The 111,014-nt window shown below is 71.2% G+C and carries 109 protein-coding genes, 3 tRNA genes and 1 pseudogene (1 of these 113 running past the window's edge); 40 read left to right on the forward strand and 73 right to left on the reverse strand.

The window, feature by feature from the left end; all coding sequences use genetic code 11:
* Positions 1-810 (forward strand): hypothetical protein (locus ACJJV7_RS01530; RefSeq protein WP_405467805.1); only part of this gene is annotated, 810 nt, incomplete at its 5' end.
* A 63-nt stretch (positions 811-873) separates the two neighbouring features.
* Here ACJJV7_RS01530 and aztD read toward each other — a convergent pair.
* From aztD to aztB, 4 genes are read right to left on the reverse strand one after another with little or no spacing between them, the layout of a single operon-like run.
* Positions 874-2,061, reverse strand: a complete 1,188-nt coding sequence (gene aztD / locus ACJJV7_RS01535) for a zinc metallochaperone AztD (protein ID WP_405371790.1) — start codon at positions 2,059-2,061, stop codon at positions 874-876.
* 27 nt (positions 2,062-2,088) lie between these two features.
* Positions 2,089-2,988, reverse strand: a complete 900-nt coding sequence (locus ACJJV7_RS01540) for a metal ABC transporter solute-binding protein, Zn/Mn family (RefSeq protein ID WP_405371792.1) — start codon at positions 2,986-2,988, stop codon at positions 2,089-2,091.
* A complete protein-coding gene (locus tag ACJJV7_RS01545) occupies positions 2,985-4,199 on the reverse strand; it encodes a hypothetical protein (protein WP_405371793.1) in 1,215 nt (404 codons plus the stop codon). The genes ACJJV7_RS01540 and ACJJV7_RS01545 overlap by 4 nt, the downstream gene beginning before the upstream one ends.
* The gene (gene aztB / locus ACJJV7_RS01550; RefSeq protein WP_405371794.1) at positions 4,196-5,050 is read right to left on the reverse strand and encodes a zinc ABC transporter permease AztB; all 855 of its coding nucleotides are present in this window, start codon (positions 5,048-5,050) and stop codon (positions 4,196-4,198) included. Before aztB ends, ACJJV7_RS01545 begins: the two co-directional genes overlap by 4 nt.
* A 54-nt stretch (positions 5,051-5,104) precedes the next feature.
* On the opposite strand from aztB, the gene aztA reads away from it, so the two are divergent.
* The 3 genes from aztA to ACJJV7_RS01565 are packed head-to-tail and all read left to right on the forward strand — an operon-like array spanning position 5,105 to position 7,877.
* Complete coding sequence (aztA, locus tag ACJJV7_RS01555; protein WP_405371795.1) at positions 5,105-5,803, forward strand: zinc ABC transporter ATP-binding protein AztA; 699 nt, start codon at positions 5,105-5,107, stop codon at positions 5,801-5,803.
* A gap of 19 nt (positions 5,804-5,822) precedes the next feature.
* Positions 5,823-7,505 carry a glucose-6-phosphate isomerase gene (pgi, locus tag ACJJV7_RS01560; protein WP_405371796.1) on the forward strand — a complete coding sequence of 561 codons (1,683 nt, stop codon included), beginning with the start codon at positions 5,823-5,825 and terminating at the stop codon, positions 7,503-7,505.
* A 12-nt stretch (positions 7,506-7,517) separates the two neighbouring features.
* The gene (locus ACJJV7_RS01565) at positions 7,518-7,877 is read left to right on the forward strand and encodes a hypothetical protein (RefSeq protein ID WP_405371797.1); all 360 of its coding nucleotides are present in this window, start codon (positions 7,518-7,520) and stop codon (positions 7,875-7,877) included.
* Positions 7,878-7,885: 8 nt separating this feature from the next.
* Here ACJJV7_RS01565 and ACJJV7_RS01570 read toward each other — a convergent pair whose 3' ends face one another.
* The gene (locus ACJJV7_RS01570; RefSeq protein ID WP_405371799.1) at positions 7,886-9,118 is read right to left on the reverse strand and encodes a DUF222 domain-containing protein; all 1,233 of its coding nucleotides are present in this window, start codon (positions 9,116-9,118) and stop codon (positions 7,886-7,888) included.
* A 144-nt stretch (positions 9,119-9,262) separates the two neighbouring features.
* Between ACJJV7_RS01570 and ACJJV7_RS01575 the strand changes: the two are divergent.
* Positions 9,263-9,637 (forward strand): annotated as a pseudogene (locus tag ACJJV7_RS01575) (VOC family protein).
* A 2-nt stretch (positions 9,638-9,639) separates the two neighbouring features.
* Here the strand turns inward: ACJJV7_RS01575 and ACJJV7_RS01580 are convergent.
* Both ACJJV7_RS01580 and ACJJV7_RS01585 read right to left on the reverse strand, forming a co-directional pair.
* A complete protein-coding gene (locus ACJJV7_RS01580; protein ID WP_405371802.1) occupies positions 9,640-10,221 on the reverse strand; it encodes a hypothetical protein in 582 nt (193 codons plus the stop codon).
* Positions 10,222-10,266: 45 nt separating this feature from the next.
* Entirely contained in the window at positions 10,267-10,821 is a 555-nt protein-coding gene (locus ACJJV7_RS01585) for a helix-turn-helix domain-containing protein (RefSeq protein WP_405371804.1), read from the reverse strand.
* 66 nt (positions 10,822-10,887) lie between these two features.
* Here ACJJV7_RS01585 and ACJJV7_RS01590 point away from each other — a divergent pair, with 66 nt between their 5' ends.
* Complete coding sequence (locus ACJJV7_RS01590; protein ID WP_405371806.1) at positions 10,888-11,832, forward strand: NAD(P)/FAD-dependent oxidoreductase; 945 nt, start codon at positions 10,888-10,890, stop codon at positions 11,830-11,832.
* Here ACJJV7_RS01590 and ACJJV7_RS01595 read toward each other — a convergent pair.
* Positions 11,815-12,456 carry a YdeI family protein gene (locus ACJJV7_RS01595; RefSeq protein WP_405371808.1) on the reverse strand — a complete coding sequence of 214 codons (642 nt, stop codon included), beginning with the start codon at positions 12,454-12,456 and terminating at the stop codon, positions 11,815-11,817. The two genes, ACJJV7_RS01590 and ACJJV7_RS01595, sit on opposite strands and share 18 nt — an antisense overlap.
* Positions 12,457-12,489: 33 nt before the next feature.
* Positions 12,490-13,194 (reverse strand): NRDE family protein, encoded by a 705-nt coding sequence (locus tag ACJJV7_RS01600; RefSeq protein WP_405371810.1) that lies wholly within the window; start codon positions 13,192-13,194, stop codon positions 12,490-12,492.
* A gap of 42 nt (positions 13,195-13,236) precedes the next feature.
* Here ACJJV7_RS01600 and coaBC point away from each other — a divergent pair, with 42 nt between their 5' ends.
* The 3 genes from coaBC (at position 13,237) to ACJJV7_RS01615 (ending at position 17,382) form a co-directional block, all read left to right on the forward strand.
* On the forward strand, positions 13,237-14,454 hold the full coding sequence (gene coaBC, locus ACJJV7_RS01605; RefSeq protein ID WP_405371812.1) for a bifunctional phosphopantothenoylcysteine decarboxylase/phosphopantothenate--cysteine ligase CoaBC: 1,218 nt from the start codon (positions 13,237-13,239) through the stop codon (positions 14,452-14,454).
* Positions 14,455-14,593: 139 nt separating this feature from the next.
* Positions 14,594-16,435 carry an AMP-dependent synthetase/ligase gene (locus tag ACJJV7_RS01610; protein WP_405371814.1) on the forward strand — a complete coding sequence of 614 codons (1,842 nt, stop codon included), beginning with the start codon at positions 14,594-14,596 and terminating at the stop codon, positions 16,433-16,435.
* 41 nt (positions 16,436-16,476) lie between these two features.
* The gene (locus tag ACJJV7_RS01615) at positions 16,477-17,382 is read left to right on the forward strand and encodes a DUF1295 domain-containing protein (RefSeq protein WP_405371815.1); all 906 of its coding nucleotides are present in this window, start codon (positions 16,477-16,479) and stop codon (positions 17,380-17,382) included.
* A gap of 40 nt (positions 17,383-17,422) precedes the next feature.
* Here the strand turns inward: ACJJV7_RS01615 and ACJJV7_RS01620 are convergent, their stop codons facing one another.
* The 5 genes from ACJJV7_RS01620 to ACJJV7_RS01640 form a co-directional block, all read right to left on the reverse strand.
* Entirely contained in the window at positions 17,423-19,507 is a 2,085-nt protein-coding gene (locus tag ACJJV7_RS01620; protein WP_405371817.1) for a S9 family peptidase, read from the reverse strand.
* Positions 19,508-19,532: 25 nt separating this feature from the next.
* The gene (locus tag ACJJV7_RS01625; RefSeq protein WP_405371818.1) at positions 19,533-20,105 is read right to left on the reverse strand and encodes a cysteine hydrolase family protein; all 573 of its coding nucleotides are present in this window, start codon (positions 20,103-20,105) and stop codon (positions 19,533-19,535) included.
* Positions 20,106-20,191: 86 nt separating this feature from the next.
* Positions 20,192-21,082 carry an aldo/keto reductase gene (locus tag ACJJV7_RS01630; protein ID WP_405371819.1) on the reverse strand — a complete coding sequence of 297 codons (891 nt, stop codon included), beginning with the start codon at positions 21,080-21,082 and terminating at the stop codon, positions 20,192-20,194.
* A gap of 88 nt (positions 21,083-21,170) precedes the next feature.
* Complete coding sequence (locus ACJJV7_RS01635; RefSeq protein ID WP_405371821.1) at positions 21,171-22,874, reverse strand: long-chain-fatty-acid--CoA ligase; 1,704 nt, start codon at positions 22,872-22,874, stop codon at positions 21,171-21,173.
* A complete protein-coding gene (locus ACJJV7_RS01640) occupies positions 22,871-23,494 on the reverse strand; it encodes a TetR/AcrR family transcriptional regulator (RefSeq protein WP_405371822.1) in 624 nt (207 codons plus the stop codon). The genes ACJJV7_RS01635 and ACJJV7_RS01640 overlap by 4 nt, the downstream gene beginning before the upstream one ends.
* 133 nt (positions 23,495-23,627) lie before the next feature.
* Here ACJJV7_RS01640 and ACJJV7_RS01645 point away from each other — a divergent pair, with 133 nt between their 5' ends.
* Both ACJJV7_RS01645 and glsA read left to right on the forward strand, forming a co-directional pair.
* On the forward strand, positions 23,628-24,455 hold the full coding sequence (locus tag ACJJV7_RS01645) for an alpha/beta fold hydrolase (protein ID WP_405371824.1): 828 nt from the start codon (positions 23,628-23,630) through the stop codon (positions 24,453-24,455).
* Between the two features lie 95 nt (positions 24,456-24,550).
* Positions 24,551-25,480, forward strand: a complete 930-nt coding sequence (glsA, locus tag ACJJV7_RS01650) for a glutaminase A (protein ID WP_405371825.1) — start codon at positions 24,551-24,553, stop codon at positions 25,478-25,480.
* A gap of 217 nt (positions 25,481-25,697) precedes the next feature.
* Here glsA and ACJJV7_RS01655 read toward each other — a convergent pair whose 3' ends face one another.
* Both ACJJV7_RS01655 and ACJJV7_RS01660 read right to left on the reverse strand, forming a co-directional pair.
* The gene (locus tag ACJJV7_RS01655; protein ID WP_405371827.1) at positions 25,698-27,161 is read right to left on the reverse strand and encodes a phosphatase PAP2 family protein; all 1,464 of its coding nucleotides are present in this window, start codon (positions 27,159-27,161) and stop codon (positions 25,698-25,700) included.
* A 215-nt stretch (positions 27,162-27,376) separates the two neighbouring features.
* Positions 27,377-29,158 carry a DUF2207 domain-containing protein gene (locus ACJJV7_RS01660; RefSeq protein WP_405371829.1) on the reverse strand — a complete coding sequence of 594 codons (1,782 nt, stop codon included), beginning with the start codon at positions 29,156-29,158 and terminating at the stop codon, positions 27,377-27,379.
* Positions 29,159-29,218: 60 nt separating this feature from the next.
* On the opposite strand from ACJJV7_RS01660, the gene ACJJV7_RS01665 reads away from it, so the two are divergent.
* The gene (locus ACJJV7_RS01665; RefSeq protein WP_405371830.1) at positions 29,219-29,650 is read left to right on the forward strand and encodes a MarR family winged helix-turn-helix transcriptional regulator; all 432 of its coding nucleotides are present in this window, start codon (positions 29,219-29,221) and stop codon (positions 29,648-29,650) included.
* A gap of 98 nt (positions 29,651-29,748) precedes the next feature.
* Here ACJJV7_RS01665 and ACJJV7_RS01670 read toward each other — a convergent pair whose 3' ends face one another.
* On the reverse strand, positions 29,749-30,201 hold the full coding sequence (locus tag ACJJV7_RS01670; RefSeq protein ID WP_405371832.1) for an Hsp20/alpha crystallin family protein: 453 nt from the start codon (positions 30,199-30,201) through the stop codon (positions 29,749-29,751).
* A 136-nt stretch (positions 30,202-30,337) separates the two neighbouring features.
* Between ACJJV7_RS01670 and ACJJV7_RS01675 the strand changes: the two genes are divergently transcribed.
* Both ACJJV7_RS01675 and ACJJV7_RS01680 read left to right on the forward strand, forming a co-directional pair.
* Complete coding sequence (locus ACJJV7_RS01675; protein WP_405371833.1) at positions 30,338-32,392, forward strand: prolyl oligopeptidase family protein; 2,055 nt, start codon at positions 30,338-30,340, stop codon at positions 32,390-32,392.
* A gap of 46 nt (positions 32,393-32,438) precedes the next feature.
* Positions 32,439-33,878 (forward strand): hypothetical protein, encoded by a 1,440-nt coding sequence (locus ACJJV7_RS01680; protein WP_405371835.1) that lies wholly within the window; start codon positions 32,439-32,441, stop codon positions 33,876-33,878.
* Positions 33,879-33,881: 3 nt separating this feature from the next.
* Here ACJJV7_RS01680 and ACJJV7_RS01685 read toward each other — a convergent pair whose 3' ends face one another.
* The 8 genes from ACJJV7_RS01685 to ACJJV7_RS01720 form a co-directional block, all read right to left on the reverse strand.
* The gene (locus tag ACJJV7_RS01685) at positions 33,882-34,304 is read right to left on the reverse strand and encodes an organic hydroperoxide resistance protein (protein WP_405371837.1); all 423 of its coding nucleotides are present in this window, start codon (positions 34,302-34,304) and stop codon (positions 33,882-33,884) included.
* A 14-nt stretch (positions 34,305-34,318) separates the two neighbouring features.
* Positions 34,319-34,759 (reverse strand): MarR family winged helix-turn-helix transcriptional regulator, encoded by a 441-nt coding sequence (locus tag ACJJV7_RS01690; protein ID WP_405371839.1) that lies wholly within the window; start codon positions 34,757-34,759, stop codon positions 34,319-34,321.
* 136 nt (positions 34,760-34,895) lie between these two features.
* On the reverse strand, positions 34,896-35,168 hold the full coding sequence (locus ACJJV7_RS01695) for a DUF1905 domain-containing protein (RefSeq protein ID WP_405371841.1): 273 nt from the start codon (positions 35,166-35,168) through the stop codon (positions 34,896-34,898).
* A 248-nt stretch (positions 35,169-35,416) separates the two neighbouring features.
* Positions 35,417-35,489: transfer RNA gene (locus ACJJV7_RS01700), tRNA-Arg, on the reverse strand.
* Positions 35,490-35,554: 65 nt separating this feature from the next.
* A complete protein-coding gene (locus tag ACJJV7_RS01705; RefSeq protein ID WP_405371843.1) occupies positions 35,555-36,199 on the reverse strand; it encodes an asparagine synthase in 645 nt (214 codons plus the stop codon).
* A 76-nt stretch (positions 36,200-36,275) separates the two neighbouring features.
* Positions 36,276-37,763 (reverse strand): serine hydrolase domain-containing protein, encoded by a 1,488-nt coding sequence (locus ACJJV7_RS01710; RefSeq protein WP_405371844.1) that lies wholly within the window; start codon positions 37,761-37,763, stop codon positions 36,276-36,278.
* Between the two features lie 7 nt (positions 37,764-37,770).
* Positions 37,771-38,730: an aldose 1-epimerase family protein gene (locus ACJJV7_RS01715; protein ID WP_405371846.1), complete on the reverse strand. Its 960-nt coding sequence runs from the start codon at positions 38,728-38,730 to the stop codon at positions 37,771-37,773.
* Positions 38,727-39,761: an alcohol dehydrogenase catalytic domain-containing protein gene (locus ACJJV7_RS01720; RefSeq protein WP_405371848.1), complete on the reverse strand. Its 1,035-nt coding sequence runs from the start codon at positions 39,759-39,761 to the stop codon at positions 38,727-38,729. The genes ACJJV7_RS01715 and ACJJV7_RS01720 overlap by 4 nt, the downstream gene beginning before the upstream one ends.
* 53 nt (positions 39,762-39,814) lie before the next feature.
* Here ACJJV7_RS01720 and ACJJV7_RS01725 point away from each other — a divergent pair, with 53 nt between their 5' ends.
* Complete coding sequence (locus tag ACJJV7_RS01725) at positions 39,815-41,074, forward strand: FAD-dependent oxidoreductase (RefSeq protein WP_405371850.1); 1,260 nt, start codon at positions 39,815-39,817, stop codon at positions 41,072-41,074.
* A 10-nt stretch (positions 41,075-41,084) separates the two neighbouring features.
* Here the strand turns inward: ACJJV7_RS01725 and ACJJV7_RS01730 are convergent, their stop codons facing one another.
* From ACJJV7_RS01730 to ACJJV7_RS01745, 4 genes are all read right to left on the reverse strand, one after another.
* Positions 41,085-41,927 carry a sulfurtransferase gene (locus tag ACJJV7_RS01730; protein WP_405371852.1) on the reverse strand — a complete coding sequence of 281 codons (843 nt, stop codon included), beginning with the start codon at positions 41,925-41,927 and terminating at the stop codon, positions 41,085-41,087.
* A gap of 92 nt (positions 41,928-42,019) precedes the next feature.
* On the reverse strand, positions 42,020-44,884 hold the full coding sequence (locus tag ACJJV7_RS01735; protein WP_405371854.1) for an FtsX-like permease family protein: 2,865 nt from the start codon (positions 44,882-44,884) through the stop codon (positions 42,020-42,022).
* Positions 44,885-44,954: 70 nt separating this feature from the next.
* Positions 44,955-45,671 carry an ABC transporter ATP-binding protein gene (locus ACJJV7_RS01740; protein WP_405371855.1) on the reverse strand — a complete coding sequence of 239 codons (717 nt, stop codon included), beginning with the start codon at positions 45,669-45,671 and terminating at the stop codon, positions 44,955-44,957.
* Positions 45,668-46,285, reverse strand: coding sequence for a PadR family transcriptional regulator (locus ACJJV7_RS01745; RefSeq protein WP_405371857.1), 618 nt, complete (start codon positions 46,283-46,285; stop codon positions 45,668-45,670). Before ACJJV7_RS01745 ends, ACJJV7_RS01740 begins: the two co-directional genes overlap by 4 nt.
* Positions 46,286-46,377: 92 nt before the next feature.
* On the opposite strand from ACJJV7_RS01745, the gene ACJJV7_RS01750 reads away from it, so the two are divergent.
* Positions 46,378-47,013: a DnaJ family domain-containing protein gene (locus ACJJV7_RS01750; protein ID WP_405371858.1), complete on the forward strand. Its 636-nt coding sequence runs from the start codon at positions 46,378-46,380 to the stop codon at positions 47,011-47,013.
* Between the two features lie 39 nt (positions 47,014-47,052).
* Here the strand turns inward: ACJJV7_RS01750 and ACJJV7_RS01755 are convergent, their stop codons facing one another.
* Genes ACJJV7_RS01755 through ACJJV7_RS01765 form a run of 3 tightly spaced genes read right to left on the reverse strand, consistent with a single transcriptional unit; the run spans position 47,053 to position 50,206 of the window.
* Positions 47,053-48,036: a Gfo/Idh/MocA family protein gene (locus tag ACJJV7_RS01755; RefSeq protein ID WP_405371860.1), complete on the reverse strand. Its 984-nt coding sequence runs from the start codon at positions 48,034-48,036 to the stop codon at positions 47,053-47,055.
* Positions 48,037-48,068: 32 nt separating this feature from the next.
* A complete protein-coding gene (locus ACJJV7_RS01760) occupies positions 48,069-49,226 on the reverse strand; it encodes a cystathionine gamma-synthase (protein ID WP_405371861.1) in 1,158 nt (385 codons plus the stop codon).
* Positions 49,223-50,206 (reverse strand): PLP-dependent cysteine synthase family protein, encoded by a 984-nt coding sequence (locus ACJJV7_RS01765; protein ID WP_405371863.1) that lies wholly within the window; start codon positions 50,204-50,206, stop codon positions 49,223-49,225. The genes ACJJV7_RS01760 and ACJJV7_RS01765 overlap by 4 nt, the downstream gene beginning before the upstream one ends.
* A gap of 229 nt (positions 50,207-50,435) precedes the next feature.
* On the opposite strand from ACJJV7_RS01765, the gene ACJJV7_RS01770 reads away from it, so the two are divergent.
* Positions 50,436-50,993 (forward strand): flavin reductase family protein, encoded by a 558-nt coding sequence (locus tag ACJJV7_RS01770; protein ID WP_405371865.1) that lies wholly within the window; start codon positions 50,436-50,438, stop codon positions 50,991-50,993.
* 45 nt (positions 50,994-51,038) lie between these two features.
* Here the strand turns inward: ACJJV7_RS01770 and ACJJV7_RS01775 are convergent, their stop codons facing one another.
* Positions 51,039-51,545, reverse strand: a complete 507-nt coding sequence (locus tag ACJJV7_RS01775; RefSeq protein WP_405371867.1) for a MarR family winged helix-turn-helix transcriptional regulator — start codon at positions 51,543-51,545, stop codon at positions 51,039-51,041.
* Between the two features lies 1 nt (position 51,546).
* A complete protein-coding gene (locus ACJJV7_RS01780) occupies positions 51,547-51,789 on the reverse strand; it encodes a hypothetical protein (protein WP_405371869.1) in 243 nt (80 codons plus the stop codon).
* Positions 51,790-51,941: 152 nt separating this feature from the next.
* Here ACJJV7_RS01780 and ACJJV7_RS01785 point away from each other — a divergent pair, with 152 nt between their 5' ends.
* Positions 51,942-52,070: a hypothetical protein gene (locus ACJJV7_RS01785; protein WP_405371870.1), complete on the forward strand. Its 129-nt coding sequence runs from the start codon at positions 51,942-51,944 to the stop codon at positions 52,068-52,070.
* Between the two features lie 29 nt (positions 52,071-52,099).
* On the forward strand, positions 52,100-52,453 hold the full coding sequence (locus tag ACJJV7_RS01790) for a hypothetical protein (RefSeq protein WP_405371871.1): 354 nt from the start codon (positions 52,100-52,102) through the stop codon (positions 52,451-52,453).
* Between the two features lie 328 nt (positions 52,454-52,781).
* Here ACJJV7_RS01790 and ACJJV7_RS01795 read toward each other — a convergent pair whose 3' ends face one another.
* Complete coding sequence (locus tag ACJJV7_RS01795; protein WP_405371873.1) at positions 52,782-53,252, reverse strand: CinA family protein; 471 nt, start codon at positions 53,250-53,252, stop codon at positions 52,782-52,784.
* Positions 53,236-53,559, reverse strand: a complete 324-nt coding sequence (locus ACJJV7_RS01800) for an ATP-dependent DNA ligase (protein ID WP_405371875.1) — start codon at positions 53,557-53,559, stop codon at positions 53,236-53,238. Before ACJJV7_RS01800 ends, ACJJV7_RS01795 begins: the two co-directional genes overlap by 17 nt.
* A 61-nt stretch (positions 53,560-53,620) precedes the next feature.
* Between ACJJV7_RS01800 and ACJJV7_RS01805 the strand changes: the two genes are divergently transcribed.
* On the forward strand, positions 53,621-53,953 hold the full coding sequence (locus tag ACJJV7_RS01805) for a hypothetical protein (protein WP_405371877.1): 333 nt from the start codon (positions 53,621-53,623) through the stop codon (positions 53,951-53,953).
* Between the two features lie 5 nt (positions 53,954-53,958).
* On the opposite strand, the gene ACJJV7_RS01810 is transcribed toward ACJJV7_RS01805, so the two are convergent.
* Genes ACJJV7_RS01810 through ACJJV7_RS01820 form a run of 3 tightly spaced genes read right to left on the reverse strand, consistent with a single transcriptional unit; the run spans position 53,959 to position 55,059 of the window.
* Positions 53,959-54,180 (reverse strand): hypothetical protein, encoded by a 222-nt coding sequence (locus tag ACJJV7_RS01810; RefSeq protein WP_405371879.1) that lies wholly within the window; start codon positions 54,178-54,180, stop codon positions 53,959-53,961.
* A complete protein-coding gene (locus ACJJV7_RS01815) occupies positions 54,177-54,503 on the reverse strand; it encodes an ATP-dependent DNA ligase (protein ID WP_405371880.1) in 327 nt (108 codons plus the stop codon). The genes ACJJV7_RS01810 and ACJJV7_RS01815 overlap by 4 nt, the downstream gene beginning before the upstream one ends.
* A gap of 10 nt (positions 54,504-54,513) precedes the next feature.
* A complete protein-coding gene (locus ACJJV7_RS01820; protein ID WP_405371881.1) occupies positions 54,514-55,059 on the reverse strand; it encodes a Dps family protein in 546 nt (181 codons plus the stop codon).
* A 199-nt stretch (positions 55,060-55,258) separates the two neighbouring features.
* On the opposite strand from ACJJV7_RS01820, the gene ACJJV7_RS01825 reads away from it, so the two are divergent.
* Genes ACJJV7_RS01825 through ACJJV7_RS01835 form a run of 3 tightly spaced genes read left to right on the forward strand, consistent with a single transcriptional unit; the run spans position 55,259 to position 58,355 of the window.
* Positions 55,259-56,281 (forward strand): acyl-CoA dehydrogenase, encoded by a 1,023-nt coding sequence (locus ACJJV7_RS01825; protein ID WP_405371883.1) that lies wholly within the window; start codon positions 55,259-55,261, stop codon positions 56,279-56,281.
* The gene (locus ACJJV7_RS01830; RefSeq protein WP_405371884.1) at positions 56,278-57,615 is read left to right on the forward strand and encodes a PIG-L family deacetylase; all 1,338 of its coding nucleotides are present in this window, start codon (positions 56,278-56,280) and stop codon (positions 57,613-57,615) included. The genes ACJJV7_RS01825 and ACJJV7_RS01830 overlap by 4 nt, the downstream gene beginning before the upstream one ends.
* The gene (locus ACJJV7_RS01835) at positions 57,612-58,355 is read left to right on the forward strand and encodes a glycosyltransferase (RefSeq protein WP_405371886.1); all 744 of its coding nucleotides are present in this window, start codon (positions 57,612-57,614) and stop codon (positions 58,353-58,355) included. The genes ACJJV7_RS01830 and ACJJV7_RS01835 overlap by 4 nt, the downstream gene beginning before the upstream one ends.
* Before the next feature lie 22 nt (positions 58,356-58,377).
* Here ACJJV7_RS01835 and ACJJV7_RS01840 read toward each other — a convergent pair whose 3' ends face one another.
* The 3 genes from ACJJV7_RS01840 to ACJJV7_RS01850 all read right to left on the reverse strand — a co-directional run bounded on the left by ACJJV7_RS01840 (position 58,378) and on the right by ACJJV7_RS01850 (position 59,491).
* Positions 58,378-58,707 (reverse strand): hypothetical protein, encoded by a 330-nt coding sequence (locus tag ACJJV7_RS01840; protein ID WP_405371887.1) that lies wholly within the window; start codon positions 58,705-58,707, stop codon positions 58,378-58,380.
* A gap of 63 nt (positions 58,708-58,770) precedes the next feature.
* Positions 58,771-59,091, reverse strand: a complete 321-nt coding sequence (locus ACJJV7_RS01845; RefSeq protein WP_405371889.1) for a hypothetical protein — start codon at positions 59,089-59,091, stop codon at positions 58,771-58,773.
* A gap of 112 nt (positions 59,092-59,203) precedes the next feature.
* Entirely contained in the window at positions 59,204-59,491 is a 288-nt protein-coding gene (locus ACJJV7_RS01850; RefSeq protein WP_405371891.1) for a hypothetical protein, read from the reverse strand.
* 433 nt (positions 59,492-59,924) lie between these two features.
* On the opposite strand from ACJJV7_RS01850, the gene ACJJV7_RS01855 reads away from it, so the two are divergent.
* On the forward strand, positions 59,925-60,122 hold the full coding sequence (locus tag ACJJV7_RS01855) for a hypothetical protein (protein ID WP_405371893.1): 198 nt from the start codon (positions 59,925-59,927) through the stop codon (positions 60,120-60,122).
* 51 nt (positions 60,123-60,173) lie between these two features.
* Here the strand turns inward: ACJJV7_RS01855 and ACJJV7_RS01860 are convergent, their stop codons facing one another.
* Positions 60,174-61,022 (reverse strand): lytic transglycosylase domain-containing protein, encoded by an 849-nt coding sequence (locus ACJJV7_RS01860; protein ID WP_405371895.1) that lies wholly within the window; start codon positions 61,020-61,022, stop codon positions 60,174-60,176.
* Positions 61,023-61,222: 200 nt separating this feature from the next.
* Between ACJJV7_RS01860 and ACJJV7_RS01865 the strand changes: the two genes are divergently transcribed.
* Positions 61,223-62,098 (forward strand): manganese catalase family protein, encoded by an 876-nt coding sequence (locus ACJJV7_RS01865; protein WP_405371897.1) that lies wholly within the window; start codon positions 61,223-61,225, stop codon positions 62,096-62,098.
* 68 nt (positions 62,099-62,166) lie between these two features.
* Here the strand turns inward: ACJJV7_RS01865 and ACJJV7_RS01870 are convergent, their stop codons facing one another.
* The 10 genes from ACJJV7_RS01870 to ACJJV7_RS01915 form a co-directional block, all read right to left on the reverse strand.
* Entirely contained in the window at positions 62,167-62,880 is a 714-nt protein-coding gene (locus ACJJV7_RS01870; RefSeq protein WP_405467807.1) for an alpha/beta fold hydrolase, read from the reverse strand.
* Positions 62,881-62,945: 65 nt separating this feature from the next.
* The gene (locus ACJJV7_RS01875; protein WP_405371900.1) at positions 62,946-63,539 is read right to left on the reverse strand and encodes a hypothetical protein; all 594 of its coding nucleotides are present in this window, start codon (positions 63,537-63,539) and stop codon (positions 62,946-62,948) included.
* Positions 63,540-63,559: 20 nt separating this feature from the next.
* Complete coding sequence (locus tag ACJJV7_RS01880; RefSeq protein WP_405371902.1) at positions 63,560-64,705, reverse strand: zinc-dependent alcohol dehydrogenase; 1,146 nt, start codon at positions 64,703-64,705, stop codon at positions 63,560-63,562.
* A 121-nt stretch (positions 64,706-64,826) separates the two neighbouring features.
* A complete protein-coding gene (locus tag ACJJV7_RS01885; RefSeq protein ID WP_405371904.1) occupies positions 64,827-65,516 on the reverse strand; it encodes a response regulator in 690 nt (229 codons plus the stop codon).
* Complete coding sequence (locus tag ACJJV7_RS01890; RefSeq protein ID WP_405371905.1) at positions 65,513-67,999, reverse strand: DUF4118 domain-containing protein; 2,487 nt, start codon at positions 67,997-67,999, stop codon at positions 65,513-65,515. The genes ACJJV7_RS01885 and ACJJV7_RS01890 overlap by 4 nt, the downstream gene beginning before the upstream one ends.
* Positions 68,000-68,001: 2 nt before the next feature.
* Positions 68,002-68,640, reverse strand: coding sequence for a K(+)-transporting ATPase subunit C (kdpC, locus tag ACJJV7_RS01895; RefSeq protein WP_405371907.1), 639 nt, complete (start codon positions 68,638-68,640; stop codon positions 68,002-68,004).
* Positions 68,641-68,657: 17 nt separating this feature from the next.
* Positions 68,658-70,802, reverse strand: a complete 2,145-nt coding sequence (kdpB, locus tag ACJJV7_RS01900) for a potassium-transporting ATPase subunit KdpB (protein ID WP_405371909.1) — start codon at positions 70,800-70,802, stop codon at positions 68,658-68,660.
* A gap of 2 nt (positions 70,803-70,804) precedes the next feature.
* Positions 70,805-72,478 (reverse strand): potassium-transporting ATPase subunit KdpA, encoded by a 1,674-nt coding sequence (gene kdpA / locus ACJJV7_RS01905; protein ID WP_405371911.1) that lies wholly within the window; start codon positions 72,476-72,478, stop codon positions 70,805-70,807.
* On the reverse strand, positions 72,478-72,567 hold the full coding sequence (locus ACJJV7_RS01910; protein ID WP_405371913.1) for a potassium-transporting ATPase subunit F: 90 nt from the start codon (positions 72,565-72,567) through the stop codon (positions 72,478-72,480). The genes kdpA and ACJJV7_RS01910 overlap by 1 nt, the downstream gene beginning before the upstream one ends.
* The gene (locus tag ACJJV7_RS01915; protein WP_405371914.1) at positions 72,564-72,713 is read right to left on the reverse strand and encodes a hypothetical protein; all 150 of its coding nucleotides are present in this window, start codon (positions 72,711-72,713) and stop codon (positions 72,564-72,566) included. Before ACJJV7_RS01915 ends, ACJJV7_RS01910 begins: the two co-directional genes overlap by 4 nt.
* 174 nt (positions 72,714-72,887) lie before the next feature.
* On the opposite strand from ACJJV7_RS01915, the gene ACJJV7_RS01920 reads away from it, so the two are divergent.
* Entirely contained in the window at positions 72,888-73,538 is a 651-nt protein-coding gene (locus ACJJV7_RS01920; RefSeq protein WP_405371916.1) for an alpha/beta hydrolase, read from the forward strand.
* Positions 73,539-73,563: 25 nt separating this feature from the next.
* Here ACJJV7_RS01920 and ACJJV7_RS01925 read toward each other — a convergent pair whose 3' ends face one another.
* The 7 genes from ACJJV7_RS01925 to ACJJV7_RS01955 all read right to left on the reverse strand — a co-directional run bounded on the left by ACJJV7_RS01925 (position 73,564) and on the right by ACJJV7_RS01955 (position 79,188).
* On the reverse strand, positions 73,564-74,265 hold the full coding sequence (locus tag ACJJV7_RS01925; RefSeq protein ID WP_405371918.1) for a cupin domain-containing protein: 702 nt from the start codon (positions 74,263-74,265) through the stop codon (positions 73,564-73,566).
* Entirely contained in the window at positions 74,262-75,167 is a 906-nt protein-coding gene (locus ACJJV7_RS01930; RefSeq protein WP_405371920.1) for a PmoA family protein, read from the reverse strand. The genes ACJJV7_RS01925 and ACJJV7_RS01930 overlap by 4 nt, the downstream gene beginning before the upstream one ends.
* On the reverse strand, positions 75,164-76,282 hold the full coding sequence (locus tag ACJJV7_RS01935; RefSeq protein ID WP_405371922.1) for a Gfo/Idh/MocA family protein: 1,119 nt from the start codon (positions 76,280-76,282) through the stop codon (positions 75,164-75,166). The genes ACJJV7_RS01930 and ACJJV7_RS01935 overlap by 4 nt, the downstream gene beginning before the upstream one ends.
* Positions 76,283-76,377: 95 nt before the next feature.
* Positions 76,378-76,974 carry a DUF1349 domain-containing protein gene (locus ACJJV7_RS01940; protein ID WP_405371924.1) on the reverse strand — a complete coding sequence of 199 codons (597 nt, stop codon included), beginning with the start codon at positions 76,972-76,974 and terminating at the stop codon, positions 76,378-76,380.
* 28 nt (positions 76,975-77,002) lie between these two features.
* Entirely contained in the window at positions 77,003-77,980 is a 978-nt protein-coding gene (locus tag ACJJV7_RS01945) for a Gfo/Idh/MocA family protein (protein ID WP_405371926.1), read from the reverse strand.
* 4 nt (positions 77,981-77,984) lie between these two features.
* Complete coding sequence (locus ACJJV7_RS01950) at positions 77,985-78,371, reverse strand: DUF1304 domain-containing protein (RefSeq protein WP_405371927.1); 387 nt, start codon at positions 78,369-78,371, stop codon at positions 77,985-77,987.
* A 7-nt stretch (positions 78,372-78,378) separates the two neighbouring features.
* Positions 78,379-79,188: an SDR family NAD(P)-dependent oxidoreductase gene (locus ACJJV7_RS01955; protein ID WP_405371928.1), complete on the reverse strand. Its 810-nt coding sequence runs from the start codon at positions 79,186-79,188 to the stop codon at positions 78,379-78,381.
* 155 nt (positions 79,189-79,343) lie between these two features.
* On the opposite strand from ACJJV7_RS01955, the gene ACJJV7_RS01960 reads away from it, so the two are divergent.
* From ACJJV7_RS01960 to ACJJV7_RS01970, 3 genes are all read left to right on the forward strand, one after another.
* Complete coding sequence (locus ACJJV7_RS01960) at positions 79,344-79,787, forward strand: BLUF domain-containing protein (RefSeq protein ID WP_405371930.1); 444 nt, start codon at positions 79,344-79,346, stop codon at positions 79,785-79,787.
* Positions 79,788-79,914: 127 nt separating this feature from the next.
* On the forward strand, positions 79,915-80,637 hold the full coding sequence (locus tag ACJJV7_RS01965) for an ABC transporter ATP-binding protein (protein ID WP_405371932.1): 723 nt from the start codon (positions 79,915-79,917) through the stop codon (positions 80,635-80,637).
* Entirely contained in the window at positions 80,634-81,986 is a 1,353-nt protein-coding gene (locus ACJJV7_RS01970) for an FtsX-like permease family protein (RefSeq protein ID WP_405371934.1), read from the forward strand. The genes ACJJV7_RS01965 and ACJJV7_RS01970 overlap by 4 nt, the downstream gene beginning before the upstream one ends.
* Positions 81,987-82,005: 19 nt before the next feature.
* On the opposite strand, the gene ACJJV7_RS01975 is transcribed toward ACJJV7_RS01970, so the two are convergent.
* The 6 genes from ACJJV7_RS01975 to serS form a co-directional block, all read right to left on the reverse strand.
* Positions 82,006-82,866: a hypothetical protein gene (locus tag ACJJV7_RS01975; RefSeq protein WP_405371936.1), complete on the reverse strand. Its 861-nt coding sequence runs from the start codon at positions 82,864-82,866 to the stop codon at positions 82,006-82,008.
* Between the two features lie 168 nt (positions 82,867-83,034).
* Positions 83,035-83,123 (reverse strand) — tRNA-Ser (locus ACJJV7_RS01980).
* A gap of 96 nt (positions 83,124-83,219) precedes the next feature.
* Positions 83,220-84,518, reverse strand: a complete 1,299-nt coding sequence (locus ACJJV7_RS01985; protein ID WP_405371938.1) for an LCP family protein — start codon at positions 84,516-84,518, stop codon at positions 83,220-83,222.
* A gap of 20 nt (positions 84,519-84,538) precedes the next feature.
* A tRNA-Ser gene (locus ACJJV7_RS01990) sits at positions 84,539-84,623 on the reverse strand.
* Between the two features lie 102 nt (positions 84,624-84,725).
* Entirely contained in the window at positions 84,726-85,622 is an 897-nt protein-coding gene (locus tag ACJJV7_RS01995; protein ID WP_405371940.1) for an HAD family hydrolase, read from the reverse strand.
* A complete protein-coding gene (gene serS, locus ACJJV7_RS02000) occupies positions 85,619-86,893 on the reverse strand; it encodes a serine--tRNA ligase (RefSeq protein WP_405371942.1) in 1,275 nt (424 codons plus the stop codon). The genes ACJJV7_RS01995 and serS overlap by 4 nt, the downstream gene beginning before the upstream one ends.
* A 72-nt stretch (positions 86,894-86,965) precedes the next feature.
* Between serS and ACJJV7_RS02005 the strand changes: the two genes are divergently transcribed.
* Both ACJJV7_RS02005 and ACJJV7_RS02010 read left to right on the forward strand, forming a co-directional pair.
* A complete protein-coding gene (locus tag ACJJV7_RS02005) occupies positions 86,966-88,138 on the forward strand; it encodes a diacylglycerol/lipid kinase family protein (RefSeq protein WP_405371944.1) in 1,173 nt (390 codons plus the stop codon).
* Between the two features lie 72 nt (positions 88,139-88,210).
* Positions 88,211-89,581, forward strand: a complete 1,371-nt coding sequence (locus ACJJV7_RS02010) for a cryptochrome/photolyase family protein (protein ID WP_405371946.1) — start codon at positions 88,211-88,213, stop codon at positions 89,579-89,581.
* 85 nt (positions 89,582-89,666) lie between these two features.
* Here ACJJV7_RS02010 and ACJJV7_RS02015 read toward each other — a convergent pair whose 3' ends face one another.
* The 4 genes from ACJJV7_RS02015 to ACJJV7_RS02030 form a co-directional block, all read right to left on the reverse strand.
* The gene (locus tag ACJJV7_RS02015) at positions 89,667-91,007 is read right to left on the reverse strand and encodes an ABC transporter substrate-binding protein (RefSeq protein ID WP_405371947.1); all 1,341 of its coding nucleotides are present in this window, start codon (positions 91,005-91,007) and stop codon (positions 89,667-89,669) included.
* Between the two features lie 86 nt (positions 91,008-91,093).
* Complete coding sequence (locus tag ACJJV7_RS02020; RefSeq protein ID WP_405371949.1) at positions 91,094-91,999, reverse strand: carbohydrate ABC transporter permease; 906 nt, start codon at positions 91,997-91,999, stop codon at positions 91,094-91,096.
* Positions 91,996-92,928, reverse strand: coding sequence for a carbohydrate ABC transporter permease (locus ACJJV7_RS02025; protein WP_405371950.1), 933 nt, complete (start codon positions 92,926-92,928; stop codon positions 91,996-91,998). Before ACJJV7_RS02025 ends, ACJJV7_RS02020 begins: the two co-directional genes overlap by 4 nt.
* On the reverse strand, positions 92,925-94,940 hold the full coding sequence (locus ACJJV7_RS02030) for a beta-galactosidase (protein ID WP_405371952.1): 2,016 nt from the start codon (positions 94,938-94,940) through the stop codon (positions 92,925-92,927). The genes ACJJV7_RS02025 and ACJJV7_RS02030 overlap by 4 nt, the downstream gene beginning before the upstream one ends.
* Positions 94,941-95,117: 177 nt before the next feature.
* Here ACJJV7_RS02030 and ACJJV7_RS02035 point away from each other — a divergent pair, with 177 nt between their 5' ends.
* The 3 genes from ACJJV7_RS02035 (at position 95,118) to ACJJV7_RS02045 (ending at position 99,644) form a co-directional block, all read left to right on the forward strand.
* Positions 95,118-96,146: a LacI family DNA-binding transcriptional regulator gene (locus ACJJV7_RS02035; protein WP_405372173.1), complete on the forward strand. Its 1,029-nt coding sequence runs from the start codon at positions 95,118-95,120 to the stop codon at positions 96,144-96,146.
* Between the two features lie 168 nt (positions 96,147-96,314).
* A complete protein-coding gene (locus ACJJV7_RS02040; RefSeq protein WP_405371954.1) occupies positions 96,315-98,522 on the forward strand; it encodes an alpha/beta hydrolase-fold protein in 2,208 nt (735 codons plus the stop codon).
* 78 nt (positions 98,523-98,600) lie between these two features.
* On the forward strand, positions 98,601-99,644 hold the full coding sequence (locus tag ACJJV7_RS02045; RefSeq protein ID WP_405371956.1) for an LLM class flavin-dependent oxidoreductase: 1,044 nt from the start codon (positions 98,601-98,603) through the stop codon (positions 99,642-99,644).
* A 388-nt stretch (positions 99,645-100,032) separates the two neighbouring features.
* On the opposite strand, the gene pheA is transcribed toward ACJJV7_RS02045, so the two are convergent.
* Both pheA and ACJJV7_RS02055 read right to left on the reverse strand, forming a co-directional pair.
* Positions 100,033-100,980 carry a prephenate dehydratase gene (gene pheA, locus ACJJV7_RS02050; protein WP_405372174.1) on the reverse strand — a complete coding sequence of 316 codons (948 nt, stop codon included), beginning with the start codon at positions 100,978-100,980 and terminating at the stop codon, positions 100,033-100,035.
* Between the two features lie 63 nt (positions 100,981-101,043).
* The gene (locus tag ACJJV7_RS02055) at positions 101,044-102,015 is read right to left on the reverse strand and encodes an EamA family transporter (RefSeq protein WP_405371958.1); all 972 of its coding nucleotides are present in this window, start codon (positions 102,013-102,015) and stop codon (positions 101,044-101,046) included.
* Positions 102,016-102,087: 72 nt separating this feature from the next.
* Here ACJJV7_RS02055 and ACJJV7_RS02060 point away from each other — a divergent pair, with 72 nt between their 5' ends.
* The 3 genes from ACJJV7_RS02060 to galE all read left to right on the forward strand — a co-directional run bounded on the left by ACJJV7_RS02060 (position 102,088) and on the right by galE (position 105,762).
* Positions 102,088-103,005, forward strand: coding sequence for a LysR family transcriptional regulator (locus ACJJV7_RS02060; RefSeq protein ID WP_405371960.1), 918 nt, complete (start codon positions 102,088-102,090; stop codon positions 103,003-103,005).
* Positions 103,006-103,087: 82 nt separating this feature from the next.
* On the forward strand, positions 103,088-104,728 hold the full coding sequence (gene pgm / locus ACJJV7_RS02065; protein ID WP_405371962.1) for a phosphoglucomutase (alpha-D-glucose-1,6-bisphosphate-dependent): 1,641 nt from the start codon (positions 103,088-103,090) through the stop codon (positions 104,726-104,728).
* 56 nt (positions 104,729-104,784) lie between these two features.
* Positions 104,785-105,762: a UDP-glucose 4-epimerase GalE gene (galE, locus tag ACJJV7_RS02070; RefSeq protein WP_405371964.1), complete on the forward strand. Its 978-nt coding sequence runs from the start codon at positions 104,785-104,787 to the stop codon at positions 105,760-105,762.
* A 22-nt stretch (positions 105,763-105,784) separates the two neighbouring features.
* Here galE and ACJJV7_RS02075 read toward each other — a convergent pair whose 3' ends face one another.
* Positions 105,785-106,747, reverse strand: coding sequence for a LacI family DNA-binding transcriptional regulator (locus ACJJV7_RS02075; RefSeq protein WP_405372175.1), 963 nt, complete (start codon positions 106,745-106,747; stop codon positions 105,785-105,787).
* Positions 106,748-106,922: 175 nt separating this feature from the next.
* Between ACJJV7_RS02075 and galT the strand changes: the two genes are divergently transcribed.
* The 3 genes from galT to ACJJV7_RS02090 form a co-directional block, all read left to right on the forward strand.
* Entirely contained in the window at positions 106,923-108,077 is a 1,155-nt protein-coding gene (gene galT, locus ACJJV7_RS02080; RefSeq protein ID WP_405372177.1) for a galactose-1-phosphate uridylyltransferase, read from the forward strand.
* Entirely contained in the window at positions 108,074-109,252 is a 1,179-nt protein-coding gene (gene galK / locus ACJJV7_RS02085; protein ID WP_405371965.1) for a galactokinase, read from the forward strand. The genes galT and galK overlap by 4 nt, the downstream gene beginning before the upstream one ends.
* A gap of 88 nt (positions 109,253-109,340) precedes the next feature.
* A protein-coding gene (locus ACJJV7_RS02090; RefSeq protein WP_405371966.1) for an ABC transporter ATP-binding protein crosses the window boundary here: on the forward strand, positions 109,341-111,014 show its 5' portion. 12 nt of this gene lie beyond the right edge of the window; only the first 1,674 of its 1,686 coding nucleotides appear in the window; its start codon is at positions 109,341-109,343; its stop codon lies off the right edge, out of view.

Consider the following 111,014-nt stretch of genomic DNA (forward strand, 5'->3'; position numbering starts at 1 on the left):
CCTCCCCCCGCCCCGCCCCGGTCGTCGTCGCGGGCCGTCGCCATCGTCGCGATCTGCGTCGGCGGCGCCCTGATCCTCGGCACCGTCCTCACGGGAGTGGCATCGGCGCTGTGGGCGGCGGGCCCCGGCGCGGCGACAGGCAGCCGGTCAGCGGATGCCGCCGGCGTCTCCGCACTGTCGCTCGATGTGTCAGCCGGCCACGTGGTGATCGCCTACGCCGACGTCGACGAGGCGACCCTCGAGGTGTCGGGGGGCGACAGGGGCTGGCGCCTGGAGCGTCAGGGCGACACCCTGTCCCTGTCGAACAGCCGCCCCTGGTGGGCCGGCTGGGACGGCTGGGACGGCACCACCAGCCGCGGCACCCTCACCCTCCCCGCTGCGCTCGCGGACGAGAAGCTCGACGCGCGCTTCGAGGTGTCGGCGGGATCCATCACCGCCGACGGAACCTACGGAACTCTCCTCGTCGAGGTGGGCGCGGGCGATGCCGATGTCACCGGCTCGGCGGACGACCTCACGGTCGACGTGAGCGCCGGCAGCGCCGACGTCACCCTCAGCGACGTGCAACAGGGGAACCTCGTCATCGGGGCGGGCGAGATCGTCGCGACGCTCACGGGCACCGCGCCGGATGAGGTGCTCGTCGACGTCAGCGCGGGCACCCTCGTCGCGACCCTCCCCGACGAGGCGTACGACGTGAGGTCCGACGTCTCGGTCGGCTCTCTCGACAATCTGCTGTCCACCTCGACGGGGGCCGCTCGGACGGTCGACGTCCAGGTATCGGCGGGCGACGTCACCCTGCGCCCGCTCCCCTGATCCCGGCGCATCACGCAGGAAAGGGACGGACCCGTCGGGTCCGTCCCTTTCTCGTGGGTGTCGTCAGGAGACGACGGCGATCTCGTTCGGCACGTGCGGCAGCGTGACGGTGCTGACGATCTCACCGGTGGTGAGGTCGACGGCCACGAGCTCGCTGTCGGCGGGGTCGGTCACGTAGGCGATGTCGCCGGCGACCTTCACCGCGGGGTGCGGCGCCTGCCATTCGGCGGGGCCCTCCCACGGGTCGATGACGGGGAGCGACGAGGTGACCTCGCCGGTCGCCGGGTCGATCGTGTGCAGCTGTCCGTCGGTGCCGATCAGGACGGCCTCCTCGGACGGGCCGCGGGCAATCCCGCGGAACGTGTACTCGACACCCTTCGGGAGGGCGACCTTCTCAAGGGTCTGCGCCTCGGTGTCGACGAGTGCGATGTTGCGGAGCAGGTAGCCCTCGGCATCCGGGTCGTCCTTGTAGTCCATGACCACCAGCGGGCTGGTCTCGGAGACGTAGGCGTTGCCGATGCGGCCGTACTCGTCGGGCGAGGTCAGCTTGGTGATCTCGCCGTCCTTGTAGACGAGGGCGCCGTTCTCGCAGCCGAACACGACAACCTCGCCCGCCGCGGTGCCTTCACCGTGGACGCCGGGGCACTGGTCGTTCGTGGCGACCTCGGTGCGGTCGGCGTCGAGGACGCGGATGCCGCTGCGCCCCGCCTCGTCGCCGACGGTCGTCAGGAGCGTGCCGTCTTCGAGCTCGACCGAGACGCCGTGGTGCGCGGTCACGCCGGGAACGACCTCGGCGTCGGGGAGCGCGCCGTCGGACTCGGCCAGCTCGGCCGAGTCGAAGATCGTCGTGTCGCTCGTCGCGTCGTCGTAGAGCACGGTCTTGCCGCCGTGGGTGACCACGTGGCCGGCCGCCGCAGCGGACACCACGGAGTCCGTGAGCGCCGGCTCCTGCACGTCGAGGAGCTGGAAGCCCTTCGAGGTGGTCACCATCACGTGGCGACCGTCGCCGGCGGGGTTCAGCCGGATGAACTCCTCCGAGTCGAAGTCGCCGAGGGTTTCGAGGTCGTCGCCGCCGAGGACGAGCACGCCGCCCTCGTAGCCGATGGCGACGCGGGGCCCCGCCGGCGCGGGCGAGGCGGTCGGGCTCGCGTCGGCGCCGGGAGCGGACGCCGGCTCACCGGCGGTGGCGCAGCCCGCGAGCAGCAGGGCAGCGGCGCCGGCCAGGGCGCCGAACTGCAGGGTCTTCTTCATGGGGGTTTTCCTTTCCAGGGAAATGCCTCACGGACGGAGGCCGTCTGAGATGCTCTGCAGGTTGCGTCGCATCATGTCGAGGTAGGTGTCGCCGGGTTCTCCGGCGGCGGCGAGGGATTCGGTGAAGAGCGGGACGACCTTCACGTCGCGGCCCGCCTCCTCTGCGAGCACCTGCATGAGCCGGTCGGGCTGAGAGGAGTCGGCGAAGATCGTCGTCACGCCGCCCTCGTCGATCGCGTCGACGAGCTCCTGCAGGTCGGAGGCGCTCGGCGCCGCGAGCGTCGTGCCGCCGGGGACGGCCGCACCCAGGATGCGGACGTCGTAGCGGCGGGCGAGGTAGCCGAACACGTGATGGTTGGTCACGAGCGCGCGGTGGGCGGCAGGGATCGCGCGAAGGGTCTCGGCCATCGAGGCGTCGAGGTCGTCGAGCGCCGCCCGATACTCGTCCGCGGCGGCCTCGATCGTCGCAGCGCCGTCCCCGGCGATCTCCGCGAGCACGGGGGTGAGCGCGTCGACGACACGGGCCGTCTGGGTGGGGTCGGTCCAGAAGTGGGGATCGGTGGCATCCGCATCGGCATAGGCGAGCGCCTCGACGTGATCGCCGGCGACGAACTGCGCCACCCCGTCGGCGGCGGAGGCGTCGACGTGGTGCTGCACCCCCTCCTCGAGGCCGAGGCCGTTCGAGATCACGAGGTCGGCCGAGCGCATCTCGGCCGCTTCGCGCGCCGAGAGCTCGAACGAGTGCGGATCGGCGTTCGGGGGCATGAGGGTGATCACGTCGATCTCATCGCCGACGAGGTTCTCGGTGATGTCGCCCAGGATGTTCGTCGTGACCACGACGGTCGGTCGGTCGGAGCCGGCGGGAGCGCAGGAGACGAGCACCGACACGGCGAGCGCAGCGGCGACGACGGCCGCGACGCGCCTCATCGGCCGGTCTCCGCGACGAGCATCGGTGCGTAAGACGTCTCGAAGGTGCGGGCGATGCGCGCGTCGTCGGCGGGATCGATCTCGAACATCGCCTTCTCGGCAGGGCCGCCGAGATAGGTGCGGTTCTGATCGACGGTGAGCGAGACGCCCCCGGCCAGGGCGGGGTCGGCGAGGGATGCCGCGACGAGCGGCTCCGTCCTCGCGAGCGCCGTGCCGCTCTCCCCCGACAGCACGAGCACGGCGCCGTCGGCGGTCAGGGCGACGACGTTCTGATCGGCGTCGTCGACGGCGGAGACCCGGACGAGCTCCTCGCCCGCGTCGATGCGGGTCCACGTGCGCTCACGGGTGTCGAGCAGCCAGAACGCCTCGGTCCCGGTGAAGCCCGCGACCGTCGGCCGCCCCTCGCGCGCCGAGAACGAGAGGGCCCGGTCAGCGGCGCCGGACGGATAGGGCACCCGCTCGAACGTCGTGCCGTCGGCATCCGTCACCGCGAGCACAGCGCCGTCGTCGCAGCCCACCACGACACCGACGTTCGTCGCGATGGAGCCGGACGGCTCCGCGCACGGGACGACCTCGAGCTCGGTCCCGTCGGCGTCGACATGGCGGAGGCCACCGGCATCCGGGTCGGTCACGAGCGCGCCGATCGGCAGCGGAACGACCATGCCGTCATGCGGGGCGACCTCGAGCCGGAAGCGCTCGACGATCGAGCCCTTCTTCAGCGCGTCGAGGTCGAGCAGCACGGCGTCGCCGCCGGTGAAGAAGACGCCGGCGCCGAGGTCGCTCGCGACCGTCTGCGGGGTGCCGTCTCCGACGACCTCGCCGAGCGTCGCGGCGGGCGCCTCGTAGTAGTGGAAGTGATCGACGTGGTTCCAGGTCCACGCGCCGCTGTCGACGATGGAGATCTCACCGTCGCGCTCGGCGTAGAGAAAGCGGCCGTCTGTCGCGAGGTCATCGGCCGGAGCGATCTCGCCCAGGGTCGTCGTCTGCTCGTCGAGGAGGTCGAGATGATGCACGACGCCGTCGGGCGCCACGCTCGTCAGATGCAGCGCGGGTTCGGCAAGCTCGGTGGCCCCCTCGATCGCGCCGTGGCCGTCGCCGGTCGCATCGGCATCGGCGGGCGCGGATTCGGGTGCCGGGGCGCTCTGGCAGGCGGTGAGGAGGACGGCAGCGGCGAGGACGCCGCCGAGGGCGAAGGGTGCGCGGGAGGTCATGCGGTCCTTTCGAGAGGCGGAACGGGCACGCGCGCGGCGCGGCCGAGGGCGCGGATGCCGGTGGACACCGCGCCGGAGCAGATCGCCGTGAAGGCGACGGTGGCCCCTGCGGCCGTGCCGAGGTGCCAGGAGAGGAGGAGGCCCGCGCCCACCGACACGACGCCGATGCCCGCGGCGAGCACCATCGTCGGAACGATGCGCCGCGTCCACGCGCTCGCGGCGACGGCGGGACCGAGGAGCATGCCCACGACGAGCAGCGACCCGACCGCCTGGTAGGCGGAAACGACCGCGAGGGTGACGAGTCCGACGAGCACGACGTGCGCCAGCCGGGGGCGGAGTCCGAGCAGCTGCGCCTGCCGGGGGTCGACCGTCAGGGCGACGAAAGAGCGATGACCGGCGGCGGCGACGAGCAGGGTGACCGCGACGGCGACGGCCAGGACCACGATGTCGGCCGGCTCGATCGCGAGGATGTCGCCGAAGAGGATCGCGGAGGCGTCGGTCGCGAAGCTGCGTGACGCGGAGATCACGATGACACCGAGCGACAGGCTCGCCACGAACAGCAGCCCGATGCTGGTGTCGGCGGAGAGCCGGCCGCGGCGCTGGAGCGCTCCGACGCCGAGCGACATCGCGGCGGCGCTGAGCGCCGCGCCGACCAGGGGCGGGAATCCGGTGAGAGTGGCGACGGCCACGCCGGGCAGCATCCCGTGCGCCATCGCCTCGCCGAGGAAGGCCATCCCGCGAAGCACGACCCAGGTTCCGACGACGCCGCAGACGATCGCCACGAGAGCGCCGCCGAGGAAGGCACGCTGCACGAAGGTCGCGGCGAACGGGTCGAGGAGGAGGAGGGACACGTGGCACGACGATACACGTAATTGAGAACGGTTTTCATTTGCAACAATGGGGGGATGCACAGCCCCGCTCTCGACGTTCCCGTCGTCCGACTCGATGACGTCCATGTCGAGATCGACGGTCATGCCGCTCTCCGGGGCGTGTCTGCGACGGCCGACCGGGGACGCATCCTCGCGATCGTCGGCGCGAACGGCTCGGGCAAGTCGACGCTCGTTTCGGTCGCGGCCGGGCTCCGGCTGCCGACGTCGGGGACGGCGACGATCACCCCGGGGGCGCGGATCGCCTTCGTCCCTCAGAACACCGCCGACAGTGCGCGCCTGCCGCTCACCGTGACCGACCTCGTCGCGATGGGCCGGTGGCGCGGCCGGGGGGCCTTCCGCCCGCTCCGGCGCGTCGACCGCGAGCGGATCGGCGCGGCCATCGACGCCGTCGGCCTCACGTCGCTGGCGAAGCGGCCCCTCGGAGCGCTCTCGGGCGGTCAACGGCAGCGGGCCTTCGTCGGGCAGGCGCTCGCGCAGGACGCCGACCTGCTGGTGCTCGACGAGCCGATGAGCGGGCTCGATGAGGCATCCCGGAGCGCGGTCGCCGCGGCGGTGCGCGCCGTCGCGAGCCAGGGCGCCGCCGTGCTGGCCGTCACCCACGACCTCGCCGAGCTCGGCGACGTCGATGGGGTCATCACTCTGGCCGACGGCCGGATCGAGACGCGGACGTCACGACGTGACACAGGCGCGTCTCACATGGACGCACGCTCCTGAACGCCAGTACCGTGGACGAGTGACCACTGCTCCGATCGACGCCACCACCACTTCCGCCTGGGCCGAGCTCGAATCCCTCAAAACGGGATTCACCCCCGACCTGCGCGGCTGGTTCGCGGCGGACCCCGGCCGTGTCGAACGGCTGAGCCTGACGCTCGCCGACCTCCACGTCGACCTGTCGAAGAATCTCGTTACCGATGAGATCGTCGCGGCGCTCGTGCGCCTGGCGGAGCAGACCGGGGTCGCCGAGCGCTACGCGGCGATGCTCGCCGGCGAGCACATCAACACCACTGAGGACCGCGCAGTGCTCCACACGGCGCTCCGGCGACCCGCGAAGGCCGTGCCCGCGCTCGTCGTCGACGGTCAGCAGATCGACGACGACGTCCAGGGCGTGCTGAGCGCCGTCGCCGAGTTCGCCGGCCGCGTGCGGTCGGGCGAGTGGACGGGCATCACGGGCAAGAAGGTCGAGACGGTCGTCAACCTCGGGATCGGCGGCTCGGACCTCGGCCCGGTCATGATCTCCGCCGCTCTCGAGCCCTATGCGGATGCCGGGATCTCGGCGCGGTTCGTCTCGAACATCGACCCGTTCGACATCGCGTCGAAGACGAAGGACCTCGACCCCGAGACGACGCTGTTCATCGTCGCCTCGAAGACGTTCACGACGCTCGAGACGCTGACGAACGCCCGCCTCGCGCGCGACTGGCTGTGGGAGGGGCTCGCCTCGGCGGGTGTCATCGACGGCAGCGACGAGCGGAAGAAGGATGCCGTCGCGCACCACTTCGTCGCCGTGTCGACCGCTCTCGACAAGGTCGCGGAGTTCGGCATCGACACCGACAACGCCTTCGGCTTCTGGGACTGGGTCGGCGGCCGGTACTCGGTCGATTCCGCCATCGGACTGTCGCTCGCGATCGAGTTCGGCGGCGACACCTTCCGCGAACTGCTCGCCGGCTTCCACGCCGTGGACGAGCACGTTCGCACCACGCCGCTGGCGCAGAACGTGCCGGTCGTGATGGGGCTTCTCAACGTCTGGTACACGAACTTCCTCGGGGCCCAGTCGCACGCAGTGCTCCCGTACGCGCAGCAGTTGAGCCGGTTCGCCGCCTACCTGCAGCAGCTCACCATGGAGTCGAACGGCAAGTCGGTGCGGTGGGACGGGTCCCCCGTCACGACGGAGACCGGCGAGGTGTTCTGGGGTGAGCCCGGCACCAACGGTCAGCACGCCTTCTACCAGCTCATCCACCAGGGGACGCGCCTGATCCCCGCCGACTTCATCGCGTTCGCGAATCCCGCGTACGCGCTGACCGACGGCGAGCGCGACGTGCACGGACTGTTCCTCGCGAACTTCCTCGCGCAGACGAAGGCCCTCGCCTTCGGAAAGACAGCGGAGGAGGTCGAGGCCGAGGGCACGACCGGCCCGCTCGTGGCCGCGCGTACCTTCCCCGGCAACCGCCCGACGACGTCGATCTTCGCCCCGTCGCTGACCCCGCGGGTGCTGGGCGAGCTTGTCGCACTGTACGAGCACATCACCTTCACGCAGGGCGTGATCTGGGGCATCAACTCCTTCGACCAGTGGGGAGTCGAGCTCGGCAAGCAGCTCGCGATGCAGATCGCCCCGGCGATCGAGGGCGACAGCGACGCATTCGCATCGCAGGATGCCTCGACCAAGGCGCTGCTGGAGTACTACCGCGACCACCGGGCCTGAGACTCAGCGGCCGTGAGGCGTCTCGAGGTCGAGGTCGGCGGCTGGGAGCATTCCTGCTGCGGTCCGGAGCTCCGCCGCTTCACGAAGGTCGACTGGACTGTGTTCACCGCTCCCGACGGCCGTTTGGTGGAGACGCATCACGGCCTGGATGATCTCCAGGGCCTTGAGGTCATCCAGGTCGCCGGCACGATCGTGGAGCTGGAGGCCGTCGAACGCGATGGTTCACGCACACCGATCACCCGTATCCCCAGTGGGCGAGCCCTGCGCGGGATTGACCAGGAAGACGCGGGCGACGTCATCAATTTGTACACCGACGGCGTCCTCGACGTCTCCGACGAACGCTTTATCGTGACCGTCGAGGTCCAGGACTGACCGTCCGCTCAGAACGGTGGCGGGTCGACGGTGAATCTGGGTATGCGGCGTTCGGGGTGCACGAGGTAGACGCGACCCGCGGGCGAGGTCCATTCGAGCGCTCCGCCGGGTTTTGCTCTGACTCGCCAGTCCGTGTGGTGTTTGAGGGTGTGGTGGCCGCGGCAGAGCGGGGCGAGGTTGCTGGCGTCGGTGTGTCCGCCGTGGTGCCAGTCGACGGTGTGGTCGATGTCGCACCGGTCGGCGGGGATCCCGCATCCGGGTGCCATGCAGCGTGCCGCGCGCCACGCGACGAGGCGTCGGAGGTCTGCGGGTGGTCGGTACTGCTCGCGTCCGACGGAGAGCACGACACCCGTTTCGGGGTGGGTGAGCACCCGCATCCACCCGGATGCCGCACCGCACAGTTCCCGCGCACGGTCGAGGGGGATGGGTCCGACGCCATAGACCTGCGCGGCGGGGCCTTCTCCAGTGAGCAGTGCCAACGCGGAGACCGTGATCGCGACGGTCGGCCGGATCCCGCGAGCCGCTTCCGGGAGCGATGCGGTTTCACCGTCGATCAGCAGGTCTCCGAACGCGTCGGCCCGTCTCTGATCGAGCGAGCGCTCATCGTCGAGGCTCTTCGCGATCGCGGTGAGCCGCCCGTGAATCGCGTTCGCCTCGACGGCCGGAAGGTGGGCCGTCAGCCACGCCATCCCGTCGGCGCCGGCGTCGACACGGACGTGCCGGTGAGCGACGGCATCCGCGTGGCATTCGGCGAGGGTCGCCTCTCGTTCACGGTCGACGATCCGTTTCATCGCCCGCCGGAACGTGCCCGTCGACATCTCCTCCGACAGGGCGAGCACCTCAGCGACCAGCTCATCCCGCACCTGATCGAGGTCGTCGAGCCCGTCGACGATGATCGTCGCATGGGTCTCGGTGATCGACGCCTCACCCATCGACGCCAGCACGGCCGGGTAGCGATACACCAGCGCCCGTCCGACACCCATGAGCCGTCCGGCGGCATGCTCGGTGATCCGCAACGCCGAGGCGACCTCGAGCCGCACCGACCGCTCCACGAGCACGGCCGTGTCGCCGCGACGGTGCGCCTCGGCGATCGCGTCGTCCCAGAGTTCGACGATGCACCGGTACCGCTGCGCGGCGTGCACGGTCGCCATGTCGGCGCACATCACCACCCAGTCGAGCGTCGTCGGGATGTCGGCGGGCACCTCGACGGGCCACTCGTCGACCCACTCTGCACTGGACATAAACCCAGACTAGAAGGGGGTTCCGACATCGGGTCGCGGCCTCGACACCCGCCTCGCCGGCCCGCTACGGTGCCCCGGAAGCGGACCCCCTGGACACCGGCCCGCACACGGTCCACTCTGGTCGCACACGATGAAGGAGACCGCATGTTCCAGACCGACGGCGCGTACAGCGGGTTCGCTGTCGACGATCTCGACGCCGCCCGCACGTTCTACGCAGAGACGCTCGGCCTCGATGTCACCACTCTCGCCAGTGGCTTCCTCGAGCTGAACCTCGAATCGGGGGGCACGGTGCTGATCTAAGGAAAAGAGCACCACGATCCCGCGGGCTTCACCGTGCTCAACTTTGCCGTCGACGACGTCGAAGCGGCGGTCGACCAGCTCAACGAGAGGGGCGTGCAGACCGCCATCTACGACGATGTACCCACCGACTCGAAGGGCATCATGCGCGAGACCGACGGCCCGATGATCGCGTGGTTCCGCGACCCGGCGGGCAACGTGCTCGCCGTGCACGAGCGCTGAGGTCAGGCCTCCCAGTACCCCACGGCGCAGAGGAGCCGGGTCTCGTCGTCGGCGTCTGCCGGAGGCTCGATCGCGGGAGGGAAGACACCCCACTGGCGCCATTGGTCGGCGCTCGGCACGACGTGCTCGCTCAGCCCGTCGATCAGCGCGGGCGACATCCGGAACGGGATGCCCAGGTGCTTCGCGATGAGCCACGCCTGGAACGCGCGATAGGTCGCCAGGTGCGCGAGCCCCTCCGCCGCCGGGTAGTCGCCGTACTCGAAGCGGAAGACCGTGTCGGGGGCGACGCCCGCGCGCACCGCCGCGGTCGCGACATCGTGCGCCGCGTCGTAGGCGGCGATCGGATCGTCGCCGAGGAGATCGGCATCCGCGAACTCGTCCCCGTCCGCGACAGAGCGGCCCGCGAGCACGCCCGGCACCCACGCTTCGTCGTAGGTGTGCGCGAACACGATGTCCCGGAACGTGGGGTCGGGGGTCGAGGTCCACTCCCCGGGAGCCGGGCGGGCGAGATCGGTCGGATCGATGCGGTCGATGACCGAACGCAGCGCCGCGTCGGCCTCGAGGAACAGCTGCTCAGGTGTCATGGCGCACACGCTAGACCCGCCCGCCGACACCGTCCAGCGGTGCACTCACGAGCCCCCGTGCATGTGGATGCGCTCGCCCGACGCGCTGAAGATGCTCACGACTTCGGCGGGGCCTGCGGCGGTCGCGCCGATGCTGTGGGGAAGGCGGGTGTCGAACTCGACCGCCTCGCCGGGGCCGATCTCGTGCTCGACGCCGTCGAGAACGAGGCGCACCACTCCGCTCAGGACGAAGAACCACTCGGCGCCGTCGTGAACCTTCGGCGAGGCGGCCTCCGCCGTGGGCGGGAACGTGATTTTGAAGGTCTGCAGCGAGGAGTGCTCGAGCGTCAACGGGGCGATCACCATGCCGTCCCGGCGCCGCGTCGCCCGGCGCACGCGCGGGTCGACGGGGTCGGCGCGCACGAGGTCGTCGAGGGTGAGGCCGAGCACGGAGACCAGCGGCACGAGGAGCTCGAGGGAGGCCTGACGCTGACCCGACTCGAGCCGCGAGAGCGTGCTCGCGGACATGCCGACCTTCCCCGCCAGGTCGGCAAGGGTCCATCCGAGCTGCTGCCGGGCCGTGCGCAGCCGCAGCCCCACCCGATCGACATCCATTGACATGAGGCCAGTTTGCCATTTCCGCAAGCAAGGTTGCCGTTTCCGCGAACTCCGCGCCACGGTGGATCCATGACAGACACTCTCTGGGACGCCCTCATCATCGGCGGCGGGACCGCCGGCCTGAGCGCCGCGCAGATGCTCGGCCGGGCTCGGCGCCGCACCCTTGTGATCGACGCGGGATCGCCGCGCAACCGGTTCGCCGGGCACATGCACGGCGTACTCGGCCACGACGGACGCTCGCCCCTCGACCTGCTCGCCGCCGGACGCACCGAAGCCGAGGCGTACGGCGTCGCCTTCGCCGCGGCCACGGTCTCCCGGTTGGTCGATGCCGGAGACCACATCGACATCGAGTGCGACGACGGCGCGACGCTGTCGGCGCGCAGCGTGCTCCTCGCGAGCGGCGTCGCGGACGACCTTCCTGACATCCCCGGCCTCCGGGAGCAGTGGGGACGCGGAGTCCTCCACTGCCCGTACTGCCACGGCTACGAGGTCGCGGGCCGGCGCCTCGGCGTGCTGGCGACCTCGCCCGCCAGCCTCCACCAGATCGAGCTCATCCGGCAGTGGAGCGACGATGTCACCGCGTTCACCGCTGCGGCCGGGCCGTTCGACGCCGAGGTGTCCGCACGGCTTTCCGCGCGCGGCATCCGGGTGGTCACCACCGCCGTGACGGCGGTGCAGGAGCGGGAGGGCACCCTCGTCGGCGTGACGACGGCAGACGGTGCCGAGCACCCGATCGACGCGCTCTTCACCGCGCCCGTCCCGCGCCTCCTCCTGGGTTTCGCCGACGAGCTCTCCCTCGCCGCATCGGATCAGCCCGGGGGTGGCGTCGCCGTCGACGCGCGCGGAGCCACGAGTCACGCGCGGATCTTCGCGGCAGGCAACGTCGTCTCGCCGTACGGCAACGTGCCACTGTCGATGGGGCAGGGCTCCATGGCGGGCGCGGGCATGAACGCCGTCCTCGTGCAGGAGGATGCCGCGGACGCCGTCGCCGCGCTGTCAGTCGCCGCGCACTGACGCGGCAGCGGCCGCCGCGCGCGCCAGCCAGGCCGGCGGCGGCCCGAAGCGCTGGAACGGGACGAGCCGTCCCGCCGCCGAGTCGACGAGGAGCGCCTGGAACCGGTCGATGCGCGTCTGCTCGCGCTTGGCGCTGCCGACCCAGTGGGTGACGGCCCGCCGGTACGACGGGATCGCGGCATCCCAGAACGCCTGCGCGGCAGGGTCGGCGGCGAGCGCGGCCCGCTGCGCGTCGGTCAGCTCGCTTTGGAGCTCGTGCGCGTACACGCCGGTGCGCTCGGGCACGCGGCGCTCGTAGGCGGCGATGCCGGCCGGCAGCATCCGCCCCTCAGCCCGCAGCCTCTCGACGTGCGCCACGTTCACCGCACTCCAGATCGATGCCGCCTTGCGCGGGGTCCACCGCTGCATCCGTGCTCCGTCTCCCGCCGGACGGCTGACCGAATCGATCCAGCCGACGCAGAGCGCCTCGGGCACGGCGTCGGCCCAGGTCAGTCCCTGCCGCGGATCACCCTTGCGATAGAACAGCGTCCAGATCTCGGGGGCCGACTCGTGGTTCGCCTCGAGCCAGACCCGGAACTCCGCCGCCGACGCGAAGAAGACGGGGTCGGATGCCGGTGCTGCCATGCCGTGACGGTAGCACCGGCCTCCGACGCGGGCTCAGTGGAGGTCGAGGTGGTTCCAGGCTCCGGGCTGGTCGAGCTGGGCGTAGGAGACCTCGGCGCCGGCATCCGTGACCGACGCGGTGCACAACAGGAGGGACAGCGTCGGATAGCCGTGCGGACGGTTGTCGCGGATGATCGCGCGGTCATCGGTGGGCGGGAGCTCGGTGGTCTCCTCCAGAGCCGCCAGCCACGCCTCGACCCAGTCGCCCTGCGCGGCGGTCTCGGCGAACCGGCTCCGCCACGCGGCGATGCGCGCCGTCTTCGGATCGTCGACGTCGTCGTGGGCGATCATGTGGACCCCGGGGGCGAGCTCGGCGACCCGAACGGATTCACCGTCCCACATCGATACGCGCGCCCGGCCGGAAGAGACCTCCAGCAGGTTGAAGCCGTGCGTCGGCGGCGCATCGGCGAGCGCCCGCCCCGCGACCGCATCGAGCACGATGTGCCCGCGGGATCCGGTGGCCGCTGCGTCGTCGATGAGATCGGCCCGGTTGAGGACGACCGCGAGCCGGCCCGCGGCGGGATCCGCGGCGAGCCACGCCCCGCCGGCGCGCGTATCGCGCACGCCGACGACGCCCGGGAGCTCCGGCCACCACGTGCCGAGCGGGTCCCAGGCACGGGTCGGGTCTTCGTCGCGGACGGCGAGGAGCCGCACGGCGGCGCCGGGATCCTCGGGGACATGGACGATGACGGTGCACATCGCGGGGCCCTTCCGGGTCCGAGCCCGTGGCAGGATCGGACCATGTTCGTCGTCGTGGGCGTCTCAGGCGGTATCGCCGCATACAAGACGGTGCAGGTGGTTCGTGCGCTGGTCACCAACGGGCACGAGGTGCACGTTGTTCCCACCGACGACGCGCTGCGCTTCGTCGGGACCGCCACCTGGGAGGCGATCAGCCGCCATCCTGTCACGACGAGCGTGCACGACGACGTCGCCGAGGTGAGGCACGTGGCCCTCGGGACCAAGGCCGACCTGGTGATCGTCGCCCCCGCCACCGCGAACACGCTCGCGAAGATGGCGGCGGGCATCTCCGACAATCTGCTCGGCGTCACGCTGCTCGCGACGACCGCTCCCGTCGTCGTCGCCCCCGCCATGCACACCGCGATGTGGGACCACGCCGCGACCCGCGCCAACATCGCGACCCTCCGCGCGCGCGGCGTGCACATCGTCGGGCCGGCCGACGGGCCCCTGACCGGCGGCGACAGCGGCCCGGGTCGCATGGTGGAGCCCGACGAGATCGTCGCCGAGGCGCTCGCTGCCGCCGGAGAGACGGATGCCGTCACGCCGGGCGATCTCGACGGCGTGCGCGTCGTCGTCTCGACGGGAGGCACCCGCGAACCCATCGACCCCGTCCGCTTCATCGGAAACCGCTCGAGCGGACGCCAGGGCGCCGAGGTGGCGCTGGCCGCCGCCGCACGCGGCGCCCGGGTGCACATCGTCGCGGCGCACATCGAGGGCCCCGTGCTCGACGAGGTGCTCCGGCATCCGTCGGTCACCGTCGAGCGGGTCGGGACGACGCTCGAGCTGCAGACCGCCATGGTCACCGCGGCCACAGACGCCGATGCGATCGTGATGGCGGCGGCGGTCGCCGACTTCTCCGTGCCGGAGGTCTCGGATGTCAAGATCCGCAAGGAGGACGGCACGGTCACCCTCGACCTGGTCGAGAACCCCGACATCCTCGCGGGTATCGTCCGGGACCGTCGCCCGGGCCAGACGATCGTCGGCTTCGCGGCCGAGACCGCGGCCGGCGACGAGGAGCTTCGTGAGCGGGGCATCCGCAAACGCGCCCGCAAGGGCGTCGACCTCCTCGCGGTGAACCTCGTCGGCTGGACCGAAGGCTTCGAGACCCCCGGAAACCGTGCGCTGTTCGTCGACGCCACGGACGAGGTCGTCGCCGAGGCGGCCGGCACGAAGCGCGAAGTCGCCGACGCGCTGTGGGACGCGGTGCTGCGACTGCGCTGAGCGCGCGCCCGCCGGGCCGACTCGGTGTCCGGCCACCGGAACCCATCCGATTCGCCGACGGTTCCGAAGAACTGTGTGCTGCCCACAGGGCGCGCCGTTTTGTGGTGCGCCCGCACACCCGTTCACCGATCGAGGCCCGATGCGTCAGACCGCCACTCCTCTCCTCGCCGATGTCGAGGAGCACCGGAACATCACCGACCTCCTCGTGCGGCGTGCGCAGTCCGCGCCCGAGCACGTCGCGTTCGACGTCGCCGACGGCCCCGGCCGCTGGCGCGGCGTCACGACCGCATCGTTCTCCGATGAGGTGCGCACCCTCGCCAAGGGCTTCATCGCCGCGGGCCTCCAGCCCGGCGATGCACTGGCGATCATGGCGCCCACCCGGTACGAGTGGGCCGTGGCCGACCTGGCCGCCTGGTTCGCGGGCGCCGTCGTCGTCCCCGTCTACGACACCTCGTCACCCCTCCAGGTGACCGCGATCGTCGCCGACGCCGATGTGCGCCTGGGCATCGGCGGCACCCTCGCGCAGACGCGGCTGCTGGCCGACGCGTTCGCGTCGACCGGCACCGGCGCGCTCGGCGCGTTCGCGATGGATGCCGGGGAGATCGGAGGCGACCCCCCCGCCACCGTCGCAGACCTCGCGGCGCGCGCCGGAGACGTCGACGACGCCACCCTCGAGCGTCACCGCACGGCGGCCGGCCTCGATTCGGCGGCCACCATCGTCTACACCTCGGGTACGACCGGCGAGCCCAAGGGCGCCGTGCTCACCCACCGGAACTTCCTCGGCCAGGTGCTCAACATCGCCGCCGCCTACGGCGAGGTCGTCCACCCTGCCGGCAACACGATCATCTTCCTGCCCCTCGCCCACGTCCTCGCCCGAGGGCTCCAGCTCATCTGCCTCGCGAACGGCATGCGCATCGCGCACCTGAGCGACACGACCGCCGTCGTCGAGACGCTCAGCGCGCTGCGGCCGACCTTCCTCGTCGTCGTGCCGCGCGTGCTGCAGCGCATCCAGAACGCCGCGGCGCAGAAGGCCGCGAACGCCCGTCTCACGGGCGTCTGGCGCACCGCGGTCCGCACCGCCGAAGCCTGGGGCGCCGCCGCCGAGGGCCCCGTCGACGACGAGCCCGCGACCGGCCCGTCGCTCGCGCTCCGCCTCCGCCACCGGCTCCTCGACCGGATGTTCTACGCGCGGCTCCGCCAGATCATGGGCGGCCGTATCGACTACGTCCTCTCGGGCGGCGCGCGCCTCGACCGCGACCTGTCGCTCTTCTTCCGCGGCATCGGCGTTCCCGTCATCGAGGGGTACGGCCTCACCGAGACGACCGCACCGCTCACCGGCAACCTCCCCAGCGACATCCGGGCAGGCACCGTGGGGCGGCCGCTGCCCGGATCGACCGTGCGCATCAGCGCCGAGGGAGAGGTGCTCGCCAAGGGCATCGGCATCTTCGACGGCTATCGCAACCCCGCCCACAACGAGGGCGCGTTCGTCGACGGCTTCTTCCGCACCGGCGACCTCGGCCGGCTCGACGACCACGGCCGCCTCATCATCGAGGGTCGACTGAAGGACGTCATCGTCACATCGACGGGCAAGACCGTCGTCCCCGCGCCGTGGGAGTTCGCCGTCGAGGCGCACCCGCTGATCTCGCACGCCGTCATGGTCGGCGAGGGGCGGTCGTACCTGTCGGCGATCCTGCTGCTCGACCCCCTCGCCCTCGCCGAACGCGGGTGGCTCCCGGCATCCGGACCCGGCGCCGTCCGGCCGGGAGCGCTCGACGAGCTCGCCGACGATGCCCTCCGCTCCGAGGTGCAGGCGGCCGTCGACGCGGCGAACGCGCGCGTCGCCCACAGCGAGCAGGTGCGCCGATTCGCCCTCGTCGTCGCCGACCTCGACGACACCACGATCATCACCCCGACCCTCAAGATCAAGCGCCGCGTCGTGCTCGATCGCGGCTCCGCCGTCGTCGAGCACCTCTACGGCTGATCCCCCCGCATCCCACCCCCACCCGACTCGGAAGGCACCCCTTGTCCCCCACCGCACGCGCCTCGATCCTGACCGTCGTGGTCACTCTCGTGATCGGCGGCCTCGTCGCCCTCGCCGGCAGTCAGGGCGGCGTCACCGTCGGCGGCATCCCGCTGTTCGCCGCCGCCGTCGCTGCGGCCTTCCTGGTGCAGATCATCGTCTTCATCCCGTCGGCGCTGGCCCGCACCGAGCGCTTCTTCGACGCCACCGGCAGCGCGACGTTCATCCTCGTCACCCTCGGCGTGCTGCTGGCGCAGCCGGGCGGCGACGTCCGCAGCATCATCCTGACCGTGATGGTCGTCGCATGGGCGGTGCGCCTCGGCTCGTTCCTGTTCCTGCGCATCCACCGCTCGGGCGCCGACGACCGCTTCGACGACATCAAGGTGTCGCCGCTGCGCTTCCTGCGCGTCTGGGTGATCCAGGGCCTGTGGGTCAGCGTCACCTCCGCTGCCGCGTGGATCGCGATGGCCGCCCCGGCGAACGACCGCGCCGGGTTCGACGTCTTCGCCGGTGTCGGCATTGCCATCTGGGCGATCGGCCTCGTGATCGAGATCGTCGCCGACCTCCAGAAGAACGCCTTCAAGGCCGATCCCGCGAACCGCGGCACCTTCATCCGCACGGGGCTGTGGTCGCGATCGCGTCACCCCAACTACTTCGGCGAGATCCTCGTCTGGGTGGGCGTCGCCGTCGTGGCGGTGCCCGTCTTCGAGGGCTGGCAGTGGATCGGCCTGCTGTCGCCGCTGTTCGTCATCCTCCTGCTCACCCGGGTCAGCGGCATCCCGCTGCTCGAGAAGAAAGCCGACGACCGCTGGGGCGGTGACGCCGACTACGAGGCCTTTAAGGCCGCGACACCGGTGCTCGTCCCCTCGCTCGTCCGCCCGAAGGTCGCAGCGCCGAGCGCCGCCTGATCGGGCAGAGGTGGCCGGCGGGCGCCGGCCACCTCCTCTCTCAGCCCAGGACGTCGAGCGTCGGCGCCGGCGTGCCGTGGACGTGCTCACCGAGGAAGCCGAACACCGTCTCGTACCAGACGACGGCGTGCTGCGGCTTCAGGACCCAGTGGTTCTCGTCGGGGAACATCAGGAAGCGGTGCTCGGTCGTGCCGTCATCGGCGCCGACGTGCTCGTTCAGCTCCGACCAGAGTCGGAGGCTCTCGCCGACGGGCACCCGGTAGTCGCGGTCGCCGTGGATCACGAGCAGCGGGGTGCGGACGTCGGCGACGAAGCGATGGGGCGAGTTCTCGATCATCGCCTCGGGCGTGAAGATGCGCTGCCAGTACGACGAGCTGTCCGTGGTTCCCGCGAACTGGTCGAGGGCCCACAGGCTGGCGTGCGTCACGATGGCACGGAACCGATCGGTGTGGCCCGCGATCCAGTTCGCCATGTACCCGCCGAACGACCCGCCCATCGCCGCTGTCTTCGTCTCGTCGATGTCACTGCGCGCCTCGACGGCGTCGGTGATCGCGAGGAGGTCGGTGTACGGCTTCGCGCCCCAGCTGTTCCACCCGCGGGCGATGAAGTCGAGGCCGTAGCCGGTCGACAGCGCCGGGTCGGGAAGGAGCACCGCGTAGCCGCGCGCCACCGCGAGCTGAGGAGTCCACCGCCAGCTCCACGCGTTCCAGCTGTTGAGCGGCCCGCCGTGGATCCACAGCAGCAGCGGCGCCGGGCTCGCAGCGTCGGCGCCGTGCGGCAGCAGCAGCCACCCGCGGATGCGGGCGCCGTCCTCGGCGGTGGTCTCGACCTCGGTCATCGTCGCCGCCGTCGCCGGTGCCGGCGCCGGTGTCGCGAGGGTGGTCACGGTGCCGTCCGGATCGATGCGGACAGGGTGCGGCGGCACCATCCACGACGATCGCAGTGCCACGATGGCCCCCGAGCGGCGGTCGACGCTGACATGCGTGTACGTGTGCTCGTCGGTGGTGAGCTGCTGGGCGGGCCCGCCGTCCAGCGGGATGCGGAAGACCGGGCCGCGACCGTCGTGATCGGCGGTGACGATGAGCGCCTCGTCGCCGGCGTCGAAGGTCAGACTCGACGGCCACCGGTCCCACCCCTCGCCGATGCGGCGGGCCTCCGACCCGTCGATGCGCGACACCCACAGCTCCTGGTCGGCGGGGCCCTCGGGCGACCCGAAGGCCGACCGGACGGAGGCGACCCACGCGCCGTCGGCGCTCACCGTGGGGGCCTCGGCCGACATGTCCCGCTCGTCGAACAGGGCCCTGCGCTCCCCCGTCTCCACGTCGATGGCGACGAGCGCGAAGCGGGCGTCGCGGCCCTGCGGCACGCGAAGGGCCGCGATCAGCGTGCGTCCGTCGGGGGTGAGGGCGGCACCTGCGCTGTCGCCCGACCGGCCCGGGCCGGGGGTGAGGTCGCGGGGGCGCGGCAGCTCCGCAGGGTAGGGCGTGGTGGCATCCGCTTCATCGGCGGCAGCCTCGGATGCCGCGGCGGAGCCGATCGTGTCGGCCAGGTCCGACAGGTCGAGGGAGAGCAGGTGGGGCGCATCGGGGCCGAGGTCGGCGTCCCAGTACCGCACCGGATAGGTCGCGTGCAGGATCGCGGAGACCTTGCGCTTCTTCCGCTCCGCGCGGAGCGCCGCATCGGCTTCGAGGGTGCCCGCCGAGGGGAGGAGTCCAGCCGAGACGACGGCGACGGATGCCGCATCGGCGACGGCCGCGATGGCTCCCACTCCGCCCGCGAGACGGCTGATCGCGCGCGCCTCTCCTCCGGCGGCCGGCAGGCGCCACAGCTGCGCCGCAGCCTCGTCGTCGTCGCCGTCGGCGTCGGGACGACCACTGACGAACAGGAGATCGCCGTCCGCCGTGAACGCCGCGCCCTGCTCGCCCTTCGCCGATCGCGTGAGCCGGCGCGGCGACCCGCCGCCACCGGCGGGCACTTCCCACAGGGCCCTGCCGTATCCGGTGCGGTCGGAGTTCAGTGTGGCGACCGTGAGCACGGCGCGGGCGCCGTCGGGCGAGAGGCACACGGCCTCGATGCGGGGCAGCGCGATGAAGTCGTCGAGGGAGGAGAACGGAGTCTGCGGCATCCCCCCACGCTAACCGCGGGCGGTGTCAGCGCACGATGTCTGCCGTGGAGACGACCGTGGCGAACTCGCCGTCGAGGTTGGTGGCCGTCATCCCTGCGAGGGTCGCGGCGGCGACGGTGGTGCCGTCGGGCGCGAGACGGTCGAACGTGTGGGTCGCGTCGAGCGCGAAGTAGACGTCGTATCCGAGATTGGCGCCCACGCGCGCCGTCGTCTCGCAGCAGTGATTGGTCGTGATGCCGGCGATCACCACCTGAGTGAGTCCCTGCGCCTGCAGCCAGGCGTGGAGGTCGGGAGCGCCGTGGAAGGCGGAGTTGACGGTCTTCGTCACCCACAGATCGGGCTCCCCCGACACGACGTCCTTCATCTCGTTGCCCACCTGACCCGGGCGGAGCGGCGACCCTTCGGTGCGCGAGTCGTGCCGCACGAACACCAGCGGCCAGCCGTGCTCCCGCGCGTGCGCAATCAGCGCGGCGATGTTCTCCTCGCAGGCGGGGTTGTCCCGGCGCCCCCAGGAGCCCGCGTCGTCGAAGCCCTTCTGCACGTCGATCACGACGAGGGCGGGCCGGCCGAGGTCGACGGGGCGGGGAGGAATTCGCACGAGTCGAGCCTGTCACGGCCGCGCCGGCGACGACGGTCACGAGGCGGCGGAATCCTGCCCATCACCCTCGAGCCGCCGGGCCGCGGTCAGACCTCGATGCCGACGGCCGCGCTGCAGCGGGCGAGCTCGTCGTCCGAGAGCGCGAGGTCCGCCGCCTGGGCGGAGTCGGTGATCGACGCCGCACGGCTCGCGCCGGGGATCGGGATGACGGTGCTCCCGAGCGAGAGCTCCCAGGCCAGGACGACCTGCTGGGGGCTGACGCCGTGCGCCCGGCCGATCTCGGCGAACGCGGCGAAACGCTCACCGACCGATCGGGCGCCGCCGCCGGTGCCGCCGAGGGGGCTCCAGGGGAGGAACGCGATGCCGCGCTCGACGCAGTGCGCGAGCTCACCGTAGCTGCCGGAGTGACGGGGTGAGAACTCGTTCTGCACACTCGTCAGGTTGCCCTCGCCGAGCACCTGCTCGGCGATGTCGATCTCCTCGACGCTGGCGTTCGAGATGCCGACGGCGCGGATCTTGCCCTCCTGCTGCAGCGTCTTGAGGTTCTCCATGATGTCGCCGTAGACCATCCAGCGGTCGGGCCGGTGGTACTGGTACAGGTCGATCACGTCGACGCGCAGCCGGCGCAGCGACGCCTCGACAGCGCTGCGGAGGTAGGCGAGCGAGCCGTCGCGGCCGAAGTCCTTCTCGGCGGTGCGGGTGATGCCGCCCTTGGTGGCGACGACGATCGACGACCGGTCGCCGCCCCAGCCGGCGAGGGCGTCGGCGACGATCTCCTCGTTGTGGCCCATCGTGTCCCAGCTGGGCGCGTAGATGTCCGCCGTGTCGATGAGGGTCACGCCGGCGTCGAGCGCGGCGCGGACGGTCGCGACGGCGTCGTCATGCGAGGGGAAGGTGTTGCTGCTGTTCATCGAGACCGGCATGGCACCGAGCCCGATGGCCGAGACGGTGAATGGTCCGAGGGTGCGCTGCTGCATGGGTCTCCTTCGACGGGGTGGGGTGTTCCATCTCCACCCTGCCACCGGCGCACCCCTCCGGATGCGGCCTTGACAGCGCCCGGCGCGATCAGCGTGAGGTCAGCTGGTCCTTCACCTGACGGCGCAGCACCTTGCCGATCTGCGACCGGGGCAGGTCGTCGACCTGCACGACGCGGCGCGGCACCTTGTACGAGGCCAGGTGCGACCGCGTGAACTCCTTGAGCGCGCCCGCGTCGAAGCTCGCCGCGGGCTTCAGCACGACGGCTGCGATGACGTCTTCGCCGCCCGAGGGCCGGGGCACTCCGACGACAGCGGCCGCCTCGACGTCGGGATGCAGGATCAGCACCTGCTCGACCTCGCTCGGGCTCACGTTGAAGCCGCCGGTGATGATGAGCTCCTTGACGCGGTCGACGACCGTGACGAATCCGTCCTCCGACACGGTGACGATGTCGCCGGTGCGGAGCCAGCCGCCCTCGAGCAGGACGGCCGCGGTCTCGTCAGGACGACGCCAGTAGCCCTGGAACACCTGGGGTCCGCGGATGAGAAGCTCGCCGGCTTCGCCGATCGCGCGCTCCGTCGTGGGGTCGTCGGGGTCGACGACCCGGATCTCGGTGCTGGGGAAGGGAACGCCCACGGTGCCGGGGCGCCGGCTCGGGCCGATCGGGTTGCCGAGGGCGACCGGGGAGGTCTCGGTCATGCCGTAGCCCTCGACGAGGAGCCCTCCGGTGGCCTCCTCCCAACGCGTGACGGTCGGCACGGGCAGGCTCATCGCGCCCGAGATGGCGAAGCGGATGCTGGACAGGTCGACGCCCTTGCGCGTGCTCGCGCGCGAGAGCGCGTCGTAGATCGGCGGGACGCCGGGGAGGAACGTCGGCGGCGAGCCCTTCAGCGCGGCGATGGCCAGATCGACGTCGAACTTCGGGAACAGCACGATGCGCGCACCGATCGACACGGCGAAGGTCAGGCAGAGCGTGAGGCCGTAGGCGTGGAAGAGCGGGAGCACCGCGTAGAAGGTCTCCTCGCCCTCGCGGAGGCCCGGCACCCAGGCGCGCCCCTGCGCCGCGTTCGAGCGGAGGTTGCGGTGGGAGAGGATCGCCGCCTTCGGCGTGCCGGTGGTTCCGCTGGTCAGCTGGAGCAGCGCCGTGTCGTCGAGCGCCGGGGCGGGGAACTTGCGCGAGAGGTGGCGCGCCTGCGAGAACTGGTCCCACCGGAGAACGCCGCGGGTGGCGGGCTTGGCCGTCATGGCGGAGCGGCGTTCGCGGGCTGCGGGGATCGGCAGACGCAGAGCGAGGCGCTTGGCCAGCGGCAGGGCATCCGTCATGTTCACGGCCACGACGGCAGACGGCGCGATGTCGCTCGGGAACTCGGCGACGATGTCGGCGATCTTGTCCCACACGATCGCGACGACGGCTTCATGCACCTCGAACTGGTGCCGCAGCTCGCGCGCGGTGTAGGTCGGGTTGTGCTCGACGACGATCGCGCCGAGGCGGAGGATCGCGTAGAACGCGATGACGTGCTGCGGGCAGTTGGGCAGGATGAGGGCGACGCGATCGCCCTTTTCGACGCCGAGCTTGCGGAGCGCGTTCGCGGCACGGGAGACCTGATCGCCGAGCTCGGCGTAGGTGGTCTCGGCGCCGAAGAACTCGCACGCGACGCGGCTGCCGTAGCGGGTCACCGCCGCGTCGAGCAGGTCGACGAGAGTCTCGGTGACGGGCGCGATCTCATGGGGCACACCCTCGGCGTACGACGCCAGCCAGGGCCGGTCGTGCAGGGGGGACGGGGTCGCGCTCATCGGTTCCTCCTCGGGGCTGTTCCGCCAGCGTAGGGTGCGGAATCGGTGTGGCTGCTGTGTGCGGCGAGGGCCGCGTCGATCAGAGTCTCCGCGGCGGCGCGGGCGTCGGCCGCGGCGTCGGGGCTGCCGCTGATGGCCGCCGTCGTCTGGGCGCCCTCGGCGAGGAGCGACAGCTGAGCGGCGAGGCGCGCCGGTGCGCCGACGTCGTCGACGAGGGCGGCCACGTACTGCTGGAAGTCGCGCTTCTGCTGCTGCGCGACCTCGGCGACGGCGGGCATGACGGCGCCGATCTCGCCGAACGCGTTGATGAACCCGCATCCGCGGAAGTCGTCCTGGCAGAACCAGTCGCCCAGGAAGTCGTAGATCGCCAGCAGCTTCTCGCGGGGCGACGTCGCGCCGGCACGGGCGGCGGCGATGCCGGCATCCCAGATCCCGCGGCGGTGCTGCAGCACGGCGACGAGGAGCGCCTCTTTTGAGGGGAAGGCGGCGTACAGGCGCTTGAGGGAGACGCCGGCGGCGGCGCGGACCTCGTCCATCCCGACCGAGTGGATGCCGCGCGCGTAGAAGAGCTCGTCGGCGGCGGCGACGATGCGCTCGCGGTCGCTGATCGGTTCGGTCATAGCCGCGCTCTCCGTTCTGTTCGTTCGGGCTTCACCCGCTCTCCACCGCGGGGTCTTGCGGTGAGAACGTTCGTTCTCTAGCATAGGGCTCATCACCCAGAGAACGCTCGTTCTCACACTTGGAAGGATCACCATGGGCTCCATCACCGTCGGCACCGAGAACTCCACCCCCATCGAGCTGTACTACGAAGACCACGGCACCGGTCAGGCCGTCGTCCTGATCCACGGCTACCCGCTCAACGGCACGTCGTGGGAGCGCCAGAGCCGCGAACTTCTGGATGCCGGTTACCGCGTCATCACCTACGACCGCCGCGGATTCGGCGCATCGTCCAAGGTCACCACCGGGTACGACTACGACACCTTCGCCGCCGACCTCGATGCCGTCCTCACGACCCTCGACCTCACCGACGTCATCCTCGTCGGCTTCTCGATGGGCACCGGTGAGCTGGCCCGTTACGCCAAGCTCTTCGGCACCGACCGCATCGCGAAGTTCGCTTTCCTCGCCTCGCTCGAGCCCGGGATGCTGACGCACGGCGTGCCCCAGTCGGTCTTCGACGGCATCGCCGAGGCCGCACACGCCGACCGGTTCGCCTGGTTCACGCAGTTCTACAAGGACTTCTACAACCTCGACGAGAACCTCGGCTCTCGCATCTCGCAGGAGGCCGTCACCGCCAGCTGGAACACCGCGACCCAGAGCGCTCCGGTCGCCGCCTACGCCGTCGTCTCGTCGTGGATCGAGGACTTCGCCGACGACGTCGCCGCCGTCAAGGCGAGCGGCAAGCCGGCGCTGATCGCGCACGGCACCTCCGACAACATCCTCCCGATCGACGCGACCGGTCGCCCCTTCCACGAGGCCCTTCCCGACGCCGAGTACCACGAGATCGACGGCGCCCCCCACGGGATGCTGTGGACGCACGCCGACGAGGTCAACGCCATCCTGCTGCCGTTCGTGAAGAGCTGATCGCTCGCGGCAGGTGACCGACCTGCGGGCCGGGCGGAGTCTCCGTCCGGCCCGCAGACGTCAGCGGTAGACCGCCGATGCGTCAGAGTGGGGTGATGGCTTCCGCTCCCGACCTCATGGCATACGACCTCGACGCGCTGCGCGAGCGGGTGATGCCCGAGACCGGGGGCACGGTCTCCTCGAGCATCCCGCAGCTGGCCGACGCCGACCCGGACCTCTGCGGGATCGCCCTCGCCTCGGTCGGCGGCGAGACCAGCTCGAGCGCGCAGGCCGACATCGCCTTCAGCATCCAGTCGGCGGTGAAGCCCTTCCTCTTCGCGCTCGCGCTGCAGGACACCGATCGGGCGGCGCTCGGCCGGATCGGCATCGAGCCCACCGGCGAAGCGTTCGATGCGATCAAGCTCGAAAGCGGCACCGGCCGCCCGCCCAACCCGATGGTCAACGCGGGGGCGATCCTCACGAGCGCGCTCGTCGACGGCGACGACGTCGAGCAGCGCACCGCCCGCATCGTGTCGGGACTGTCGGCCTTCGCCGGCCGCCCCCTGACGGTCGACGACGACGTGGCCCGGAGCGAACACCTGCTCGGCGACCGCAACCACGCCCTCGCCCACCTGATGCGCGCGGAGGGCACGCTCCAGGTCGGCGCCGACGAGGCGATCGCCGTCTACGCGCAGGCCTGCGCGGTGCTCGTCGACGCGACGGCCCTGGCCGTGATGGGGGCGACGCTCGCCGCCGGCGGGGTCAACCCCGGCACGGGCGAGCGCGTCGTCTCGCGCGAGGTCGCGCGCGATGTCATGGCGGTGATGGCGACGTGCGGGGTCTACGACGGGTCGGGGCGATGGATGCGGGAGGTCGGCGTGCCGGCGAAGTCGAGCGTGTCGGGTGCGATCGTGATGTCGGTTCCCGGAGTGCTCGGCGCGGCCGTCGTCAGCCCGCCCCTCGACGAACGCGGGACGAGCGTCCGCGGTCACCGCGCCAGCGACCTGCTCAGCGCCGAGCTGGGACTCCATCTGTTCGCGGTGTGACACCCCGCCCGCCGGCGACCCGGGCGCGCATCACAAATTGATAACAAGAAATCCTTGCCACCGTTATCTCGTCGTTATAGAGTCTGAGCACGGTAGATGTTTTGCTGTGGCACCTACCGACATGTGATTGCAGGACACTCTTGGTGCAAGGGACAAGGGCCGGCTGGATGCCTCTCCAGCCGGCCCTTACTCTTTCCCCGGGGATCGGGGCTCGACGTCACATCAGGGCGCGTCGCCGCCAGATGAGCAGTGCGCCGAGTGCGACGAGCACGGTGCCGGCTCCGGCGCCGAGCCAGACGACGCCCGTGTCACCACCGGTCTGCGCCAGCGATCCTTCTCCGGATGCCGGCACTGCCGGCGCCGCATCCACGTCGTCGCCCGGCTCATCCGAACCGTCGGACGGCCCCGCCGCGGTGGGCTCGGGGCTAGGCTCCGGCGACGGCGCGGGGGTGGGCTCGGCAGACGGCTCCGGCGACGGCTCGGGGGCCGGGTCCGGCGACGGCGCGGGCGTGGGCTCAGGCGACGGGACGGGAGCGGGCACGACGGGCGGTGCACCGAGCGACACGTCGCCGTCCGCACCGACGGTGACCGTCGCGCTCATGGCCGCGGCCAGGTCGAGCCGCTGCCAGCTCTCCTCCTCGCCGACGTCGAGCGGATGACCCGCCGGCGCGGCGGTGAGTGCGAGCACCTGACGGCGCTGCGCATTGCTCAGGTCGGGGTGGCTCGAGGCCAACAGCGTCTCGGCGCCGGCCGGAACGACCACGGGCGCGTCGGTCGCCCCGATCGCGGGGAAGTCGTATCCGAGCCGGTCCTCGTAGGACGAGAGCGCCGCCTCGGTCGACAGGTACGGCGTGTCTGCGACGATGCAGGCGGCGAGATCGTCGCCGCAGCCTTCTTCGAGGACGCCGCGGAGCTCACGTGACGCCTCGGCCACGAGGCCGCGCATCTGCTCGTCCGCGAGACGGAGCTGCACGATCTTCTGACCCATCATGCGCCCGCTGATCACATCGAGCGCGTAGTGCGCTCCCATGACGATGCGGTTGTCGCCCGCCTCGGCCGTGCGCGCCAGGATCTGCGGGGCGAGCTCGGGGAGCATGACGGCCAGGGTCGTGCCCTGCCAGAACGCCTGAGAGGTGTGACCCGAGGGGAACGCGCCGCTGGTGGAACCCCACGCGTCGCCGCCCACCTTGTCGACGTAGGTGAGCTGCGTCGTCGGATCGAGCCGCAGGTAGGGCCGGTCGTAGTCGAAGAAGTTCTTGGGCGGGTTGGTCGACGACGACGACCCGATCTTGCCGCCGCTCTTGCTCAGCAGCCACGTGGTCTTGGGCAGCTCACCGGCCTCGACGGCCTTCGCGTAGATGTCTCCCAGCCGCTGGCCCAGGCCGTCGGCCATCGTGAGCGACATGTCGCCGTACTGGTCGACGATCGCCCGTTCGCGCTGCGCAGCAGAGGCGGTGAGGTTGATCCGGCTCGTTAGCTCGTCGTTGTACGTCATGACTGCGGGGTTGCCGGCCTCGGCCCGGTCGGTGCGCAGCCCGCTGAACACGTCCATCATCCGGATCGACCAGTTCGAGGGGTCGGGGGCAGACGCATCGCCGGTCGCCGCGGTCGCGTCCGACGCGTACGAGGAGGTCTTCTGCTCCTCGGCGAATCCTGGGGCGGCTGCCGTGGTGGCGGCCATCGCGGGGGTCGCCGCCAGGGCGCACGACACCGCTATGCCGATCCCCCCGAGTGCTGCTGCCGCTGTCCGTGTCTGTCGTCTTCTGCTGTGCACCGTGGCCACTCGCGCTTCTTCTCGTCCTCGCCGCGGGGGTGCCCACGGTCCCGCGCAGTCTGATCAGCGAACGAGAACAGCCGGTGTACCGAGGGTGACGGCGCGACGACGCCGAGGGGGGATCAGACGCCGCCGCCGCCTCCGCCGCCCGCGCCCCCACCGGCGAAACCCCCACCGGTGGACCCGCCCGACGATGACGACGATGCGGCCGCGACCGACAGCGATCCGATGCCCGCGGAGAACGACGAGACGTTGAACGCCGCCGCGCCGGCGTACCAGGTCGGGGTCATCGTCTGGGTGTTCTCGTACAGCACGGCGAGCTGCGACGCCCACTCCTTCTCCTGCCCGAACACCACGGCATAGGGAAGAAGCGCCTCGTACAGCGCCAGCATCTGCCGGGGGTCGCCGACGTCGACCGCGACGCGCTCGGCACCGTCGGGCGACTGCAGCATGCGGATGCGGTCCGCCTCTGCCCATTCGATGAACTGCCGCAACCCGGCCAGGTGATCGCGGACCTCGGCGCCGTCCGCACTCAGCGGTGTGTGCACGAGGCAGACGATCGCGACGACGAGGAGAAGAGGCGCGGTGATGAGCAGTGTCACGGGCCAGAGCGGGTCGACAGCGGCATCCAGCATCGACGCACTGCACACGAGCACCACGACCGCCGCGGCGAGCCCGACGAGCAGCGGACCCAGCCGCGCCCACACCGACACCCGGCGGTAGAGCCCGCGCGCCTTGAGCGCTTTGCCGGCCTCAGCCAGGATCTTCTGCGCACGCGTGGAGACACGGGTGTCCTGACTCCCGAACTCGTAGGTGTCCCCGGGCGCACCCGACGGAAACAGCGCATCGAGCAGCATCCGGCCGTCGCGGTCGGCGCGCGAGCGGTCGATGAGTTCGGCCACGAGTTTGGCTTTGCCCTTCGACTCCTCCGAGGAGAGCAAGCGGATCGACCCGACGATGGCCTGCTCGAGCACCTCGGCGGGAATCGCCTTGCCGGTCTTCGACAGGAACACCGCCGCCTCGAGGGCGTCCACTCCCGGCGGCGGGCCGAACTCCGCGACCACCGTGGGCCGCCCCGGCGCGTTGCGGAGGGTCGTCCGCCGCACCGCGATCGCCCAGACGGTCGCGGCCAGCAGCGCGACGAAGGCCGCGAGCTGCGCCCAGAGCCACGGCGAGCGCACATACGACGTGTCGAGCGGCGTGAACGTCCCGTCGGCGAATCCGACGGCGACGGTCAGCGTCTCCCCCGGGGCGAGGTCGGCCTGGCGCGCAGTGACCGTGGCCCCCTCGCCCGATTCTTCGAGGTCGATGCCGTCACAGGCGACCCCGCTCCTGAAGGCCCCCGCGTAGCAGGCGGTCTCGCCCATGGCATCCGAGAGGGCGGGGGCGAGATGCACCGTCGCCGTCACCGTGCCGAACGGCTGCCGCCAGTCGGTGCCGTTGACGTCGAGGTAGAGCTCCGTGCCGGTGTCGGCGAAATCCTGGGTCACGTTGTCGAGCGTGTACGTGAAGACGAAGACCTGACGGCCCCTCACGAAGTCGTCCTTCCGTGCGACGACCTCCAGCCCGCCGTCGATGTCGTCGGTCTCGACGTCCCACTCCTCGCCCGTTTCGTCGACGACCGATTCGAGCGAGGGTCGCATCGGCTCGCCCTGGCGGGAGTCGGGGATCACGCGGCGCATGCCGTGGTTCTGATCGGCGTCGGGGAAGATCGCGACGAATCGCTCGACGACGCGCAGGCGGCTCACGCCGTCGTCGTCCCGGGTCAGGGTGTAGTCGGCGTCGAGGCTTTCGAAGGCGAAGTCGTCGACGTCGGCCGCGGCGATCGACGGCGCTGCGAACACCCCGAGGAACACGGCCAGGACGGATGCCACGAGGGCGGCGAACGCACGAGTCGTCGTCATGGTCCTCGAGCCTACGAGTCGAGGGGCCGGGGGCCTACGAGCGGCGATACAGTTGACGCCATGACAGACCGACGCCTCGCCATCGACGCGTGGGAGAGTCTGTTCCGGGCTCAGCACGAAGTGATGGAAGAACTGTCGCGCGACTTCTCCGACGACGACCTCTCCCAGGCCGAGTACGACGTGCTCCTGACCGTGACCCGCGGCGAGCGCGGCGCCGCCCGCCTTCGCGACGTCACGGCGAACATGCTGATCAGCCAGCCGAGCGTCTCCCGCCTCGTCGACCGGATGGTGCGCCGCGGGCTCGTCACCAAGTGCCAGGATCCGTCGGACGGTCGCGGCGCCGTCATCTCGGTCACCGAGGCGGGCTCCCGCTCGTTCCGGCGCGTGGCAGGCCTCCATGGACGCAAGATCGCCGAGCGGATGTCGGTGCTCACCGACGAGGAGCTCACGCGGCTGCAGGCCCTGACCGCGAAGCTGCGCGCGACCCCCTGACCGGCCTGACCCCCTGACCGCGCCGTACGCAGAACCGCCCCGCATCCGGGCGGGATGCGGGGCGGCTAGATGCGCGCGTCAGCGGGCGCGGGCCCGACTCACTGGTCGATCGGCTGCGGCTGGTCGCTCTCGCTCGCGGTGATGGTCGACGACCCACCGTCGACGGTCACCTCGATCTTGCGCGGCTTGGCCCGCTCGCTCACCGGAATGGTGACGCTCAGCACGCCGTTGCTGTAGGTCGCCGCGATGCCGTCGGTGTCGATCCCCTGGCCGAGGTTCAGCTGACGCAAGAAGCTCGCCGCCTCGCGCTCGCGGGTGATCCACTTGACGCCCTCGCCCGCGGCGAGGGTGCGCTCGGCGCGGACGGTCAGCAGCTGTCCGTCCACGTCGATGTCGACCGAGCCCGGGTCGATACCCGGCAGGTCGGCGGTGAGGACGTAGTGGTCGCCGTCGCGATAGAGGTCCATCGGCATCCGTCGCGGTCCGCGGCGCGTGTCGAAGAGGCTCGACGCGAGTCGGTCGATGTCACGGAACGGGTCGTACGTGGCCATGATTCTCTCCTTCTGTTCAGTGGTCTCAAAGTTGAGCCTTAGCGGCTCAAGTACCTCCAGATTAGCACTCGACCCCGGAGAGTGCCAACGGTTCTCGCAGGGCGAACGACGCCGCCGGCGCACTTAGGCTGACGGGATGAGCAGCGCCGAGATCGCCCCCGAACCCGCCGACCCGTTCCTCTGGCTCGAGGACATCTCCGGGCCGGACGCAGCCGGGTGGGCGGCCGATCGCACTGCCGAGACCGAGGCCCGGTTCGCCGGTGAGCCGCGGACCGACCTGCAGGGCAGGCTCACCCGCATCCTCGACGATCCCGACCGCCTCGTGGTCCCGTCCCGCCACGGCGACCTCATGTACGACTTCTGGCGAGACGCCGACCACCCCCGCGGTCTCTGGCGTCGCACCTCCCGCGCCGCGTTCGCGGCGGGCACGCCCGAGTGGGAGGTCCTCCTCGACGTCGACGCGTTGGGCCGCGAAGAAGGCACCGCCTGGGCCTTCGGCGGAGCGACCCACGGCCCTTCCGGATCGCAGCGCGCGCTCGTCCGCCTCAGCCCCGACGGCGGCGACGCCGCGGTCCTCCGCGAGTTCGACCTCGAGACGGGCCGGTTCGCCCTGGACACCCCGTTCTCCCTCGGAGCGCACAAGCACCGCGCCGCCTGGATCGACCGCGACACCCTGCTCGTCGCCTCCGCCCTCCACGGCGGCGACGTCACCGACTCCGGGTACCCCGTGACCGCGCGGGTCTGGCCTCGCGGCACCCGCCTCGACGACGCCCAGCCGATCGTCGCCGGCGCGGCATCCGATGTCGGCGTCTTCGTGCACGTCGACCACACCGATGCCCGCGCCACGCCGCTCGTGATCGTGGCGCACGACTTCTTCACCTCCGAGACCTGGGCGTGGCGGGGCGACGAGCCGCAGCTCATCGCGGCGCCCCCGGACGCCGACGTCGACGTGCACGGCGATCTCGTCACCGTGCGGACGACCACCCCGTGGCGGATCGGCGAGGTCGTCCACCCCGCCGGTACGCTCCTGCTCGGCCCGCTCGAGACCCTCACGGGTGGCGACGGGACGGGCTTGCGCGTCGTCTTCTCCCCCACCCAGACGACCGTGCTCGAGACCTGGACGTGGACGCGCACCCGCCTCGTGCTGACCCTGCTCGACCGGGTGCAGAGCCGCCTCGTCGCGATCGACCCGGTCACCGACGCCCGCACCGACCTCGACCTCGGACTCGGCGACGACGACCTCTTCACGGCGAGCGTCGTGACCGCCGACGACGAGGAGGACGACGAGATCTGGCTCGTCGCCCGGGGATTCGTGACCCCGCCGACGCTGCTCGTCTCGGATGCCGCCGCCCCGCGCGCCCGCGTCGTCGCCCGAGGACGCGCGAGCTTCGACGCCTCGGGACTCGTCGCGTCGCAGCATTGGGCGGTCTCGGCCGACGGCACGCGGGTGCCGTACTTCGAGGTCGGACCCCGCGACCGGGTCGGCCCCCTCCCGGTGCTGATGAACGGGTACGGCGGGTTCGAGCACGCGCTCACGCCCGAGTACCCCACGATCGTCGGACCGGCCTGGCTCGAGCGCGGCCGCGTCTACGTGGTCGCGAACATCCGAGGCGGCGGCGAGTTCGGCCCGTCGTGGCACCGGGCGGCGCTGCGAGAGAACCGCTACCGCGCCTACGAGGACTTCGCCGCCGTGGCGCGCGACCTCGTGACGCGGGGTGTCTCGACCGCCGATCGCATCGCCTGCCACGGGCGCAGCAACGGCGGCCTGCTGGTCGGGAACATGCTCACCCAGTATCCCGACGACTTCGGGGCGATCGTCTGCGGCGTGCCGCTGCTCGACATGCGCCGGTACACGCGGCTGTCGGCAGGGGCGAGCTGGATCGCGGAGTACGGCGACCCCGACGACCCCGACGACTGGGAGTTCGTGCGCACCTTCTCGCCGTACCACCTCATCGAGCCCGGCCGCGAGTACCCGCCCTCGCTTATCTACGCGGCGGCGAGCGACGACCGCGTGGGTCCGGTGCAGGCGCGGAAGATGGCGGCGCGACTGGCCGACGAGACGGATGCCGTCGTCCACTACCTCGAGCCCCTCGAAGGCGGTCACGCCGGCACGATCGACTCGGCCTCGACGGCGGCGCTGCACGCGACGATCCACGCCTTCCTCGACGCGACCGTGGCGCGGCCCGCCTGAGCGCGCACGGTCGCGCCCGTAGTCTGGGGGTGGGAGGCGCATCAGCATGAGCACCATCGGAACGGTCGACGCCGACCGCGACGCCGTCGTCGCCGTGTGGGAGGAGACGCCCCACACCGACGCCGCATTCCTCGACCGTCTGCGCGAGCACTTCCCGGCGCTCCACGAAGCGACGAGCCGTCTCGTCGGCGACGCGCCCGACGGCGCCGACCTCGTGCACGCCCTCGTGGCGGCGGCATCCGAGGGCTGGCATGCCCGCTCTCTCGACCTCAAGGTGCACGGAGAGGTCCGCGGCTCCGACCGGCTCACCTCCCGGCACGCGGTGGGCGTCTCGTGCTTCGTCGACCGCTACGCCGGCAACCTCGCGGGGCTCACCGACGAGATCGCCGCGCTGGGTGCGCTGGGGGCCACGGTCCTGCACCTGCAGTCGCCGTTCGCCCGTCGTCCGGGCGGCACAGCCGACCTCCGCCGGATCGACCCCGGTCTGGGGTCGCTCGCCCGCCTCGCCGACCTGTCGGCCGGCCTCCGCCTGGCCGGCATCTCGCTCGCCGTCGACGCGCCCGTCGAGGCGCCGGCGACAGCCTTCGTGGCAGACCTGCTGTTCCTCGCCAACCACGGCGTCGAAGCGTTCGTCGTCGACGACCCGGCGGTCGCCGCGGTCGCCCGCGAGGTGCTCGCGATCGGGGCTCCCGGTGTGGCCGTCGTCGCCCCGCCGGCGAGCGCCGCTCCCCTCTGGGAGGCGCTCGCGACCGGCGATGCGGCGCCGCTGCAGCGCGACGTGGTCACGCACGGAGGCGAGGTGCGCCTGGTGGCGGTGCGCGACGCCGACGCGCTGACCTTCGGGCCGGATGCCGACCGGCTCACCGCGTTCTACGCCGAAGGCGCCTCGTTCGCCCGGGGCGTCGGGGTTCCCGGCGGCGTGGCGGGCACCACCGCCTCGCTCGCCGGTGTCGAGTCCGGCGATCCGCTGGGCGTCGCGCGGGTGATCCTCGCTCACGCGCTCGTGCTGGCAGCGCCGGGCGTTCCGATGATCGTGTGGGGCGACGAGGTCGCGCAGCTGAACGACGACACCGTGTCTGCCGATCCGCTCCGCCGAGGCGACCCTCGCTGGGTGCACCGGGGGCAGAAGCCGCGTGATCGCTACGCCCAGGCGCGGGATGCCGGCAGCGCACCCGGCCGCGTGCAGGCGGCCGTCCGCGCGCTCATCGCGGCGCGGCACGCGACCCCGGAGTTCGATGGCACGCGGGTGCTCGGATTCGACGTTCCGGTACCTTCGGTCGTCGGCTGGCAGCGGCCCGGAGACGCTGGCGTCATGCTGGTGCTCGCGAACACGGCGACCGAGGCGGCATCCGTCGGCGCCGACACCCTCTCGGGCTTCGCCGCCCGCGCGATCGATGTGGTGGGCGGCGGCGAGGTCGACCTGCGTGACGGGGTGGCGCTGCCCGCCTGCGGATTCCGCTGGCTGCGCGCCACCCCGATCAGCTGACCGTCAGTCCTGGACGACCCGGACGGTGACCTCGATGTTGCCGCGCGTGGCGTTCGAGTAGGGGCAGATCTGGTGCGCGGCGTCGGCGATCTTCTGCGCTTCGGCCGGCTCGAGGTGCGGGATGACGACCTCGAGCTCGACGCCCAGACCGAAACCACCCTCGCCGTTCGAACCGATGTGCACGCGTGCGCCGACGCTGGTGTCTTCGAGCTTCACCTTGTGGGTGCGCGCGGCGGCCTGGAGTGCGCTGTGGAAGCAGGCCGCGTAGCCGGCGGCGAACAGCGCCTCGGGGTTCGGAGCGCCGCCGGGGCCGCCCATCTCCTGGGGGATGCGCACGTCGGTGTCGACGAACCCGTCGCGGGTGGCGACGTGGCCGTTGCGGCCGTCTCCGGTCGCCAGTGCTTCGGCGGTGTACAGAACGTCCATGGTCGTTCCTTTCGTCAGGAGGCGGATGCCTCGTTGCCCTGTCGGATGGTCCGGTTGAGGTCGTGGATCGCGTCGAGCAGCACACGCGCCTTCTCGCCGGTCAGGCCGGTGCAGCGGGCGATCTCGGGGCCGACCACGTCGAGCTCGCGGCGGAGCGCGCGTCCGTCATCGGTCAGCGAGATCTCCACGATCCGATCGTCGCTGCGCGCCCGCTCTCGCGAGACGAGCCCGCGGTTCTCGAGGCGGCGGAGCAGCGGCGACAGCGTTCCCGAGTCGAGGAAGAGCTCTTCTCCCAGTTCTTTGACGCTGCGAGGCCCACGGTCGGCCAGCGACACGACCGCCAGGTACTGCGGGTAGGTGAGTTTCCAGGGCGCCAGCACGCGCCGGTAGGCCTGGGTGAAGGCATGGCTCGCGGAGTAGACCCCGAAGCACACCATGTCGTCCGTCACGCTCATACTGATATGGTTGCACGCAATTCAATTGTGCACAACTGATTGGACACCGCCGACCTTCTCGATTCGTCGAGGAGCACGGGGCCCTCTGGCAGAGCCTGCGAGGACTAGGTCGAGATGATGCAGGTGAGGGCATCGGTCATCTCTTCGTGACCGTCACCTCGACCGCGTCACCGATGTCCTTCGCGAGCCGGTTGCGAACCTTGGCGTTGAGAGACACCATGTGCCCTCCGGCCCCGGTGGGCATGGCACTGACGTTCTCAAGGACGACGTCGTCGACCCTCGCGTCGACGCGGACGGTCCGGCCGGTGCCGAACCAGTCCGCCGAACCGGGAATCTCGACGCAGCTCCAGGTCTCGCCCTTGACCTCGACACCAATCGTGGTGGTGAACGTCAGATCCTCTGCACCCATGCGCGCCAGCCTACGTGCGGACGACCCCGCGTTGCCCGCCCTTCTCGTCGCGGCCGGTGCGTGTCGGCGACGCTCGCACGAGAAAGTGACCGTCCTCCCGGGTACGCCGTTCGGGTCGTCGCACGATCGCGTTATCACGCGGGAATCGCCCTCACGTGCCGCGAAGCGAGACTCAGATTCTGACCGGCCGGAACACACGGAAAAGGCCCCGCCGGAGCGAGGCCTTTCCTGACTGTCTCAACACAGTGTGCGCCCGAAGGGACTCGAACCCCTAACCTTCTGATCCGTAGTCAGATGCTCTATCCATTGAGCTACGGGCGCATCGGCCCTCTTCAGGGCCGAGGAACAGCATACGGCACGCTCGTCCGCATCTGAAATCGAGGCCCCTACTCGAGCTCGGCAGGATCGATTCCGCCCGGGCCGGGCTCGAGCACCGGCTCGGGTTCGGCGCCGTCGGCACGCAGCGCCTGCTGCTTCGCGACGCTCCTGCGGTGAGCGCGGAGCTTGGGCAGGTCGACGAGCCGGAGCGCCTGCATCCGAGCGACGCGCATGCGGTCGTAGTCGGCCTCGAGGTCGGGCCGGGCGGCCGCGATGCGCAACGAGCTGTCGATGTTCTTCGACACCTCGCCCCACGCGGCATCCCTCGCGTCGGAGACCAGCTTGCGCAGCTCGCTCTCGTCGGCGGCGCGCGCGCGGAGCTCCTGCGCGACGTGGAGCGACTGCTTCTGCCTGCGGCGGAGGTTGCGCACGTCACGACGGCGGTAGTCGTGCGTCCCGCCCGAATCGGAGTAGCGGCTGCGGGCGGCCTTGCGGTCGCGTTCGGTGCGCTCGGCGTCGGCTTCGGCTTCGGCGGCGAGGGAGAGGAGCGTCTCGCGGGCATCGGCGAGGAATCGGTCGGCTTCGAAATCGTCGCCGTCGGCCAGGATGTGGACGAGGATGCGGTTCTTCAACGCCAAACGTGTCGCTGCGGAGGCGATGTAGAGCCCCTCGGCGACGACGTCTCGGGTCTTGACCCGCGGATTCTCCGTCACGCTCACCCCTTCTCCCCGATTCTACGGGGCGGGAGGGCTCTCCCCCTAGGTCGAAAAGAGCGCTCGCCCTCGCCCGTCAGCTCCGAGGCCGCGTCGGCAGGGCGTGACCGGCCGGGCCGTCGCCGCGAAGTGGCGGATACCGCCAGGCCAGCCGCGCACGCTCCCCCGGGACCACGTCGACGAGAAGCGTGTGCGGGGTCTGGATCATGCGCAGATGCGCGTGCCAGACGCCCGCCTCATCGACCCCTGCCCGCGCGCGGAAGGGCACCGCATCGAGGCCGTCGGCCGGCGCCGGCCACTCCCCGGCCGCCCATTCGCCGCGGCCCACCGGAAGGGTGACCTCGAGGCCGGGGCCCTCCAGCCGCAGATCCCATCCGTCGCCGGTGGGGACGACCTCGACAGCCTCCACCCCGGGCACCGGCGAGCCGCTCGCGAACACGGTGCGCGTCGCAGGGGCGGCCGCGACCGAGGCCCTGCCCGAGAATGCGGCGCCGGTGTCGGCGGGCGAAGGGGCGGCGAGCCGGGCGAGACGCTCGCGCAGCGCCGCATCCGACCCCTCCGACCCGGCACCCGCCATCGCGGGCACGAGGTGCGACGTCAGCAGGTCGAGCAGCCGGGCCATGTCGACGGTCTCCGCCGTGGTGATGACGACCGCATCCTGCTCGGGCCACACCAGGATGAACTGCCCGTAGGCCCCGTCGCCGCGGTAGCCGTGACGGTTCATCCAGTACTGGAAGCCGTAGCCCTGCCGCCACTCGAGCGGCTCGGCACCCCCCGGCGCGCGATGGTCGGCGTCGTTGGGCATCTGCGTCGACGTGGCTGCGTCCACCCATTCCGGGTCGAGGATCTGCTCGCCCTGCCAGGCGCCGCGGTCGAGCATGAGCTGGCCGGCCTTCGCGAGCGACTCGGTGCGCACGTGCAGGCCCGAGAAGCCCATCTCGACGTCACCGAGCATCATCCACTGCGCCTCGTCGATTCCGAGCGGAGCGAACAGGCGCGGTTCGAGGTAGTCGAGCAAGCCGCCGCCGGTCGTCTGCGCGACGAGGCGCGCGACACCGAAGATCGTGGGCTGGTTGTAGGCGAAGACCGAGCCCGGCTCACGCTCCGGCGGAACGGCGAAGAAGCCGGCGAGCAGGTCGTCGCCGCGCGCGGCGGCGGCCGCAGCCGCGCGATCGAGCGTCTCCTGCTCGTGCCCGCTCGACATCGACAGGGCATGACGCACGAGGTACCGACCGAACTTCTCATCGGTCGTCTCGTCCACCAGGTCGGGAAAGTGATCGATCATGCGGTCGTCGAGCCCGAAGCGCCCCTCGGCGATCGCGAGGCCCGCCGCCGCCGAGGTGAACGTCTTCGAGAGCGAGTAGACGAGGTGGGACAGGTCACTCGCGTAGGGCGCCCACCACCCCTCCGCGACCACGTGCCCGTGGCGCACGATCATGAGACTGTGCATGTCGACCCCGGCCGCGTCGAGCGCGGTCAGCAGGGCGTCGACGCCTGCCGCATCGACGCCCTGCGCCGAGGGAGTGGAGCGCGGAAGGGAACGGCCGGGCGACGAGGAGTCCATCAGAGCCTCAGATCGCGCCGATGCGCCACGTGGCGACGAGGTCATCGCCGGGGGCGATCACCCGCAGCCCGGTGTCGAACGGATACCGGTCGTCGTTGAACGCGTCGGGCGCGCACGTCATCGGCTCGACCGCGACACCGTTGCGGTGAGCGGGATTCGCGGGCCCGTCGGGCTTGTCGCCCGTGTAGACCTGCACCCAGCCGCACTCGGCGCCCCACGAGACCTCGACACCCGCGCCCGACGGGTCGGTGAGGCGCACGGTGGCGGTGCCGGTGGGGTCCCGCAGCAGCGAGGTGAACGCGTGGTCGAGTTCGACGCCGCGCAGCGGCGCCGTCGGCGCACGGTGATCGAAGCGGGCCGGCTCGTACTCGGCGACGTCTCGGAGGGCGACCGGGCTCAGCCGGTCGGGCGTGACCTCGAGAACGGATGCCGCGGGGAGGTCGAGCGTCCACTCGTCGAGCGGAGAGGGGCCCGCGACGAGGTAGGGGTGCGGCCCCGTGCCGAACGGCGCCCCCGTGCTGCTCTCGTTCACGGCGCGCACGGTCTGGTGGAGCCCGTCGGCGGCGAGCGCGTAGGTCGTCTCGACGCGCACCCGCCAGGGGTATCCGGTCTGCGGCGAGATGGTCGCGGCGAGGGTGACGCTGTCGCCCGAATGCGCGACGACGTCGAAGTCCTGCCAGGCCACGAGGCCGTGGAGGGCGTGGAAGCGCTCGGGCTCGGTGAGCGCGGTGACGTAGGAGACGCCGTCGAACGTGTAGCGGCCGTCGACGATGCGGTTCGGCCACGGCGCGAGCGTGACGCCGCGGTAGTCGGGGCGCACCTCGTCGGCGTCGAACGACACGATCAGGTCGCGCCCGTCGTGGCGGAGTTCGCGCAGCGTCGCCCCGACCGAGGCGATGACGGCGTCGTACGCTCCGGAGCGCAGCGAGAACGAGGTGCCCGAGACGGGCGGAGTGGGAGAGGTCACGGGCGGAGCATCACTTTCAGGGCGGCGCGGTCATCCATCAGGCGGTAGCCGTCGGCGGCATCGCCCAGGGGCAGTTCGAGATCGAAGACCGCCCCCGGGTCGACCGTACCGTCAAGGACCCCCGGAAGCAGGTCATCGATGTAGGCGCGCACGGGGGCGACGCCACCGGTGACCGTCACGTTGCGCTCGAACTGGATGCGCTGGAGGGGTGCGTCGGCGTACTGCGGCACACCGACCCGCGCCACCGCGCCGCCCGGGCGGACGACGCCGAGCGCCTGTTCGTAGGCGGGGAGGTGCCCGACGGCATCGACGACGACGTGCGCGCCGAGACCGTCGGTAAGCTCCCGCACCGTGGCGACGCCCTCGTCACCGCGGTCCGCCACGACGTCGGTCGCCCCGAAGCGGCGGCCGAGGTCGGTGCGCGCCGCATGGCGCCCCATCAGGATGTTGCGCTCGGCGCCGAGCCGGCGCGCCGACAGCACGGCGAGGAGGCCGACCGCGCCGTCGCCGATCACGACGACATCGGTGCCGGGGCCCGCGCCGCCGGTCACGGCCGCGTGATGCCCCGTGCCGTAGACGTCGCTGAGGGTGAGCAGCCCCGGCATCCGCTCGTCGTCCTCGGCGACGTCGACGCGGACGAGGGTGCCGTCGGCGAAGGGCGCGCGTCGGTACTCGGCCTGTGCGCCGCCCGCGCCGGTCGGAACGCTCAGACCGGCGACGCGGCACGAGGTCTGGAGCCCCGCTCGGCAGAACTCGCACACGCCGCACGAGAAGACGAAGGGCACGATGACGACGTCGCCCGGCGACACCGTGCGCACCTCGGACCCGACCTCTTCGACGACCCCGATCATCTCGTGCCCCATCGGGCGCCCCTTCTCGCTGGGCGTCATCGAGTGATACGGATGCAGGTCGCTGCCGCACACGCACGCGACCAGGGTGCGGAGCACCGCATCGGTCGGCTGCTCGATGCGGGGCTCGGGTGCGTCGATCATCCGGACATCGCCGGGCGCGTACATGTAGGCGGCTCGCATGCCTTCGATTCAACTACGGATGCCGCGTCGCACCGCCGTGTCATGCTGAGATCATGTCGTCGCACCCCTCGCCGCACGATGTCGCGGTCATCGGCGCCGGCCTCGCGGGGCTCCGCGCCGCCACGCTCCTGGCCCGCGCCGGACGCGATGTCGTCGTGCTCGACGCGGGCGACGTCGTCGGCGGCCGGCAGCGGACCGACCGCATCGACGGTTTCCTCATCGACCGCGGTTTCCAGGTCGTGAACCCGCGATACGACGCGCTCGCCCGCGCGGTCGACCTCGCGGAGCTCGACCTCCGCGCCTTCCCGGTCGGCGTCCGGGTGGTCCGGGGCGGCCGAGACGCCGTGCTGGCGCACCCCCTCCGGCATCCGGAGCTGCTTCCCGCGACGCTCGCCGCGCTGCCCGGACTGGTCTCGCCGTCCGACCTGGCCGGAGCCCTGCGGTGGATCGTGCCGGCGCTCGTCCGACCGGGTTCCGTGGCCGCCGGCCCCGACGACACGCTGCACCGGCGCTGGGACGCCGCGGGCCTGACGGGCGACCTGCGCCGCTCCGTGCTGGAGCCGTTCCTCACCGGCGTGCTCGCCGACGACGGCAGCACGACCTCGAACGCCTACGCGGCGCTCGTGACGCGCCTGTTCGCCCTCGGCAGGCCCGGCGTCCCCGCGGGCGGCGTCGCGGCGCTCCCCCATCAGCTCGCCCGCCGCGCGCGGTCGGCGGGGGCCGGCATCCGGCTGTCGTCTGCCGTGGCCGCGCTCGACATCCGCCTCGACCGGGTCGACCTCGCGGTCGTCGGCGACGACACGGTGTCGGCGCGAGAGGTCGTCGTGGCCGTCGGTCCCGAGCGGGTCGCGGGCCTCATCGATCTGCCCGCGCCGCCCACCCGCGGGCTGCAGTCGTGGTGGTTCGCCGCCGACGACGCCCCCACCACGGCGCTGCTCACCGTCGACGGCGACCGATCCGGACCGGTCGTGAACACGGTCGTGATGACGCGCACGGTGCCGACCTACGCCCCGGCCGGCCGCCACCTGATCGCGGCGAGCTGCCTGCTCCCCGGATCGGGGCCGGCTCCGACCGAGGCGGACGTGCGGGAGCACCTCGCCCGGCTCTGGGGCGCCGCAGCCCGCACCTGGTCCCTGATCCGCCGCGACGACCTCCCGAACGCGCTGCCGGCGTTCGGCCCGCCGCTCCGGCATCCGTCACCCGCACGCCTCTCGGAACGGGTGGTGGTCGCGGGCGATCACCGCGAGACCCCGTCGATCGCGGGCGCGCTCGTCTCGGGCGAGCGCGCCGCCGCCACGATTCTGGCCCGCTGACGGGCGCGGCTCAGGGCGTGGGGCCGGTCGCGACCGGGCGCTCGTCGTGGTTCGACCACTGGCTCCACGAGCCCGCGTAGAGGGCGGGGGTCAGGCCCGCGAGCGACATCGCGAACGCCGCCTGCGAGGCGGACACCCCCGATCCGCAGTAGAGGCCGACCGTCGCCTCCGGGGTCGCCCCGAGGCCCGCGTACCGGGCGCGGAGCTCGTCGGCCGGGAGGAACCGGCCGGCGTCGTCCACGTTCCCGGCAGTCGGGGCGTTCACCGCGCCGGGGATGTGCCCCGCGCGAGGATCGATCGGCTCGTGCTCGCCGCGGTAGCGCTCCGCCGCTCGCACGTCGAGCAGGAGGCCCGATGCGGCGAGCTCGGCGGCGTCGTCGATGCCCAGGCGCGCGAGGTGGCCCGGGGTGAGGGCGACATCACCGCGCGCCGGGGCCACGTCTCCGGTGTCGAGCGCGAGGCCGGCGCTGCGCCACGCCTCGAGTCCGCCGTCGAGCACGCGGACGTCGGGCACACCGGCATCCGTCAGCACCCACCAGGCACGCGAGGCGCCGAAGGTCTGCCAGTCGTCGTACACGACGACTGTGTCGCCGCGATCGATCCCCCAGCGGCGGGCGGCCGTCTGCAGGTCGGCGATCGCCGGGAGCGGATGCCGTCCGTCGCCCGGTTCGCCGTGCGCGGCGAGCTCGTCGTCGAGGCTGACGTAGACGGCGCCCGGGATGTGACCTGCGGCGTAGTCCGCGCGCCCGTCCGGGCGGTCGAGCCGCCAGCGCACGTCGAGGACGGTGACCGGTTCCCCGGAGGCGAGCAGGTCGTGCAGCGAGGAGGGGGAGATCAGTCGAGCCGCAGTCATGCCCTCGACCCTATGCCCGTCACGGGAGACGCGGCAGACGACGCAGCGACGCCGAGCCCGTCACCGGCTCGGCGTCGCGGCACGCACCTGTGTCAGGCGATGACGGTGCGCCGGGTGAGCTCCGGCGCGCGCGGCGGGACGACCCAGTTCACCGCGGCGATGCCGAGGGGAAGCGCGACGGCGAGCACGGCCAGAAGCGCCCAGGGAATGTCGGCGAGACTCAGCGGCTCCCACCCGGTCTGCGACTGCAGCCAGAATCCGATCGGGGGGAGGATGCCGGCGCTCGCGCCCGCGAATGTGCCGAAGCCGGCGATCACGAGGCCCTGCCAGAGGCCGATACGGCGGCGGAGACCCGGGGTCCCGCCGACGGCCGACAGGGTGGCGTCGTCGGGGCGCCGTTCGAAGCGGGCGAGACCGAGTGCGACGGCGCTCGCGCCGAGCACCAGCGCCGCGACGGCCACGAGCAGGGGCGCGAGCCATGCGGCGGGGTCGGGCGGACCCTCCTCGACCCACATCGACACGAACGCATCGTCGGTCGTCAGGGCGTCGGAGAGCGCCGTCAGCCGGTCGCCCGAAGCGAACTCCGAACCGTCGGGGAAGGTCGCGAACAGCCGGGTCGGAACGACCTCGATGCCGAGCTCGGCGGCCGTCGCGGGGGCGATCGCCACGATGATGCTCTGCGGCGGGGTGGTCACCATGAACGCCGGGGTGTCCGCTCGCCACTGCGGCTCCGCGATCCGGCGGCCCGGCTCGGCCTCCCACATCATGTCGGGCGTCTCGCCGCGGTACCACTCGCGTTCCGTCCACGCCGCGATCTCGATGCGGCCGTCGGTGAGATAGCGGTCGTCGGTCACGAGCGCCGCGCCGTCGGCGTACGCGTCGAGGTCACCCTGCGAGATCTTCACGCCGAGCACGGCGGCGAGGTCGTCCGGGTCGATCACCGAGAGGGTGTTCGAGGGGTCTCCGACGGATACCCACGCCGACGCGTCCTGTTCGTCGAGAGAGAGCAGGTTCCGCTCGGGCATCGTCGCCGTCGCGCGGATGCGGCCTGCCGGGATGTCGGTCTCGACCTCGGGAGACAGCGGCACCTGGCTGCTGACCTGCGCCGCTGACAGGGCCCCGGCGTCCTCCACCGCGCGCCGCACCTCGTCCGCGGTCTGCTGCCCGGCCTCGGACGTCATGCCGAGCTCGTCGCCCGACGAGATTTCGGCGACCACCGTGCCGAGCGGCGCACTGTAGGTGTACGACCGAACCGCCTGCCCGTGGCTCATCATCCCCATGCCGACCGCGAAGACCCCGACGAAGACCGTCGCCCCGATCGCGGCGAAGGCGGGCACCGTGCGGGCGCCGTTCGCGACGGCGTCGCGGGAGGCGATGCGGGCGGCGATCCCCAGCGTCGACAGCACGCGTGAGGCGAGCCAGAGCAGCCACCGGCCCGACAGGAGGATGCCGATCTGGGCGAGGATCGGGCCCACGATGATCCCGACCGTCGGCAGCCACCGCAGCGGAGAGTCGTAGGGGATGAGATCGTTCGACGCGACGGCGCCCGCCGCGATCCCGCAGACGACGGTCGTGGCCACCCCCACGGCGATCAGGAGCGACCCCCAGAGCGGTCGCGCCGCCGAGACCCGCTGCGGCCGGCGCGCTCCCCGGAGCGCACTGATCGTGTCGGAGCGCCCGATGCTCCGGGCGGGGACCCAGGCCGATGCCGAGCCGACCACGACCGAGAACACGAGGATGCCGATCAGAAGGAGCCAGGGAACGTGGAAGCCCCAGAACTGGGTGGCCGACCCGTTCGCAGTCACTCCCATGACGAGCGCCCCGAGCCCGACGCCGGCGGCGAGCCCCACGGCGCCGGCGACGAGCCCGAGGACGGTTCCCTGCAGCAGCACGGTGCGCCGCAGATCGCGCGCGTCCGCACCGACGCTCGCGGCGATCGCGAGGGCGCGCTGCTGGCGGCGCGCGCTCACGGCGAAGGCCGCACCGGCGAGCATCACCACCATGTACGCCGCCGCGATGCCGCCGGCGCCGAGCGCGGCGGCGAGCGCGAGCTCGCTCTGCTGCGCGCGAACCGCCGGCGTCACCGACTGCTCGCCATCAGGAAGGGTGAACGGCGGCGGATCGAGGACGAGCTCGCGAGAGTAGGCCGCAAACCCGGCGTCGTTGAGCCGCTGGACGGTGGGCCAGTCGAGCCTCGCCTCCGGCACGAACCACCTGACCTCATCGAACCGACGCGAATCGGCGAAGGCGACGGCGGTCTGGGAGTCGGGCAGGTCTGCGGCGTCGATGGTGCCCGTGACGGTGAAGCGCTGATCCGAGTCCGCGAGGACGAGCGCATCTCCGATCGCGATGCCCGCGCGCTCGAGCGTCGACGGCGTCACCATCACCTCGTCATCGGATGCCGGCGCGCGGCCGTCCACGACGTCGAAGCGTCCCGAGAAGCGGGGGTCCCACACCTCGCCGCCCCAGGCGGTGACCGCGGCGAGTCCCGTCGCGGTCTGGATGCGCTCCCGCCCCGACGAGATCGGAATCGTCTCCGCCCCGGCGGGCAGCGCCACCCCCGGATCGGTCGGAAGACCGTCACCGACGGGCACCATGCCGCCCCAGCTGTCACCGAAGCCCGACATCCAGGGGTCGTCGGGCGCCTGCCAGAAGCCCTCCCCTGCGGGGGCCATCGGCATGACCCACCCGGCCATCTCCCCCAGCTCGACGTCGGCGCGCTCCGCCGGCGTCCCGAACGAGCTCGAGGCGACGACGGCCACGCCCGACATCCCGGCGATCGGCAGCGCGATCAGCGCCATGATCAGCAGCGACGACACCCAGGTGCGGCGCACCTGACGGCGCGCGATCCGCACCGAGACCCGCCACCGCGCCGTGCGCGACGGCTTAGGCCGGTGCCGCGTGGCACGTGCCTGCCCGTGCGAGCGCGTGGCCCGCTCCCCTGCGGTGGTCGCCATCGACCCGTCCCCCCTGTTGCCCGTCATCAAGAACCCCCCGATTCCCCGTCCGCTCGCGATGCGCGGGCGGTCACACGCCCGACAGCAGTGCGTCGGCGCCGGCGCGGTGGGACTCGTCGACGATGCGCCCGTCGCGGAGGAACACGATGCGATCGGCCCACGCCGCATGTCGGGCCTCGTGCGTGACGAGGATTCCCGCGGCACCCTGGTCGACCCGGGTGCGGAGCATCTTCATGACCTGCTCGCCGGTGACCGAGTCGAGGGCGCCGGTGGGCTCGTCGGCGAGGATCAGCCGCCGGCCTCCCACGACGGCCCGGGCGATCGCGACGCGCTGCTGCTGACCGCCCGACAGGTCGTCGGGGTACGAGGACAGCTTGTCCTCCAGGCCGACCGACGCGAGCGCGTCACGCCCCGCCCGCTGCGCCGTGCGCCCGCGGAAGCCGTCGAGCTCGAGCGGCAGGGTCACGTTCTCGAGCGCCGTCAACGTCGGGATGAGGTTGAAGTCCTGGAAGACGAAGCCCAGCGACCGGCGCCTCAGCTGCGCGAGATCGCGACGCGACGCGGTCGAGAGGTACGCCCCCTCGACGATGACTTCGCCCGAGGTCGGTTTCTGAAGGCCGCCGGCGATCGACAGGAGCGTCGATTTGCCCGAACCCGAGGCGCCCATGATCGCGACGAGCTCGCCCTTGTCGACGGTCAGATCGACGCCCGCCAGCGCCGAGACGCTGGTCTCGCCTTCGCCGTACTGCTGCGTGACCCCGACGAGCTGCAGCACCGGAGCCGTCATCGGGCAGCCCCCGCCGTGTCGGACTGCTCGGCCCGCGCGGGCCGGCCGCGCTTCGGGCTGTCCGTCGACAGCGACAGGCCCATGACGCGGTTCGGATGCTGCGCCAACCGCTGTTCGCTGTGGTCGAGCCACCGCACCTCGGCCTCGGCGGCGAAGATCATCGAATCGACGACGAGCGACCAGGCGAGCTCTTCGGGCCCGTCGGGGCTCGCGCCGGCGTACTTCGCGCGGTTGAGCTCCTGGAGCTGGCGGAGGGACGCGCGGCGCTGGGTCTGGATGACGTCGGCGAGATCGATTCCGGGCAGGGTCGCCGCGATCGCGAGCTTGATCGCGAGCTCGTCACGGGTGCCCTGAGTGCGCTCGACCGGAGCGGCGAGCCAGGCGCCGACCTCGGCGGAACCGGCATCCGTGATCTCCCAGTAGACGTGCCCTTGCTCATCGATGTCCCCCTTGCCCACGAGCCCGTCGCGCTCGAGCCGGTCGAGGGTGTTGTAGATCTGGCCGACGTTGAGGGGCCAGGTGGAGCCGGTGCGGCGGTCGAACTCCGCGCGCAGCTGATAGCCGTAGCAGGGTCCCTGCTGCAGGATGGCCAACAGGCTCTGTCGTACCGACATGGTGCTCCGCTCTGCATACCGAGTATGTGTTTTCCGAGTATATGCATACTCGGCAACGCCGCGACAGGACCGACCCGCCGTACCCTGGATGGATGGCCGACGATCACCGCCATGAGAGCGCCCCGCCGACGACGGATCCCCGAGTCAGCGCGGCCCGCTACCGCACCGAACGCCTCGAGCGTGAGCTCCGCGCTGAGGGCGAGTCGCCGAATGACCCGGAGCCGGCTGCCCCGCCTGCCGATGAGGCTCGCACTGACGCTTCTCCGGTGGCTCCCACCGCCCACGAGCGCGCGCTGTACGTCGAGACGGTGCTGCAGCAGGCCTTCCGGCGGGGCGACTTCGACAACCTCCCGGGGGCCGGCAAGCCGCTCGAGGGGCTCGGCGCCTCGGACGACCCGGACTGGTGGATCCGCCGGAAGATCAAGGCGGAGCAGCTCACCGGACTCGGGCCTCCCGCGCTGCGGCTGCGCGTCGAGCACGCCGGCTTCGACGACCACGTCGACGGGCTCACGCGCGAGGACGATGTGCGCGAGTACACGGAGGACTTCACCCGTCGGGTGATCGAGGCGCGACGCCAGCTCCAGGGCGGCCCGCCCGTCGTCACGCCGACGCGCGATCCCGACGCCGAGGTGTCGGCCTGGCATGCCCGCAGGGCGGCGCGACTGGCAGCGGCGGCAGAGGAGCCGCCGCCGGCTCCCCCGCGGCGTCCCTGGTGGCGCCGGCGCTGAGCCGCGACGCGCCTGCTGGCGGCGGCGCCTCGCGACAGCTCAGCCGAGGGCGGCGCGCCACTCGGCGAGCAGCCGCGCCGTGGCACGGGTCTCGGCCCAGGGCATCTCCGGAGCCTCCGTGCGCCCCTCGCGCAGGGCGCGGATGACGGCGTCCGCCTCGGCCGCCATGGGCGACACCGTCGCGACCTCGAGGGGCTCGCGCGTGCCGTCCGGGCGAACGAGCACCGCCACCGAGGTGCTTTCGAACCGGCTGCCCCAGACGTTCTCGATCTCGAGCGTGCCGGCCGTCCCGGTGATACGCGCGCTGCGCGGCAGGTCCTGGACGATGGCCGTCCGCACGCGCGCGCGGACACCATCGATGTCGAGGTCGGCAGCGGCGACAACATCCACCCCCGTCTCGCCGATCGTGCCGGTGGCCGTCACCACCCGAGCGGATGCCACGTCTCCCCCGGCCCACGCGGCGACGCCGACAGCGAGCGAGACGGGATAGCACCCGGCGTCGAGGATCGCTCCGCCTGCGACCGCCGGGTCGAACAGCCGACCGGTGCGCGTGGCCGCAGTGAAGCCGATCGACGTCGAGACCTCGGTCACGCGCCCGAGCCCGCCCGACCCGATGAGGTCACGGAGCGCATCGGGGAACGGACCGAACCGGTATTTGAAGGCCTCGACGAGCGGGAGGCCCGCCACATCGGCGGCGAACAGCGCGGCATCCGTCTCGATCGGATCGACGCCGAGCGGCTTCTCGCACAGCACCGCCTTGCCCGCGTCCAGGGCGGCGAGGACGAGCTCCACGTGCGTCGAGTGCACGGTGCCGACGTACACGGCGTCGATGTCGCTCCGGGCGAGGATCTCGTCGTACGTCCCCGCGACGGGCGCGCCGTGAGCCGACGCGAACGCCCGCGCCGCTTCGACGTCGCGCGCACCGACGGCGTGCAGTCTGCCGAGGTCGGAATCGGGCAGGGCGCGGGCGAAGAACCCGCTGATGTCACCGGCTCCGAGGATGGCCCATCGCGCGTACGTCATGCCGCCACCGTAGCGGGCGGCCCGCGCTGCCGTCAGGCGCGGAGAGCCTGCTCGATGTCGGCGAGCAGGTCGGCCTCGTCCTCGATGCCCACCGAGAGGCGCACGACCTCGACGGGCACGGCCGCCTCGGTTCCGCGCACCGAGGCATGGGTCATCGCGTCGGGGTAGTTCACGAGCGACTCCACGCCGCCGAGCGACTCGGCGAGCGTGAACAGCCGGAGCGACTCCGCGAAGCGGCGTGCCGCCTCGCCCGACTCGAGTGCGAGCGACACGATGCCGCCGAAGCCCGACATCTGGCGCGACGCTAGCTCGTGCCCCGGGTGCGAGGCGAGCCCCGGGTAATAGACCGTCTGCACGCGCTCCGCCGTGGCGAGGAAGGATGCCACGGCGAGGCCGTTCTCGCTGTGTCGCTGCATGCGCACCGACAGGGTCTTGATGCCGCGCGTGGTCAGCCACGCATCGAGAGGGCCAGAGACCGCGCCGACCGCGAACTGCAGGAACCCGATCTTCTCGGCGAGTGCGTCGTCGTTCAGGACGAGCGCGCCGCCGACGACATCGGAGTGACCGCCGAGGTACTTCGTGGTGGAGTGCACGACGACGTCGGCGCCGAGCGAGAGGGGCTGCTGCAGCGCCGGCGTCGCGAAGGTGTTGTCCACGACCACGAGGGCGCCCACGCCGTGTCCGATCTCGGCGAGACCGGCGATATCGGTGATCCGCAGGAGAGGGTTCGAGGGCGTCTCCACCCAGAGGATCTGCGGGGCGCGCTCCGCGACGGCTGCGCGGACGGCATCCGGATCGCTCATGTCGACGACGCGCAGCCTCACGCCCCAGTCGCCCAGCACGCGGGAGATGAGCCGGAACGTGCCGCCGTAGACGTCGTTGCCGAGGAGCACCTCGTCGCCGGGACGGAGCACCGCGCGCAGCAGCGCGTCTTCGGCCGCCAGGCCCGACGAGAACGAGAGCGCGTGCGCGCCGCCTTCGATCGCGGCCAGCTGGGTCTGCAGCGCGGTGCGCGTCGGGTTGCCGCTCCGGCCGTACTCGTAACCGCCCCGGAGACCGCCGATGCCGTCCTGCGCGAAGGTGGTCGAGAAGTGGACCGGGGGGATCACCGCGCCGGTCGCACCGTCGGGCTCCTGCCCGGCGTGGACGGCGAGGCTCGCGAAACCGCGGGCGGCGGACTGTGCACTCATGCGTGGCTCCCTGTGCTGGGCGAGTCCACGGAGAACCCGTGGCCCGTCATCCAGTCGTCGTTGTAGATCTTGCTGAGGTAGCCCCGACCGTGGTCGGGGAGGAGGACCACCATCACGGCCTCGGCCGGCAGCTCGCGGGCGACGCGCAGCGCGGCGACGACAGCGAGGCCGGACGAGCCTCCGACGAACAGTCCTTCTTCCTTGGCCAAACGCCGAGTCATCGCAAAGGATTCCGCATCGCTGATCCGCTCGAAGCGGTCGACGACCGACGGATCGAACGTTGCCGGCATGAAATCCTCGCCGACGCCCTCGACCAGGTAGCTGTGGACCGGTCCGCCCGAATACAGGGAGCCCTCGGGATCGGCGCCGACGACGACGACGTCACCGTGCGACGCCTCTTTCAAGAACCTGCCGGTTCCGCTGATCGAGCCGCCGGTTCCGACGCTCGCGACGAAGTGGGTGACGCGGCCGTCGGTGTCGCGCCAGATCTCGGGACCGGTCGTCTCGTAGTGTCCTCGCGGGCCGTTGAGGTTCGCGAACTGGTTGGGCTTGAACGCGCCCGGGGTCTCGGCGGCGATCCGGTCGGAGACGCTGTAATACGAGTCGGGGTGTTCGGGCGGCACGTTGGTCGCGGTCATGACGACCTCCGCGCCGTAGGCCTTCAGCACGTCGACCTTCTCGCCGGCGAACTTGTCGGGCACGACGAAGATCATCCGGTATCCGCGCTGCAGCGCGATGAGCGCGATGCCGACGCCGGTGTTGCCGCTCGTGGGCTCGACGATCGTGCCGCCGGGCTTCAGCAGGCCGTCGCGTTCGGCCGCGTCGATGATGTTCCGGACGATGCGGTCTTTCGCAGAACTGCCGGGGTTGAAGTATTCGACCTTCGCGAGCACGGTCGCGGCGATGCCGTCGGTGACGGCGCCCAGTCGGACGAGCGGGGTGTCGCCGACGAGTTCGGCTATGTGAGTGGCGTAGCGCACGGTGTTCTTTTCTGACGGATGCCGCGCACGCAGAGGCGCGGTCGTTGACGGGGGTCGCGGGAGGTCAGCGACAACAGCAACGCACGATCAGCACGCGGCCAGCCTACCCGAGGCGCACGCGGCCAGATAGAGCGGGCCCGCCCCGCCGTGTGACCGGCTGTTGCCCCGCATGACGTCTCGCGACGGCCCGATGACCCTCGGCGTGCACAGGGTGCGTAAATTCGTAGGTATGACTTCGCACGATCCCGCCACCGCGCCCGCGGCATCCGCTCGCCTCTCGGAGCACCGATTCGAGGGATCGCTGTCGGCCGACGAGTTCAAGAGCGTCTTCCGCGGCCACCCCGGCGGCGTCGCAGTGATCACGGCGGACGCCGGCGACGGTCCGGTCGCGTTGACCGCGACATCGGTCTCGTCCGTGAGCGTCGATCCGCCCCTGCTCATCTTCTCCGTGTCGACGCAGTCGTCGGCGTCATCGGTGCTCGCGCGCGCCGAGACTGTCGTCGTCCACCTGCTCGACGTCGACGACCTCGAGGTCGCCAAGACCGGCGCGACGAGCGGGATCGACCGCTTCGCGGAGCTGCCCTGGGCCACGCTCACGACCGGCGAGACGGTGTACCAGGGTGTCCGCGCCTGGGTGCGATGCGCCGTCATCGAGCGAATGGATGCCGGTGGCTCCACCGTCATCGCCGCGCACGCGCTGCAGGCGCACGTCGAGCGCGACACGTCGGACCCGCTCGTGTACCACAACCGCACCTGGCACCGATTGGGTGCTGACACCGCTATCTGATCGCGGTCGCTCCCGGTCAGCGGGTCGCGCGCGATCGGCGGCTCGTCAGGGGCGTGAAGCGAGGTCGTTGAGGGTTTCGGCGACCCTGCGGAGAACGGCGGTCGTCGTGACGACGGCGTCCTCGTCGAGGCTGTCGATGACCGAGACGACGGCGCCGTGGTGTCCGCCGTAGACCTCGTCGATCAGGTCGGCGGCCGCCTCGGTGGGCACGAGGTAGTGCGCACGACGGTCCGTCGGATGCTGCTCGCGCAGAACATAGCCCTTGCCGACGAGGCGCTCGATCACGTTCGTGACGGTGGCGCTCGAGGTCCCCAGCATGACGATGAGGTCTTTGGGGCTGATTTCCCGCGACTCGCGCTGAGCCTGCACGAGGTAGCGAAGTGCGGACAGGTCGATGCCGCCGAGCCCAGAGATTCGCTGCGAGCGGTCGGCCTGCACCTGTTCCGCATGACGCAGTTCCAGGATGGCGCGGCTCAGCTCCCTGCCGGCGTCGGAACGGGGCTCGGAGGCGTACAGGTGGACGTGTTCGTGACGAACGATCGACTGAGGCATATCAACTCCTCGGCTCAAGAACGCGATCGGGCAACGCGGCTCGAGCCTGGTCCGCGCTGGGGAATTCAGCTATCCGTACGCCGGCGTGGTCTCGGGTGACGTAGCCGGTCGGGGTGCGCTCCACAGTACCGAGGAACAGACCGGGTGCGCTTCCCACCCAGAATCCATCCTCGACCTCGTGCCAGCGCACGGAAGCATTGCGCTCCGCCGCCGGCGCTTGAGTGTCCACCATGGTCATCGACATCACCCCACCCTAGTTCTCAATGTCTGTGAAAGTTACAAGGTTTCTCATAAATGATGATAGACAGGAGATGTGAAAAGCACTAGACCTGTTGCTTAGCTAGCAATTCACGGAGACAGCAGAACGAGATGACACCCCCTCTTACCCATCGCCCGGTGAACGCAACGTTCGCCTCCCTCGGCGTCGCCCTGATCCCAGAGCGTCGCGAATGGTGGCGCGGAGGCCTCGTGGACTCGCTCGTGCGGCGCCGCCGCCGCATCACGGCTCAGCCGTTCCAGATCTGACAAACCGCACCAACGCCAGGAGACACGTCATGGGAAACCTCTACTACGGAAACGTCGACCAGCCGATCGTCATGCCCGACCGCGTTCTCGCGCACCTCGCCGCTGTCGCGACCACCAAGCTCCGACGGAGCGAGAGCTTCGTCGTGTCGCTGAAGGGAACCGATGGCGAGGGCGAAGGCCGCACCACCCTGTGGTTCCAGCCGGCGATCCCCCTCCGCTTCGTCTACGACCAGGCGGAGCCGATGGCCCTGAACCCCGCGACGCTCCGCGAGATGGCGGACCAGGCCACCTCCAACGGCGGACTCGTGCTCGATGCGAACCTGAACATCCCCGAGATCACCTCCGCCCGCACGTCGGCCAAGCGCACCGAGGTGGCGGCATGACCGACGCCGACCTGCTCGACGACGCCGACGCGTACGAAGACGCCCTCGCGGCCGAGTTCACGCGCGACTTCGGCACTCCGCCGCTGCTCGTCTGACCCGCACGGCGCACCCTCAACTCCACAGACAGCGAGCTCGTCTCGCTCCCCCGAGGCTCCCCCAGCCTCCGCTGCCGACGCTCCCCCCGCGTCGATGGCACGGTGCCGCGGCATCCGCTCATCCCCCCATTCCGAGCGGTGCCGCGGCACCTTCTCGTTAGCGGGCGGGCAGACTCATCACCGGGTGGGCACGCTCGTCGACGAGCGGACCGACCTGTCGGCGGGCAGCCTGGTCAGGCGCCCTCGGCGACCTCGAGAAGCAGGTCGAGCGCGGCGTCGACGGCGGCGCCCAGAACCTCTTCCGGCTCCCCGGAGACCTGGAGCAGCCGGTGGCCGAGCTCGTCGCCACGCGCCCAGCCGAGGTAGACGGTGCCGGGCGGGTGACCGTCCTGCTCGTCCGGGCCCCCCACGCCCGTGGTCGAGACCACCACGTCGGCGCCGAGGAGCTTCTGAGCGCCCCGGGCGAGCTGTTCGGCGCAGGCGGCCGAGCAGGGATCGATCCCCGGCTCGAGGCCGAGGACCTGCTCCTTGACGCGCACCTGGTAGGCGACGATGCCACCGGCGAACCAGTCCTGTGCGGACGCACCGCGCCCTACCTCGGCGGCCAGCTTGCCGCTCGTGAGAGATTCCACGACCGCGCACACGATTCCGGCGTCGCCGGCGATCTCTGCGAGTCGTTCGACCTGATCAGGCAGACGCGTCACCTTCTCCGGGATCTGTCGGCTCCGGAACCAGGTGAAGGCCCGCAGGCGAGTTGGCGGTGTACATGAGAGCCTCCGACCAGGCGCGGTTGATGCGCGACTGGCGGCTGCCGTAGAACTTGAAGACGAGCGACGCGTGCGGGTGGAGCCACACCGATGTGCGCCCCTCACCGATCGTCTTGTCGTCGCGCCATGTGAAGTGGAAGGACTCTCCCCGACGCAGCTTGTTGCCGATCACCTGCTGCAGATGTGCGAGCGTGCGATCCTCGAAGTCCACTTTGATGGAATCCTCATAAATGAACTTGCCCACCGCGCATCCTCTCCGGACATCTGCGAGGACGCAGAAGACCTGTTCCCATTATGGTGGGCCCATGGGCCTCATCTACTACGGCGGCTCGGCGACGCCTATCAGAATCGAAGACCGCGCCCTCGCGCACCTTCAGCTCGTCATCTCGACCAAGCTTCGCCGCTCGGAGAGTTTCACCGTGTCGTGGCAGCATCCCGACGACTTCCCCCGAGGACGCACGACCATCTGGATGCATCCGTCCATCCCGATGCGCTTCGTCTTCGACGACCCGGAGGCACCGATGCTCAGCCGCGCGTGGGTCGAAGAGCTCGCCGCATCGGCCAACTCCTCGACCGGCATCCAGCTGGTCTCGAGCTTCTTCGAGATCGACCACGGCCCTGACGACCATTCGGCCTGACGGACTCAGATCTCGTCTGCGGGCGGCTCGGGAATCGGGATCAGCGCGATCGGGACCCCCGGGGTGATGAGCAGATGCGCCGTCCGCGGCGCACCCTCTCCGTCGTTGACCTCGATCCACCCGTGACCGGCGGCCACAGCATCGTCGACGGCCTTCTTCATGTCCTCGAACGACGTGTCGCCGATGCTGTACAGCTCTCCGCCGTAATGGATGTCGATGCGCTTCATTGGTCGATCTCCTGAGGTTGGGGAAGCTGTGCAGGCTCCGGGATGAGGTACAGACCGGCCGGCGAGTTCGCCGCCGACGAGAGGGCGTCGATCCATTCCATGTTCAGCTGCATCCGCGGTCCTCGGTAGAACTTGAAGACGAGGTTCGTGCGTGGGTGAAGCCAGATGCTCGTGCGGCCGTTGCCGATGGCCGGGTCGTCCTTCCACATGAAGTAGAAGGACTCCCCACGCCGGAGCTTCGAGGTGATCACCATCTGCAGATGCGCGAGGGTGCGGTCGTCGAAGTCGACCTTGATCGCCCCGTCGTAGATGAACTTGCCCATCGAGGCGCGCTCAGCGCGGAGTGCGGTTCTCGGCGCTGACCATCCAGGCGTACTGCTCGAGGGTCTCGAGGATGCCGTGGAGGATGTCTGCGCTGGTCGGGTCTTCATCGTCGACATCGTCGTGCACGGTGCGGCACGTGGCGATCGTCGCCTCGAGGCGTTCGGTGACGAGGTCGATCACGTCGCCGGTCGCCACCTCGCCGTGCGGGAACTCGGGGAGAGTCGTCGTCTCGGCGACGGTGTCGCTGCGTCCGTCGGGAACCGCGTGCAGCGCCCGCATGCGCTCGGCGACGGTGTCGCTGAACCCGCGCGCGGCGTCGATGATCTCGTCGAGCTGGACGTGCGTGTCGCGGAAGTTCTTGCCGACCACGTTCCAGTGCGCCTGCTTGCCCTGCGACGCGAGCTCGATCAGATCGACGAGGACCTTCTGCAGGTTGTCGCTGAGGCTCTGCGACGCGCTGAAGCCGGTCTCGGCGTTCTGCTCGTCGGTGAGGCGTGCGCCGGCTGCGCGGCGGTTGTTGCGGGTAGGCGAATCGGTCTTCGTCTGGGTCGTCATGAGGGATCCCTTTCTTCGCGAGGATATCCGTGTCGATAGTGACATTACGGCGGCGGCCGGTCCATGGCCCCGGGGTTGCGCGGGCTCTCAGCCGGTGATATTCCCCACCGCTCTGCGGCGATTAGCGGCCGCTCGAGCCCTTCGTCAAGCCCCCTCGTCACGTGTCTATGACGCTCGAGGCTGTGACGTGGAGGATTAAATGCCCGAACCGCTCGACACCCACGCGTTCGACCCCACCTCGATCGTCCCCTCGGCGGGCGCGGGCCTCGCGATGGATGCCGCGGCATCGCTCGCCCGCCGGCTGCCGCGCCCGGGCGAGGGCGACACCCTGCGGCTGTGGGATGGCCTCGCGGCGATCGCGGCGCACGACGTCGAGGCGGCGCGCATGATCGAACCGCACCTCGACGCGCAGGCGATCCTGTCAGAGGCCCGCGCGGCCGGTCACGACCTGTCGCTTCTCCGGGAGCAGCTGGGCGCGACCGACGACTCGACGTGGGGGGTGTACGCCGCCGAGGGACCAGGCGAGGGCGTCGCCGCGGACCGCGCGGACGACGACTCCTGGACCCTTTCCGGCACGAAGCCGTGGTGTTCCCTCGCCGCACATCTGACCCATGCCCTCGTCACCGCCTGGACCGGCGACGGCGCGCGACGCCTGTTCGCCGTCGACCTCCGGAGCGCCGGAGTCCGCGCGCACGCGGGCCCCTGGGTGGCGCGCGGACTCCGGGGCGTGGTCAGCGCTCCCGTCGACTTCGCACAGGTGCGCGCCGTCCCCGTCGGCGGCCCCGGCTGGTACCTCGATCGCCCCGGCTTCAGCTGGGGCGGCATCGGCGTCGCCGCGATCTGGTGGGGCGCCGCGCGCCCGCTCGTGACGGCGGTGAAGCGAGCCGCCGGCTCCGCCCGCGCCGACCAGCTCGCGACCTACTTCGCGGGAGAAGCGGATGCCGCCGACTGGACCGCCCGCCTCGCCCTCGAACGCGCCGCTCGGGAGGTTGACGCCGGTTCGACGGGCGACGACGCGAAGGTCCTCGCCGCCCGTACCCGCATCGTGATCGCCACCGCCACCGAACAGATCCTCTCGGTCAGCGACCGAGCGCTGGGGCCGGCGCCGCTCACGACGGATGAGGCGCACGCGAAGCGGGTCGCCGACCTTCGCCTGTACCTGCGTCAGCATCACGCCGAGCGCGACACGGCGCGCCTCGGGCGGTTGGGCCTCGTGGCATGAGCGTGTCGTTCGACCACCGGGAGCACGGCACCGCGGAGCGGGCCTGGCAGACGACCGAGATTCCCGCCGAGCCCCTCGACATGTCGTTCTCGCACCTGGTCGTCGTCGCCGCGCACCCGGACGACGAGACCCTCGGCGCCGGCGGGCTCCTCGCCACCGCCGCAGCGGCAGGCGTCGAGGTGACCGTCGTCGTCGCCACCGACGGCGAGGCGACGCTTCCCGAGACCCGGCGCGCCGGGGTGACGCGCCGCGCCGAGCTCACGGCCGCACTCGCCCGGCTCGCCCCCCGGGCTCGCCTGCGCTTTCTCGGTCTGCCCGACGGTGGCCTGCGCGAGCACGCCGGCGACCTGTCGGACCTGCTGATCGGCGAGTTCCGCGCCGTCGACCCCGCCGACGCCCTCATCGCGGTCACCTGGTGGGGCGATGGGCACCGCGACCATCGCGTCCTCGGCGAGGCCGTGCTCGCGACGGCCGGCTCCCGCCGAGTGGTCGGGTATCCCATCTGGTACTGGCACTGGGGCGATCCGGCACGACCCGACCCCGGTCCCTGGCTTCGGCTCCCGCTGACGCCGGGTGTCATGTCGGCGAAGGCCGCAGCCATCGCCGAGCACGGTTCGCAGCAGAGACTGGGGGCGGATGCGGATCCCGTCCTCCACGAGAACATGCTGTCCCACTTCCACCGCGAGGCCGAGATGTTCATCGCCGTTCCTCCCCCTTCACCTGCCGCACCGGCGGCCTCCGCGGCATCCGTCGAGCCCGCGCATTTCGAGGAGTACTTCGCCCGCCACGACGACCCGTGGGGGTTCGATTCGCGCTGGTACGAGGAGCGCAAGCGGGCCCTGGTCCTGGCGTCGTTGCCGCGCCGGCGCTTCGCTCGCACCCTCGAGCTGGGGTGCGCCACGGCCGCCCTCACTGCCGAGCTGGCGACGCGGTCCGACGAGATCGTAGGCGTCGACGCGTCTGCCGTGGCGCTCGAGCGGGCCCGGCGGCGGCTCCCCTCCGTCCGGTTCGAGGAGCTCGTGCTCCCCGCCGACTGGCCCGAGGGGACGTGGAACCTGATCGTCCTGTCCGAGCTCGGCTACTACTGGTCGCGCGACGACCTCGGGGCCGCACTCGAGAAGATCACCGCGACGCTCCGCCCCGACGGCGTGCTCGTCGCCTGTCACTGGCGGCGTCCGCTCTCGGACGCACCGCTCGATGCGGCCATCGTGCACGAGGCGATCGCCCGGACCGGACTGGAGCGCCTGGCCAGGCACATCGATGAAGACGTCATCCTGGAGGTCTGGGTCACCGCCGGCACACCGTCGGTCGCCGAGGCCGAGGGACTCGCATGACCACGAGGATCGACGCCATCGCCGTGGTCGTCCCGGCCCACGACGAGGAGGATCTGCTGGCGGCATGCCTCGCGTCGCTCGAGATCGCCGTGCTCGCCGTGCGCGGTCTCGTCGAGCGCATCGAGGTGATCGTCGCCCTCGACGCGTGCAGTGACGGCTCGGCGCAGATCGCGGCGGCGGCCGGGGTCGGGACGATCACCCTCGGCGCGCGAGCGGTCGGCGCCGCGAGATCGGCCGGGCTGGACGCGGCACTGAGGTCGCTCGCGCCGATCCGGCCCGGAAGGATCTGGACGGCGCATACCGACGCCGACTCCGTCGTGCCCGCGCATTGGCTGACCCACCAGCTCGCGCTGGCGCGGGCCGGCGCCGATGCGGTCGTGGGGACCGTCCGTCCCGATTTCGCCGACCTCTCGGCCGAGCAGGTCGACGCGTGGTGGGCGACGCACACGGCGGGCGAGGCGAACGGTCACGTCCACGGAGCGAACCTGGGCCTGCGCGCAGACGTGCTGCTGGCGGCGGGAGGGTTTCCCGCGATCAGCGCGCACGAGGATGTTCAGCTCATGGCGGCCGTCACCTCATCGGGTGCGCAGATCGTCGCCTCGGATGCCGCCTGGGTCCGCACGAGCGGACGGACGATCGCGCGCGCCCCCGAGGGCTACGCGACGTACCTCCGGTCGGGCCTCCTGGATGCGGCGCGCGACCGGCCCCGCGTGCCCAGCAGGGAGATCTCACTCCTCTGAGCGCGGGGCGGCGTCGCTGCGCTCAGCTGCCGAGACGGGATGCGAGCGCGTCGAGCTCGTCGGAGGAGAGCGAGATGCCCGCCTCACCGAGTCGGGTGATGAGGATCTGGCGCCCGTCGATGTCGTCATGACCGGCGATGTCCGCCTGGGTCTGCACGAGGATTCCCTCGGTTTTCTGCGAGACATCGGCGTCGTTCTGCGACATGGCGGGCAGATCCTGGGTGGCTTCGCCCGAGCGGCCCTTCTGGGTGTCGGTCGCGGCGATCTCCTCGCGCCCGCCGTCCTGTCCATAGTGGTCGCCCGCTCGGGCTCCCTCGGGCGTCCGGTCTGCGGCATCCGTGTGTTCAGTCATGATCACACTGTGCGCCCTCGCACCCGGAAACCGCAGGGTCTTGACCCGGGCGCGAACCGAGCGCTAGCTGGGCGGCTGTTCGCCGCGATCGGCGTGGATCGTGGGTCCGGTCCAGGCCGGCACGATCGGGACGATGTCGTCCTCGAGAGCCGAAGCCGGCCCGCCGAGAGGCGGGTCCTGCTGCTCAGGAAGCGGAACGAGTGCCAGCGGGACGCCGGGCGAGATCGACAGGAACGCCGGCCGGGGCTGTCCGTCACCGTCGTTGACCTCGAGCCAGAGATGTCCGGCACGGAGCCCCGCGCTGATCTCGTCGCGGACCTCGTCGAAGGAGCGATTGCCGATGCTGTACCACTGCCCGCCATACGAGATGTCGATGCGCTTCACCGGGATTCTCCTCTGTCACTGTCGTCGCCCACGCGCGTCTGTTCGCGCACGATCAACCATGATCGCTGGACGCAAGGCTGTCATCTGCTTGACAGCCTAGAGAAAAATGGCGTCAGATCGCTCCGAGAGGCGGACGGTGAGGGATCGGAACCGGCTTGCGCCGACGCGACGCGCACTCCGCGACATGCGTCGCCGCAGCGGCCATCACCTCGTCCATCGTGTCGAACCAGGCGGTCCCGAACCCGCCGTGAACCCAGGTGACTTCGTAACAGACCGCGGATCGCTCCACGTAGGCGATGACGTTCTCCGCGTCCGACGCGGATATCGCAGGGTCGCACAAGCGCCACGCATCTTGCCCCAGAGGGCTGAGCGCGAGCTCATGGACGGGATCGTCAGGCATGACGGACCTCCAGTCGTCTCAGGGGCCGCTCTTCATCGAGGGCCGGCGGATATCACTCCCGCATGTCCTCACCCTCGGTTGGACCGGCCGGGCAGGAGAGGGGCTTGACAGTCGCATGCCCCCATGGCACGCGAGGCGGAACAGCTACCAGATGGCGCCGCGAAAAGTCAATGCCCCCCTGGATGTCGGAGCCGAACCCTACGGTCATTACTGCAAGGTAAGTAGGCGGCACGGTCGAGAAGACAGGTGTTCGGGTCACCTGCCCTCTCCCACGCTTATGAACGGCCCCGGCGATCGGGCTTATCGCCGGGGCCGCCCTTGCGTTCCGGGCATCCGGATGCCCGGGCATCCCGCTGTGGCCACAGCGAGTGTCAACCCCCTCGGCGCCCCCCTCGCGCCGCCGTAGCGTGAAGGCCCACGAGAGGAGCAGACCATGACCGATCGCACGGACATCCCCGGCTCGGACGCCCCCATCCCCGGCGGCGACCTGCCCGACGAAGACCCGATCGAAGCCGTCTCCGAGGCGGCACGAAACGACAAGAGCGTGCCCATCGAGAACGTGCAGCCGGGCGTCGACCCCGACTCCGCCGATTCGAGCTCGTCACTGAATCGCACCGGCGACGACGACTGAGCCGCTCACCGACAGCGCCGCGCCCCCTCGGGAGCGCGGCGCTTCGTCGTGTCAGCTCGCCGCGCGGTCTGCGTACTCGGTCGCCACGCGAGCGACGTCGTCGACGTACTGCGTGAGCTGGTTGTACCGGAAGACCGCCGAGCGCCAGGCGTCGGTGCCCTCCATCGAACCGGAGTCGCACAGATAGCGCGCCGCCCCGAGCGCCGCGTCGTCGAGCTGGCTCGGATCACGGATGCCGTCGGCGTTGCCGTCCGCGCCCCAGTATCCCCATGTCTCGGGGATGAACTGCATCGGCCCCACGGCACGATCCCACCGGTCGTCGCCGTCCCACTCGCCGCCGTCCGTGTCGCGAATGGCGGCGACGCCGTCGCCGTCGAGGCGCGGACCGAGGATGCGCGGTGACACCCAGCCGTCGCGCTGCAGCGTGGCGCCGCCGTGGCTGCCATGACCCGACTCGATCGACCCGATCGCGGCGAGGGTGTTCCATGCGATGCCGCAACCGGGCTGGTCTGCGGCGAGCTCCAGCTCTGCCCCGGCGTAGGCCGCGAGCGCTCGCGCCGGGATGCCGGTGCGTTCGGCGACCGTGTCGAGCCACGCCGGGTCGGCACGGCCGGGCTCTTCGGCCGCCTGCGTGTCGTCGCCCGCAGGTTCGTCCGGGGCGAGCAGCGTCACCGGCGGCACGGGCGCCGCCGCCTGAGCCGGCTCTGCGGGGGCCTCGGCCGAGACGGACCCCGCGAAGTGCACGGCCAGCGCGATCACGATAACGAACGGGATGAGGGCCACGCCGATGCCCGCCGCCCGCGCGGCCCGGCGGCGCCGCGCGGCGTTCCTGCGCTGGGCCGCGGTCCGCCGCTTCGCCGCCGGGCGCGCGGAGGCCCTACGCCGTGCACCCGATGCCATCCGCGATCCCTCTCCGAGGCGCGTCGAACGCCGCGCAGAGGGGCACACAGTACCCGCCCGACCTGTCCCGACGCGGAGAATCACACGGCGAGGGGAGGTCGTCAGCCCCCCTCCCGGGCACCCCTGCCCCTCCCTACCGTCGCGCAGACGGAGCGTTCGAACTCGTCTCGCTCCTCTCCCCCGACAGATCAGGAGCAAGGATGTTCTTCCACAAGCAAGAGCTGCAGTTCGCCGCGACGCCGGAGAAGCCCGACGCGATCTTCGCCCGTCGGCTCCAGGAGGTCCTCGGCGGCCAGTACGGCGAGATCACCGTCGCGATGCAGTACGGGTTCCAGGCCTGGAACGCCCACATCCCGGGGAAGTACCGCGACCTCTTGTACGGCATCGGCGCGGAGGAGTTCGGCCACGTCGAGATGCTCGCAATCATGATCGCCCAGCTCCTCGAGAAGGCCCCCGTCGAGCAGAGCGAGGCGGCCGCAGCCGCCGACCCCGTGCTCGGCCCAGTCATCGGCGGCATGGACGTGCAGGCCGCAATCGTCGCGGGCGCCGGAGTCCGGCCCGTCGACAGCAACGGCAACCCGTGGCAGGGGTCGTACGTCACCTCAAGCGGCAACCTCCTCGCCGACTTCACGGCCAACGCGAACGCCGAGATGCAGGGACGGCTGCAGGTCGCCCGCATCTACAACATGACCGACGACCACGGCGTGCGGGAGATGCTCTCGTTCCTGCTCGCGCGCGACACGATGCACCAGAACCAGTGGATCCGAGCCGCGCAGGAGCTGCGCGACGAGGGCGTGGAGGACATCCCGGTGCCGAGCAACTTCCCGCTCTCGAAAGAGGCGCGCGACCACTCGTACACGTACATCAACTTCTCCGACGGTGCGGCCGCGGCCGAGGGATCGTGGGCGAGCGGACCGACCCCGGACGGGAAGGGCGAGTTCACCTACCTCGACGGCCCCGACACCTCGGCGCCCATGCCGCCGCCCACGCAGCCCGACCCGCGCTTCTTCGGCACCGACGCGAAGCCGAACCTCGTGGACAAGGCCGAGGGCGTCATCCGCGACGCCCTCTCGTGAGGCATCGCGGGGCCCGGAGGCAGCGCTCCGGGCCCCGCGATCAGGGCCGCGCTGTCAGGGAGCCGCGGTCAGGAGACGGCGCGATCAGGAGACGGAGCGAACGTCAGGATTCGGGCCGCGACGGCCAGCGGGGCGGTGGACTGCGCGACGTGCGCGGCGCCTCCGACCTGCGCGAACCGCCCGTCGGCCGTCCGAGCGGCGAGGGCGCGACCCCAGCGCACATCCGCGATGGGGTCGCGCTCCCCTCGCAGGACGAGCAGCGGCTGTCGAAGCCTCGCCACCCGGTCTTCGGTCGGATACGTCATCATGTGGCGGAGTTGCGTCAGATACCACCGCACTCCGCACCGCAGGTAGTCGGTGAAGACCACCACGTTCACCCGGGGCGGCTCCCGCAGGCAGTCGACCGCGAGGGCGCGCATCTGCGCGAAGACGGTGCGGTGGGCGTCGTCGACGACCGGCCCGATGACGACGACCCGACTCACGAGCTCCTCGGCCTGCAGAGCGGTCTCGACGACCCACTGCGCTCCCATCGAGTGCCCGACGAGCACGCACCCGCCCGCCCCGGTTTCGGCGAGCACGACGGCCAGCGCGCGCGCCATCTCGCCGACGTCCACGTCGCGTCCGGGCTTCGGGCTGGCGCCGTGCCCGGGGAGGTCGACGACGATCACGGTGCGCCGGCGCCGGAGCGCGGCGGCGAGGCGCCGGAAGTAGCGGTGCGACATGCCGATCCCGTGCACGAGGACGACGGGGGCACCGGCATCCGCTCGCCCCGACACGCGCACGCAGAAGGTGAGCCCGTCGACGCCGATGCGTCGGGCGGGCCCACCTGATCGGCGGTCTCCGGCGCTCAGCGTCGTCGAGCCGACGAGCGCCGGGACGAGCGACCGAATGCCGCGCGCACGATCTTCCAGACGGCGACGCCGCCGAGGGCCCAGGGCCCGATGACGAGCAGCGGGTCGATCCACGTGTGCGCGAGATCGACGCGGCCGCGGCCGACCCGGGACGACCAGGGGCGTCGTCCTCGTTCGCCGAGCACGCCGGACTGGGTGATCGGATCGTCGGGGCGGCGACTCGCGAAGGAGCGGAGATGGGCGCCCGCCGACTCGAGGCGGTCGCCCGCGATCAGCAGCATCCAGTGCGCCGTCTGCGCCTCGCTGTACCGCGCGTAGGCCAGGCGCCGGACGGCGCCGGAGACCCCGTGGAGGGGCTGGGCGGTGCCGAAAACGGGAGTCAGGCGAGTGTGCTCGATGGAGCGTTCCCGTCCGTCGCCGTGGGGCTGCTGGTCCGGCAGCGTCCAGTGCGCGCCGGTCTCGATGCCCGGCTGCTCGCGGGGGAAGGCGGGCCGGTCGGCGGGATCGAGATCGGCGCCCCACCCCGGCACCTTCGCGCGGAGGGCGTCGGCCTGCGGGGGCGTGCTGGGCTTGTCTGCGGTGTACGGCATGGTGTGCCTCCTTCTCTTCGTCAGGACCCGAAGGTGACGACGGGCTTGATGATGCCGTCGAGCTTCGACGAGAACACGTGATATCCCTCGGCGATCCCGTCGAGCCCGAAACGGTGGGTGACGAGGTCGCGGGGGGCGATGTGGCCGGCGCGGATGTGCTCGAGCAGGCGCGGCCACTGCCGCTTCACCGGCGCCTGGTTCGCCCGGATGGTGAGGCCCTTGTTCATGGCGTCTCCGAACTTCACCGCACTGAACAGGGGCCCGTAGGCACCCATGACCGAGATCGTGCCGCCCTTGCGGACGGCGTCGATCGCCCAGTTCAACGCCACGGGCGAACCGCCCTGCATCTTGAACTTGGCGGCGGTCACGTGCTGAAGGAAGTGACCGTCGGCCTCGGCGCCGACGGCGTCGATGACGGCATCCGCTCCGAGTCCCTCGGTCATCTTCTTGAGGGTCAGGACGATGTCGTCGACCTCGCCGAAATGCACGGTCTCGGCGTAGGCGAACTCCCTCGCTTTGGCGAGCCGGTAGTCGAGGTGGTCGACGACGATCACCCGGCCGGCGCCCATCAGCCAGCACGACCGCGCCGCGGCAAGGCCGACTGGCCCGGCGCCGAGCACCACGACGGTGTCGCCCTCGACGATGTCCGCGAGCTGCGAACCGAAGTACCCGGTCGAGAACGCGTCGGTCAGCAGCAGCGCATCCTCCGATGCGATGTCCTCGGGGATCACCATCGGCCCGACATCGGCGAACGGCACGCGCACGAGTTCGGCCTGGCCGCCGTCGAATCCGCCGGTCGAGTGGGAGTAGCCGTAGATGCCGCCGATCGCGGTCGCGTTGGCGTTCACGTTGTGGCAGTTCGAGAAGAGCCCTCGCGCGCAGAAGAAGCACGACCCGCAGTAGATGTTGAAGGGCACCATCACCCGGTCGCCGACCGACAGGGTCTGCACCGACGACCCCACCGCCTCGACGCGGCCGATGAACTCGTGGCCGAAGGTATGGCCGACGCGGGTGTCGGGCATCATGCCGTGGTACAGGTGCAGATCGGAGCCGCAGATCGATGCGAGCTCCACACGGACGATCGCGTCATTGGGGTGCGCGATCACGGGGTCGGGCTTCTCTTCGACGCGGATCTTGTACGGTCCGCGGTAGGCCATCGCTTTCATCAGTCCTCCTCGGGGTCGCACGCAACCCTCGCTGCGCACAGAGGCGACGGGGAGGGGGTTGCGCTCGGCGGATCACCGTGTCAGGAGCGGCAGATTCCGGCGCCGCGCGGGCGTTCCGGGCTCAGCGGTCGAGCTCCAACCGGTAGCCCATGCCCGCCTCGGTGAGGATGTGCCGCGGGGCCGCGGGGTCGGCTTCGAGCTTTCGGCGCAGCTGAGAGATGTAGAGCCGCAGGTACCCGGTGTCGCTGACGTGCTCCGACCCCCAGATGGTCGTGAGCAGGGTCTGCCGCGTCACGAGGCGTCCGGGATTGCGCATCAGCACCTCGAGGACCTGCCACTCGGTCGGGGTCAGCCGGATCCGCTCGGTGCGTCCTGCGACGGTACGCGTCACACTGCGCCCGGCGAGGTCGACCGACACGTCGCCGAAGCCGCTGACCGGGTCGGCCTCCTGCTGGGGAGTGCGCCGCGTCAGCGCCCGGATGCGCGCGAGCAGCTCGTCGATCGAGAAAGGCTTGGTGACGTAGTCGTCGGCGCCCGCGTCGAGGGCGTCAACCTTGTCCGCCGACCCCGTGCGACCCGACACGACGAGGATCGGCGCCTCCGACCAGCCGCGCACCGCGTGGATCACATCCATGCCGCCGAGTCCCGGCATCCCGAGATCGAGCAGGATGACGTCGGGGTGACCGTCGACGGCGGCGGCGATCGCCTCGGCACCCGTGCCCGCCGTCAGCACCTCGTAGCCCCGCGCGGCGAGAGTGATCCGCAGCGCCCGGAGGATCTGCGGGTCGTCGTCGGCGATCAGGATCTTCATCGCTGCTCATTCTCGCCCGCCATGGGCAGGGAGATGACCATCGTGAGCCCGCCGCCCGGGGTGTCCTCCGCACGGAGGGTGCCGCTCATGCCCTCGACGAACCCCTTGGACAGGGCGAGTCCGAGCCCCAGACCGGTCGAGTTGTCGGTGTCGCCGAGGCGCTGGAAGGGCACGAACATCTCGCCCTGCCGGTCTGCCGGAACGCCCTGGCCGTGGTCGACGATGCGGATCTCGACACGCCCTCCGAAGGCGCTCGTCGTGATCGCGACGCGCTCCCCCTCGGGAGAGTGTCGGAGCGAGTTGGCGAGGAGGTTCACGACGACGCGCTGCAGGAGCACGGCGTCGGCCGCGACGTGGGGGCCGTCGGTCTCGAGCCGCAGATCGACCTCACCGGGGCCGGTGCCGAGCTCGTCTATCGCCGGCAGGATGGCGTCGACGGGATCCACCGGCGCGAGCGACACCGCGAGGGCTCCGGCCTGCAGCCGCGAGACGTCGAGGAGGTCGGTGACGAGCGCGGCGAGCGCGGCGAGGCTCTCGTCCGCCGTCGCGAGCAGCTCGTCGCGGTCGTCGTCGGTGAACGTGCCGCTGCGGAGGCCGCCGACGGCCGCGGTCGCCGCCGCGAGCGGACGACGGAGATCGTGGCTGAGCGCCGAGAGGAGCGCGCTGCGCACTCGATCGGATGCCGCGAGGGGCTCCAGCTCGCTGGCGACCTCCGCCAGATCGCGATGCACGAGCGCGGCATCGAGCTGGGCCACGATCGCGGCGAGCAGCCGCCGCTCCGAGGCCCGGAGGTCGCGGCCGTGGAGTTCGAGGACGGCGCGGCCACCGACGGACACCGGCGTGTGGCGGCCGTCGGCGAGCGGTTCACCGCTGCGGGCGAGGACCACATCGGCCGCGACCAGCCGCACACCCGCGAGCCCGAAGGCTTCGCGGGTGCGCTCGACGAGGGCGAGGATCGCCCCTTCGCCCCGGAGCACGCTGCCGGCGACGGTCTGCAGCATCTCCGCCTCGGCCGCGGCGCGGCGCGCAACCCGGGTCTTCCGCGCCGCGCGGTCGACGACGACGCTGACGAGGATCGCGATCGTGACGTACAGGCCCAGGGCGAGGAGGTGGAGCGGCTCATGGACGTGGATCGTGTACAGCGGCTCGACGAAGAAGAAGTCGAGCGTGACGCCGCTGAGCAGGGCCGCCCAGAGCGCGGGCCAGATCCCGCCCACGAGGGCGACCACCACGACCAGCAGCTGATAGCTCAGCACGTCGCTGGTGATCGATTCCTCGCTTCGCAGCAGCACGAGCACCCATGTCAGGAGCGGCCCGCCCAGCATCGCGAGGGCGAAGCCCGCCAACCGTCGTCGCATGCTCAGCGCCCCGCCGAGGCGAGGGAGCGCGAACCGCCCCCCGGCCGCGGAGTGCGTCACGATGTGCACGTCGATGTCTCCGGACTCGCGGATCACCGTCGCGCCGATGCCCGGACCGCTGACGAGCGCCGCGAACCGGCTGCGCCGACTGACCCCGAGCACGAGCTGCGTCGCGTTGACCGACCGGGAGAACTCGACGAGGGCGGTCGGGATGTCGGACCCGACGACCTGGTGGAAGGTGCCCCCGAGGGTGTCGACCAGCAGCCGCTGCGCGGCGAGAACGGCCGGATCCGCCGCACGGAGGCCGTCCTGGCTTGTGACGTGGACGGCGAGCAGCCGGCCGCCCGAGGAGCGAGCCGCGATGCGCGCGCCGCGGCGCAGCAGCACCTCGCCCTCCGGCCCCCCGGTGAGTGCGACGACGACCCGCTCGCGCGCTTCCCACCGCGAATCGATCCCGTGCTCCGCGCGGTAGTCGGTGAGAGCGGCGTCGACGTCGTCGGCGAGCCACAGCAGGGCCAGCTCGCGAAGGGCCGTGAGGTTGCCGAGACGGAAGTAGTTCGACAGGGCGGCATCCACCCGCTCCGCGGGATAGACGAGACCCTGGGCGAGCCGGTCGCGGAGTGCCTGCGGCGCGACGTCGACGACCTCGACCTGGTCGGCGGCGCGCAGCACGCGGTCGGGAACCGTCTCGCGCTGCGGCGCGCCGGTGATCTGCTCGACGACGTCGTTGACCGACTCGATGTGCTGGATGTTGACGGTGGAGACCACATCGATGCCCGCGGCGAGGAGGTCCTCGACGTCCTGCCAGCGCTTCTCGTGGCGGGAGCCGGGCGCGTTCGTGTGGGCGAGTTCGTCGACGAGGGCGAGAGCGGGCCGGCGGGCGAGCACGGCCGCGAGATCCATCTCCTGGAGTGACACCCCGCGGTACTCCACCGCGAGCCGGGGGACGACCTCGAGGCCCACCGTCATCCGCGCCGTGGCCGCTCTGCCGTGCGTCTCGACCACAGCGATGACGACGTCGCGGCCGTCGGCGGCCAGGCGCGCGCCCTCCTCGAGCATCGTGTACGTCTTGCCGACGCCGGGAGCCGCGCCCAGGAGCACGCGAAGCCGCCCACGTCTCGTCACGGTCACTCCCCCTGCTGATCCAGATCGCGGTTGAGCTCCACGACGTTCACGACCGTCTCACCGAGGTAGCCGAGGTCGGGCGCCTGCGTGTGCTGCGCCACGAGGCCTCGCACCGTCTGCGGTTCGAGGCCGCGCGCGGCGGCCACACGGCCCACCTGGATCGAAGCGTACGCGGGGCTGATGTGCGGGTCGAGTCCGGATGCCGACGCGGTCACCGCGTCTGGGGGGACGGCGCTCTCGGCGACACCCTCCAGGGCCGCGACGCCGGCCCTCCGTTCGGTGATGGCCGCCACGAGGTCGGGGCTCTCGGGCCCGAGGTTCGACCCGGACGAGGAGGCGGCGTCGTAGCCGTCGCCGGCGGCCGAGGGGCGGGACTGGAAGTACTGCGGCAGCGGTTCGCCACCGGCATCCGTGAAGGCCTGTCCGAGTCGCGACGATCCGACGACCGTGCCGTCGGTATCCCGGAGGAGGGCACCGTTCGCCGAGTCGCCGAACGCGAGCTGACCCACCGCGGTGATCGCGGCGGTGTAGCCGACTCCGAGCACGAGGGTGAAGACGAGCATTGCGCGGACGGACACGCCGACGACGCGGAGGGCGCCGCGGCGCGGGGTGCGCTGCGGGCGAGGGGTGGGGGAAGTCATCAGGGATCCTCTCGAGGTCAGAAGCCGGGGATCAGGCGCACGACGAGGTCGATGAGCCCGATGCCGATGAAGGGTGCGACGACGCCGCCGAGGCCGTAGACGAGCAGGTTCCGCCCGAGGATCGACGCGGCGTCACCGGCCCGGTACCGCACGCCGCGGAGGGCGAGCGGGATGAGGGCCACGATGACGAGGGCGTTGAAGATGACCGCCGACAGCACGGCCGAGGCCGGCGAGTGCAGGCCCATGACGTTGAGCGCCCCGAGCTGCGGGAACACGCCCATGAACATGGCGGGCACGATCGCGAAGTACTTGGCGATGTCGTTCGCGATCGAGAAGGTGGTCAGCGCGCCGCGGGTGATGAGCAGCTGCTTGCCGATCCGCACGATGTCGATGAGCTTCGTCGGGTCGGAGTCGAGGTCGACCATGTTCCCTGCCTCCTTCGCCGCCGAGGTGCCGGAGTTCATCGCGACACCGACGTCGGCCTGCGCGAGGGCGGGTGCGTCGTTGGTGCCGTCCCCGGTCATCGCGACCAGCCGGCCGCCCTGCTGCTCGGAGCGGATGTAGGCGAGCTTGTCCTCCGGTGTCGCCTCGGCGAGGAAGTCGTCCACCCCCGCCTCGGCGGCGATCGCCGCGGCGGTCAGAGCGTTGTCTCCGGTGATCATCACGGTGCGGATGCCCATCGAGCGCAGTTCCGCGAAACGATCGGCGAGGCCGTCCTTCACGACGTCCTTCAGCTGGACGACCCCGAGGACGCGGGGCGGCTCGCCCGCCCGGCGCACCGCCACCACGAGCGGTGTCCCGCCCGATCGCGAGATCTGCTCGACCGCCCGGTCGAGTTCGGCCGTCCGGTCGGCATCCGCCGGGGCGCGGCCGCCAACCCACCGGGCCACCGCCGACGCGGCTCCCTTGCGGATCTCCATGCCGCCGGGCAGATCGATGCCGCTCATGCGGGTCTGCGCGGTGAAGGGCACGCTCCGCGCACCGGCGGCGGCCTCCGCCGTCACACCGGCCGCCGCCGCGAGCTCGACGATCGACGATCCCTCCGGCGTGGGGTCGGCGAGGGAAGAGAGGGCAGCCGCGCGCAGGAGCTCCTCGCGCGTGGTGCCGGCGAGGGCGATGACGTCTGAGGCGCGGCGGTTGCCGTAGGTGATCGTGCCGGTCTTGTCGAGCAGCAGCGTCGTCACGTCGCCCGCCGCCTCGACGGCACGCCCCGACATCGCGAGGACGTTCCGCTGCACCAGGCGGTCCATGCCGGCGATGCCGATGGCCGAGAGCAGCGCACCGATCGTCGTCGGGATGAGGCAGACCAGGAGGGCCACCAGGACCGGGATGCTGACGGGCGCCGCCGCGTAGGAGGCGATCGGGTTGAGGGCCAGCGCGACCACGACGAAGACGATCGACAGGCTCGCCAGGAGGATGTTCAGGGCGATCTCGTTCGGGGTCTTCTGGCGCGAGGCGCCCTCGACGAGCGCGATCATCCGGTCGACAAAGGTCTCGCCCGGCTTCGACGTGATCGCGACCACGATGCGGTCGGACAGCACGCGGGTGCCGCCGGTCACCGCACTGCGGTCACCGCCGGACTCGCGGATCACCGGAGCAGACTCGCCCGTGATCGCCGACTCGTCGATCGAGGCGATCCCCCAGACGACGTCGCCGTCGCCCGGCACGAGTTCGCCCGCGGTAACCACGACGACGTCGCCCAGGACGAGGTCAGCCGAGGAGACGACGTCGACACGCGCCGTGCGCGCCTCCGGGTCGGTGCCGGCGTCGTAGCCGATGACGCGGGACGCGGTCGTGCTGGTGCGGGTGGCGCGAAGCGAATCCGCTTGCGCGCGCCCCCGGCCCTCGGCCACCGACTCCGCGACGTTCGCGAACAGCACGGTGAGCCAGAGCCACCCGGCGATGACGGCGGTGAACGCGGCGGGCACCGCCGACCCGCCGGAATCGGCGGGTCCGCCGAGGAACGGCTCGGCGACGGCGAGCGCGGTCGTGAGCAGGGCGCCGACCCACACAATGAACATGACGGGGTTCCGCCACTGGGCGCGCGGGTCGAGCTTGCGCAGGGCGCCCGGAAGCGCCGCCGCGAGTGCGGCCGCGTCGATCCGCGCCGCGCGGGACGGGGCGGCCTGAGCCGCAGGAGGTGTGTCGATGAGGACGGACATGTTCAGACCAGACCTTCCGCCAGGGGACCCAGCGCGAGAACGGGGAAATACGTGAGAGCGGTGACGATGACGATCGTGCCGAGGTGGAGCCCGACGAACAGCGGCCGATGGGTGGGGAGGGTGCCCGCCGTGGCGGGAACCCGTTCCTGCCGGGCGAAGGATCCGGCCAGGGCGAGGACGAGCACGATCGGAACGAATCGCCCGAGCAGCATCGCGACGGCCAGCGCGGTGTTGAGCCACGGGGTGTTCGCCGTGAGGCCGGCGAACGCGGACCCGTTGTTGTTCGCCGCCGAGGTGAAGGCGTAGACGACCTCGGTGAGGCCGTGGACGCCCGGGTTCCAGATCGACGTCCCCACGACGTCGTCGCGCACGCCGGGGATGACGAAGCTCGCCGCGACGCCGCCGAGCACCAGGATCGGCGTCGCCAGGAGGGAGATGCTCGCGAGCGTGATCTCGCGGGTGCCGATCTTCTTGCCCAGGTATTCCGGCGTGCGACCGACGAGCAGCCCCGCCACGAAGACGGCGATGATCGCCACCACGAGGATCCCGTACAGGCCCGCCCCGACGCCGCCGGGAGCGACCTCGCCGAGCATCATGTTGAGGAGCGGAACCATGCCGCCGAGGGCGGTGTAGGAGTCGTGCATCGAGTTGACCGCGCCGGTGGAGGTGAGGGTGCTGGTCGCGCCGAACAGGGTCGAGCCGACGATGCCGAAGCGCGCCTCCTTTCCCTCCCAGGCGCCACCCGCGAGAGTGGGCGCGGTTCCTGCGGCGGAGAGCTCGAACGCGGTGACCGCGACGGTGGATCCGATGAACAGCACGCTCATCGTGGCGAGGATGGCGAATCCCTGTCGGTGATCGCCGACCACGGAGCCGAACGTGCGCGGGAGGGCGAACGGGATCACGAGCATCAGGAAGATCTCGAAGAGGTTGGTCCATCCCGACGGGTTCTCGAACGGGTGCGCCGAGTTGGCGTTGAAGAAGCCGCCGCCGTTGGTGCCGAGGAGCTTGATGGCCTCCTGGGAGGCGACCGGCCCGCCCGGAATGCTCTGCACAGCGCCGCTGAGCGTCGTGGCCTCGGTGACGCCCGACAGGTTCTGGATCACGCCGCCTGCCATCAGCCCGAGCGCGGCGAGGGCCGCGAACGGCAGGAGCACCCGCAGCGTTCCGCGGGTCAGGTCGACCCAGAAGTTGCCGATTCCCTGGCGTCCCTGCGACGAGAGTCCTCTGATGAGAGCGACGGCCACGGCCAGTCCGACCGCGGCGGAGACGAAGTTCTGCACGGCGAGACCCGCCGCTTGGACCGTGTAGCCGAGGGTCTGCTCGGGTGAGTACGACTGCCAGTTCGTGTTGGTGACGAACGAGATCGCGGTGTTGAAGGCGAGAGGCTCGCTCGGCGCCGCCAGGCCCAGTGAGGCTGGAAGCCACTGCTGGGTGCGCTGCAGGACGTAGACGAACACGACGCCGACGGCGGAGAACGCGAGCACGCTCCGGGCGTACGCCTGCCACGTCTGATCGGATGCCGATGAGACGCCGATGAGGCGGTAGAAGCCGCGCTCGACGCGCAGGTCGGCGGCCCTCGTGTAGGTGCGAGCCAGGTAGTCGCCGAGCGGCCGGTAGGTGACGGCGAGCGCCAGGGCGAGGGTCGCGATGAGGCCGAGCAGCGAGAGCCACTCCATCAGAACCGCTCCGGTGCGACGAGGGCGACGACGAGGTAGGCGACGGCCGCGACGGCGAGAACGGCCGCGATGATCTCGAAGACGATCACAGCTTGCTCACCGCCGTGACGAAGAGGCCGACGATCGCGAACAGCGCGAGAGCGCCGAGCACGAAGGCGATGTCCAGCACGAGGAACTCCGATTTCCGGGGAGGGCGACCCGGGATACCGGGGCGCACGCCCACTGGGCGCATCACTGATGCAACACGCACGCCGCACGGCATCCGCTCGTCCTCACGAGATCCATACGGCCGGGCTCGCCCTCCTCACGGATTCCTCACACCGCCCCGCCCGACCCCGTCGGGGCGGGCGCCGATAGGCTCGGCGGCACGGCCCTCGGAAGGGGCCCGAGAGTCGATTCAGGAGCACCGATGGCGCACGCCGACCACATCGTCGTCCTTCCGGGCGGCGGCTACGAGATGCTGGCCGACCACGAGGGCGAACCTGTCGCGGCGTGGCTTCGCACTCGCGGGATCGGGGCGAGCGTGTTCGCGTATCCCGTCCGCACGCGTCATCCTGCCCCGCTGCACTCCGTCAGGGGCGCGGTCGCCGCCGCGCGGGCAGCGGGCGCGACGCGCGTCGGGGTGCTCGGATTCTCGGCCGGCGGTCATGCCGCCGTCACCGCCGCGCTGGCGCCGGGGGCCGCCGAGAGCGAGCGGATCGACCTCGCGATCGCCGCCTACCCGGTCGTCTCGATGCAGCTCGACACGCACCAGGGGTCGCGCCTCGCCCTGCTCGGCCCGGCCGCAGGCTCCGACCTGCGCGCGCAGACGTCAGGTGACCGTCTCGTCACCGCCGAGGCGCCGCCCTTCTTCATCTGGCACACCGCCGACGACCCCGTCGTGCCCGTCTCGCACTCGCTCCTGCTGGCCTCGGCGCTGTCGGAGGCGGGGGTGCCCTACGAGCTGCACGTCTACGAGAGCGGACCGCACGGGATCGGTCTGGCTCCGGATGCCGGCACGGCGGCCGACTGGACGCGCGCCTGCGAGCGCTGGCTCACCGCCCGCGGATGGGGCGTCTGAGCACCACCTCGAGGGCGCGCCGCAGTCAGCCGGCCGGCCACTCCCAGGTGCGGAGCATGCCGCACATCCCGTAGCTCCGACCTCCCGGTCGCGGCGTGGCCCGGACGACCTCTGCCTGGCCGAGTGCGCCCGGCAGACCGTTCGCCAGCGCCGCGAGCTGTGCGTCGACGCGCGACGTCTCGGCGGCGACGGTCTCCTGCCAGATCTCGCGCCAGCGCGGCACGCGCGCCTGGACGATCGCGGCAGCGTCGCGGTGGAGCCGGGCGAGAGCGTCGGCTCCACCGGCCCGGAGCTCGGCGAATCCCGCGAGCGCGAGGTCGCGTCGCGCCCGAGCGGAGCGCTCCCGGGCGTCGCCCTCGTCGAGGGTCGCCGCCGCCGCGTAGGCGGAGGCGTCGTGGCGCACCGACGCGGGAAAGGTGAAGACGGCGTCTCCCGCCTCGGGCAGCCCGGCGTTCGACATCGCGACGAGCAGCCGCAGATCACCCCTGTTCACGAGGCGGTGGACGGTGCCGGGACTGAACCAGACGACGTCGCCCACGGCGAGCGGGTGCTCCTCGAAGCCCGCGGCGGAGAGGGTCTGCACGGCTCCCTCGCCGCCGATCACGACGTACCCCTCGCTCGAGGCGGTGTGCAGATGCGGGGTGCCCCCGCGGCATCCGTCCGGCGCCTCCCAGTCATAGACCTCGAGATCGGTCAGAGCCACCCCGCCGGGGAAGAGCGCCGTCATCGCAGGGGGCGCAGCGCGTCGGCGAGCGCCGGAGCCGCCGCCGCACCCGCGCCGGCGACACCGACGACGTAGCGGAACGTCACCGTGTCAGCGGGGGCGATCTCGAGCTCTTCGCTGAAGAAGGGCGCCGGATTGAGGCAGGCGAACTCCTCGGAGCGCGCGAACCACTGCGGCGGGTGCGACGGGTTCTCGGCGGCGTCGAGCATGACAATGAGCGACGACTCGTCGATGACGTCGTGGCGCCCGACGAAGCCCATCCACTCGTGACGCTGGCCTCGCACGTCGTTTCCCGAGCCCTCGCCGTCGGTCGTCACGAGGCGCCCTTCGGTGAACGAGCGCGGACCCCGCCAGAAAAGTCCTCCGTAGCCGGCGTTCTCCCGGCCCTTCGTCGTCGGCGATCCGATGCGGATCGGCGCCCCCGAGACGTTCGTCATGGCGATCTGGACCGTCAGCGCCCAGGAGTCGTCCGAGAGCACGCGTGCCGACAGGGCGCGCTCCTCCGTGAAGATCTGCGCTCCGGTCTCGGTCGTCCAGTCGAGGGTGTGGCGGAACCGTGCGACGCCGTCGGTGACGCTCGCCTCCTGCACGTCGAGGTGGCCCTGCGTGCCGTTGTTCGGAAGCTGGCGGTAGCCCTCGTCGCGGATGAAGGTCGGGCCGCCCCAGAAGTTCTCGTCGCCGACGACGGGCAGCGACCACGCGATGCCCTTGTGCCAGACGTGATCCCACGGGCGGTACAGGCTCACGACGCGGCCGGCGCGGGTGCGGATCGGGTCGAGGTACGGCTTGGGCGACTCGAGCTGCGGCGAATCGGGAACGAACACGTAGCGCAGCAGCTCGACGCCGTCGACGGTCACCGTGACGTCGGTGTCGCCGACCTGGAGTGAAGGAGTGGGCTCGGTCATCGCACGGTCTCTTTCCTGTCGATCGGATGCCACGGCACGGATCCGCCGTCCATCGTGGTCGCGAACGGGTGGTCGGCATCGATCTCCCCGGCGCGCACCGGAGCGCCTGTGAAGGCCGACGCGTAGGTGGCCGCGGCGAACTCCAGCGTACGGCGGGCCTCATCGGCATCCACTCCGGGCCGCTCCCCCGCGTCGAAGGCGTCGAGGATCGCGCTCAGCTGGTCGCGGTGGCTGCTCGTGGTGGCGTCACCCTCGGCATCACCGTGCCAGAGCTCGGCGAGGTGCTCCGAGCCCGCCAGGGGCGTGAAGGTCCAGTCGCCCTCGCTGTAGCCGTAGAGGTGCTCGACTTCGACCGTGGCGCGTTCGAAGTCGAAGCGCAGCCGCGAGCTCTCGCGGGGCGACACGATCGAGTTCACGACGCTCGCGATGGCGCCGTTGTCGAACTCGGCGATCGCCATCGAGACGTCCTCCGTGTCGGTCGGAAGCGCCTGCCGCGCCGCGAAGGCGGTGAGTCTGCGCCACGGGCCGAGCACGGCGAGCAGCAGATCGAACTGATGGATGCCGTGTCCCATCGTCGGACCGCCGCCCTCGGCCGCCCAGGTGCCGCGCCACGGCAGGGAGAAGTAGTCGGGGGTGCGGTGCCACAGGGTTTCGCAGGTCGCGACGAGCGGCCTGCCGAGGGCGCCCTCCCGGGCGAGCCGGGCCAGCCGCCGCCCCGCCGCACCGAAGCGGTGCTGGAAGACCGTGAGGGCGGGGACGCCGGTCTCGCGCGAGACGGCGATGAGCTCGTCCATCGCGGCGAGGCTGAGGGCGGTGGGCTTCTCGATGAGGGCCGGAACGCCCGCGCGGAGGGCCGCGACCGCAAGCGGCACGTGCGTCTGCGGCGGCGTGCAGATGTGCACGAGGTCGAGCTCCTCGTGGGCGAGCAGCTGAGCGGCGTCGGTGTAGACGACGGCGCCCGGAGCGAACTCGTCTGCGAACGCGCGGGCGCGCTGCTCGTCGACGTCGACGACGGCGACGAGGGCGATGCGCGGCTGCAGCGAGGCGATGGCCTGGGCGTGCGCGTGGGCGATGGCGCCGGTGCCGATGATGGCGGCACGGGTCGGATCAGTCATTGATCTCCCTGATAGTGAACGTTCACCTTTTCGCAGGAAGGCTATCACGGCCGATCCGCGGGCCGGCAAGGGTGACGCTGCGTGACGGCGCGGGATCAGTGCAGTGCGGCGTCGGCATCCGTCTGCCGCCAGGCCGAGAACGGGACGGTGAGACCGGCCCGGGTCGGCGCGCAGACGAAGGGCCCCGCCGACGCGGCCGCATCGGGATCGAACGGGATGACCCGCACGAGGCGGAACTCCTCGTCGTCTGCCCGGGCGCGGAGGGTGAGGGCGTCGCCCTCCCGGCTGACCCGCACGGTCACCCGGCGCCCGGTCCATTCCGGCACCGGCGCCAGCGACCAGTCCGACATGCCCGACGTCACGACGGCCCCGAGCTGCAGCTGTCCGTCGGAGAACTCGATCCCCGCCTTGACCCAGTGCTCGGCGTCGACCTTCACGAACAGCCCGGCCTGGTCGAACTGGCCCGAGAACGGGATGCCGAACTCGACCTCCATCGCCGAGCCGGACGCGAAAGGGGCGAGCAGGGCGTGCTCGGTGTCGTGGACGAAGCCGTACGAGGTGTGACGCCAGGCGTCGCTCCCCTCCGCGGCGGTCACGAGGAGCGTGTCGCCGGCGACCTCGACGGCGTCGGGCTCGGTCGTCCAGCTCCCCTCGGACCAGGCGATGGGACGGGAGGCGGATGGCGTCGACACGGTCACAGCGTATCGGCGCGGCATCCGCTCAGCCCAGCGAGATGCCCGCTGAGGCGAGGGCCGCCGTGGCGACGTCGAGTACGGCCGCGCTGTGATCGAGCCGCCGATCGCGTTCGGCGAGGTCGTGCTCGCGGATCATCCGCTCGAAGGCGCGGAACTCCTCGACCATCCGGTGGGGGTGCGCGTTCTGCTCGATGCGCTCCTCGGTGCCGTCCCGGAGCTGGAGGACCACGGCGGGGACGACGTTCGGGGTGCCGTCGACGAGCATGACGCCGTCGACCCCCTGGATCTTCGTCCGTGACGGCCCGGGCGAATCCTTCGCGCAGACGCACACGGCGGTGATGTCGCCGTAGCGGAGGACGGCGACGCCCGACGTGTCGACACCTCGCTCGATGTGCGGCGTGTACGACACCGAATCGGGGCGACCGAGCAGCCCGACGACGAGATGCAGTGTATAGATGCCGAGGTCCATCAGGGCGCCGCCGCCCTTCGCCGGATCGAACGCGGGGAGCACCGTCCCCTCCCGGAAGGCGTCGTAGCGCGAGGAGTACTGCGAGTACTCGCACTGCACGAGGCGGAGGTCGCCCAGCCGGTGAAGACCCGCGCGCATCGCGTCGACGTTCGCGAGGTACTGGTTGCTGATCGCCTCGACGAGGATCAGGCCCCGCTCTTCGGCCAGCCGGCGGAGTTCGACGAGCTCGTCTCCGGCCAGGACGAACGGCTTCTCGCAGATGACGTTGACGCCCGCGAGCAGCGCCGCGCGGGCATGCGCGGCATGCTCCGAATTGGGCAGGGCGATCCAGACCGTGTCGACCTCGGCGTCGGCGAGGCACTCGTCGAGGTCGGTGTGCACCCGACGGATGCCGTGTCGTTCGGCGATCTCGGCGAGCGCCCCCCGCCGGGCGGGGCGGCCGTAGATCGCGACGAGGTCGAGACCGTCGACATCGACCGCATGCGGGAGGAAGTCGGCGACGATCTGTCCGGCGCCGAGGATGGCGAGCTTCACGCGGTCAGGAGGTGAGGCCGATGATGAGCAGGACGATCGCGATCAGCGGCGGTGTCAACTGGATGAGGGCCGCGCGGCGCTTCGAGCGATCGGACAGCAGCAGGACGAGTCCGGCCGCGACCATGGAGCCCGTCCCGACGAAGACGAGGGTGGCGCCGACCGCCTCGTGCCCGAGCACGAGCACGACGATGCCGATGACGATCTCGATCGACAGGAACAGGTTGTAGAACCCCTGGTTGAAGGCCAGCCCCTTCGTGATGGGGATGTGCTTCTCGTCGGTGCCGAAGGTGCGACGGGCGGCGGGCCCCGCCCAGGCGATGGACTCGAGGAAGAAGATGTAGACGTGGATGGCGGCGGCGAGTGCCGCGAATACGAGCCCGGCGATGATCATGGCGTCATCATCGCAGGTCGTCGATCATCCGGCCGTAGCCCTCTCTGAAGCTCGGGTAGTCGAGGTCTCCGAGGAGCTCGCCCAGCCGGGCGCCGTCCAGGACCGTGCCGCGGCGCTCTCCCGCCGCGACGTCCGCGCGGGGCGGAGGGGCGACGCCCAGCTGTTCGGCGATGAACTGCACGACGTCGCCGAGGGTCGCGGGATGGCCGTCGACGCCGTGGAGCACCGAGGGCGGCTCCGGGTGGTCGAGAAGGGCGCGCAGGGCGCGGACGAGATCGTCTTCGTGGATGCGGTTGGTGCGCCGGTCGTAGTCGACCGGCGTGCCGGTGCGCACCTGGCGGATGAGGCGCTCTCGCCCGGGGCCGTAGATGCCGGCCGGGCGGAGGATCACCGCGCCGAAGAGCTCGGCCGCTCGCCGCTCGCCCTCCAGCAGCGCACGGGCGCGGTCACCGCCCGGCGCGGGTGCGCTCGTCTCGTCGAGTCGGCGGCCGTCGTCCGCGGCCTCGAAGACCCGGGTGGACGAGACGTAGACGGTCCGCTCCGGAAGAGCCGGAAGGGCGCGTCGCAGGTGGCCGAGAGCGTCCGAGAGGAAGGTCATCGATTCCCCCGGCGTGAGCGTGATCACCATCGCGTCGACGCGCGGGAGCTGCTCGGACAGCGGCGCCGAGAGATCGACGGCGATCCGGCCGAAGGCCTCGGGCAGGTCGGCCGGATCGCGACGGATGCCGGTGACCGCGCCGCCGCCTTCCAGGAGGGTGCGTCCGAGCGAGGTGGCGACCTTGCCGCATCCGACGAGGAGGGTGTGCGTGCGGGTCACGTGGGGGTCCTTTCGGCGCGCCGTGCGCACCGCGTCAGCCTATCCTTCAGCTACGGAGGATCCTGCGGGTGGCCCGCCTGCGCGGAGCCGATATCCTGGCGACACAGCCTCCCGCATCCGGCACACGCCGCCTCCCGCTGAACGGACTTCGCCGCATGACCGACCACGACGAATCCCTGCTCTCCCTGGTCTACGCGAGCCGGGCGGCGATTCCGTTCGATCACGCACGGCTCGTCGAACTCCTCGCGCAGAGCCGCGAGAACAATGCCCGCCGCGAGGTCACCGGCATGCTCGTCTACAGCGAGCCCGACTTCATCCAGATCCTCGAGGGTCCGTCCGATTCGGTGCGGAGCCTCCTGGCGATCATCGCCGACGACGGTCGTCACACCGATGTGCGCGTCCTGCTCGAGGAGACGATCGCCGAGCGCCGATTCGCCGCGTGGTCGATGGGCTACGAGCCGAGCGACCCCGCCGACGCGATCGCGGCCCCGCAGGGTGCTGCCGCCACCGGTATCGGCAGCGATGATCCCGCGGTGTCCAGCCGCGCCGTCGACGATCTCGGCGACTGGTTCCGTACCCGGACGGACACGCCCGCCTAAGCCCGGTGCGCGTGACCACGGTCGCGCGCAGCGACCTCGACGATCGCGTGCGGGGTACATCCAGAGGATGACGGGGGTGGTCCTCTCTGCCGATGCGGTGAGCGCGACCCCTGGCGAGGCTGGAAGCATGCAGCATCCACACTCCCCCACGTCCACTCCGCCCGTGCTCTCCGCCGCAGGACTCGTCAAGCGCTACGGCGAGACGACCGCGCTCGACGACGTGAACCTGACCGTGCGAAGCGGCGAATCGGTGGCGATCATGGGCGCTTCGGGGTCGGGCAAGACGACGCTCCTCCACGTCCTCGCGGGCATCACGGTTCCCGACGCGGGAGACGTGCGGTTCACGGGCCGGTCGGGGCCGGTAGCTGTGCCGCAGCTGAGCGACGCCGAGCGCTCCCGGCTTCGCCGCGAAGAGTTCGGGTTCGTCTTCCAGCAGGGGTTCCTGCTGCCCGAGCTCACCGCCGCCGAGAACGTCGCCCTCCCGCTCCTCATGAACGGTGCCAAGAAGAATGCCGCGCGGGAGCACTCGCTCGGCTGGCTCGCCGCACTCGGCCTCGCAGGCATGGAGGACCGGCGGCCCGGTCAGCTGTCGGGCGGTCAGGCGCAGCGAGTCGCGATCGCCCGCGCACAGGCCACGGGCGCATCGGTCACGTTCGCCGACGAGCCGACCGGCGCCCTCGATTCGGTGACCAGCGACGAGGTGATGACCGCGCTCCTCCAGTCGACGACGGGTCAGCGACGATCCCTTGTTGTCGTGACCCACGACGAGTCGGTCGCCGCCCGCTGCTCCCGCGTCGTGCGCATGCGCGACGGTCGCGTGCACGCCGACTCCGGGGCGGGTGCCCGATGACCGCGATCGCTCCCCTCCGCCGCCGCGACGAGGTTGCGCCGATGCTCCGCATCCTGTGGCTCGTCGCTCGTCCCGGCGCGCAGTCGACGGCGGTGCTCCTCCTCCCGGTGATCGCCTTCGCGGTCACTACTGCGCTGCTCCTCACGGTCGCCGGCGGAACGGCGATGTTCTTCTCCTGGAGCGAGCGCGACGTGCTCTACCCAGCACTCGGGGCCATCGCGTGCACCCTGCTCGTCGTGCCACTCATCTCCCTCAGCGGCGTCGCCGCCCGCCTGTCGGCCCGCCGACGTGACGACCGGCTCGCAACGCTCCGTCTCCTGGGGGCGACCAGCGCCGGGGTCACTCTCCTCGCCGTCGCCGAATCGACCGTCCTCGCCGCCGTCGGCGTGGCCGTCGGCGTCGTGCTGCACGTGGCGCTGGTCCCCCTCGTCGGACTCATTCCCTTCGGTGGAGCCCCGGTCGGCGCCGCCGCTCTCTTCCTCACCCCGTCGGCGGGTCTCCTCGTCTGCGCCGGCGTCGTCGCGATCGCGGCGATCAGTGCCGCGATCGGTCTCCGCCGCGTCCGGATCACGCCCCTCGGAGTGCGGGCCCGAACCGACGCCCCGCCGCTGCGCTACGGCCGCGTCCTCATCGGCGTGGTCGTCATCGGGGCAGCTGTCGCCGCCCTGCAGGTGGCTCCCGGCGACCTGCTCCTCTCCATGGTCGTCATCTGCGGTGCGCTCGCCGCCGCCATCGCCGTGCTCAACCTCGTCGGTCCGTGGGTCCTCGGGGTGATCGGGCGTGCTCAGCTGAAGGCGGCACGCGGCGCTGCGGCGCTCGTTGCGGCGCGCGGCGTTCTGGAAGACCCCAAGGCGGCGTGGCGTCAGGTCTCCGGCATCGCGATGACGAGCTTCATCGCCGTCGTCGGCGGGGTGGGACTGGCGCGGATCGACGACATCGGCGACGTCGACCCGATCATGGCCGACATTCGCACCGGCATCCTGGTGACCCTCGCGGTCTCGTTCGTGATGGTCGCCTGCACGGTGGGCGTCAGCCAGGCCGCGGCGATCCTCGATCGTCGGGAGGTGTGGGTGAACCTCGATCGCGCCGGCATGCCCGACAAGACGATGACTGCGATCCGTCGCCGTCAGGTGCTGATGCCGCTGGTCGCGACGGTCGTGGTCTCCGTGACGGTGGGTGGCCTGCTCGTCGCCCCCCTCGTCGGCGCGGCGCTCCTCTTCGAGCCGCTGTCGCTCGTCGTGATCGCGTCGTGCTTCGCTCTCGGCTTCGCGTGCGTTCTCGGGGCACTGCGCGCCACCGATCCGGTGCTCCGCCGGGCCCTCGCCGAGCCCGTCTCTGCCGGGGCGTGAGCGCCTCGCGTCGGCGCGCTCAGTCCGCGTTCTGTCGGATGAAGCGCACCGGCGCGTCGGCGACCGGCAGGCCCGACGTCCGGATCGCGGCCTCGATCGCCGTGTGCTGCGCCTCGGGTGCGACGATCTGCACGGGCTCGCCGGCCTCCGTTCTCCCGGCGCCCCAGAAGCTGGTGACGGCGTGCTGGTCGGCCAACTCGGTGAGGAGGCGGACGTAGCGGTTGTGATACTCCGGGTCGAACGTCACTCCGAGCGAGGCGGAATCGATCTCGACCGGATCGTTCGGGTCGACACCCGCGGATTCATGGATGCGGACGGCGTGAGCGAGAAGCGGGAGCGCGTCACGGAGATCGGCGCCGTCTTCTCCGAGCGCCACGAGAGCGAAACCACCGTTGTCCCAGGTCGTGGGCTGCAGATCGATTCCGAGCTCCAGCCGGTCGACCTCGGCGACGAGCGCGGTCGCATCGAAGCCGAACCCGAGGCAGTCGGCGCCGCGCGCCGTGCCCGGCGTCATCGGCCAGCTGTGCATCGACACCACCTGCCCAGCCGAAGTGGGGACGCGCACAGACCAGGCCACCGGACCGGTGTACTCGATCGCACATGCGGCGTCGAGGAAGCCCTCCACGTGCGATGGGTCGACCGTCATCTCGATCCGCGCCGACGGATCGGCGAAGATCGGCGCTTCGACCCAGCGCTCAGACGAGGTGACGTCGGCTCCGGGGAGCGCGTCGAGGTGTGCGGCGACCCGGGTGAACTCCGCGTCGGGTCGGTCGAAGTGCGTCTCGTCGACCATCCAGCCGAACACGACGGCCGCGCCGGTGGCGAGGCCGAGCGCGCCGACGATCGCCGCAGACGCCCACACGCGGCGCCGTACGGTCATGCCGTGACGGTCATCCATACGTCGAGTCTCATCGCGCCCCGGCGAGTGGTCAACCGCCGGCCGAGATCATCATTGCCTGTTCACCCGGCTAGGAGAACCGCACGTCTCGACGCGTCTCGAGGCCGCTCGACATCGCCGCAGAAGGGACGATAAGAGCCGAAGAACCTGCGGAGACGGAGGGATTTGAACCCTCGGTCCCCTTGCGAGGACTCCACCTTAGCAGGGTGGTGCACTAGGCCTGACTATGCGACGTCTCCAGGCATCCGGTCGCGAGCGACGCGAATGCGCTCAGCAAGCATAACCGTTCAGACCCCGAGGATCGAACCACGGATGCCGCGGGCGCGGCCGTCGGATCAGCCCTGCGCGCGGGTGCAGGTGACCTGAGCCGCCGACTGGCCCGTGATGCCGCTCGGCAGCTCCACTGCGGCGTCGCCGTCGGCAGGAGGGGTCGCTGTGGCATCCGGAGTCGCGGACGGCGTGCCCGAGGGACCATCGGTCGGCGCCGGAGTGGGACCGCCCGCCTCTCCCACGACCTCGACGCCGTTTCCGCCACTGACCTCGCCGGTGAGCGCGATGGGCTTGTTCTCGGCGAGCGCCGCGAACAGCTGATCGGCATCCGACGTCACCGGAAGCACACGTCCCCCGCCGGGGGCGTAGACGGTCGGGTACTGGACGAACTTGATGTCCTCGTACGAGACATCGGAGACGGCCATGGCGATCTGGACCATCCGCTGCGGGTTGGAGAGCGACTCGCTGAGCACCAGTTGCCCCTCGTTCACCTGGCGCACCGCGGTGTTCGCGAGGTTCAGGAGGACGGGATAGTTGCTGAGCACGGCACCCGACTGCAGCTTGCGGACCAGCGAGCCCATGAACTGCTGCTGGTTCGAGATGCGCCCGAGGTCGGAGCCGTCACCGATGCCGTGCCGGATGCGGAGGAACTGCAGCGCCTCGGCGCCGACGAGTGTGTGCTCACCGGCTTTCAGGTCGAGTCCGGTGTGGCGGTCTTTGACGTCACCACTCAGGCAGACGTCGACGCCGCCGATCGCGTCGGACATGTTGATCACGCCGGTCCAGCGGATGGCCGCGGCGAACTGGATGTCGACTCCGGTCAGCTCCTCGACCGTCGTGACGGTGCAGGGAAGGCCGCCGTACATGTACGACGCGTTGATCATCTGCGCGCTCATCGCGGGGTACGCCCCACCCTCGGGGTTCTCGCACGAGGGGATGGGCACGATCATGTCGCGGGGGAACGAGACGACCGTCACACGGCGGGGCGAATCGCTGATGTGGACGAGCATGGTGACGTCATTGCGCTCACCGCCGTCGTCGTGGGCGCAGCGGGGGAAGAGCTTGAGGTCCTGACCCTCGCAGGAGTCGGTGCCGACGACGAGCATGTTGACGCCGCCCTCGATCTCACCGATGTGCGGGGGCAGCTCGTCGTTTCCGAGCGAGACGCTCGTCTCGTCGAGCGCGCGCGAGGCGTCCCACACGTAGAACCCGCCGATCGCCGCGACGCTGACCGCGGCCACCACGAGCATCGCGCCGAGGATCGTGAGGACCTGAACGAACGGGTTCGGCGACGAGAGCGCACCGTGTCGGGCGACGGGCTGACGTCGGAACTTCGACGCCTTCGCCTCGGACTTTGCGCTCACGGATCACCTTTCAGACACTGCGGAGGGTGTGGGATTCGAACCCACGGGACATTGCTGCCCACCGGTTTTCAAGACCGGATCCTTCGGCCGCTCGGACAACCCTCCCGAGGACGCCACGAGGCATCCATCGAACAGGCGACGAGTCTAGCCGACCCCAGAACGCTCCCATTGTCGCGGGAACGGCTGAGCGCAGCCTGTGGAGGAGCGTCAGAGCGCGGACAGCACCGCGGTCACGCCACCCTCGGACACGGATGCCGTGAGCTCGGACGCCTCGCTCAGAACCTCCTCGGGGCCCTGGCCCATGGCGATCGCCCGACCGCCGTGCGCCACCGCCCACCGGAACATGCCGATGTCGTTGCGCCCGTCACCGATCACGACGACGTGCGCCGGTTCGATGGCGAGCCAGGCGCGCACCTGCTCGAGGGCCGTCGCCTTGTCGACGCCCTGGGGGGCGATGTCGAGCCAGGCCGACCAGCCCACGGCGTACGAGACCTCGTTGAGGCCGATGCGCGACACGAGGTCGAGGAAGTCCTCGTCGCCCTCATCGTCGGACACGACGACCACGCGCGAGACGGGCTGCGCCGACAGACCTTCGAACTCGACGCGATCGGCGTGCGCAAGGTTCCACTCGTCGAAGTCGCGCGTGTAGAGCCGGCGGCCGTCGGGAAGCTCGACCATGTACTTCGCATCGGGCAGGTGGTCGCGAAGAAGTGTCAGCACCTCGGTCGCGTCGAACTGCTCGGTGCGGAACCGTTCGTAGCCCGCGGTCTCGCCGATACGGCGCAGGATGACGGCTCCATTCGAGCAGACCACGTACTCCGGCGTCAGCTGCAGGTGCTCGAGGATGTGGCGCGTGCCCTCCCAGGAGCGCCCCGTCGCGAGCATGACCTCGTGTCCGGCATCCTGCGCCGCCGCCACCGCGTCGACCACGCCCGGGCTGTACGTCTCGTCCTCGAGCAGCACCGTCCCGTCGATGTCGAGTGCGATGAGCAGCCGCTCGCGCGGCGCCTCGGGGGCGTCGTCGGCGATCTCCTCGACGATGTCGGCAGCGGTGTCGGGCGAGACCTGCTCGACGCGACCGGATGCGGTGCCCTGCGACGTCACGCGATCGGCTCCGCCACCTCGAGGCCGCCCAGGTAGGGGCGCAGCACCTCGGGGATGACCACCGACCCGTCTTCACGCTGGTGCGTCTCGAGCAACGCGACGATCCAGCGCGTGGTGGCGAGCGTTCCGTTCAGCGTCGCGACCGGCGTCGTGCGGCCGGCGCCGTCGGCCGACGGGCGGTGACGGATGTCGAGTCGGCGCGCCTGATAGGTCGTGCAGTTCGAGGTCGAGGTCAGCTCGCGGTACGCGCCCTGGGTGGGAACCCACGCCTCGACGTCGTACTTGCGTGCCGCCGACGACCCGAGGTCGCCCGCAGCCACGTCGATCACGCGGTATGCCAGGCCGAGGTCCTGCAGCATGCGCTCCTGCATCTCGACGAGGCGCAGGTGCTCCGCCTCAGCATCCTCGGGAGTCGTGTAGACGAACATCTCGAGCTTGTTGAACTGGTGCACGCGGATGATGCCGCGGGTGTCCTTGCCGTGCGAACCGGCCTCGCGGCGGTAGCAGGTCGACCAGCCGGCGTAGCGCTTGGCGCCGCGCTCGAGGTCGAGGATCTCGCCCATGTGATAGCCGGCGAGGGGCACTTCGCTCGTCCCGACGAGGTAGAGGTCGTCGTCGTCGAGATGGTAGACCTCATCGGCGTGCTGCCCGAGGAAGCCGGTGCCGCGCATGACCTCGGCGCGCACGAGCGTCGGCGGGATCATCGGGATGAAGCCCGCCTCGAGCGCGCGGTCGAGGCCCAGGTTCATCAGGGCGAGCTCGAGACGCGCGCCGATGCCGGTGAGGAACGAGAACCGGGCGCCCGAGACCTTGGCGCCGCGCTCCATGTCGATCGCACCGAGCTTCTCGCCGATCGCGAGGTGGTCGCGCGGCTCGAAGTCGAACGCGACCGGCTCGCCGTGGGTGCGGAGGGTGACGAAGTCGGCCTCGCCACCGGCGGGCACGCCCTCGAGCACGATGTTCTCGATCTTCGCGAGCGCGGCGGCGGCGGCCTCCTCGGCGACGGCGACGGCCTGCTGGGCGACCTTGACCTGTTCGCTCAGCTGCTTGCCCGCGGCGACGAGGGCGGGCTTCTCGTCCTTGGGGGCCTTCGCGACGGTCTTGCCGTGCGCGTTCTGCGCGGCTCGGAGCTCCTCGAAGGTCGTGATCGCGGCGCGGCGGGCACGGTCGGCGTCAAGCGCGGAATCGACGGTGTCCGGGGACTCCCCTCGTGCTTCCTGCGAGCGCTTGACGAGCGCGGGGTCGTCACGGAGGAGAGCCAAATCGATCACCCGGTAAGTCTAGTCGCGGCACGGCGGCCCGCCCCGGCAGGTCTGGCAGGCGAGGGGCCCTACTCTTTAGGCATGGCGACCGACCCCGGCACGACAGCACGTCCCGATGACGCACCCGACGACGGCGGGGCCGCCGACGGGTCGGCCGATGTGATCCGGGAGCCCGGTGACGTCACCCCCGACACCACCGACGGCGAGACGGGCGAGGCGCGTCGCGTCGACGAGAGCGGCGAGACCGAGCCCCTTCCCGACACCGACGGGCGCCCGAGCCCGAAGGCCGCGCTCATCTACAACCCGACGAAGGTCGACGGCGACGAGCTGCGCGAGCTGGTCGCGTCGCTTGCGAAGGATGCCGGCTGGTCGGAGCCCCTCTTCTACGAGACCACGGTCGACGACCTCGGCGACGACGTCACCCGTCAGGCGCTCGCGGAGAAGGTCACCGCGGTGCTGGTCGCCGGCGGCGACGGAACGGTCCGCGCCGTCAGCGAGGCGATGACCCACTCGAAGGTTCCGCTGACCATCGTCCCCAGCGGCACGGGCAACCTGCTCGCCCGCAACCTGCGACTGCCGCTCGACGACGCCGCGACCATGGTCGCGGCCACGTTCTCGGGAGACACCGTCGCGATCGACGTGGGCCTCGCCGAGCTCCGGCGCGCCGACGGCGGTTCGGCCGAGCACGCCTTCGTCGTCATGGGCGGCATGGGCCTCGACGCGGCGATGATCGCGAACACGAACAGCGACCTCAAGAAGCGGGTCGGCTGGGTGGCCTACGTCGACGGCGCCGCGCGCTCGCTGGCTCAGGCGAAGCCGTTTCCGGTCATGTACCAGGTGCCGCGTCACCGGGTGCACCGCGCCAACGTGCAGAGCGTCATGTTCGCGAACTGCGGCTCGCTGCAGGCCGGCCTCGAACTCATCCCCGAGGCATCCATCACCGACGGCGAGCTCGACATCGCGATCCTGCAGCCCCGCAGCGCGTTCGGCTGGCTGCTCGTGTGGCGACGCCTCGCGTGGGACAACAGCGTGCTCCGGAGGTTCCGCGCCGGTCGCCGCATCCTCGCGCTCCGGACCGCCGACAACTCGGTGCGGTACACGAAGGGCATCGGCATCGACCTCGTCGCCGAACAGGCCCACCCCGTCCAACTCGACGGAGACGAGTTCGGCGAGGCGACCCGGGTGCGTGTCCGGGTGGCAGCCGGAGCCCTGACCCTCGCGATCCCGAGCGGTCACCGGATCACCGTCGCCTGACCCTCCTAGACGTCGAGCTCGGCCCCGCGCAAGAGGCGGGCTCGATCACCCTCGCCCGGGCAGGATGAGGAGATGACGTCCCCCTCGATCGTCTGGTTTCGCGACGATCTCCGCCTCGCCGACCACCCTGCCCTCCGCGCCGCCGTCGACCGGGACGCCCCGGTCATCGGCCTCTACGTGCTCGACGAGGAGTCGGCTGGCATCCGTCCTCTCGGCGGCGCAGCCCGCTGGTGGCTGCACCACTCGCTCACCTCGCTCGCCGAGCGCCTCGCCGAACGCGGCGGCCGCCTCATCCTCCGGCGCGGCCCTGCCGAGCGCGTCGTGCGCGAGGTCGTGGCGGATGCGGGAGCCTCAGCCGTCTTCTGGAACCGCCGCTACGGCGGCCCGGAGCGGGAGATCGACGCGGCCCTCAAACAGGGCCTCCGCGGCGACGGCATCGAGGTCGCGTCGTTCGCCGGATCGCTGCTGTTCGAGCCGTGGACGGTCACGACGGGCGCCGGAAAGCACTTCTCGGTCTACAGCCCGTTCTGGCGCGCATGCCTCGCCCTGCCGTCGCCCCGGGCGCCGCTGCCCGAGCCGCGCGAGATCGAGGCGCCCACGCGGGTGCCGGCCTCGGACGACCTCGCTGACTGGGACCTGCTGCCGACCACGCCCGACTGGGCGGGCGGACTCCGGGAGATGTGGGAGCCCGGCGAACCGGCCGCGCGTCGCCGCCTCGCCGAGTTCCTCTCCGAGGACATCGCGGCGTACGACCGCACCCGCGACGAACCCGGTGCCGGGGCGACCTCCCAGCTGTCACCGCGACTGCGTTGGGGCGAGCTCAGCCCGCACACCGTCTGGCACGAGGCCGTCGGCGTGAAGGATGCGAGCCGGTTCCTCTCGGAGATCGGGTGGCGTGAGTTCGCCTGGCACACGCTGTACCACTTCCCCGATCTGGCGACGAAGAATCTCCGACCCGACTTCGACGCCTTCCCGTGGCCCCGCCTGAAGCCTGCGGCGCTGCGCGCCTGGCAGCGGGGACAGACGGGCTACGCGATCGTCGACGCGGGCATGCGGGAGCTCTGGGAGACCGGATACATGCACAACCGGGTGCGGATGATCACGGCATCCTTCATGATCAAGAACCTCCTGATCGACTGGCGCCACGGCGAGGAGTGGTTCTGGGACACGCTCGTCGACGCCGACGGTGCGAGCAACTCGTTCAACTGGCAGTGGGTCGCGGGATCCGGCGCCGACGCTGCTCCGTACTTCCGGATCTTCAACCCCGAGCTGCAGGCGGGAAAGTTCGACAAGGACGGCCACTACGTGCGCGAGTGGGCGCCGGAGTACCGTGCCCCCGAAGGACAGCCGCCCCAGCCGATCGTCGACCTGAAGGCATCCCGTCAGGCGGCGCTCGACGCCTACGAGAAGGTCAAACAGGCCGGCCGCACCGCCTCGGAGTGAGACAACCCGCACGAACGACCGCGCCGCGGGAGCGGACCCGAAGGCCTGCCCCCGCGGCGCGGGACGTGTTGTCAGCGGGTGGTGATCACTCGGCGACGGGGATGGACTGCGCCTTCAGCGCCGACACGGTCGACGTCTGTGCCGCCTCGAGGGCTTCGAGCAGCGTGCCCTGACCGGTCACGGCCTGCTGGAAGCCGTCCGACACATCGGCGTAGGTCTGCGTCATGGTCGGGCCCCACACGAAGTCGGGGTTGACCTGACCGGCCGCTTCCGCGAACACGTCGTAGATCTTCTGGCCGCCGTAGAACTCGACGCCTTCCTGCAGCGACGCGAGCGACAGGCCGTCGGTCGTGGCCGGGTAGATGTTCGCCGACTTGTTCAGAGCGGTGAGCGCCTCCTCGGAGGTGTTCAGCCACAGCGCGAACTTCGACGCCTCGTAGAGGTGGTCGGTGCCCTTGAAGACCGCGACGGACGAGCCGCCCCAGTTGCCCGAGGCCTGGCCGCCCTCTTCCCACTGCGGGGACGGAGCGACGGACCACTTGCCCGCGGTGTCGGGAGCGCCCGAGGAGATCGAGTTGGCACCCCAGACGGCGGAGTTCCAGGACCAGACCTCACCCGAGTTGTAGGCGTTGTTCCACTCTTCGGTCCAGGCCGGGTACGTCGAGACGAGGTCTTCGTCGAGCAGTTCCTGCCAGTAGTCGGCGACGGTCTTCGACTGCTCGCCGGCTAGGTCGACGCTCCACTGCTCGCCGTCGTTCGAGAACCAGTCGCCACCGGTCTGCCAGACGAAGCCGGCGAACTGGTTGATGTCGGCGGTCGAGAAGTTGGTGATGTACCCACCGGCGTCGCGGATGGTCCGCGCGGCTTCCTTGTACTCGTCCCACGTCGTCGGGACCTCGATGTTGTTCGCCTCGAACAGGTCCGAGCGGTAGAACAGCGCCATGGGACCGGAGTCCTGCGGCACGCCGTAGACGCCTTCGGAGCCCAGGGTGACCTGGCCCCAGGTCCACGGGATGAACTGGTCCTCGGCGGCGACGATCTCTTCGCACGCGGACAGGTCCTCGAGACCGTCCTGCACGCGGAAGCTCGACAGCGCGTCGTACTCGATCTGGCCGAGGTCGGGCGCGTTGCCGGCCTCGAGCTGGCTGAAGAAGCTCGAGTAGGTGCCGGAGTTGCCGTTCGGCCCGGTCTGGACCTCGACCTGGATGTCGGGGTTGGCTTCGTTCCACGTGGCGGCGACGTCTTCGATGCCGGGGATCCACGAGGTGAACGAGAGCGTGACGTCGCCCTCGGAGGGAGCGCACGCGGCGGGATCGGCAGCGCCGCCCGCGTTCTCGCCACCGCCACCGCCGCCGGCGCAGCCGGCGAGGGTGAATGCGGTGAGCAGTGCGACGCCGGTGACGACTGCCTTCTTGGTGTGCTGCATGGGAGTTCCAATCTGTTCTTTGATCGGGTGTTACAGGGGTGATCAGGTGTTATCGGGATGCCGCAGGGTGCGCCTGCGGCGGGAGGTCACTTCACGGAGCCGTTGCCGAGCCCGTTGCGCCAGAAGCGCTGAAGGAAGAGGAAGGCGAGGATGAGCGGGACGATCGAGAGGAACGCTCCGACCAGGACGTAGGTGCGCAGCTCGGGGATCTGGTTGAGCTGCGTGTTCCAGGCGTAGAGGCCGTAGGTGACCGGGAACAGCTCCTGGCTGCGGAGCATGATCAGCGGCAGGAAGAAGTTGTTCCAGATCGACACGAACTGGAACAGGAACACCGTCACCAGGGCGGGCGCCATCAGCCGGGTCGAGACCGTGAAGAACGTCCGCACTTCGCCGGATCCGTCGAGACGGGCCGCCTCGATGAGCTCGTCGGGCACCGACGAGGCTGCGTAGATGCGGGCGAGGTAGACGCCGAACGGGCTGACGATGCTCGGCAGGAGCACCGCCCAGAAGGTGTTCGTCAGGTTGACCTGGCTGAACAGGAGGAACAGCGGCAGAGCGAGCGCGGTCGCCGGCACCAGCACGCCGCCGAGGACGATGTTGAAGAACAGCTCCCGGCCCGGGAACCGGTACTTGGCCAGCGCATAGCCCGCCATGCCGGCGAACACGGTGGCGAGGAGGGCGCCGAGGCCCGCGTACCCGAGGCTGTTGAGCAGCCAGCGGAGGTAGATGCCGTCGTTGTAGGCGATCAGGTCGCCGATGTTCGTGAACAGGTTCCAGTCCGCGAACCACAGGGCGTTCGTGGTCAGCAGCTGACCGCGGTCCTTCGTGGAGGCGATGAACAGCCACCAGATCGGCACCAGGAAGTAGAGCGTGAACACGCCCATGATGAGCGTCGCCGCAGCGCGCGACATGATGCGCTCGCGGGGGCCGCGGGTGCCGCGGGGCGAGAGGTCGTCCGCGGTCGCGCCGCGGGTACGGGTGAGGAGGCTCACTGGTCGGCCTTCCGCTGGGTGCCCTTCAAGAAGGCGAAGGAGAGGATGCAGGTGGCCAAGGCCAGCACGACGGAGAACGCCGCTGCGAGGTAGGGGTTGGGGACGGCGCTGGTCGCGTAGATCGTCATGTTCGGGGTGAAGTTCGACGACACCGCGGAGGTGAACGACCGGAACACCTGGGGCTCGGCGAGCAGCTGCAGCGTGCCGATGATCGAGAACACCGCGGTCAGGATGATCGCCGGAGCCACCATCGGGATCTTGATCGACCAGGCGATGCGGATCTGACCGGCGCCGTCGAGGCGAGCGGCTTCGTAGACCTCGCCGGGGATCGCCAGGAGCGCCGAGTAGATGATCAGCATGTTGTAGCCGACGAACACCCAGGTGACGACGTTCGCGATCGACCAGAGGACGAGCTCGGGCGAGAGGAAGTCGATCGAGCGGGTCACGTCGGTGAACGGGGAGAGGTTCGGCGAGTACAGGAAGCCCCACATGATCGCGGCGATGACGCCGGGAACGGCGTAGGGCGCGAAGAAGGCCAACCGGAAGAACCGCTTGCCCTTGAGGACGGGCGAATCGAGGAGCAGCGCGAACAGCAGGGCGAGGCCGAGCATGACCGGCACCTGCACGACACCGAACATGAGCACCCGGCCGACCGACGCCCAGAACGGCGCGTTCTGGAACACCTGGATGTACTGCGTCAGCCCGCCGAACGCCTCGGTGGGCTCACCGTAGAGACCGTCGCGCTCGACGACGAGCAGCGACTGCCAGATCGCGTAGCCGATCGGCAGCAGGTAGAACAGGGCGAACAGGATGCCGAAGGGGCCGGCGAAGATCGCGATCGCACCCTTGTGCGGCGTCCGCGCTCGTGGGGGTCGCTTCGCGCGGGGCGGCTTGCCCCCACGCGTGACGAGGACTTCAGTGGCGGTCATGCGGCCGCCTCCTCTCTGATGATGCGCACCGCGCCCGCCGGCACGGTGAGGTCGCCGGCGACGGGTGCGCCGGTCACGAGTTCGATGCCGTTCGCCCCGACCTGGACGTCGCCGCCGCCGTGGTTGACCACGAAGAGGTACGACGCCTCGTCGCCGCGGCGACGGACGATCTCGAGGTCTTCCACGTCGCCGCGGACGATCGCCGCCGGCCGCACACCGGCATCCTTCGCCAGGTCTGCGAGCAGGTTCCGGTAGTCGTCCTTCTCGGGGAGCGTCGCGAGGTACCACGCGGTGCCCGCGCCCCAGGAGTTGCGGGTGAGGGCCGGCATCCCGGCCGACGGGCCGTCGAGGAAGGTGGCGCGGGCCTCGGCGGTGGTGACGGAGGAGCGCTCCGACCACAGCCGACCGGTCGCACCCGAACTGAGCGCGAGGGCCACGGACGCCTCGACCGGCGCGAACTCCTCGACGCGGATGCCGAGCATGTCGCGGAGCGGGCCGGTGTACCCGCCGGTGAAGACGCGGTCGTTCTCGTCGACGGTGGCGCTGTAGAAGGTGACGAGGGCAGTGCCGCCGCCGTCGACCCAGGCCGACACGACATCGGCGTCGCTCTGACGCAGCAGGTGGAGTCCCGGCACGAGGAGCAGCCGGTAGCCCGAGAGGTCGGCGCCCGGGGCCACGATGTCGATCGTCAGGCCCAGGGCGTGCGCGGCGCCGTACGCGGCGTGGATCTGGTCGAGGTAGCCGAGGGCGTGGCTGGGGCGGGATTCGCCCTGCGTCGCCCACCACGACTCCCACGAGAAGACGAGCGCGACGTCGGCGACGACGCGAGAGCCCGCGACTTCGCCGATGCGGTCGACGATGCCGCCGAGCTCGACGACCTCACGCCACACGGCGGAGTCGGTGCCGGCGTGCGGGAGCATTGCCGAGTGGAACTTCTCGCTCCCCTGGACCGATGCCCGCCACTGGAAGAAGCAGACGCCGTCGGCGCCGCGGGCGACGTGCGTGAGCGAGTTGCGGATCAGTTCGCCGGCGGCCTTCGGCTTGTTGAGCGGCTGCCAGTTGACGGCGCCGGTCGAGTGCTCCATGAGGATCCACGGCGCGCCCTGCCCGAGGCCGCGGGAGAGATCTGCGGCGAACGCGAGCTCGGAGCGCGGGTCACCGAGACGGTGGTCGAGGTAGTGATCATTGGCGATGATGTCCATCTCGCCGGCCCACGACCAGTAGTCGAGGTTCTCGATGTGTGCGGTCACCATGAAGTTGGTCGTCACGGCGATGTCGCTGTGCGCCCGGATGATCTCCGCTTCGGCCCGGTAGTGATCCAGCAGCGCGTCGGAGCTGAAGCGGTGGAAGTCGAGCAGCTGACCGGGGTTGCGGCTCGACAGGGTCGCGCGCGGCGTGAGGATCTCGTCCCACTCGCCGTAGGACTGGCTCCAGAACGCGGTGCCCCAGGCGCGGTTGACGGCGTCGACGGTGCCGTAGCGGGCGCGAAGCCATTCGCGGAACCCCGCGGCGCTCTCGTCGCAGAAGCAGAGGGCGTTGTGGCATCCGAGTTCGTTGGACACGTGCCACAGCGCGACGGCGGGGTGCGAGCCGTAGCGGGCTGCGACGGCGTCGACGAGGCGGAGGGCGGCCTCGCGGTACCGCGGCGAGCTCGGGCACCAGGCCTGGCGGCCGCCCGGGTAGCGGCGGGTGCCGTCGTCGACCATGGGGAGGATCTCGGGGTGCGCACGGGTCAGCCAGGCCGGCGTCGATGACGTTCCGGTGCCGAGGTTGATGCGGATGCCGCCGGCGTGGAGGCGCTCGATGATGTCATCGAGCCGGGCGAAGTCGAACTCGCCCTGGCGGGGCTCGAGGTGCGCCCAGCCGAAGATGTTGATGGCCACGAGATCGACGCCCGCCTCGGTCATGAGGGCGATGTCTTCGTCCCACACGTCGGGCGCCCACTGTTCGGGGTTGTAATCGCACCCGAACGCGATGCCGTCATGCTCGAAGGTGCGGGCGGGGGCCGTCATGTTCTCCTCGGATCTGTGAACGTGCACAGCTCCGAGCGGTATTCCTCCGCGTTGAGGTTCTGTGAACGTGTACAGAGTACGTACCGGCGATTCCGGTGTCAATACGGCCCGGTGACAGGCATCGGCCCATTCCACCCCGGCTGTGCGCGTGCCCATACGATGGGGCGCGTGCAGACGATGAGCCGAGCAGAACCCCAGGGACGCAAGCGTCGCGCCACCGTCAAGGACGTCGCGACCGAGGCCGGCGTCTCGCGGGGAACGGTGAGCCGGGTGCTCAACGGCCAGCCGTACGTGTCGGACGAGGCGCGCGAGGCGATCCAGGCGGCCATCGCCAAGGTCGGCTTCGTCCCGAACCGGGCAGCGCGCAGCCTCGTGATGCAGAGCTCCCAGGCCATCGGCCTCATCGTGCACGAACCGCACTCGCTGTTCGTCGAGGACCCGAACATCGGCTCGATCCTCTTGGGCGCCAACGCCGCACTCTCCGAGGCCGACTATCAGCTGTCCTTCCTGATCGCGGACACCACCCGCGACATCGAACGCCTCGCCCGGTACCTCAGCGGCGGCCTCATCGACGGCGTCATCATCGTCTCGGCTCGCGTGGGCGACCCGATCACCCGTGCCGTGCAGGACCTCCAGCTCCCGGCGGCGTTCGTCGGGCATCCCCGCGACATCGGCGGCGCCGACTTCGTCGCCATCGACAACCGGGGCGCCGCGCGCGAGATCACCACCCGCCTCGCGGCCACGGGGCGATCCCGCATCGGCATGATCGCCTCGGCGCTCGACCGAGACTCCGGCTCCGATCGCCTCGCCGGCTTCGTCGACGCACTGGGCAACCGGTTCGACCCGCAGCTCGTCGAGCGGGTCCCGCTGTACTCCTACTCCGACGGCCAGGCCGGCATGAGGGCCCTCCTCGAGCGGGCTCCCGACATCGACGGCGTCTTCGCATCGAGTGACGCCGTCGCCGCCGGCGCGATGGACGTCCTCCATGCGAGCGGCCGGTCGATCCCGGGCGATGTCGGCATCGTCGGATTCGATGACAGCTCCTGGGCGCTGCGCTGCGACCCTCCCCTGTCGACCGTGCACCAGCCCGCAGGCGACCTGGGCAGGGCCGCCGCCGAGGCGGTGCTCCGGCAGCTGCGCGGCGAGGAGCCCGACACCAGCGGACGCGTGCTCGAGTGCCCCGTCGTCTGGCGCGGTTCGGCCTGACGCGTCTCCGCCGGGGCGACACGCGGCATCCGTTGACACCGCGCGCGATCCCTGCGACGCTGTGTGCACGTTCACAGGCCTCCCCCGCACTGTGCACGTGCACACACACCACGCCGCACAGCATCCGCTCGTGCGCGCGCGACCAGCCCCACAAGGAAGTAGGAGCTCGTGACCCGATCCGCCCCCCGGCGCCGACTAGCCGCCCTCGTCACCGCGACCGCGGTGGCCGCCGCCTCCCTCGCGTTCTCCCCCGCGGCGATCGCGGCTCCCCCCGTCGCCGGCGCGACGTCCGCCCCGGCTCCCGCCGCGGGCAGCGTCTCCCTCGACCTCGAGGGGACGTGGAAGTTCACGACCGGCGACGACCTCGCCTATGCCCAGCCCGGCTTCGACGATTCGTCGTGGTCGGACATCGTCGTACCCGGCGACGGGGCACCGTTCGCCGACTACGACGGGTTCGCCTGGTACCGCCTCGACTTCACGCTGCCCGCTGGCGCACAGGGCACCAACCTCGTCGCCTCGCTCGGGTTCCTCGACGACGTCGACGAGGCGTACCTCAACGGCAAGCGCATCGGCGGGTCGGGCACCCTGCCGCCCGCCGCGAGCAGCCAGTGGTTCGAGAAGCGGCTCTACCCCGTGCCCGCGGATGCCCCCGTCTTCGGCGGGGAGAACACCCTCGCCGTCCGCCTTTACGACATGAACGGCGGCGGCGGCTGGTACGAGGGTCCGGTCGGGATCTTCTCGAAGGATGCCGTCCGCGCCAACGTCTACGGCATCACCGGCGCTCGCGCGTCGAAGGCGACGACGTCCGCCGTGCAGAAGGTGCTCACCGCTCAGAAGAAGGCGCTGGCCGCGGGCGACGCGAAGGCCTACCTCGCGACGCTCGACGCGGGCTACTTCCACGACGGTCGTTCGAAGGAGCGCCGCGCCCGCGAAGTGCGCGACTGGATCGCCGAATCGCGCTCCCTGACCCTCGTCGACAGCGAGGTCGAGGTCGTCACCGGCCCGAGGGGCGAGGTCATCGTCGACACCAACCGCACGATCACCGGCACGCGGGACGGCAAGCCCTACACCTTCCAGCCCGCGTCGCAGGAGTTCCTGCGCTTCTCCACCGGCAAGGTCCGCGAGACCGGCAACGACTCGCGGTTCTTCCGCGAGACGGTCGACTCTGAGCTCGAGGGCCAGCCCCGCGAGTTCGCCACCTACCTGCCCCCGTCGTACCTGACGGAACCCGTTCGCGAATACCCGGTCGTCTACCTGCTGCATGGCATCAACGGCGGTAGCCGCGAATGGGAGCCCCGCGACATCGACGACGTCCTCGACGGCCTCTGGAAGTCGGGACTCGCCGAGTCGATCGTCATCATGCCCGACGGCGAATCGCTCTGGTACTCCGACCAGCCCGGCGACGGCACCCCGTGGCGCAGCATGTTCCTGACCGAGATGGTGCCGCTCGTCGACAAGGAGTACCGCACCATCCCGCGGCGCGACTTCCGCGCTCTCACCGGCATCTCGATGGGTGGGTTCGGCGCGTACTCGATCGGACTCTCGAACCCCGGGATGTTCTCCTCGATCGCCTCGCACATCGGGTCGCTCAGCTTCTCAGGCTCGACCGCTCCGACACCTCTCGTGCAGGCCGCGGCGATGACGCCGGCGCAGCTGAAGAAGTTCGACCTGTACTTCGACGCGTGCGAGTTCGACGAGTACCGCTTCGACGACGCCGCCCGCTCGATGGACATCCTCCTCACCGGCAAGGGCGTTCCCCACACCTGGGCCGTCTACCCCGAGGGTCGCCACAACGACGACTGCTGGATGCCGCACCTGAAGGACTCGTTCGGCATGCACTCCGACCAGTTCCGGAGCGCCGGAGTGCAGGAGGACACCCTCGCCCCGAAGCTCACCGTGCCGGACTCCCGCCGGATCGCCTACGGCTCGACGTTCGACGCCCGCGCCGGTGTGCGCGCGATCGATGCCGCCGACGGCGACCTGTCGAAGATGGTCACGATCTCGGGCACCGTCGACACCCGCCGCCTGGGCACGACACGGCTGGTGTACTCGGTGACGGATGCCGCGGGGAACACGGCTACGGCGACGCGGACGATCACGGTCGTCCCCGCGAAGATGAAGGCCGGAAAGGTGAAGATCACCGGCTCGGCCAAGGTCGGAAAGTCGGTCAAGGCGACCGTCGCCTCATGGCCGAAAGGCACGAGGTTCAGCTACCAGTGGATGAACGACGGCAAGGCGATCCGCGGTGCGACCGCGAAGAGCTACACCGTCACCCGCAGCGACCGAGGCGACCGGATCTCGGTCGCCGTCACCGGAAGACTCCCCGGCTACGTCACCGCGACGAAGACCTCCGCCCCCACGGCGGTCCGGCGGTAGTCGGGGCCGGCGGGAGGTGCCCCCACACCATCCCGCCTGCTCGGAATGCACCGAGCGAGGCCGGGGTTGCAGTCTCTGATGACTACTGCGACCCCGGCCCTTTCTGTTCTCGACCTCGTTCCCGTGCGCACCGGGCAGACCAGCGCGCAGGCGATCACGGCGTCGCTCACCGTCGCTGAGCGCGCCGATGAGCTCGGATACCGCCGCTACTGGTTCGCCGAGCACCACAACATGCCCGCCGTGGCATCGACGACGCCCCCGGTGCTGATCGCCGCAGCCGCCACCCGCACGAAGCGCATCCGCGTCGGGTCGGGCGGCGTCATGCTGCCGAACCATTCGCCCCTCGTGGTGGCAGAGCAGTTCGCCGCCCTCGAAGCGCTCGCGCCGGGCCGCATCGACCTGGGCATCGGACGCGCTCCCGGGTCGGACCCGGTCATCACGCAGATGCTCCGGCAGTCGGGCACCACCAGCGACGTCGAGCGGTTCCCGCAGCACATCCGCGACATCCGCTCGCTCGTCTCCGCCGAAGGCGCCACCCTGCGCTTCACGTCGGGGGGCACCTACGACGTGCACGCCACGCCGTCCGCGACGTCGTCGCCCGATGTGTGGCTCCTCGGGTCGAGCGACTACTCCGCGCAGCTGGCCGCCAGCATGGGCCTGCCGTACGTGTTCGCGAATCATTTCTCCGGCGAGGGTCTCGAGCGCGCGCTCGATCTCTACCGCTCGCAGTTCCAGGCATCCGAGATGCTCGCCGAGCCGCGCACCTTCCTCACCGTGAACGTGGTCGCCGCGGACACCGAAGAAGAGGCCCTTGCGGGCATGCTGCCGCAGGCGCGAATGATGGCGCGACTACGCGGCAACCGGCCGCTCGTGGCTCTCGAGACCGTCGAGGGTGCGGCTGCCGCCGAGGCCGAGGACAACCTGGCGACTCCCCTGCTCGACACGATGCGTCAGCGCTGGTTCGTCGGAACCGGGCCCGACGTCACCACGCGCCTCGGGGCGTTCGCCGCCACGCACGGTGTCGACGAGATCATGGTCTCTCCCGTCGCCGCGGCGACCGAGGCCGAACCGCTCGACGGGGCCTCATCGCGGATCCGCACCCTGGAGCTGCTCGCCGCCTGAGTCACGGGGTGCGGGGTGCGTCGGCCTGGCGGACCCCGGCCCGGCGGGCCCCGGCCCGGGGCTCACTCAATGTGCGCCCGGCGAGCCGCGCGCCCGGGCCCGGGGCTCATGTGTCGCACATGCACCCCTCCCACCCCCCGAGGCCTGCGCTCGCGCCACCCGAACGCGCGCCGGCGCGCAGCGCGCCGGGGCCCGGGGTTCATGTGTCGCACATGCACCCCTCCCACCCCCGGAGGCCTGCGTTCGCGCCACCCGAACCGGAGCCGGCTCGCACCCGAACGCGCGCCCGCTCGCACCCGAACGCGCGCCGGCGCGCACCCGAACCGGCGCCGGCTCGCACCCGACGGGGCGCCACTGCCCCATGAACGGATGCCGGCGGGCGGCGCCCTCAGGCCTGGGGCTCGCCCGAGACGAGGCCACGGAGCCAGTCGCGCGCTTCGACGAAGACCTCGTCGGAGTACCGGTCGGGATAGCGGACGATCGCGCGGTCGGCCCGGGGATACGACCCGAGGAAGAGGACGCGCGGCGAGAAGCGGCGAAGGCCCAGGAGGGCGTCGGCCATGCGCTCGTCCTCGATGTGGCCGTCGGCGTCGATGACGAACCGGTACCGACCGAGGGCGTCGCCGATGGGCCTGGATGCCAGCAGCGACAGGTTGATCCCGCGGGTCGCGAACTGTTCGAGCAGCTCGAGGAGCGCACCCGGGTGATCTTCGGGCAGCTCGACGATCAGCGAGGTCTTGTCGGCCCCGGTCGGCGTCGGCGGCGCGACGGTCCGGCTCACGAGCACGAACCGGGTCACGGCGTTCGGATTGTCGCCGATCTTCTCGGCCAGCAGGTCGAGGTCGTAGAGCTTGAGGATGCCGGGCGGCGCGATCGCGGCATCCGCGTTCACGACCCCCTCGACGATGCCCACGGCAGCCGCGACATTGCTCGCCGCGGGGATGTGGGCGTGCTCGGGGAGCTTCTCGGTGAGCCAGGTGAGGCACTGCGCATAGGCGACCGGGTGCGCCGCGATGACGGACACGTCGTCGAGGGCGACTCCCGGCTTGGCGACGAGCACGAAGTCGACCGGCACGAGGTATTCGCCGACGATGCGGAGCCCGGGCACGGTGGCGAGGGCATCTTGCGCCGTCGAGACTCCGCCGTCGACCGAGTTCTCGATCGCGATCATCGCTGCGTCCGACCGCCCGTCGACGACATCGGCGAGCGCTTCACCCACGTTGCGCACCGGGCGCCACGTCTGGTCGCGCGCCTCGGGAACCTGGGCCAGCGCGGCCTCGGTGAACGTGCCGGCGGGCCCCAAGAAGCTGTACGTGCGGCGGACGGGCGCGGCCATGGGCTCGGGTATCACGCCGTCAGCCTAGTGGCCGGGCTGATGCGAGCCGTCGGCCCGGCACCGTCAGCGACGTATCGCCGTCTCGGCCGCGTCACCCGCTCCGTCGGCCGCGACGACTCCCGCCGGCGTGACCGCCTCGGGCTGCAGTTCGATCTGTGCGACGCGACGTCGCGGCGGGATGCCGGTGACGAGCACGCCCGTCACGAGCACTGCGCCGCCGACGACCTCGGCGATCGTCGGGCGGTGCCCGAGCAGGAGCGCAGCCGATGCCATCGCGGCGACCGGCGCGAGCAGCACCCACGGCACCACCGCGGCCGACCGGTTGCGCGCGAGCAGGCCATTGAAGACCGCGTAGCCGAACAGCGTGCACAGGCCCGCGGTGTACAGCGTCGACAGCCCCGCCTGCCAGCCGAACGAGGCGAGCCCGGCGCCGATCGCCGCCGGACCGTCGACCATCATCGCCAGCCCGAGGGCGGGCAGGGGGACGACGAGCGACGACCACACGGTCAACGACAGAGATCCGAGGCGTCCGGGTCCGCTGACGACGCCGGCCCGGCGCGAGATGACGTTGCCGATCGCCCATGAGAGCGCGGCGGCGAGGGCGAGCACGACGGCGAAGGCGGGGGCGTCGCCGCCGCGACCGATCGCGACGACGGCCAGCCCGGCGACGCCGAGCGTCACGCCGACACCCTGAGCGAGGGTGGGGCGTTCACCCAGGACGCCCGCCGCGATGACGATCGTGAACACCGCCTGCGCCTGCAGGAGCAGCGCCGCGAGCCCGGGTGTCAGGCCCAGCGCCAGCGAGGTGTAGAGCAGACCGAACTGGCCGAGGCACATGAAGAGCCCGACCCCGACGATCACCCGCCACCCCGTCGCCGGTCGCGGCACCACGACGACGGCGAGCGCGACGACGGCGAAGCGGATCGCGACGAACAGCAGCGGCGGGATGCCGCTCATCCCCCAATCGATCACGACGAAGTTGACGCCCCAGAGGGTGGCGACCAGGGCAGCGAGGATCATGTCGGGGCGACTCACCCCGTCAGTCCAGCGGTTCGGACCATGAAGCACAAGCAAATATTGCTCGGCTTGATTCGGTAGCATTCCTGCATGATCGATCTGGATGCCGTCGTTTCGCTGCGCGCGATCGCCACCGAGGGCAGCGTGGCGTCCGCCGCCGCGACGCTCGGCTACACGCCGTCGGCGGTCTCCCAGCAGATCAAGCGGCTCGAGAAGGACACCGGGGTCGCGCTGTTGGAACGCGTCGGCCGCGGCGTGGTGCTCACCGAGGCGGCCAGTCGCTTCGTCGCCGCGTCGGCGCCGATCCTCGCCGACCTCGAGCGGGTGCGCGCCGACCTGCAGAGCGTCGGCGGCGACGACGAGGCGATCTCGGGCGAGCTCCGCCTCGCGGCGTTCTCGACCGCCGTCCGCGGCCTCGTGATCCCGGTGCTCACCGAGCTGAGCGCGCGACACCCCGGACTTCGCCTTCCGCTCCGCGAGAGCGAACCGTGGGAGACGGTCGCGCTCGTGGCATCCGGTCAACGCGATCTCGGCGTCACGCACCAGTGGGGCGGCATCGCCCTCTCCCTGCCCGACCACCTCGTCGCGACACCCCTGTTCACCGACATCGCCGACGTGATCCTGCCCGAGGACCACCCGCTCGCACACCGCCGCGAGCTCCACCCTGGCGAACTCGGCGACGAGCCGTGGGTCGCAACCCTCGAGGGGACGATCTGCCGGCAGTGGCTGCGGCGCCTCTTCGACGGCATCGGCGGAGCCCCGCGCATCGTCCACGAATCCATGGAGTTCGAGAACCACCTCGAGCTCGCCCGCGCGGGCGTCGGGGTGGCCCTCGTCCCGCGCCTCGGCCGGGCGCCCCTCGGGCGCGGCCTCGTCGCGATCCCGACCGCGGCGCCCGCCTCGACCCGCGACATCCTCACCGTGCACCGCCGGACGCAAGCCGACTCGGCCGCGCTCCGCGCCGTGATCGCGGCGTTGGAGGCCCGCGCGGGCGTCCTGGCGGAGTGAGCGACCGCACCCGACCTGCGCGTCGGCCGACGATCGCCGACACGGGCGTCCGCATCGACATCGCACCTGGCAGACTGAGCCCATGAGCCGCGCAGGACAGCACGCCGAAGTTTCTGATCTCATCGACATCGACGAGTTGATCGCCGCCTATTACGACCGCAAACCGGATGCCTCCGTGCCCGGCGAGCGCGTCGCGTTCGGCACCAGCGGTCACCGCGGATCGAGCCTGTCGACGAGCTTCAACGAGGATCACATCCTCGCCACCACTCAGGCGATCGTGGACTACCGCGCCGCCCAGGGCATCACCGGTCCGCTCTTCCTCGGGCGCGACACCCACGGACTGTCGCTCCCCGCCGAGCGCACGGCGGTCGAGGTGCTGGTCGCGAACGGCGTCGACGTCCGCGTCGACTCCCGCGACTCGTGGGTGCCCACGCCCGCGCTGAGCCACGCGATCCTCGCCTACAACCGCGGCCGCGATGCGGCCGACCCGGCGCGCGCCGACGGCATCGTCGTCACGCCGTCGCACAACCCGCCCCGCGACGGCGGCTTCAAGTACAACCCGCCCCACGGCGGCCCGGCTGACACCGACGCGACCGGGTGGATCGCCGACCGCGCGAACGCGCTGATCTCGGCCGGCCTCACCGACGTCAAGCGCGTGCGCCACGCCGACATCGACGTCGACGCCCTCGGCTCGTACGACTTCCGCGAGCACTACGTCGCCGACCTGGCGTCGATCATCGACGTCGAGGCGATCGCCCGTTCCGGCATCCGCATCGGCGCCGATCCGCTGGGCGGGGCGTCGGTCGAGTACTGGGCCCTGATCGGCGAGCGCTACGGTCTCGACCTGACGGTCGTGAACCCCGAGGTCGACCCGACCTGGCGCTTCATGACCCTCGACTGGGACGAGAAGATCCGGATGGATCCGTCGTCGCCGTCGGCGATGGCGGCCCTCGTCGCACGTCGCGACGAGTTCGACATCCTCACGGGCAACGACGCCGACGCCGACCGGCACGGCATCGTCACGCCTGATGCGGGCCTCATGAACCCGAACCACTTCCTGGCCGTCGCGATCGACTACCTCTACGGCCACCGGCCGCAGTGGCCCGCGGATGCCGCGATCGGCAAGACGCTCGTGTCGTCGATGATCATCGACCGCGTCGCCGCCTCGCTCGGCCGCACGCTCCTCGAGGTTCCCGTCGGGTTCAAGTGGTTCGTCCCGGGGCTCCTCGACGGGTCCGTCGCCTTCGGCGGCGAGGAGTCGGCCGGCGCGTCGTTCCTCCGCAAGGACGGCACCGTCTGGACCACCGACAAGGACGGGCTGCTCCTCTGCCTGCTGGCCGCGGAGATTCTCGCCGTCACCGGCAAGACGCCGTCGCAGCGGTACGCGGAGCTCGAGGCGGAGTTCGGTTCGTCCGCCTACGAGCGCATCGACGCCCCCGCGAGCCCCGAGCAGAAGGCCGCCCTCGCGAAGCTCTCGGGCGACGCGATCGAGGCGAGCGAGCTGGCGGGCGACCCGGTGACCGCGAAGCTGTCGCACGCCCCCGGCAACGGCGCGGCGATCGGCGGCCTCAAGGTGCAGACCGAGTTCGCGTGGTTCGCCGCGCGACCCTCGGGCACCGAAGACGTCTACAAGCTGTACGCCGAGAGCCTCAAGGGGCCCGAGCACCTCGCGCAGGTGCAGGCCGAAGCGCGCGCCGTGGTGTCGGCGGCCCTGCACGCCTGACGCCGGAGCAGGCCCGCCGTCAGGCGACGTCGCCGCGCCCCGATAGGCTGACGACCATGAGTTGGTTGGTCACCGGAGGCGCTGGATACATCGGCGCGCACATCGTTCGCGCCCTCGCCGAGGCGGGCCTCGAGCCCGTCGTCCTCGACGATCTGTCGAGCGGTCACGCGAGTTTCGTGCCCGAGGGCGTGCCGTTCGTGCAGGGGTCGATCCTCGACCAGCGGCTCGTCGCCGACACGCTGCGGGAGCACGGCGCCGACGGCGTCATCCACGTCGCCGGCTTCAAGTACGCCGGCGTCTCGGTGCAGCGCCCCCTCCACACCTACGAGCAGAACGTCGAGGGCACCCGCGTCGTCCTCGCCGCGATGGCGGATGCCGGTGTCTCGAACATCGTCTTCTCGTCGAGCGCCGCGGTGTACGGGACTCCCGACGTGCCCCTCGTGACCGAGGACCTGCCCAAGCGCCCCGCGTCGCCGTACGGCGAGTCGAAGCTCATCGGCGAATGGCTGATCGCAGCGGAGGGCGTCGCCACTGCGGCATCCGACGCGCCGCTGCGCCACACCGCGCTGCGCTACTTCAACGTCGTCGGCTCGGGAGACCCCGAGATCTACGACACGAGCCCGCACAACCTGTTCCCGATCGTCTTCGAGATGCTCCTGGCGGGCAAGACGCCCCGCATCAACGGCGACGACTACGACACCCCCGACGGCACCAACGTCCGCGACTACGTGCACGTCGCCGACATCGCCGCCGCACACGTCGTCGCCGCGCAGCGGCTGGCGGGCGGTCAGTCCGTCGAGGCCGCGTACAACCTGGGCTCCCAGAACGGCCTCTCGGTCCGGGGGATCATGGACGCCATGGCACGGGTCACGGGCATCGACTTCACTCCCGAGATCGCTCCGCGCCGCACCGGCGATCCCGACCGCATCGTCGCCACCGGTGAGCTCGCGGCGCGCGACCTCGACTGGAAGATGCGCTTCACCGTCGACGAGATGGTCCGCTCGGGCTGGGACGCTCGGCGCAGCGCCGACTGACCCCCGCCGCTCCCGCGGCCCGTCAGTCGCGGGCTGCGGTGCTGCCGCGAAGCACGAGGCGGGGCATGAGAGTGGTCCCCGGCGGGGTCTCCCCCGCGATCCGCGCGACCAGTGCGGTCACCGCCGCGACGCCCAGAGCGTCGAACTCCTGGTGGACGGTCGACAGCGGCGGGCGGAACTCCGCGGCATCCGCGATGTCGTCGAACCCGATGACGCTGACGTCGGCCGGGACGTCCCTGCCCGCGTCGGCGAGGGCTCGGAGTGCGCCCAGGGCCATCTGATCGTTCGCGGCGAAGACGGCCGTCGCGGCCTCGGGCAGATCCTGCGCGGCGCGGTACCCGGATGCCGCGGACCAGTCGCCCTGGAGCACGTCCGGAACGGCGACGCCGGCGGCATCCAGCGCCTCCCGCCAGCCGCGCTCCCGCTCGGCGGCGGCGAACGAGCCCGCCGGGCCGCGGAGATGGTGCACGGCGCGGTGACCGCCGGAGAGGAGCGCCTCGGTCGCCACGCGTGCCCCGGCCGCGTGATCGGTCTGCACGACCGTGTAACGATCGTCGGCCGGTGAATCGACCACGACGAGCGCGAGCCCGGGCGGCACCGCGACCGTGCGGGCGAGCGCGGTCGCCTCGTTCAGGACGATGGCGCCGTCGACCCCCTGCTCGTGGAGGCGGGCGAACGCATCGTGGGCGGCATCCCGCCCCGACGCGGTCACGACGGCGAGGGCGTAGCCGCCCGCTGCCGCTGCGTCGGCGATCGCCTGGAGCATGCGTGAGTTGCCCACCGTCGCGAGCGTCGAGACCACGAGCCCGATCGTGTCGGTGCGTCCCGTGCGCAGCGCGCGAGCGGCGCGGTGGGGGCGGTAGCCGAGATCGGTCATCGCCTGCTCGACCCGGGCCCGCGTGACGGGGTCGACCCGGGGGCTGTCGTTGACGACGCGGGAGACGGTCTGACCGGAGACTCCGGCTGCGGCGGCGACGTCGGCCATCGAGATCCGTCTGTCCACGCCCGCTCCCCTCGGCGACCCGACGGCCACCCCGGCCGTCACCTCCGGTGTCCCGGATGATGTTGACGATAACACAGGCGTGGGTTACCGTGTTGACGTGAACATTCCGGAGTTCGAGTCCCCCGATGCGCCCCCGACCGACGGTGCGCCCGCCCAGATGACGGATGCCGTCACCCTCGGCGCCGGCGTCGTGAAGCGCCCCACGCGCCTCGCCGACGGCCGTGAGCTGATCTACTTCGACGACCCCGGCACGAGCCTGGGCGCCGAGCGGGCGATCGACCTCCGCGAGCTCACGCCCCGTCCCGACACGGCGACGATGCGACAGGACATCCTGACCGGCGACTGGGTCTCGATCGCCGCAGCCCGCCAGAACCGCGCCTTCCTGCCGCCCGCCGAGCTCGACCCGCTCGCACCTCAGACCGCGACCAACCCGTCCGAGATCCCGTCGCTCTACGACGTCGCCGTCTTCGAGAACAAGTCGCCGTCGTTCGGTCCCGCCCTCGCCGAGGCGAGCGGCGACGCGCCCGCCGCGATCGACCCGCCCCGCGGGCTCGACGACCTCGCCCACCTCGGGCTCGGACGCACCCGCACGAGCGTCGGCCGCACCGAGGTCGTCTGCTTCTCGCCCGAGCGCACCGGATCGTTCGGCACGCAGACGGTCACCCGCGCGCGCACCGTCATCGAGGCGTGGGCCGACCGCACCGCTGCACTCTCGGCGCTGCCCGGCATCGAGCAGGTCTTCCCCTTCGAGAACCGCGGCGAGGCCATCGGCGTGACGCTGCAGCATCCGCACGGTCAGATCTACGCCTACCCCTATGTCACTCCGCGCACGACGCGCCTGCTCGACTCGATCGACCGCAGCGCACCCGACCTGTTCGCGCGGATCCTCGAGTTCGAGCAGGCCGGACCCCGCGTCCTGCTGCGCGGCGAGCACTGGACCGCGTTCGTGCCGTTCGCGGCGCGCTGGCCCGTCGAGATCCACATGCTTCCGCACCGGCACGTGCCCGACTTCGCGGCGCTCAGCCCCGAGGAGCGCGACGAACTGGCCCCGCTGTACCTGCGACTCCTCCGCGGGGTCGACGCCCTGTACGACACCCCCACGCCGTACATCGCCGCCTGGCACCAGGCGCCCGTGCACGTCGGTCGCGAGACCGTGCGCCTCAGCCTTCAGCTGACGAGCCCCCGTCGCGCCGCCGACAAGCTCAAGTTCCTCGCCGGGTCCGAGGCCGCCATGGGCGCCTGGATCGGCGACGTCCCCCCGGAGGACGCCGCCGCGCGCCTCCGCACCGCCATCGAAGGGATCACCCTGTGACCGCTGCCGCCGAGGCCCAGAGCCTCCTCACCTCCCTCACCGGCGCCGAGCCCGACGGCATCTGGTCGGCTCCCGGCCGCGTCAACCTCATCGGCGAGCACACCGACTACAACGACGGCTTCGTGTTCCCGTTCGCGACTCCGCACCGCACGGTCGTCGCCCTCGGGCTCCGCAGCGACGGTCGCATCCGCGTCACCTCGACCTTCGACCCCGAGCCGGTCGAGGTCGCGCTGACCGACCTGGCAGACCTCTTCCCCGCCCGCCGCGACGAGATCGTCGAGTGGGCGCGCTACCCGCTCGGCGTCGCATGGGCGCTGCTCACCACGACCGGAACGGATGCGGCATCCGTCTCGGGGATCGATCTCGCGTTCGCCTCCGACGTCCCCGTCGGCGCGGGACTCTCGTCATCGGCCGCGATCGAGGGCTCCACGAGCTCGGCGCTGAACGACGTGTGGGAGCTCGGCCTCGACCGGGTCGCCCTCGCCCGCGCGGGCCGTATGGCCGAGAACGAGGCCGTCGGCGCCCCGACCGGGATCATGGACCAGATGGCCTCGATGCTGGGCCAGACGGATGCCGGCACGTTCCTCGACTGCCGGAGCCTCGAGGCCCAGGTCGTCGACCTCGGCTTCGCCCGCGCCGGGCTCGAGCTGCTCGTGATGGACACGCGCGTGAGCCACGCCCACTCCACCGGCGGATACGGCGATCGCCGCTCCGCGTGCGAACGCGGCGCGGCCGCGATGGGCGTTCCCGCGCTCCGCGACGTCTCGGTCGAGGAGCTCCCGCGCGTGCAGGAGCTCGTCGACGAGGTCACCTACCGCCGCGTCCGCCACATCGTCACCGAGAACCAGCGGGTGCTCGACGCAGTCCGGACGCTCCGCGACGAGGGCCCCCGCGCGATCGGCCACCTGCTCGACGCGTCGCACGCCTCGATGCGCGACGACTTCGAGATCTCGGTGCCCGAGCTCGACCTCGCGGTCGACACCGCGCTCGCCCACGGCGCGATCGGCTCGCGCATGACCGGCGGAGGATTCGGCGGAGCCGCCATCGCGCTCGTCGACGCCGATGCCGTGGAGCGGATCGGCGCCGCCGTCACGGCCGCCTTCGCGGCGGCCGGCTACACCGCCCCGCACGTGTTCACCGTGCGCCCGTCGGAGGGTGCGCGACGCGACGCCTGACCCGCCGGGCGATGCCGCGCGTTACGACTGGGTAAAGCACCCGAGCCGAACCGTGCGGCATCCCCCGTCTCGGGGCAGTATGGGACGCATGCCTTTCCAGACCACGCCGGGCGCCGGCGCGCCCCTCCTGCAGGTGCGCGACATGGCCGTCGAGTTCCAGACGATCGATGGCCCCGTCCACGCCGTGGAGGCGGTCGACCTCGACATCGCCGCCGGTGAGACCGTCGCCATCGTCGGCGAGTCGGGCTCGGGCAAGTCGACCACCGCGATGGCCGTGATCGGCCTGCTCGCCGGCAACGGTCGCGTGTCGCGGGGCAGCATCCTGCTCGACGGTCAGGAGCTCGTCGGCGCACCCGAATCGATGCTGCGCACCGTCCGCGGCGCGAAGATCGGGCTCGTCCCCCAGGACCCGATGTCGAATCTGAACCCGACCTCGAAGATCGGCACACAGGTCGCCGAGACGCTGCTCGCGCACGGTCTGGCCACGAAGAAGGACGTCGACCGCAAGGTCGTCGAGACCCTCGCCGCCGCCGGCCTGCCGAACGCCGAAGAGCGCGCCAAGCAGTACCCGCATGAGTTCTCGGGCGGCATGCGCCAGCGCGCGCTCATCGCGATCGGCCTCGCCTGCAACCCCCGCCTGCTCATCGCCGACGAACCCACCAGCGCGCTCGACGTCACGGTGCAGAAGACGATCCTCGACCAGCTCGGACGCATGACGAGCGAACTCGGCACGTCGGTGCTGCTCATCACCCACGACCTCGGCCTCGCCGCCGAGCGCGCCTCCCGCGTCGTCGTGATGCACCGCGGCCGGATCGTCGAGCAGGGCCCGGCGCGGCAGATCCTCGAAGACCCGCAGCACGCCTACACGCAGTCCCTGGTGAAGGCCGCGCCGTCGGTCGCGATCGCGCGCCTGCGCCCCGAAGCCTTCGCATCCGCCCCCGCCGTCGTCACGGATGCCGCGGCGCCGGCTCCCGCGGCGAAAGCCGTCGACAACATCCTCGAGGTCGAGGGGCTCACCAAGATGTACCCGGTGCGCGGGCAGAAGGAGGACTTCGCCGCGGTCAAGGACGCCTCCTTCGCGATCCCCCGCGGCGAGACCGTCGCGATCGTCGGCGAATCGGGCTCGGGCAAGACGACGACGGCCCGGATGATCCTGAAGATCGTCGACCCGACGAGCGGCAGCATCCGCTTCGACGGCGCCGATGTGGCATCCCTCAAGGGCCGTCAGCTGCGCGAGTTCCGTCAGAAGGTGCAACCGATCTTCCAGGACCCGTACTCGTCGCTGAACCCGATGTTCACGATCGAGCGGATCGTGGGCGAACCCCTCGACTTCTACCGACGCGGAACGGCCAAGGATCGGAGCGCCCGGGTGCGGAAGCTCCTCGACGACGTCGCTCTGCCCGAGTCGGCCCTCCGCCGCTACCCCTCGGAGCTCTCGGGCGGCCAGCGTCAGCGCGTCGCCATCGCCCGCGCCCTCGCGCTCTCTCCCGAGCTGATCGTGTGCGACGAGCCCGTGTCGGCGCTCGACGTGCTCGTGCAGGATCAGATCCTCACCCTGCTGCGCGATCTGCAGTCGGAGTACGGCCTCAGCTACCTGTTCATCTCGCACGACCTCGCCGTCGTCCGGCTGATCAGCGACTACGTGTGCGTCATGAAGGACGGTCAGCTCGTCGAGGCGGCCTCGAGCGAAGAGATCTTCACGAACCCGCGCGACCCGTACACGAGGAACCTGCTCTCCTCGATCCCGGGCAACGAGCTCGAC

Source organism: Microbacterium sp. Ld4, from assembly GCF_045066555.1.
In the GTDB taxonomy this organism is placed as follows: domain Bacteria; phylum Actinomycetota; class Actinomycetes; order Actinomycetales; family Microbacteriaceae; genus Microbacterium.

Bases quoted from the DNA above. Each gene is read 5' to 3' on its own strand.
- ACJJV7_RS01545 (WP_405371793.1), bottom strand. From the start codon at position 4,199: ATGACCTCCCGCGCACCCTTCGCCCTCGGCGGCGTCCTCGCCGCTGCC.
- ACJJV7_RS01685 (WP_405371837.1), bottom strand. From the start codon at position 34,304: ATGGACGTTCTGTACACCGCCGAAGCACTGGCGACCGGAGACGGCCGC.
- ACJJV7_RS01655 (WP_405371827.1), bottom strand. From the start codon at position 27,161: ATGGCCGCCACCACGGCAGCCGCCCCAGGATTCGCCGAGGAGCAGAAG.
- ACJJV7_RS01635 (WP_405371821.1), bottom strand. From the start codon at position 22,874: ATGAGCGCGACCCCGTCCCCCCTGCACGACCGGCCCTGGCTGGCGTCG.
- ACJJV7_RS01580 (WP_405371802.1), bottom strand. From the start codon at position 10,221: ATGACACCTGAGCAGCTGTTCCTCGAGGCCGACGCGGCGCTGCGTTCG.
- ACJJV7_RS01885 (WP_405371904.1), bottom strand. From the start codon at position 65,516: ATGAAGATCCTGATCGCCGACGACGACCCGCAGATCCTCCGGGCGCTG.
- ACJJV7_RS01725 (WP_405371850.1), top strand. From the start codon at position 39,815: ATGTCGTCGCACCCCTCGCCGCACGATGTCGCGGTCATCGGCGCCGGC.
- ACJJV7_RS01570 (WP_405371799.1), bottom strand. From the start codon at position 9,118: ATGTCCAGTGCAGAGTGGGTCGACGAGTGGCCCGTCGAGGTGCCCGCC.
- ACJJV7_RS01690 (WP_405371839.1), bottom strand. From the start codon at position 34,759: ATGAGCGTGACGGACGACATGGTGTGCTTCGGGGTCTACTCCGCGAGC.
- ACJJV7_RS01865 (WP_405371897.1), top strand. From the start codon at position 61,223: ATGTTCTTCCACAAGCAAGAGCTGCAGTTCGCCGCGACGCCGGAGAAG.
- ACJJV7_RS01745 (WP_405371857.1), bottom strand. From the start codon at position 46,285: ATGTCGGTACGACAGAGCCTGTTGGCCATCCTGCAGCAGGGACCCTGC.
- ACJJV7_RS01780 (WP_405371869.1), bottom strand. From the start codon at position 51,789: ATGTCGATGACCATGGTGGACACTCAAGCGCCGGCGGCGGAGCGCAAT.
- ACJJV7_RS01665 (WP_405371830.1), top strand. From the start codon at position 29,219: ATGACAGACCGACGCCTCGCCATCGACGCGTGGGAGAGTCTGTTCCGG.
- ACJJV7_RS02005 (WP_405371944.1), top strand. From the start codon at position 86,966: ATGGCGACCGACCCCGGCACGACAGCACGTCCCGATGACGCACCCGAC.
- ACJJV7_RS01875 (WP_405371900.1), bottom strand. From the start codon at position 63,539: ATGCCGTACACCGCAGACAAGCCCAGCACGCCCCCGCAGGCCGACGCC.
- ACJJV7_RS01720 (WP_405371848.1), bottom strand. From the start codon at position 39,761: ATGCGAGCCGCCTACATGTACGCGCCCGGCGATGTCCGGATGATCGAC.
- ACJJV7_RS01840 (WP_405371887.1), bottom strand. From the start codon at position 58,707: ATGACTGAACACACGGATGCCGCAGACCGGACGCCCGAGGGAGCCCGA.
- ACJJV7_RS01640 (WP_405371822.1), bottom strand. From the start codon at position 23,494: ATGACCGAACCGATCAGCGACCGCGAGCGCATCGTCGCCGCCGCCGAC.
- ACJJV7_RS01600 (WP_405371810.1), bottom strand. From the start codon at position 13,194: ATGTGCACCGTCATCGTCCATGTCCCCGAGGATCCCGGCGCCGCCGTG.
- coaBC (WP_405371812.1), top strand. From the start codon at position 13,237: ATGTTCGTCGTCGTGGGCGTCTCAGGCGGTATCGCCGCATACAAGACG.
- ACJJV7_RS01770 (WP_405371865.1), top strand. From the start codon at position 50,436: ATGACTTCGCACGATCCCGCCACCGCGCCCGCGGCATCCGCTCGCCTC.
- ACJJV7_RS02010 (WP_405371946.1), top strand. From the start codon at position 88,211: ATGACGTCCCCCTCGATCGTCTGGTTTCGCGACGATCTCCGCCTCGCC.
- galE (WP_405371964.1), top strand. From the start codon at position 104,785: ATGAGTTGGTTGGTCACCGGAGGCGCTGGATACATCGGCGCGCACATC.
- ACJJV7_RS01830 (WP_405371884.1), top strand. From the start codon at position 56,278: ATGAGCGTGTCGTTCGACCACCGGGAGCACGGCACCGCGGAGCGGGCC.
- ACJJV7_RS01750 (WP_405371858.1), top strand. From the start codon at position 46,378: ATGGCCGACGATCACCGCCATGAGAGCGCCCCGCCGACGACGGATCCC.
- ACJJV7_RS01790 (WP_405371871.1), top strand. From the start codon at position 52,100: ATGGGAAACCTCTACTACGGAAACGTCGACCAGCCGATCGTCATGCCC.
- ACJJV7_RS01835 (WP_405371886.1), top strand. From the start codon at position 57,612: ATGACCACGAGGATCGACGCCATCGCCGTGGTCGTCCCGGCCCACGAC.
- ACJJV7_RS01710 (WP_405371844.1), bottom strand. From the start codon at position 37,763: ATGGACTCCTCGTCGCCCGGCCGTTCCCTTCCGCGCTCCACTCCCTCG.
- ACJJV7_RS01620 (WP_405371817.1), bottom strand. From the start codon at position 19,507: ATGCCGCAGACTCCGTTCTCCTCCCTCGACGACTTCATCGCGCTGCCC.
- ACJJV7_RS02060 (WP_405371960.1), top strand. From the start codon at position 102,088: ATGATCGATCTGGATGCCGTCGTTTCGCTGCGCGCGATCGCCACCGAG.
- ACJJV7_RS02045 (WP_405371956.1), top strand. From the start codon at position 98,601: ATGACTACTGCGACCCCGGCCCTTTCTGTTCTCGACCTCGTTCCCGTG.
- ACJJV7_RS02075 (WP_405372175.1), bottom strand. From the start codon at position 106,747: ATGGCCGACGTCGCCGCCGCAGCCGGAGTCTCCGGTCAGACCGTCTCC.
- ACJJV7_RS01805 (WP_405371877.1), top strand. From the start codon at position 53,621: ATGGGCCTCATCTACTACGGCGGCTCGGCGACGCCTATCAGAATCGAA.
- ACJJV7_RS01540 (WP_405371792.1), bottom strand. From the start codon at position 2,988: ATGAGGCGCGTCGCGGCCGTCGTCGCCGCTGCGCTCGCCGTGTCGGTG.
- ACJJV7_RS01880 (WP_405371902.1), bottom strand. From the start codon at position 64,705: ATGAAAGCGATGGCCTACCGCGGACCGTACAAGATCCGCGTCGAAGAG.
- pgm (WP_405371962.1), top strand. From the start codon at position 103,088: ATGAGCCGCGCAGGACAGCACGCCGAAGTTTCTGATCTCATCGACATC.
- ACJJV7_RS01810 (WP_405371879.1), bottom strand. From the start codon at position 54,180: ATGAAGCGCATCGACATCCATTACGGCGGAGAGCTGTACAGCATCGGC.
- ACJJV7_RS02025 (WP_405371950.1), bottom strand. From the start codon at position 92,928: ATGACCGCCACTGAAGTCCTCGTCACGCGTGGGGGCAAGCCGCCCCGC.
- ACJJV7_RS02015 (WP_405371947.1), bottom strand. From the start codon at position 91,007: ATGCAGCACACCAAGAAGGCAGTCGTCACCGGCGTCGCACTGCTCACC.
- ACJJV7_RS01645 (WP_405371824.1), top strand. From the start codon at position 23,628: ATGGGCTCCATCACCGTCGGCACCGAGAACTCCACCCCCATCGAGCTG.
- ACJJV7_RS01695 (WP_405371841.1), bottom strand. From the start codon at position 35,168: ATGGGTGCAGAGGATCTGACGTTCACCACCACGATTGGTGTCGAGGTC.
- ACJJV7_RS01730 (WP_405371852.1), bottom strand. From the start codon at position 41,927: ATGACTGCGGCTCGACTGATCTCCCCCTCCTCGCTGCACGACCTGCTC.
- ACJJV7_RS01595 (WP_405371808.1), bottom strand. From the start codon at position 12,456: ATGGCAGCACCGGCATCCGACCCCGTCTTCTTCGCGTCGGCGGCGGAG.
- aztA (WP_405371795.1), top strand. From the start codon at position 5,105: ATGCACAGCCCCGCTCTCGACGTTCCCGTCGTCCGACTCGATGACGTC.
- ACJJV7_RS01660 (WP_405371829.1), bottom strand. From the start codon at position 29,158: ATGACGACGACTCGTGCGTTCGCCGCCCTCGTGGCATCCGTCCTGGCC.
- glsA (WP_405371825.1), top strand. From the start codon at position 24,551: ATGGCTTCCGCTCCCGACCTCATGGCATACGACCTCGACGCGCTGCGC.
- ACJJV7_RS01815 (WP_405371880.1), bottom strand. From the start codon at position 54,503: ATGGGCAAGTTCATCTACGACGGGGCGATCAAGGTCGACTTCGACGAC.
- aztD (WP_405371790.1), bottom strand. From the start codon at position 2,061: ATGAAGAAGACCCTGCAGTTCGGCGCCCTGGCCGGCGCCGCTGCCCTG.
- ACJJV7_RS01610 (WP_405371814.1), top strand. From the start codon at position 14,594: ATGCGTCAGACCGCCACTCCTCTCCTCGCCGATGTCGAGGAGCACCGG.
- ACJJV7_RS01740 (WP_405371855.1), bottom strand. From the start codon at position 45,671: ATGACGGCTCCGGTGCTGCAGCTCGTCGGGGTCACGCAGCAGTACGGC.
- ACJJV7_RS01755 (WP_405371860.1), bottom strand. From the start codon at position 48,036: ATGACGTACGCGCGATGGGCCATCCTCGGAGCCGGTGACATCAGCGGG.
- ACJJV7_RS01675 (WP_405371833.1), top strand. From the start codon at position 30,338: ATGAGCAGCGCCGAGATCGCCCCCGAACCCGCCGACCCGTTCCTCTGG.
- ACJJV7_RS01760 (WP_405371861.1), bottom strand. From the start codon at position 49,226: ATGAGTGCACAGTCCGCCGCCCGCGGTTTCGCGAGCCTCGCCGTCCAC.
- ACJJV7_RS01920 (WP_405371916.1), top strand. From the start codon at position 72,888: ATGGCGCACGCCGACCACATCGTCGTCCTTCCGGGCGGCGGCTACGAG.
- ACJJV7_RS01925 (WP_405371918.1), bottom strand. From the start codon at position 74,265: ATGACGGCGCTCTTCCCCGGCGGGGTGGCTCTGACCGATCTCGAGGTC.
- ACJJV7_RS01855 (WP_405371893.1), top strand. From the start codon at position 59,925: ATGACCGATCGCACGGACATCCCCGGCTCGGACGCCCCCATCCCCGGC.
- pheA (WP_405372174.1), bottom strand. From the start codon at position 100,980: ATGGCCGCGCCCGTCCGCCGCACGTACAGCTTCTTGGGGCCCGCCGGC.
- ACJJV7_RS01735 (WP_405371854.1), bottom strand. From the start codon at position 44,884: ATGGCGACCACCGCAGGGGAGCGGGCCACGCGCTCGCACGGGCAGGCA.
- ACJJV7_RS01670 (WP_405371832.1), bottom strand. From the start codon at position 30,201: ATGGCCACGTACGACCCGTTCCGTGACATCGACCGACTCGCGTCGAGC.
- ACJJV7_RS01970 (WP_405371934.1), top strand. From the start codon at position 80,634: ATGACCGCGATCGCTCCCCTCCGCCGCCGCGACGAGGTTGCGCCGATG.
- ACJJV7_RS01585 (WP_405371804.1), bottom strand. From the start codon at position 10,821: ATGTCAATGGATGTCGATCGGGTGGGGCTGCGGCTGCGCACGGCCCGG.
- ACJJV7_RS01630 (WP_405371819.1), bottom strand. From the start codon at position 21,082: ATGCAGCAGCGCACCCTCGGACCATTCACCGTCTCGGCCATCGGGCTC.
- ACJJV7_RS01975 (WP_405371936.1), bottom strand. From the start codon at position 82,866: ATGACCGTACGGCGCCGCGTGTGGGCGTCTGCGGCGATCGTCGGCGCG.
- ACJJV7_RS01965 (WP_405371932.1), top strand. From the start codon at position 79,915: ATGCAGCATCCACACTCCCCCACGTCCACTCCGCCCGTGCTCTCCGCC.
- ACJJV7_RS01930 (WP_405371920.1), bottom strand. From the start codon at position 75,167: ATGACCGAGCCCACTCCTTCACTCCAGGTCGGCGACACCGACGTCACG.
- ACJJV7_RS01950 (WP_405371927.1), bottom strand. From the start codon at position 78,371: ATGATCATCGCCGGGCTCGTATTCGCGGCACTCGCCGCCGCCATCCAC.
- galT (WP_405372177.1), top strand. From the start codon at position 106,923: ATGACGGATGCCGTCACCCTCGGCGCCGGCGTCGTGAAGCGCCCCACG.
- ACJJV7_RS01825 (WP_405371883.1), top strand. From the start codon at position 55,259: ATGCCCGAACCGCTCGACACCCACGCGTTCGACCCCACCTCGATCGTC.
- ACJJV7_RS01860 (WP_405371895.1), bottom strand. From the start codon at position 61,022: ATGGCATCGGGTGCACGGCGTAGGGCCTCCGCGCGCCCGGCGGCGAAG.
- ACJJV7_RS02030 (WP_405371952.1), bottom strand. From the start codon at position 94,940: ATGACGGCCCCCGCCCGCACCTTCGAGCATGACGGCATCGCGTTCGGG.
- ACJJV7_RS01775 (WP_405371867.1), bottom strand. From the start codon at position 51,545: ATGCCTCAGTCGATCGTTCGTCACGAACACGTCCACCTGTACGCCTCC.
- ACJJV7_RS01850 (WP_405371891.1), bottom strand. From the start codon at position 59,491: ATGCCTGACGATCCCGTCCATGAGCTCGCGCTCAGCCCTCTGGGGCAA.
- ACJJV7_RS02035 (WP_405372173.1), top strand. From the start codon at position 95,118: ATGAGCCGAGCAGAACCCCAGGGACGCAAGCGTCGCGCCACCGTCAAG.
- kdpC (WP_405371907.1), bottom strand. From the start codon at position 68,640: ATGACTTCCCCCACCCCTCGCCCGCAGCGCACCCCGCGCCGCGGCGCC.
- kdpA (WP_405371911.1), bottom strand. From the start codon at position 72,478: ATGGAGTGGCTCTCGCTGCTCGGCCTCATCGCGACCCTCGCCCTGGCG.
- ACJJV7_RS01590 (WP_405371806.1), top strand. From the start codon at position 10,888: ATGACAGACACTCTCTGGGACGCCCTCATCATCGGCGGCGGGACCGCC.
- ACJJV7_RS01935 (WP_405371922.1), bottom strand. From the start codon at position 76,282: ATGACTGATCCGACCCGTGCCGCCATCATCGGCACCGGCGCCATCGCC.
- ACJJV7_RS01960 (WP_405371930.1), top strand. From the start codon at position 79,344: ATGACCGACCACGACGAATCCCTGCTCTCCCTGGTCTACGCGAGCCGG.
- ACJJV7_RS01680 (WP_405371835.1), top strand. From the start codon at position 32,439: ATGAGCACCATCGGAACGGTCGACGCCGACCGCGACGCCGTCGTCGCC.
- ACJJV7_RS01820 (WP_405371881.1), bottom strand. From the start codon at position 55,059: ATGACGACCCAGACGAAGACCGATTCGCCTACCCGCAACAACCGCCGC.
- kdpB (WP_405371909.1), bottom strand. From the start codon at position 70,802: ATGTCCGTCCTCATCGACACACCTCCTGCGGCTCAGGCCGCCCCGTCC.